Origin of the sequence: Gordonia sp. CNJ-863 (genome assembly GCF_001942325.1) — a bacterium.
GTDB lineage: Bacteria > Actinomycetota > Actinomycetes > Mycobacteriales > Mycobacteriaceae > Gordonia > Gordonia alkanivorans.
This window is the reverse complement of record NZ_MKKG01000055.1, coordinates 1-115,343: the sequence shown is the minus strand read 5'-3', so window position 1 is coordinate 115,343 and position 115,343 is coordinate 1. Positions and strand designations below refer to the sequence as shown.

The 115,343-nt window shown below is 68.4% G+C and carries 103 protein-coding genes, 2 tRNA genes and 5 pseudogenes; 75 read left to right on the top strand and 35 right to left on the bottom strand.

Annotation, left to right across the window (positions count from 1 at the left end):
* Positions 1-214: 214 nt before the first annotated feature.
* Complete coding sequence (locus BJF87_RS20785; RefSeq protein WP_006357462.1) at positions 215-1,048, bottom strand: hypothetical protein; 834 nt, start codon at positions 1,046-1,048, stop codon at positions 215-217.
* 326 nt (positions 1,049-1,374) lie between these two features.
* Here BJF87_RS20785 and BJF87_RS20780 point away from each other — a divergent pair, with 326 nt between their 5' ends.
* The 4 genes from BJF87_RS20780 to BJF87_RS20765 are packed head-to-tail and all read left to right on the top strand — an operon-like array spanning position 1,375 to position 6,097.
* A complete protein-coding gene (locus BJF87_RS20780) occupies positions 1,375-2,463 on the top strand; it encodes a thiamine ABC transporter substrate binding subunit (protein WP_085948628.1) in 1,089 nt (362 codons plus the stop codon).
* A gap of 7 nt (positions 2,464-2,470) precedes the next feature.
* Positions 2,471-4,132 carry an iron ABC transporter permease gene (locus BJF87_RS20775; protein WP_006357464.1) on the top strand — a complete coding sequence of 554 codons (1,662 nt, stop codon included), beginning with the start codon at positions 2,471-2,473 and terminating at the stop codon, positions 4,130-4,132.
* Positions 4,129-5,187 (top strand): ABC transporter ATP-binding protein, encoded by a 1,059-nt coding sequence (locus BJF87_RS20770; RefSeq protein WP_006357465.1) that lies wholly within the window; start codon positions 4,129-4,131, stop codon positions 5,185-5,187. Before BJF87_RS20775 ends, BJF87_RS20770 begins: the two co-directional genes overlap by 4 nt.
* 13 nt (positions 5,188-5,200) lie before the next feature.
* Positions 5,201-6,097, top strand: a complete 897-nt coding sequence (locus BJF87_RS20765) for a DMT family transporter (RefSeq protein WP_035751173.1) — start codon at positions 5,201-5,203, stop codon at positions 6,095-6,097.
* A 4-nt stretch (positions 6,098-6,101) separates the two neighbouring features.
* On the opposite strand, the gene BJF87_RS26325 is transcribed toward BJF87_RS20765, so the two are convergent.
* A complete protein-coding gene (locus BJF87_RS26325; protein ID WP_005198672.1) occupies positions 6,102-6,278 on the bottom strand; it encodes a hypothetical protein in 177 nt (58 codons plus the stop codon).
* A 185-nt stretch (positions 6,279-6,463) separates the two neighbouring features.
* Here BJF87_RS26325 and typA point away from each other — a divergent pair, with 185 nt between their 5' ends.
* The 7 genes from typA (at position 6,464) to cofG (ending at position 15,710) form a co-directional block, all read left to right on the top strand.
* Positions 6,464-8,374: a translational GTPase TypA gene (gene typA / locus BJF87_RS20760; protein WP_006359473.1), complete on the top strand. Its 1,911-nt coding sequence runs from the start codon at positions 6,464-6,466 to the stop codon at positions 8,372-8,374.
* Positions 8,375-8,440: 66 nt separating this feature from the next.
* Positions 8,441-10,375 (top strand): ABC transporter family substrate-binding protein, encoded by a 1,935-nt coding sequence (locus BJF87_RS20755; protein WP_006359472.1) that lies wholly within the window; start codon positions 8,441-8,443, stop codon positions 10,373-10,375.
* The gene (mshB, locus tag BJF87_RS20750; protein ID WP_006359471.1) at positions 10,372-11,262 is read left to right on the top strand and encodes an N-acetyl-1-D-myo-inositol-2-amino-2-deoxy-alpha-D-glucopyranoside deacetylase; all 891 of its coding nucleotides are present in this window, start codon (positions 10,372-10,374) and stop codon (positions 11,260-11,262) included. Before BJF87_RS20755 ends, mshB begins: the two co-directional genes overlap by 4 nt.
* A 5-nt stretch (positions 11,263-11,267) precedes the next feature.
* Positions 11,268-11,657: a hypothetical protein gene (locus BJF87_RS20745; protein ID WP_006359470.1), complete on the top strand. Its 390-nt coding sequence runs from the start codon at positions 11,268-11,270 to the stop codon at positions 11,655-11,657.
* Between the two features lie 62 nt (positions 11,658-11,719).
* Entirely contained in the window at positions 11,720-12,874 is a 1,155-nt protein-coding gene (locus BJF87_RS20740; protein WP_035751177.1) for an FO synthase, read from the top strand.
* Between the two features lie 41 nt (positions 12,875-12,915).
* Entirely contained in the window at positions 12,916-14,406 is a 1,491-nt protein-coding gene (locus tag BJF87_RS20735) for an NAD(P)/FAD-dependent oxidoreductase (RefSeq protein WP_050918725.1), read from the top strand.
* Positions 14,403-15,710 carry a 7,8-didemethyl-8-hydroxy-5-deazariboflavin synthase CofG gene (gene cofG / locus BJF87_RS20730; protein ID WP_006359467.1) on the top strand — a complete coding sequence of 436 codons (1,308 nt, stop codon included), beginning with the start codon at positions 14,403-14,405 and terminating at the stop codon, positions 15,708-15,710. The genes BJF87_RS20735 and cofG overlap by 4 nt, the downstream gene beginning before the upstream one ends.
* On the opposite strand, the gene BJF87_RS20725 is transcribed toward cofG, so the two are convergent.
* Positions 15,707-16,090 carry a rhodanese-like domain-containing protein gene (locus tag BJF87_RS20725; protein ID WP_006359466.1) on the bottom strand — a complete coding sequence of 128 codons (384 nt, stop codon included), beginning with the start codon at positions 16,088-16,090 and terminating at the stop codon, positions 15,707-15,709. The genes cofG and BJF87_RS20725 overlap by 4 nt on opposite strands.
* The gene (locus tag BJF87_RS20720) at positions 16,087-16,680 is read right to left on the bottom strand and encodes a cysteine dioxygenase family protein (protein ID WP_006359465.1); all 594 of its coding nucleotides are present in this window, start codon (positions 16,678-16,680) and stop codon (positions 16,087-16,089) included. Before BJF87_RS20720 ends, BJF87_RS20725 begins: the two co-directional genes overlap by 4 nt.
* A 491-nt stretch (positions 16,681-17,171) precedes the next feature.
* Between BJF87_RS20720 and fdxA the strand changes: the two genes are divergently transcribed.
* Positions 17,172-17,501 carry a ferredoxin gene (gene fdxA / locus BJF87_RS20715; protein WP_004019217.1) on the top strand — a complete coding sequence of 110 codons (330 nt, stop codon included), beginning with the start codon at positions 17,172-17,174 and terminating at the stop codon, positions 17,499-17,501.
* Between the two features lie 60 nt (positions 17,502-17,561).
* Positions 17,562-18,704, top strand: a complete 1,143-nt coding sequence (gene dapC / locus BJF87_RS20710; protein ID WP_006359463.1) for a succinyldiaminopimelate transaminase — start codon at positions 17,562-17,564, stop codon at positions 18,702-18,704.
* Between the two features lie 75 nt (positions 18,705-18,779).
* Here dapC and dapD read toward each other — a convergent pair whose 3' ends face one another.
* Positions 18,780-19,745 (bottom strand): 2,3,4,5-tetrahydropyridine-2,6-dicarboxylate N-succinyltransferase, encoded by a 966-nt coding sequence (gene dapD, locus BJF87_RS20705; RefSeq protein ID WP_075863833.1) that lies wholly within the window; start codon positions 19,743-19,745, stop codon positions 18,780-18,782.
* 214 nt (positions 19,746-19,959) lie between these two features.
* Between dapD and BJF87_RS20700 the strand changes: the two genes are divergently transcribed.
* The 10 genes and pseudogenes from BJF87_RS20700 to BJF87_RS20655 all read left to right on the top strand — a co-directional run bounded on the left by BJF87_RS20700 (position 19,960) and on the right by BJF87_RS20655 (position 28,670).
* Positions 19,960-20,481: a DM13 domain-containing protein gene (locus BJF87_RS20700; RefSeq protein ID WP_035751180.1), complete on the top strand. Its 522-nt coding sequence runs from the start codon at positions 19,960-19,962 to the stop codon at positions 20,479-20,481.
* Positions 20,482-20,563: 82 nt separating this feature from the next.
* Positions 20,564-21,660, top strand: a pseudogene (dapE, locus tag BJF87_RS20695) (succinyl-diaminopimelate desuccinylase).
* A gap of 52 nt (positions 21,661-21,712) precedes the next feature.
* Entirely contained in the window at positions 21,713-22,537 is an 825-nt protein-coding gene (locus BJF87_RS20690) for a TIGR00730 family Rossman fold protein (protein ID WP_006359459.1), read from the top strand.
* Positions 22,534-23,070 carry a TIGR00730 family Rossman fold protein gene (locus BJF87_RS20685; RefSeq protein ID WP_006359458.1) on the top strand — a complete coding sequence of 179 codons (537 nt, stop codon included), beginning with the start codon at positions 22,534-22,536 and terminating at the stop codon, positions 23,068-23,070. Before BJF87_RS20690 ends, BJF87_RS20685 begins: the two co-directional genes overlap by 4 nt.
* A gap of 77 nt (positions 23,071-23,147) precedes the next feature.
* A complete protein-coding gene (locus BJF87_RS20680; protein ID WP_035751183.1) occupies positions 23,148-24,974 on the top strand; it encodes a long-chain-acyl-CoA synthetase in 1,827 nt (608 codons plus the stop codon).
* Positions 24,971-25,852, top strand: coding sequence for a dihydropteroate synthase (gene folP / locus BJF87_RS20675; protein WP_006359456.1), 882 nt, complete (start codon positions 24,971-24,973; stop codon positions 25,850-25,852). The genes BJF87_RS20680 and folP overlap by 4 nt, the downstream gene beginning before the upstream one ends.
* Positions 25,849-26,862 carry a glucosyl-3-phosphoglycerate synthase gene (locus BJF87_RS20670; RefSeq protein WP_006359455.1) on the top strand — a complete coding sequence of 338 codons (1,014 nt, stop codon included), beginning with the start codon at positions 25,849-25,851 and terminating at the stop codon, positions 26,860-26,862. The genes folP and BJF87_RS20670 overlap by 4 nt, the downstream gene beginning before the upstream one ends.
* Before the next feature lie 147 nt (positions 26,863-27,009).
* Positions 27,010-27,456 (top strand): DivIVA domain-containing protein, encoded by a 447-nt coding sequence (locus BJF87_RS20665; protein WP_042375590.1) that lies wholly within the window; start codon positions 27,010-27,012, stop codon positions 27,454-27,456.
* Between the two features lie 102 nt (positions 27,457-27,558).
* On the top strand, positions 27,559-27,726 hold the full coding sequence (locus tag BJF87_RS20660; protein ID WP_004019232.1) for a DUF3117 domain-containing protein: 168 nt from the start codon (positions 27,559-27,561) through the stop codon (positions 27,724-27,726).
* A 41-nt stretch (positions 27,727-27,767) separates the two neighbouring features.
* Complete coding sequence (locus BJF87_RS20655; protein ID WP_230461816.1) at positions 27,768-28,670, top strand: putative RNA methyltransferase; 903 nt, start codon at positions 27,768-27,770, stop codon at positions 28,668-28,670.
* 20 nt (positions 28,671-28,690) lie between these two features.
* Here the strand turns inward: BJF87_RS20655 and glgA are convergent, their stop codons facing one another.
* The gene (glgA, locus tag BJF87_RS20650) at positions 28,691-29,857 is read right to left on the bottom strand and encodes a glycogen synthase (RefSeq protein ID WP_196222010.1); all 1,167 of its coding nucleotides are present in this window, start codon (positions 29,855-29,857) and stop codon (positions 28,691-28,693) included.
* A gap of 113 nt (positions 29,858-29,970) precedes the next feature.
* On the opposite strand from glgA, the gene glgC reads away from it, so the two are divergent.
* On the top strand, positions 29,971-31,185 hold the full coding sequence (gene glgC, locus BJF87_RS20645) for a glucose-1-phosphate adenylyltransferase (RefSeq protein ID WP_006359451.1): 1,215 nt from the start codon (positions 29,971-29,973) through the stop codon (positions 31,183-31,185).
* Between the two features lie 61 nt (positions 31,186-31,246).
* On the opposite strand, the gene BJF87_RS20640 is transcribed toward glgC, so the two are convergent.
* Genes BJF87_RS20640 through cofD form a run of 3 tightly spaced genes read right to left on the bottom strand, consistent with a single transcriptional unit; the run spans position 31,247 to position 34,199 of the window.
* Positions 31,247-31,822, bottom strand: a complete 576-nt coding sequence (locus tag BJF87_RS20640; RefSeq protein WP_006359450.1) for an NUDIX hydrolase — start codon at positions 31,820-31,822, stop codon at positions 31,247-31,249.
* Positions 31,819-33,168 carry a coenzyme F420-0:L-glutamate ligase gene (locus BJF87_RS20635; RefSeq protein WP_006359449.1) on the bottom strand — a complete coding sequence of 450 codons (1,350 nt, stop codon included), beginning with the start codon at positions 33,166-33,168 and terminating at the stop codon, positions 31,819-31,821. Before BJF87_RS20635 ends, BJF87_RS20640 begins: the two co-directional genes overlap by 4 nt.
* Entirely contained in the window at positions 33,165-34,199 is a 1,035-nt protein-coding gene (gene cofD, locus BJF87_RS20630; protein ID WP_006359448.1) for a 2-phospho-L-lactate transferase, read from the bottom strand. The genes BJF87_RS20635 and cofD overlap by 4 nt, the downstream gene beginning before the upstream one ends.
* A gap of 718 nt (positions 34,200-34,917) precedes the next feature.
* Here cofD and BJF87_RS26320 point away from each other — a divergent pair.
* Entirely contained in the window at positions 34,918-35,181 is a 264-nt protein-coding gene (locus tag BJF87_RS26320) for a WhiB family transcriptional regulator (protein ID WP_187346529.1), read from the top strand.
* Between the two features lie 96 nt (positions 35,182-35,277).
* Here the strand turns inward: BJF87_RS26320 and BJF87_RS20620 are convergent, their stop codons facing one another.
* The gene (locus BJF87_RS20620) at positions 35,278-35,799 is read right to left on the bottom strand and encodes a metallopeptidase family protein (RefSeq protein ID WP_006359446.1); all 522 of its coding nucleotides are present in this window, start codon (positions 35,797-35,799) and stop codon (positions 35,278-35,280) included.
* A gap of 103 nt (positions 35,800-35,902) precedes the next feature.
* Here BJF87_RS20620 and BJF87_RS20615 point away from each other — a divergent pair, with 103 nt between their 5' ends.
* From BJF87_RS20615 to manA, 3 genes are all read left to right on the top strand, one after another.
* The gene (locus tag BJF87_RS20615; RefSeq protein WP_187346527.1) at positions 35,903-36,463 is read left to right on the top strand and encodes a DUF3499 domain-containing protein; all 561 of its coding nucleotides are present in this window, start codon (positions 35,903-35,905) and stop codon (positions 36,461-36,463) included.
* A 164-nt stretch (positions 36,464-36,627) separates the two neighbouring features.
* A complete protein-coding gene (locus BJF87_RS20610; protein ID WP_006359444.1) occupies positions 36,628-37,776 on the top strand; it encodes a hypothetical protein in 1,149 nt (382 codons plus the stop codon).
* Complete coding sequence (manA, locus tag BJF87_RS20605) at positions 37,773-39,068, top strand: mannose-6-phosphate isomerase, class I (protein ID WP_040004218.1); 1,296 nt, start codon at positions 37,773-37,775, stop codon at positions 39,066-39,068. Before BJF87_RS20610 ends, manA begins: the two co-directional genes overlap by 4 nt.
* Before the next feature lie 115 nt (positions 39,069-39,183).
* Here manA and eccE read toward each other — a convergent pair.
* Positions 39,184-40,904: pseudogene (gene eccE / locus BJF87_RS20600) on the bottom strand (type VII secretion protein EccE).
* Between the two features lie 201 nt (positions 40,905-41,105).
* On the opposite strand from eccE, the gene eccB reads away from it, so the two are divergent.
* Positions 41,106-42,584, top strand: a complete 1,479-nt coding sequence (gene eccB / locus BJF87_RS20595; protein ID WP_075863832.1) for a type VII secretion protein EccB — start codon at positions 41,106-41,108, stop codon at positions 42,582-42,584.
* A gap of 17 nt (positions 42,585-42,601) precedes the next feature.
* On the opposite strand, the gene hpxO is transcribed toward eccB, so the two are convergent.
* Together hpxO and BJF87_RS20585 are read right to left on the bottom strand one after the other, a co-directional pair.
* On the bottom strand, positions 42,602-43,762 hold the full coding sequence (gene hpxO, locus BJF87_RS20590) for an FAD-dependent urate hydroxylase HpxO (protein WP_075863869.1): 1,161 nt from the start codon (positions 43,760-43,762) through the stop codon (positions 42,602-42,604).
* 130 nt (positions 43,763-43,892) lie between these two features.
* Complete coding sequence (locus tag BJF87_RS20585) at positions 43,893-44,519, bottom strand: TetR/AcrR family transcriptional regulator (protein ID WP_035751209.1); 627 nt, start codon at positions 44,517-44,519, stop codon at positions 43,893-43,895.
* Positions 44,520-44,630: 111 nt separating this feature from the next.
* Between BJF87_RS20585 and BJF87_RS20580 the strand changes: the two genes are divergently transcribed.
* The 5 genes from BJF87_RS20580 (at position 44,631) to nrdF (ending at position 49,898) form a co-directional block, all read left to right on the top strand.
* On the top strand, positions 44,631-45,188 hold the full coding sequence (locus BJF87_RS20580) for an NAD(P)H-dependent oxidoreductase (protein WP_006359438.1): 558 nt from the start codon (positions 44,631-44,633) through the stop codon (positions 45,186-45,188).
* Between the two features lie 414 nt (positions 45,189-45,602).
* Positions 45,603-45,839 (top strand): redoxin NrdH, encoded by a 237-nt coding sequence (locus tag BJF87_RS20575; RefSeq protein ID WP_005198719.1) that lies wholly within the window; start codon positions 45,603-45,605, stop codon positions 45,837-45,839.
* A 226-nt stretch (positions 45,840-46,065) separates the two neighbouring features.
* Positions 46,066-46,530 carry a class Ib ribonucleoside-diphosphate reductase assembly flavoprotein NrdI gene (nrdI, locus tag BJF87_RS20570; protein ID WP_006359437.1) on the top strand — a complete coding sequence of 155 codons (465 nt, stop codon included), beginning with the start codon at positions 46,066-46,068 and terminating at the stop codon, positions 46,528-46,530.
* 99 nt (positions 46,531-46,629) lie between these two features.
* Positions 46,630-48,825: a class 1b ribonucleoside-diphosphate reductase subunit alpha gene (gene nrdE, locus BJF87_RS20565; RefSeq protein WP_006359436.1), complete on the top strand. Its 2,196-nt coding sequence runs from the start codon at positions 46,630-46,632 to the stop codon at positions 48,823-48,825.
* Between the two features lie 68 nt (positions 48,826-48,893).
* Entirely contained in the window at positions 48,894-49,898 is a 1,005-nt protein-coding gene (gene nrdF, locus BJF87_RS20560; RefSeq protein WP_006359435.1) for a class 1b ribonucleoside-diphosphate reductase subunit beta, read from the top strand.
* Between the two features lie 47 nt (positions 49,899-49,945).
* On the opposite strand, the gene BJF87_RS20555 is transcribed toward nrdF, so the two are convergent.
* Positions 49,946-50,755, bottom strand: coding sequence for a hypothetical protein (locus BJF87_RS20555; RefSeq protein WP_006359434.1), 810 nt, complete (start codon positions 50,753-50,755; stop codon positions 49,946-49,948).
* Positions 50,752-53,646: a DEAD/DEAH box helicase gene (locus BJF87_RS20550; protein ID WP_006359433.1), complete on the bottom strand. Its 2,895-nt coding sequence runs from the start codon at positions 53,644-53,646 to the stop codon at positions 50,752-50,754. The genes BJF87_RS20555 and BJF87_RS20550 overlap by 4 nt, the downstream gene beginning before the upstream one ends.
* 241 nt (positions 53,647-53,887) lie before the next feature.
* Here BJF87_RS20550 and BJF87_RS26315 point away from each other — a divergent pair, with 241 nt between their 5' ends.
* Positions 53,888-54,046, top strand: a complete 159-nt coding sequence (locus tag BJF87_RS26315) for a hypothetical protein (protein WP_006359432.1) — start codon at positions 53,888-53,890, stop codon at positions 54,044-54,046.
* Positions 54,047-54,127: 81 nt separating this feature from the next.
* Here the strand turns inward: BJF87_RS26315 and BJF87_RS20545 are convergent, their stop codons facing one another.
* Together BJF87_RS20545 and BJF87_RS20540 are read right to left on the bottom strand one after the other, a co-directional pair.
* Positions 54,128-54,616 (bottom strand): carbonic anhydrase, encoded by a 489-nt coding sequence (locus BJF87_RS20545; RefSeq protein WP_006359431.1) that lies wholly within the window; start codon positions 54,614-54,616, stop codon positions 54,128-54,130.
* 78 nt (positions 54,617-54,694) lie between these two features.
* A complete protein-coding gene (locus tag BJF87_RS20540; RefSeq protein WP_006359430.1) occupies positions 54,695-55,672 on the bottom strand; it encodes an ABC transporter substrate-binding protein in 978 nt (325 codons plus the stop codon).
* A 338-nt stretch (positions 55,673-56,010) separates the two neighbouring features.
* Between BJF87_RS20540 and ctaD the strand changes: the two genes are divergently transcribed.
* From ctaD to BJF87_RS20520, 4 genes are read left to right on the top strand one after another with little or no spacing between them, the layout of a single operon-like run.
* A complete protein-coding gene (gene ctaD, locus BJF87_RS20535) occupies positions 56,011-57,795 on the top strand; it encodes a cytochrome c oxidase subunit I (RefSeq protein WP_006359429.1) in 1,785 nt (594 codons plus the stop codon).
* Positions 57,796-57,798: 3 nt separating this feature from the next.
* Entirely contained in the window at positions 57,799-59,040 is a 1,242-nt protein-coding gene (gene serB / locus BJF87_RS20530) for a phosphoserine phosphatase SerB (RefSeq protein WP_075863831.1), read from the top strand.
* Position 59,041: 1 nt separating this feature from the next.
* Positions 59,042-59,848 (top strand): aminoacyl-tRNA hydrolase, encoded by an 807-nt coding sequence (locus BJF87_RS20525; RefSeq protein ID WP_006359427.1) that lies wholly within the window; start codon positions 59,042-59,044, stop codon positions 59,846-59,848.
* 19 nt (positions 59,849-59,867) lie between these two features.
* A complete protein-coding gene (locus BJF87_RS20520; protein WP_006359426.1) occupies positions 59,868-60,320 on the top strand; it encodes a cupin domain-containing protein in 453 nt (150 codons plus the stop codon).
* A 15-nt stretch (positions 60,321-60,335) separates the two neighbouring features.
* Here BJF87_RS20520 and BJF87_RS20515 read toward each other — a convergent pair whose 3' ends face one another.
* On the bottom strand, positions 60,336-61,349 hold the full coding sequence (locus tag BJF87_RS20515) for an LLM class flavin-dependent oxidoreductase (protein WP_006359425.1): 1,014 nt from the start codon (positions 61,347-61,349) through the stop codon (positions 60,336-60,338).
* A gap of 96 nt (positions 61,350-61,445) precedes the next feature.
* On the opposite strand from BJF87_RS20515, the gene BJF87_RS20510 reads away from it, so the two are divergent.
* Together BJF87_RS20510 and BJF87_RS20505 are read left to right on the top strand one after the other, a co-directional pair.
* On the top strand, positions 61,446-62,279 hold the full coding sequence (locus tag BJF87_RS20510; protein WP_006359424.1) for an ABC transporter ATP-binding protein: 834 nt from the start codon (positions 61,446-61,448) through the stop codon (positions 62,277-62,279).
* Complete coding sequence (locus tag BJF87_RS20505) at positions 62,279-63,103, top strand: NUDIX domain-containing protein (protein WP_035751220.1); 825 nt, start codon at positions 62,279-62,281, stop codon at positions 63,101-63,103. Before BJF87_RS20510 ends, BJF87_RS20505 begins: the two co-directional genes overlap by 1 nt.
* Before the next feature lie 4 nt (positions 63,104-63,107).
* On the opposite strand, the gene ligD is transcribed toward BJF87_RS20505, so the two are convergent.
* On the bottom strand, positions 63,108-64,088 hold the full coding sequence (gene ligD, locus BJF87_RS20500) for a non-homologous end-joining DNA ligase (protein WP_075863830.1): 981 nt from the start codon (positions 64,086-64,088) through the stop codon (positions 63,108-63,110).
* Between the two features lie 102 nt (positions 64,089-64,190).
* On the opposite strand from ligD, the gene BJF87_RS20495 reads away from it, so the two are divergent.
* From BJF87_RS20495 to BJF87_RS20475, 5 genes are all read left to right on the top strand, one after another.
* Positions 64,191-64,979: an enoyl-CoA hydratase-related protein gene (locus tag BJF87_RS20495; protein ID WP_075863829.1), complete on the top strand. Its 789-nt coding sequence runs from the start codon at positions 64,191-64,193 to the stop codon at positions 64,977-64,979.
* Between the two features lie 55 nt (positions 64,980-65,034).
* Entirely contained in the window at positions 65,035-66,015 is a 981-nt protein-coding gene (locus BJF87_RS20490) for a class I SAM-dependent methyltransferase (RefSeq protein WP_035751226.1), read from the top strand.
* Positions 66,016-66,126: 111 nt separating this feature from the next.
* Positions 66,127-66,384 (top strand): hypothetical protein, encoded by a 258-nt coding sequence (locus tag BJF87_RS20485; RefSeq protein ID WP_006359419.1) that lies wholly within the window; start codon positions 66,127-66,129, stop codon positions 66,382-66,384.
* A gap of 61 nt (positions 66,385-66,445) precedes the next feature.
* Positions 66,446-67,645, top strand: coding sequence for a THUMP-like domain-containing protein (locus BJF87_RS20480; RefSeq protein ID WP_075863828.1), 1,200 nt, complete (start codon positions 66,446-66,448; stop codon positions 67,643-67,645).
* 59 nt (positions 67,646-67,704) lie between these two features.
* A complete protein-coding gene (locus tag BJF87_RS20475; RefSeq protein ID WP_075863827.1) occupies positions 67,705-68,337 on the top strand; it encodes a DUF3887 domain-containing protein in 633 nt (210 codons plus the stop codon).
* Positions 68,338-68,410: 73 nt separating this feature from the next.
* Here BJF87_RS20475 and BJF87_RS20470 read toward each other — a convergent pair whose 3' ends face one another.
* Positions 68,411-69,748, bottom strand: coding sequence for a PQQ-binding-like beta-propeller repeat protein (locus tag BJF87_RS20470; protein WP_006359416.1), 1,338 nt, complete (start codon positions 69,746-69,748; stop codon positions 68,411-68,413).
* A gap of 91 nt (positions 69,749-69,839) precedes the next feature.
* On the opposite strand from BJF87_RS20470, the gene BJF87_RS20465 reads away from it, so the two are divergent.
* A complete protein-coding gene (locus BJF87_RS20465) occupies positions 69,840-70,601 on the top strand; it encodes an acyltransferase (RefSeq protein ID WP_006359415.1) in 762 nt (253 codons plus the stop codon).
* A 4-nt stretch (positions 70,602-70,605) separates the two neighbouring features.
* On the opposite strand, the gene BJF87_RS20460 is transcribed toward BJF87_RS20465, so the two are convergent.
* The 3 genes from BJF87_RS20460 to BJF87_RS20450 are packed head-to-tail and all read right to left on the bottom strand — an operon-like array spanning position 70,606 to position 74,267.
* Complete coding sequence (locus BJF87_RS20460; RefSeq protein WP_075863826.1) at positions 70,606-71,895, bottom strand: glycosyltransferase family 4 protein; 1,290 nt, start codon at positions 71,893-71,895, stop codon at positions 70,606-70,608.
* The gene (locus BJF87_RS20455) at positions 71,892-73,445 is read right to left on the bottom strand and encodes a glycoside hydrolase family 57 protein (RefSeq protein WP_075863825.1); all 1,554 of its coding nucleotides are present in this window, start codon (positions 73,443-73,445) and stop codon (positions 71,892-71,894) included. Before BJF87_RS20455 ends, BJF87_RS20460 begins: the two co-directional genes overlap by 4 nt.
* 3 nt (positions 73,446-73,448) lie before the next feature.
* Positions 73,449-74,267 (bottom strand): class I SAM-dependent methyltransferase, encoded by an 819-nt coding sequence (locus tag BJF87_RS20450; protein ID WP_035751233.1) that lies wholly within the window; start codon positions 74,265-74,267, stop codon positions 73,449-73,451.
* Positions 74,268-74,498: 231 nt separating this feature from the next.
* Between BJF87_RS20450 and BJF87_RS20445 the strand changes: the two genes are divergently transcribed.
* The 11 genes and pseudogenes from BJF87_RS20445 (at position 74,499) to ligA (ending at position 85,354) form a co-directional block, all read left to right on the top strand.
* Positions 74,499-75,284, top strand: a complete 786-nt coding sequence (locus tag BJF87_RS20445; RefSeq protein WP_006359411.1) for an electron transfer flavoprotein subunit beta/FixA family protein — start codon at positions 74,499-74,501, stop codon at positions 75,282-75,284.
* A gap of 52 nt (positions 75,285-75,336) precedes the next feature.
* Positions 75,337-76,293: an electron transfer flavoprotein subunit alpha/FixB family protein gene (locus BJF87_RS20440; RefSeq protein WP_006359410.1), complete on the top strand. Its 957-nt coding sequence runs from the start codon at positions 75,337-75,339 to the stop codon at positions 76,291-76,293.
* 97 nt (positions 76,294-76,390) lie between these two features.
* Entirely contained in the window at positions 76,391-77,308 is a 918-nt protein-coding gene (locus BJF87_RS20435; protein WP_075863824.1) for a GNAT family N-acetyltransferase, read from the top strand.
* A 14-nt stretch (positions 77,309-77,322) separates the two neighbouring features.
* Complete coding sequence (locus tag BJF87_RS20430) at positions 77,323-78,042, top strand: 1-acyl-sn-glycerol-3-phosphate acyltransferase (protein ID WP_262339093.1); 720 nt, start codon at positions 77,323-77,325, stop codon at positions 78,040-78,042.
* Positions 78,043-78,224: 182 nt separating this feature from the next.
* A complete protein-coding gene (locus tag BJF87_RS20425) occupies positions 78,225-78,704 on the top strand; it encodes a DUF4334 domain-containing protein (RefSeq protein WP_006359407.1) in 480 nt (159 codons plus the stop codon).
* A gap of 125 nt (positions 78,705-78,829) precedes the next feature.
* Positions 78,830-80,050 (top strand): cysteine desulfurase family protein, encoded by a 1,221-nt coding sequence (locus BJF87_RS20420; RefSeq protein ID WP_075863823.1) that lies wholly within the window; start codon positions 78,830-78,832, stop codon positions 80,048-80,050.
* Positions 80,050-81,168: a tRNA 2-thiouridine(34) synthase MnmA gene (gene mnmA, locus BJF87_RS20415; protein ID WP_035751239.1), complete on the top strand. Its 1,119-nt coding sequence runs from the start codon at positions 80,050-80,052 to the stop codon at positions 81,166-81,168. The genes BJF87_RS20420 and mnmA overlap by 1 nt, the downstream gene beginning before the upstream one ends.
* Entirely contained in the window at positions 81,114-82,181 is a 1,068-nt protein-coding gene (locus BJF87_RS20410; RefSeq protein ID WP_075863822.1) for a vitamin-B12 independent methionine synthase, read from the top strand. The genes mnmA and BJF87_RS20410 overlap by 55 nt, the downstream gene beginning before the upstream one ends.
* Before the next feature lie 63 nt (positions 82,182-82,244).
* Complete coding sequence (locus BJF87_RS20405; RefSeq protein ID WP_006359403.1) at positions 82,245-82,628, top strand: MmcQ/YjbR family DNA-binding protein; 384 nt, start codon at positions 82,245-82,247, stop codon at positions 82,626-82,628.
* Between the two features lie 197 nt (positions 82,629-82,825).
* Positions 82,826-83,185, top strand: a pseudogene (locus BJF87_RS20400) (MmcQ/YjbR family DNA-binding protein).
* Positions 83,186-83,269: 84 nt separating this feature from the next.
* On the top strand, positions 83,270-85,354 hold the full coding sequence (gene ligA / locus BJF87_RS20395; protein WP_075863821.1) for an NAD-dependent DNA ligase LigA: 2,085 nt from the start codon (positions 83,270-83,272) through the stop codon (positions 85,352-85,354).
* A 77-nt stretch (positions 85,355-85,431) separates the two neighbouring features.
* Here ligA and BJF87_RS20390 read toward each other — a convergent pair whose 3' ends face one another.
* Both BJF87_RS20390 and BJF87_RS20385 read right to left on the bottom strand, forming a co-directional pair.
* The gene (locus tag BJF87_RS20390; protein ID WP_006359400.1) at positions 85,432-85,944 is read right to left on the bottom strand and encodes an O-acetyl-ADP-ribose deacetylase; all 513 of its coding nucleotides are present in this window, start codon (positions 85,942-85,944) and stop codon (positions 85,432-85,434) included.
* Between the two features lie 15 nt (positions 85,945-85,959).
* Positions 85,960-86,631, bottom strand: coding sequence for a hypothetical protein (locus BJF87_RS20385; RefSeq protein WP_006359399.1), 672 nt, complete (start codon positions 86,629-86,631; stop codon positions 85,960-85,962).
* Between the two features lie 186 nt (positions 86,632-86,817).
* Between BJF87_RS20385 and gatC the strand changes: the two genes are divergently transcribed.
* Together gatC and gatA are read left to right on the top strand one after the other, a co-directional pair.
* Positions 86,818-87,129 (top strand): Asp-tRNA(Asn)/Glu-tRNA(Gln) amidotransferase subunit GatC, encoded by a 312-nt coding sequence (gene gatC / locus BJF87_RS20380; RefSeq protein ID WP_006438859.1) that lies wholly within the window; start codon positions 86,818-86,820, stop codon positions 87,127-87,129.
* The gene (gatA, locus tag BJF87_RS20375; RefSeq protein ID WP_035751243.1) at positions 87,126-88,631 is read left to right on the top strand and encodes an Asp-tRNA(Asn)/Glu-tRNA(Gln) amidotransferase subunit GatA; all 1,506 of its coding nucleotides are present in this window, start codon (positions 87,126-87,128) and stop codon (positions 88,629-88,631) included. The genes gatC and gatA overlap by 4 nt, the downstream gene beginning before the upstream one ends.
* Here gatA and BJF87_RS20370 read toward each other — a convergent pair.
* Together BJF87_RS20370 and BJF87_RS20365 are read right to left on the bottom strand one after the other, a co-directional pair.
* Positions 88,624-89,811, bottom strand: coding sequence for an alpha/beta-hydrolase family protein (locus tag BJF87_RS20370; RefSeq protein ID WP_396246709.1), 1,188 nt, complete (start codon positions 89,809-89,811; stop codon positions 88,624-88,626). The genes gatA and BJF87_RS20370 overlap by 8 nt on opposite strands.
* 59 nt (positions 89,812-89,870) lie before the next feature.
* Positions 89,871-90,584 (bottom strand): hypothetical protein, encoded by a 714-nt coding sequence (locus tag BJF87_RS20365; protein WP_230461815.1) that lies wholly within the window; start codon positions 90,582-90,584, stop codon positions 89,871-89,873.
* A gap of 167 nt (positions 90,585-90,751) precedes the next feature.
* Between BJF87_RS20365 and BJF87_RS20360 the strand changes: the two genes are divergently transcribed.
* The 3 genes from BJF87_RS20360 (at position 90,752) to BJF87_RS20350 (ending at position 93,850) form a co-directional block, all read left to right on the top strand.
* Entirely contained in the window at positions 90,752-92,035 is a 1,284-nt protein-coding gene (locus BJF87_RS20360) for a sensor histidine kinase (protein WP_075863868.1), read from the top strand.
* 10 nt (positions 92,036-92,045) lie between these two features.
* The gene (locus tag BJF87_RS20355) at positions 92,046-92,738 is read left to right on the top strand and encodes a response regulator transcription factor (protein ID WP_075863867.1); all 693 of its coding nucleotides are present in this window, start codon (positions 92,046-92,048) and stop codon (positions 92,736-92,738) included.
* 77 nt (positions 92,739-92,815) lie between these two features.
* On the top strand, positions 92,816-93,850 hold the full coding sequence (locus BJF87_RS20350; RefSeq protein ID WP_075863819.1) for a 6-phosphofructokinase: 1,035 nt from the start codon (positions 92,816-92,818) through the stop codon (positions 93,848-93,850).
* Between the two features lie 13 nt (positions 93,851-93,863).
* Here BJF87_RS20350 and BJF87_RS20345 read toward each other — a convergent pair whose 3' ends face one another.
* Entirely contained in the window at positions 93,864-94,100 is a 237-nt protein-coding gene (locus BJF87_RS20345) for a PspC domain-containing protein (RefSeq protein WP_075863818.1), read from the bottom strand.
* Between the two features lie 134 nt (positions 94,101-94,234).
* On the opposite strand from BJF87_RS20345, the pseudogene gatB reads away from it, so the two are divergent.
* Positions 94,235-95,739 (top strand): annotated as a pseudogene (gene gatB / locus BJF87_RS20340) (Asp-tRNA(Asn)/Glu-tRNA(Gln) amidotransferase subunit GatB).
* Positions 95,740-95,877: 138 nt separating this feature from the next.
* Here the strand turns inward: gatB and BJF87_RS20335 are convergent.
* On the bottom strand, positions 95,878-96,981 hold the full coding sequence (locus BJF87_RS20335; RefSeq protein WP_006359389.1) for a PQQ-dependent sugar dehydrogenase: 1,104 nt from the start codon (positions 96,979-96,981) through the stop codon (positions 95,878-95,880).
* A gap of 106 nt (positions 96,982-97,087) precedes the next feature.
* Here BJF87_RS20335 and BJF87_RS20330 point away from each other — a divergent pair, with 106 nt between their 5' ends.
* Entirely contained in the window at positions 97,088-98,293 is a 1,206-nt protein-coding gene (locus BJF87_RS20330; RefSeq protein WP_075863817.1) for a DoxX family protein, read from the top strand.
* Positions 98,294-98,365: 72 nt separating this feature from the next.
* Here BJF87_RS20330 and ilvD read toward each other — a convergent pair whose 3' ends face one another.
* From ilvD to BJF87_RS20315, 3 genes are all read right to left on the bottom strand, one after another.
* Positions 98,366-100,210 carry a dihydroxy-acid dehydratase gene (gene ilvD / locus BJF87_RS20325; protein ID WP_006359387.1) on the bottom strand — a complete coding sequence of 615 codons (1,845 nt, stop codon included), beginning with the start codon at positions 100,208-100,210 and terminating at the stop codon, positions 98,366-98,368.
* A 277-nt stretch (positions 100,211-100,487) separates the two neighbouring features.
* Positions 100,488-101,831, bottom strand: a complete 1,344-nt coding sequence (gene mgtE / locus BJF87_RS20320; RefSeq protein WP_035751250.1) for a magnesium transporter — start codon at positions 101,829-101,831, stop codon at positions 100,488-100,490.
* Positions 101,832-101,910: 79 nt separating this feature from the next.
* A complete protein-coding gene (locus BJF87_RS20315) occupies positions 101,911-102,357 on the bottom strand; it encodes a PH domain-containing protein (protein ID WP_006359384.1) in 447 nt (148 codons plus the stop codon).
* Between the two features lie 334 nt (positions 102,358-102,691).
* On the opposite strand from BJF87_RS20315, the gene BJF87_RS20310 reads away from it, so the two are divergent.
* The 3 genes and pseudogenes from BJF87_RS20310 (at position 102,692) to ilvC (ending at position 106,261) form a co-directional block, all read left to right on the top strand.
* A complete protein-coding gene (locus tag BJF87_RS20310) occupies positions 102,692-104,653 on the top strand; it encodes an acetolactate synthase large subunit (RefSeq protein ID WP_006359383.1) in 1,962 nt (653 codons plus the stop codon).
* A complete protein-coding gene (gene ilvN / locus BJF87_RS20305) occupies positions 104,650-105,153 on the top strand; it encodes an acetolactate synthase small subunit (RefSeq protein ID WP_005199381.1) in 504 nt (167 codons plus the stop codon). The genes BJF87_RS20310 and ilvN overlap by 4 nt, the downstream gene beginning before the upstream one ends.
* A 95-nt stretch (positions 105,154-105,248) precedes the next feature.
* Positions 105,249-106,261: pseudogene (gene ilvC / locus BJF87_RS20300) on the top strand (ketol-acid reductoisomerase).
* A gap of 268 nt (positions 106,262-106,529) precedes the next feature.
* On the opposite strand, the gene BJF87_RS20295 reads toward ilvC, so the two are convergent.
* Positions 106,530-107,195 carry a S1 family peptidase gene (locus BJF87_RS20295; protein ID WP_075863816.1) on the bottom strand — a complete coding sequence of 222 codons (666 nt, stop codon included), beginning with the start codon at positions 107,193-107,195 and terminating at the stop codon, positions 106,530-106,532.
* Between the two features lie 331 nt (positions 107,196-107,526).
* Here BJF87_RS20295 and serA point away from each other — a divergent pair, with 331 nt between their 5' ends.
* A complete protein-coding gene (serA, locus tag BJF87_RS20290; protein ID WP_042376380.1) occupies positions 107,527-109,122 on the top strand; it encodes a phosphoglycerate dehydrogenase in 1,596 nt (531 codons plus the stop codon).
* Positions 109,119-110,129, top strand: coding sequence for a 3-isopropylmalate dehydrogenase (locus BJF87_RS20285; RefSeq protein WP_075863815.1), 1,011 nt, complete (start codon positions 109,119-109,121; stop codon positions 110,127-110,129). The genes serA and BJF87_RS20285 overlap by 4 nt, the downstream gene beginning before the upstream one ends.
* Positions 110,130-110,222: 93 nt before the next feature.
* Here the strand turns inward: BJF87_RS20285 and BJF87_RS20280 are convergent, their stop codons facing one another.
* Positions 110,223-111,452, bottom strand: coding sequence for an MFS transporter (locus BJF87_RS20280; protein WP_006359379.1), 1,230 nt, complete (start codon positions 111,450-111,452; stop codon positions 110,223-110,225).
* A 126-nt stretch (positions 111,453-111,578) separates the two neighbouring features.
* Here BJF87_RS20280 and BJF87_RS20275 point away from each other — a divergent pair, with 126 nt between their 5' ends.
* From BJF87_RS20275 to BJF87_RS20255, 5 genes are all read left to right on the top strand, one after another.
* The gene (locus tag BJF87_RS20275; RefSeq protein ID WP_006359378.1) at positions 111,579-112,352 is read left to right on the top strand and encodes a fumarylacetoacetate hydrolase family protein; all 774 of its coding nucleotides are present in this window, start codon (positions 111,579-111,581) and stop codon (positions 112,350-112,352) included.
* A complete protein-coding gene (locus BJF87_RS20270; protein ID WP_075863814.1) occupies positions 112,349-113,173 on the top strand; it encodes an alpha/beta fold hydrolase in 825 nt (274 codons plus the stop codon). Before BJF87_RS20275 ends, BJF87_RS20270 begins: the two co-directional genes overlap by 4 nt.
* A 44-nt stretch (positions 113,174-113,217) precedes the next feature.
* A complete protein-coding gene (gene gltX, locus BJF87_RS20265; RefSeq protein ID WP_075863813.1) occupies positions 113,218-114,696 on the top strand; it encodes a glutamate--tRNA ligase in 1,479 nt (492 codons plus the stop codon).
* Positions 114,697-114,782: 86 nt separating this feature from the next.
* Positions 114,783-114,854, top strand: a tRNA-Gln gene (locus tag BJF87_RS20260).
* Positions 114,855-114,903: 49 nt separating this feature from the next.
* Positions 114,904-114,976, top strand: a tRNA-Glu gene (locus BJF87_RS20255).
* A gap of 113 nt (positions 114,977-115,089) precedes the next feature.
* Here BJF87_RS20255 and BJF87_RS20250 read toward each other — a convergent pair.
* Positions 115,090-115,343 (bottom strand): integrase core domain-containing protein (locus BJF87_RS20250; protein ID WP_139319567.1); only part of this gene is annotated, 254 nt, incomplete at its 5' end.

The following is a 115,343-nucleotide window of genomic DNA, read 5'->3' as shown; positions in this document are numbered from 1 at the left end:
CAAGTCGCGAGTCCGAGCTGTGACATGCGCGCGATCGGTGAGATACCGACATTTCCGACGACCTGGGGTTTTGTCCTCGTAGCGAGTGAGACCGCCGCCACAGTCGGTTCGCGACACGTGGCGCGCGGGACGTCGCCGAGCGGATAACGGTCACAGAGACAACGACACCCCGGCGAAGTGCCGGGGTGTCGGTGAAGGAGAAGTCGACCGGAGGTCAGATGACGGCGAGGCCGATCACCGGCACGATCGTGCAGGACACGACCTGCTCCTTGGTCTTGGTGGTCACGTTTCCGTGGATCGCGGAGATGACGCGGCCCTTGCCGGTCCGGGCAATGCCGGTGAAGGTGCCGGGGCCGTCCTTGACGTTGATCTTCGGGTTCCGCTTCAGCGTGGTGGTACCGGTGCGGCCGGTGTCGACGTTGAGCCAGCTCACGATCAGCGGCTTCGCCTTGTTGTCGATGGCGGGGCCGGTGCCGAGTGCGGTGTAGACGTAGCCGCCCTCGCCGCGCTTCGGGCCGGGTGCCGGTGCTTCCTGGGGGCCTGCGGTGACCAGGGCGCGGCCCAGCGAGCCGCCGCCGGGGATGCAGCCGAGACCGAAGGTCGGGTACAGGAATTCCTGGATCTTCGGAGCGTTGGGGCCCTTCGGGATCTCCGGATCGCCGGGCTTGGGCTCGGCGGCCAGCTGGCGTGCCGCGGCCTTGCGTCCGGGCTCACCGAGGAAGTCGGCGACCGAACGCCAGACCTTGGAGACCTCGGCGGGCATTCCCGGCGTGTTGGCGAAGGCTTCGGCCTGCTGGAGGAGCTGGGCGTTGACCTTGCCGTCGGGGCCGGGGGTGGCCACCGAGCCGATGATCGCCGGGGCGAACGCACCGAGCGAGTCCAGCACGCGCTGGTCGACCTTGGGAGCGGGCGCGGCGCCGGCGACCGCCGGGAGTGCGAGGCCGGCCACGGCAACGAGGGCCGAGGCGCTGAGGAACAGGCGGTTGCGCCGGGTCCGGTGCGGGCGAGAGGTGGTCGAACGCAACCTCGACGGCCGTGTGAAACGCACTGGTGGTGTCCTATCGGTCGTGGCGCTGCGTCGGCTGGGAGAACAAGCTTCGTGCGCCTCGTGGTCGTGTGGATCCTGGTCGTGGAAATTGCCCGGGGATTGACGGGTGTTCATCGATCTTCCCACCCCGGACGTCGCGGGTCATTCTAAGCCCCTCGATGTCTTCTGTGTCCAGGTAGTCCGGCGGGTTGCGACTGTGACGTATGTGGTTATTGATGCAATTGTTACAGAAGTGATCTTTCGGGCGGCAAATCGTGCGTCGCGACGCCACCTGGTTGGATATGGGGGTGGATGGGACAGGGACAGCGAGTCGCAAGGAGTCGGATGTGACCCAACTGCCGGGCGTGAACGAGCTGCAGGCCGAGAGTGGCGGCCGTCGGCGTGGGTGGTCGGGGATCGCCTCCCGGGCCGTCGCACTCACCGTCGGAGTGGGACTGGTCTTCACGACGGCGGTTGCCTGCGCCGACGAGTCGACGACAGGCGGACAGGTCACCCTGCTGACTCACGAGTCCTTCGAACTGCCCGAATCGGTCATCGACGGGTTCCGCCGGCAGACCGGGCTCACCCTCGAGATCGTGCGCTCGGGCGACGCCGGACAGCTGGCGTCGACCGTGTCGTTGACCCCCGGCGCACCCAAGGGTGATGCGGTCTACGGCATCGACAACACCTTCGCGTCCCGGCCGATCGAAGCGGGAGCCCTGGAGTCCTACGAGTCGCCGCTCGCCGTCGACGGGGCCGACGAGTACGCGGTGCCCGGTGCGGCCGACAAGCTGACCGCCGTCGACCGCGGCGACGTCTGCCTCAACATCGACGACGCCTGGTACGAATCACGATCGCTGACTCCACCGGCGAGCTTCCGCGACCTGGTCAAGCCGGAGTACGCGTCGCAAACGGTGCTGACCGATCCCGCGACCTCCTCACCCGGCACGGCCTTTCTGCTGACGACGGTCGGTGCCCTCGGCGACGGCTGGCAGGACTACTGGAAGCGGGTCGTCGGCGGTGGCGCGACCATCGTCTCCGGCTGGGAGGTCGCCTACAACCAGATGTTCAGCGCGGGGGAAGGGAAGGGTGACAAGCCGATCGTGCTGTCGTACGCGTCCTCGCCCGCCGCGACCCCCGACACCAGCGCCCTTCTCGACAGTTGCTTCCCGCAGGTCGAGTACATCGGCATCCTCAAGGGCACCCGCAACTCCACCGGTGCGCGCAAGCTCGTCGACTACATGCTGAGCCCGGAGGTGCAGTCCGCGCTGCCGGAGTCGATGTACGTGTACCCGGTGCAGCGCGACGTCGAACTGCCCGAGGGCTGGCCGGCCCGCGCGGCCGTGCCGGAGTGGATGTCCTCGCTGCCGCCCGCCACGATCGCGGAGAACCGCGAGAGCTGGCTCGATCAGTGGCGTGACGCTGTCGGCAGGTGACAACCCGGTGAGCCGGGCAGGGGCGCGGCCCGCGGGCCGGACGGCGACGGTCGCCGGCCGGGTGGCACTACGTCTGATCCCGGCTCTGTTCATCGCAGTCCTCTTCGCCTGGCCGGTGCTCGCTCTCGTCCGCCGCGCGGTGAACCTGGCCGCGGCGTCGGGGGAGCGACTCGGTGAACTCCTCACCCGCACAGACGCACTCGCGCTCCTGGGGGTGACCCTCGGGCAGGCGGCGGCCTCGACCGTGCTGGCGCTCGTCGCGGCCGCACCGATCGCGTGGCTGTACGCCCATGTCGGCGGGCGGGCCTCGGTCCTCCTCGCCGTCGTGGTGACGGTGCCGTTCGTGTTGCCGACGGTGGTCGTCGGCGTCGCCTTCCGGTCGCTGCTGACCGGCCCACTGTCCTTCCTGCACATCCAATCCGGTCTCGGTGCGGTGCTGGCCGCGCACGTGTTCATCAACGTCGCCGTCGTCGTCCGCGTGGTCGGCGCGGCATGGCGGAACCTCGACCCCCGGTTGCTCGAGGCGGCGCGCACCCTGGGCGCCGGGCGGCTGCGTGCGACGCTGACGGTGGTGATCCCTCGACTGCTGCCCGCCATCGCCGGTGCCGCCGCACTGATCTTCTTGTTCTGTTCCACCAGCTTCGGCGTCGTGATCATCCTCGGTGCGGGGGAGTTGCGCACCCTCGAGACCGAGATATACACCCAGGCAATCGGCTACTTCCGTATCCCCGAGGCGGTGGTGCTGTCGATGGTGCAGATCGTCGTCGTGTTCGCGGCGCTGATGCTCACCCGCGTGTTCGCCGACCCCGCCGGGACGGGTTCGGCCCGTGGCGGTGTCGAACGGCGTCGGCGTGATGCGGCATTCGTGCACGGGCGGTTCGTGCGCCCGGCGATGTGGCTGGTGAGCGTGTGGACGGTGGTGCTGCTCGTCGGGCCGGTCGTTGTTCTGATCGCGCGGTCGGTGCGGCCGACGGTCGGCGGGGAATGGACGCTCGCCGGGTATCGCGCCCTCGCCGAACCGGTCAACGGGGTCACGCCGCTGGAGAGTCTCGAGTACTCGCTGGTGTCGGCGGCGTTCGCGACCGTCATCGCGCTGGTGGTGGGCGTGCTCGCCGCCGTCGCGCTCCATCGCTCCCGCGGGGTGGTCGGCGCGATCGCCTCGGCCATCTCCCTGGTTCCGCTCGGGATCAGTGCTGTCACATTGGGATTCGGATACCTGATCGTGCTGGCGTCGATGCCCTATGCCATCGCGGCGTCGCCGGCGATCATCCCGTGCGTGCAGGCGCTGATCGCCATCCCGATGGTCATCCGCATCATGCTCCCCGCGCTGGAATCGGTACCGGTCCGGCTGCGGCAGGCCGCCGCGACGCTGGGCGCCCGGCCCGCCCGCGTGTTCGCGACCGTCGACCTGCCGATCGTCGGCCGTTCGATGGGTGCGGCCGCCGGTTTCGCCTTCGTGATGGCGCTCGGCGAGTTCGGGGCCAGCAGCTTCCTGGCCCGTGCCGACACGACGACCCTGCCGGTGCTGATCGGCTCTGCGCTCAACCGGCCGGGCGCCGCCAACCTCGCGACCGCGATGGCCGCGTCCGTGGTGCTGGTCGCCGCGACGACCCTCGCCATGCTGGTGGTCGAGGCGTTCCGTCCCCGATCGGAGGTGCCGCTGCTGTGAACGGAGAAGGCCCCGCGACGAGGTCCCATGCCCTCCTCGAGATCTCCGACCTCGCCGTCGCCTACGGCGGGCACACCGTGATCGACGGATTGTCCTGGCAGGTCGGGGGATCGGGGTCGCTGGTGACTGCCGTCCTCGGGCCGTCAGGGTGCGGAAAGTCGACGCTGCTCCGCGCCGTCGCCGGGCTGGAGCAGCCGACCCGCGGGGTCGTGCGCTTCGACGGTCAGGACCTCGCCGGGGTGGAGGTACACCGACGCGACTTCGGGGTGGTCTTCCAGGACGGACAGCTCTTCGGCGGACGCAGCGTGGCGTCGAACATCGGCTACGGACTGCGGATGCGGCGCTGGTCGCGTCGCCGGATTGCCGATCGCGTGACCGAGCTGCTCGACGTCGTCGGTCTCCCCGGCTTCGAGAAGCGTTCCGTCGACACCCTTTCCGGAGGGCAGGCGCAACGAGTCGCACTGGCGCGTGCGCTCGCTCCGCATCCGCGGCTACTCCTGCTCGACGAACCCCTGGCCGCACTCGACCGACGCCTGAGAGATGAGCTGGCGGTGGAGATCTCGGAGGTCGTGCGCGCGGCCGGCGTACCGACCGTCGTCGTCACCCACGATCACGCCGAGGCCGCGACCATGGCCGACGAGATCGCGGTCATGCGCGACGGCGCGATGGTGCAGGTCGCCACGCCCTCACAGCTGTGGCGACGTCCGCTGGACGAGTGGACGGCACAGTTCCTCGGCGTCACCACCGTCGTCGACGCGCAGGTGCGCGCCGGAATCGCCGACACCGTGCTCGGCGAGATCGCCCTCGACCTGCCCGACGGTTCGCGCCGGCTCGGACTCCGCCCGGAGTCGGTCGAGGTCGTGGGTCCGGCAGGCACGGACGATCCGGGCGGGAGCCTCGCGACGGTCGTGCTCGTCGCCGAACTTCCGGCCGGTCCACGCGTGCGCATCGAGACGGCGGTCGGCGAGATCGACGCCGTGGCAGACGAATCCGTTGCCATCGGCGACCGGGTGCGGATCCGCCTGGTACCCGAGCGGGTCGCGGTCATCGGGTGACGACGGCCGCCTGATGACGGATACCGCGCGACGCGACCTCCTGCTCCCACCTGGATTGATGGTGCTCGGCGCGACGTCGATGTATCTCGGTGCGGCGGTCGCCGTCGGCCTCTTCGACGACGTCGCTCCATCGGCGGTGGCGTGGCTGCGCATCGCCGGCGCCGCACTGGTGCTGCTGATCTGGGTCCGGCCGCCGCGGCAGGCGTGGCAGTGGTCCCGCCTGCGGCTTGCCGGGTGCTTCGGCCTGATCACCGCGGGAATGAACATCACCTTCTACGAGGCGCTGGCACACCTGCCGATGGGTACGACCGTCGCGCTGGAGTTCCTCGGCCCGATCACGGTGGCGGCCTTGGGTTCCCGCACCCGACGCGACATCGCGGCACTCGTGCTCGCGGGCCTCGGCGTCGTCCTCATCGCCGACGTCCGATGGTCGGGGACCGGCGTGGGAGTGCTGCTCGCGCTGGCCGCCGCTGCGTGCTGGGCCGGTTACATCGTGCTGGGGAAGCGGGTCGCGGCGCGCGGGGCGGGCGTCGAGGACCTCGCCACGGGCTTCGTGATCGCCGCACTCGTGACCTCGCCGCTGGCGTGGTGGGTGCTGGAGGCGGTAGACGGTCGGGGTTCTTCCGAGGCGGTGGGCGATGGGGTCTCTCCGGTCGCGCTGATCGGCCAGGGCCTGGTCCTGGGCGTGGCGTCGACCGCGATCCCGTACGCCCTCGACCAGGTCGTGCTGCGTCGCGTCGGGCGAGCGCGGTTCGCGATCCTGCTCGCGCTGCTCCCGGTGACGGCCGCGGTGATCGGCCTGATCGTCCTCGGTCAGGTTCCGCGGCCGCTGGAGGCCGTCGGGATCGCGGCAGTCGCGCTGGCGGTGGCGGTCCGATCGGTCGATGAGGACGAGATCCCGCCGAGCTGAGTGCTCAGGCGGCGCGTGCCTTCTTCAGCGCCTTGCTGAGTTCCTTCTTGCTCATGTCCGAGGTGTCGAGCTTGCGCATCCGGTGGATCACCACGGGACACCGCACGCACCGCGTGGTGCTCTTGCAGCATTTCTTCTTGGGCTTCAGAGAGCCCACCTTGGCCGCGTCGACCTTACCCATGCGGCGAGGTTAGCAGACCCTAATAACGGGTGCTCGGAAGCCTGTGATCGCGGTCTCACCACATAAACCGATACTCTGTAGCGTTGAATCCCTAGGTGATCTGCACTTGTCGCCGGTCAGAGCTGTTCGGCCGCGAGCTGAATGCCTGCCGCCGAGGCGGTCCCCATCAACACGAAAGAGAGCCTGTGAGCGCTGCCCCCACCTTCCGGAACGTCGCCATCGTCGCGCACGTCGACCACGGAAAGACCACCCTCGTCGACGCCATGTTGCGCCAGTCCGGCGTCTTCGGAGAGCGCGCCGAGGTCGTCGACCGGGTGATGGACTCCGGCGACCTCGAACGTGAGAAGGGCATCACCATTCTCGCCAAGAACACCTCGGTTCACCGGCGCCAGCCGGATGGCACCGAGGTGGTCATCAACGTCATCGACACCCCCGGCCACGCCGACTTCGGCGGTGAGGTCGAGCGCGGCCTGTCGATGGTCGACGGGGTCGTGCTGTTGGTCGACTCGTCCGAGGGGCCGCTCCCGCAGACGCGCTTCGTCCTCCGCAAGGCCCTCGCCGCCGAGCTTCCGGTGATCGTGGTCGTCAACAAGACCGACCGCCCCGACGCGCGCATCCAGGAAGTCGTCGACGAGACGCAGGACCTGCTCCTCGACCTCGCCTCCGATCTCGACGAGGAAGCCGCGAAGGCCGCCGAGCTCGTGCTCGAACTCCCGGTGCTCTACGCCTCCGGCCGCGCCGGCGTGTGTTCCATCGAGCAGCCCGCCAACGGCGAGATCCCGGACGCCGAGAACCTCGACGCATTCTTCGACGTCCTGCTCGAGCACGTCCCGGCGCCCAAGGGCGATCCGGAGGCCCCGCTGCAGGCCCACGTCACCAACCTCGACGCGTCGGCCTTCCTCGGCCGTCTCGCGCTCGTCCGCATCCACAACGGCACCCTGCGCAAGGGTCAGCAGGTGTCCTGGTGCCGCGAGGTCGACGGTGAGCCCGTCGTCGAGCGCGCCAAGATCACCGAACTCCTCGCCACCGTCGGCGTCGAACGCGCACCGGCGGAGTCGGCGGTCGCCGGCGACATCGTGGCCGTCGCGGGTATGCCGGAGATCATGATCGGCGACACCCTCGCCGACCTCGAGAACCCGAAGCCGCTGCCGCGCATCACCGTCGACGAGCCGGCCATCTCGGTCACCATCGGCACCAACTCCTCGCCACTGGCGGGTCGCGTGTCCGGTCACAAGCTGACCGCCCGCATGGTGAAGCAGCGCCTCGACTCCGAGCTCATCGGCAATGTGTCGCTGCGCGTGCTCGACATCGGCCGTCCGGACGCCTGGGAGGTACAGGGTCGAGGTGAGCTCGCGCTCGCGATCCTCGTCGAGCAGATGCGTCGCGAGGGCTTCGAGCTGACCGTCGGCAAGCCGCAGGTGGTCACCCGCAAGGTCGACGGCAAGGTCCAGGAGCCGTTCGAGCACCTGACGGTCGATGTGCCCGAGGAGTACCTCGGTGCGGTCACCCAGCTGCTGGCCGCCCGCAAGGGCCGCATGGAGCAGATGAACAACCACGGCACCGGCTGGGTCCGCATGGAGTTCATCGTCCCGTCGCGCGGTCTGATCGGCTTCCGCACCGACTTCCTCACCGAGACCCGCGGTACCGGTATCGCCAACGCCGTCTTCGACGGTTACGACGCCTGGGCCGGCGAGATCCGCGCCCGCCACACCGGCTCGCTCGTGAGCGACCGCTCCGGCACGGTGACCCCGTTCGCGATGATCCAGCTCGCCGACCGCGGCACGTTCTTCGTCAACCCGGGCGACGACAGCTACGAAGGTCACGTCGTGGGTATCAACCCGCGTCACGAGGACCTCGACATCAACGTCACCCGCGAGAAGAAGCTGACCAACATGCGTCAGTCCTCCGCCGACGTGATGGAGACGCTGGCCAAGCCCATGCAGCTCGATCTCGAGGCCGCCATGGAATTCTGTGCCGCCGACGAGTGTGTCGAGGTCACCCCTGAGGTCGTACGGGTGCGTAAGGTGCACCTGGACTCGAACACCCGCGCCCGTGAGCGTTCGCGGGCCAAGTCCCGGGACGCCGCGGTCAGCTGACCGCCGAGCCGGTCTCTCGCGCAAGCGGGAGACCGGCACTCGTCCGATCGACCGAGAAGCATCTTCATGGGGGTATCCGAGGTGAAACGCGCGAGGCCACAGGGTCGCGACGCCACGAACCGGACCCGGGGCCGTGTGCTCGGGTTGCTCTCGTGCGGCGCCGCTCTGCTCATCGCCCTGACGGCGTGCACGGCGGATCCGCCGCCGCCCGTCCGCGACACCGGTCCGCCGCCGACGCCGACCGAGTACCCGGTCGCGAAGACGGTCTTCATCGCCACCGACTCGGTCGGCAACGGGTTCAACCCGCACATCGCGGCCGACCAGAATCCGGTGACCACCGCGGTCGCCGCGATGACACTGCCGAGCGCCTTCTCGCCCGTGCAGACACCTGCCGGACCTGTCTGGGAACTCCAGCGCCACTTCGTCACCACCGCGGAGGTGACGTCGCGGCAGCCGTTCACGGTGACCTACCGGATCCACACCGACGCCCAGTGGTCCGACGGCCTGCCGGTCACCGGCGACGACTTCAGCTACCTGTGGCAGCAGATGTCGCGTCAGCCCAACGTGGTGGCCCCGGCCGGCTACCGCCTCATCGACTCCGTGCAGTCCCGCGAGGGCGGCAAGCTCGTCGAGGTGCGCTTCGAGCGGCCGTACCCGGCCTGGCGCGAGCTGTTCACCGGCCTGCTGCCCAGTCACGTCCTCAAGGGCGCCCCCGCCGGCTTCCAGACCGGCATGGACACCGGCAAGCCGGTGTCGGCCGGCCCGTACGCGATCGTCGGGATCGACAAGACCCGCGACGAGGTGCGGCTGGCCCGCAACGACCGCTACTGGGTGACACCGCCCCGACTCGACCAGGTCGTGCTCCGCCGCGCGGGCAACAACGCCCAGATGCTCGACTCCGTCCGTTCCGGCGACTCCGAGATCGTCGCGCTCGGGGCCTCGCCGGCGACCGCCGCCGAACTCTCGGCACTACCCGGCCTGGAGACCGAACGCAGCCTCACCTCGAGGTCACTGGGGATCAGCGTCAACGCCCGCACCGACGCGATGAGCTCGGTCGAGCTGCGGCGCGCGATCCTCGGCCTCGTCGACGCGCGGCTGACCACTTTCGCCGGTGCGGGGGACTGGATCGTGGAGCCGTACGCGAACACCGTCTTCGCGCCGTCCGACCCCGGGTACACGCCCGTCTCGCGGGCGCGACCCGATCGTGCCGCGGTCGACGCGCTCCTCGCCGACGCCGGATACCGCCGGGCGGACCCGGAGACGGCTGGAGAGGCCTCGCCCGTCCCCGAGCCATCCACCGGTGCGCCTGCGTCGGAATCGCCTTCTGCGTCGGGCTCGTCCACGCCGTCGACCCCGGCGGCGACGCCGACCCCCGGTGCGGTCGAGGTCGCCAAGCTGCCCGAGGGCGTCCTGCCGTTCCAGAAGGAGGGCCAGGACCTCCTCGTGCGTGTCGGCGCCGTCGCCGGTGACCCCCGCGCCACGTCGGCCGCGGCGAGCGTCGTCGACCAGCTCCGCAGCGCCGGAATCCGTGCCCAGGTGGTGACGATGCCGAACAGCGAGCTGTACGGCTCGGCGCTGACCCAGAAGCGCGTCGACCTCGTCGTCGGCTGGACCGGACTCGGTGTGCCGCCCGCGGCGTCACTGGCATCGCAGGTCGACTGCAACCAACCCAAACCGAGCACGGAGCCGTCGCCCGCCACACCGCCGACCCCGACCAGCATCGCGCCGAGCGGTGGGGACGTCGGCGACAGCTACGCCAGCAACATCTCCGGTCTCTGCGATCCCACGCTGATCGAACTCGCACGCAACGCGATGTCCGAGGACGACCCGATCTCGACGCTGGAGCAGGCGGAGCCGCTGCTGGCCGCGCAGGCCATCTACCTGCCGCTGTACCAGGATTCGATGATCGTCGGCGTCACGCCCGAGGTGCGCGATGTGCCGCTCACCGGCCCGATCCAGGAGTCGATCTTCGGGACCGCGGTCAACTGGGAACTCTCGTGACCGACGCTTCTCCCACCGCCGACCGGCGGCTGCTGCTCGTCCACGCCCACCCCGACGACGAGACGATCATGACCGGCGGGACCATCGCCCGCTACCTCGCCGAAGGCGTCGACGTTCGCGTCCTGACCTTCACCCTCGGCGAAGAGGGCGAGGTCATCGGAGACGAGTTCGCACAGCTCGTCTCCGACGGCGGCGCCGACCAGCTCGGCGGGTACCGCATCGCCGAACTGACCCGTGCCCTCGCCGCACTCAGCCCGGCCGACGGGCCGGCCCTGACGCCCCGCTTCCTCGGCGGGGCCGGCCGCTGGCGTGACTCCGGCATGGCCGGGGCGCCGTCGGCGGACCACCCGCGCGCGCTCGTCCGGGCGCCGTTCGACGAGCCGGTCGGCGTGCTGTTCGACCTGCTCCTCGGCTTCGCCCCGCAGGTCGTCGTCAGCTACGACGCGTCGGGCACCTACGGCCATCCCGACCACAAACTCGTCCACGAGGTCACCGCGGCCGCGGTCGCGCGTGCCCGGGAGGCCGGTGCGGGCCCGGCGAAGCTGTACGAGTCGGTCACCGAGCGCAGCGCCCTGGAGAACGGTCTCGCGGCGGCTCGCGCCGTGCCGGACGGTTGGCGGATGCCGCGGCCCGGCGAACTGCCGAGCTACCCCGACGACCGGATCACCACCGAGGTCGACGTGCGGGCGTACTACTCGCACAAGGTCGCCGGACTCGCCGCGCACGCCACGCAGGTGACCGTCGCGCCGTCGGGGACCGAGTACGCGCTGTCGAACAACATCCTGCAGCCGATCCACGACCACGAGCACTTCATCCTCACCGACCACGATCCGCGTGAGGCCCCCGGCAGCGACCGGGAGACGGACCTCTTCGCCGGGATCGGATAGCGAAGATGCCAGCGCTCGATCCGCATGTCCGCGACCGGCTCCTGCTGGCGCTGCTGACCCTCGACGGCTTCGTGGTGGGCCTGCTCAGCGTTGCCTTCGCGTACCTGCGGTTCGGCGGGGTCGCGTTGCCTGTCGCGGCTCTGATCGGCGGACTTCTCAACGCCGTGCTGCTGTGGCTGGCGGCCGGATACACCTCGTCACCGCTGCGCTATGCACCGCTTGCCGCATGGGGGCTCGTCGTCGTCATCGCCGGCGGGATCCCGGGGCCGGGTGGCGACGTCATCCTGAGCACGTCGGGAAACTACCTGGTGCAGACCCTTTTTCTGCTGGTGCTGGGTGTCGGCCCGGCGGCGTTTCTCGGCTGGACCCATCGGCTTCCCGAAGCCGACGACTGACTTTCCCCGCCGCCGTTCCCTCGGGGCGAAGGGTGTAACCGAACGAGCGTTAGAGTGTGGTCATGGTTCTGCGCGCGTGGGCCGAAGACATCACGGCCCCGATCGAGCGCGTCACGGCGGCCCTGAGTCGTCTCCGTGACGACCCGACAGCCCTCGGCCCCGATGCCCTCGACGACGAGGGCTGGGTCGCGCTGCTGGGCGCCTCCGGCACCCGGCTGGAAGAACTGTGCGAACTCGCCGACACCGTCCGGGCGAGGGTCACCGATCCCGACGCCGTGACCTTCGTCGTGAACCGCAATCTGGACACCGGGGTCGCCGCCCGACTCATCTCGGATGAACGCCGCCCCGGCGAGCCCGCGCTCGCCGAGCTGGTCGGGGAGGCCGTGGAACTCGGAGCCACCGAGATCTGCATGCAGGGCCCGTTGCCCGCCGACCGGCCGGCCACCGACTACGTCCGCCTCGTCGCGGAGATCACCGATGCGGCAGCCGGTCTGCACCTGCACGCGTACCGCGCTGCGGAGATCGCCGACGGTGCGGTCCGGACCGGGGTGCCGATCGTCGAACACCTCCGCCGCCTCCGCGCCGCCGGGCTCGGGTCGATCCCCGGGACCGCCGCCCAGATCCTCGACGACTCCGTCCGCGGGTTCCTGTCACCCACCGGCTCCGCACCCGCCCGCGAGTGGATCGAGGTCATCGAGGCCGCGCACGGCGTCGGACTCTTCTCGACGGCCACCATCGTCTACGGGCACGTCGAGACCCCGGAGCATCAGGTCGCGCACCTGCGGACACTGCTCGGGATCCAGCGCCGCACGGGTGGATTCAGCGAGCTGATCCTGATGCCGATGGTCGCCTCCAACACGCCGCCGCATCTGACCGCCGCCGCGACGTCGACCGCCTCGCAGCGGGAGACCCGCGCACTGCACGCGGTCGCCCGGCTGATGTCCGTCGGTCTCATCGACCACGTGCAGGTCGCCTGGACGAAGCTCGACCCCGACACCGTGGACCTGCTGTTGCGCGGCGGCGCCGACGACATCGGCGGCCTGCTGCTCGACGGTCGGCTCATGCCGGATGCCGGTCCGGAGGTGGGCCGGGTCCTCGACGCCGACACCCTCGTCGCCATCGCCGAACGCGCCGGTCGTACACCGCGTCAGCGCACCACGCGTTATGCCGAGCCGGAAGCCCATCGGTTGCTCCCGATCCCGCAGGTACGTTCGTGACGGTGACGACGACGCAGGGGGGTGAGCGGGTGGACATCGACATGTCGCAGGAGATCGATGTCGCCATCATCGGTGCCGGCTTCGCCGGTCTCGGGATGGCCACGCAACTCGCCCGTCGCGGCCGCGAATCCTTCGTCGTCCTCGAACGTGCCGACGCGGTGGGCGGCACCTGGCGCGACAATGTCTACCCCGGCATCGCCTGTGACATCCCCGCACACCTGTACTCGTTCTCGTTCCGTCCGCCGGCCGACTGGGCCTCGCGGTATCCGAGTGGGCACGAGATCCGCGACTACCTCGAGCTGACCGTCGCCGAAGAGGGCCTGGCCGAGCACATCCTGCTGAACTGCGAACTGCGGCAGGCGGCCTGGGACGAGGCCGCGGCCCGCTGGATGATCACCGCAGGCAACGGTGACGGACCGGGCCGGGCGTTCCGCGCGCGTAGTCTCGTCCTCGCCGTCGGCCGGTTGTCGGAGGCGAAGATCCCCGACATCGAGGGTCTCGGCCAATTTCCCGGTCAGGTCGTCCACACGGCGGCCTGGCACGACGACGTCGCCGTCGACGGTGCCCGGGTCGGTGTCGTGGGAACCGGTGCGTCGGCGGTGCAGCTCATCCCGCACCTGGCCGACGCCGCCGAGGAACTCGTCGTGTTCTGCCGGACCGCTCCCTACGTGGTGCCGCGCGAAGACCGCCGGTACTCGGCCGACGAACGCGCCGCCCTACTCGATCCCGAGGTCGCCGGCGAGGTCCGCCACCGGCTCCTCACCGAGGCCGACGGGGCGTTCCGGCAGCGACTCGGCCTCCACCCCGAAATCGACGAGATCCGGGCCCGCGCCCGCAACCATCTCCACGAGCAGGTCGACGATCCGGAGCTGCGTGACCACCTGACACCGGGTTACGAGATCGGTTGCAAGAGAATCCTTCTCAGCGACGACTTCTATCCTGCGTTGCAGCGGCCGAACGTGGTGTTCGAGCCGAGTGCGCTGGAGTCCATCACCGAGTCCAAGGCCACCGCGCGCAGCGGACGCACCTTCGACCTCGACCTCCTCGTCATGGCAACGGGTTTCGAGTCCGCGCGTCCGCCGGCCGCGAGCCGGGTCGTCGGCCGCGCGGGACTTCACCTCGCCGAGCACTGGTCATCGGGCATGACCTCGTATGCCTCGACCGTCGTCAGCGGATTCCCGAACATGTTCGTGCTCGACGGGCCGAACGCGGCGCTGGGCCACAACTCGGCGATCTACATGATCGAGACGCAGCTCGACTACGTGCTCGGTGCGCTGGAGTTCATGGGCGGCACCGACGTCCGGGCACTCGAGGTCTCGGCCGAGGCCGAGGCCGCCTACACCCGCGAGATCGACGAGCGCAGCGCGTCGACCGTGTGGCTGACCGGTTGCGACAGTTGGTATGTCGACCCGGAGAGCGGCCGCCTGACGCTGCTGTGGCCGGGGACCGCGGCGTCGTTCCGAGAACGCAACGGCACGTTCGATCCCGCGCCCTATCTGACCATCCTCGATTCATCGGAGGGGGAACGATGACCGACCTCGGCATCCCCGTGGTGCGGACCGAACCGGTGGAAAGTGTTGCCGGGGAACGTCCTTCACGTGAGGCGATCGATGCCGCCCTTGCCGCCGCCGAGGCCCGGGAGTCGATCGACATCGACCGGGCCGTCACGCTGCTGTCCTGTGCCGGAGAGGATCTCGTGCGCCTGCAGTCGCTCGCCGGCGCGATCCGCGACGAGGGGCTCGCCGCGGTCGGCCGGCCGCGGCAGGTCACCTACTCGCGCAAGGTGTTCATCCCGCTGACCCGTCTGTGCCGGGACCGGTGTCACTACTGCACCTTCGTGACCGTGCCCGGCAAACTCGCCCGCGCCGGCGAGGGGTTGTACCTCGAACTCGACGAGGTCGTCGACCTCGCCCGCCGCGGAGCCGACCTCGGTTGCAAGGAAGCCCTGTTCACGCTCGGTGACCGTCCCGAGGATCGGTGGCCGGAGGCCCGCGAATGGCTGGCCGAGCGCGGATACTCGTCGACCCTCGACTACGTCCGTGCGGCCGCGGTGGCCGTGCTGACCGGGACCGGCCTGCTGCCGCATCTGAACCCCGGGGTGATGAGCCTCGAGGAGCTCCTGCACCTGCGGCCGGTGGCCCCGTCGATGGGCATGATGCTCGAGACCACGTCGCGTCGTCTTTTCACCGAAAAGGGGCAACCACACTACGGCAGCCCGGACAAGGACCCGCTGGTCCGCATGCAGGTGCTCCGCGACGCCGGTGCCGCGCGAGTCCCGTTCACGACCGGCATCCTCGTCGGGATCGGCGAATCACTCCACGAGCGAGCCGAATCCCTGCTCGCGATCGCGGAGGTGCAGGCCGCGGGCGGCCACATCCAGGAAGTGATCGTGCAGAACTTCCGGGCCAAGCCCGACACCGCGATGCGATCCAACCCCGATGCGGAGATGAGTGAGTTCCTGGCGGCGGTGGCCGTCGCACGTATAGTGCTCGGGCCGCACATGCGGGTGCAGGCACCGCCGAACCTGGTGTCGCCGGCCGAATGCGCCGCGCTCATCGCCTCCGGAATCGACGACTGGGGCGGGGTGTCGCCGCTGACTCCCGACCACGTGAACCCCGAACGTCCCTGGCCCAACCTGGATGCGCTCGCTGCGCGGACCGCGGAGTCGGATTTCGTTCTCACCGAACGCATCACCGCGCAACCGACGTATGTGCTCGACGCCGCGGACTGGATCGACCCGGCCCTCACGCGGCATGTCGCCGCGTTGGCAGACCCGGCGACGGGCCTCGCCGTGGACACGCGGCCGGTGCCGCGGCCCTGGCCGGCCGTCGCCTAGCGGAGCACCGGCGCGAGCGCCTCGTACCCGCCGATCACGTCGGTTGCGCGATGCAGCCCGAGGTCCTGCAAGGCGGCTGCGGCGAGGCTCGACGTATAACCCTGCTGGCACAGGATGATCCACCGCACGTCGTGGTCGACGGCCTCGGGGATTCGGGCATCGCTGGCGGGATCGCACCGCCATTCGAGGACGTTCCGCTCGATGACGAGCGCCAGATCCGTCTCGCCCTCCTGGGCTCGCTGGGCGGCCGGCCGGATGTCGACGAGGACCGCTCCGTCCTCGAGTTCGGCGGGGACCGATGCGGCGTCGATGCGCTGCAGTCGTGAGCGTGCCTCGGCGAGGACGTCGTCGATGGTGCGTGGAGTCGGCTTGCCGCTCATTCGGGTTCGTCGGTCAGGATCGTGCGGGTACGACGCAGATGGCCGGCGTCGGCCACCTCGTAGTAGGACATCGCGGTGAGCGGCGGGGAGTAGGCGTGGACGCTGAGCGTCGGCCCGGCGACCTGGGTCGTCGGGTTCTTCACGACGTCGTGGACCCACCCGAGAGGGAAGGCCGCCTGGTCGCCGGCGTCAAGGACGCGCACAGCCAGATCGTCCCCCGTCCAGTGGTACTCCCGCAAGGACCCCGAGAGGACGGTCAGTGCGCCGAGCGAACCGGCGTGGTCGTGGAGTTCGGTGGCTTCGCCGGGCGTCCAGCTGATGAGCCAGACGTCGAGATCGTCGTCGGCGTAGAGGCGCGTCGACCAGCGGTGCGTGGTGTCCCATTCGGTGGGGAGCAGGGCGTCGTGCCGGCCGTCGAGGACATCGGCGACACCCTGGTCGGTGATGCGCAGCAGGTCGGCGGGACGCAGATGCGTCGGCAGGTGGGTCCGCGGGCGCGGTGCGTCGGCCGCCACCCGAGTCCGGGCGAGGGGAGGGACGTTCGGCGAGCGAAGAGAGGCAGACGTGGTGCGGGCAAGGGTCGAGGTCATGAAGAGATCCTTGAGGGAAATGGATGTGTGGGTCGGGAGCCGAGGATCAGCGACAGCGCATACACATGTCCCGCGACGCCGGCTCGAGCCCCGACACAGCGCAGAGGCTGGTGCGAGGGCGGCCCACAGCGACCGGATTCACGACGAACATGCCGCCGAGGATGCCCGACGGATCGGCGCTCGTCGAGAGTTGTCGGCACACTGAGCGAAAGTCCGAGTGTCGACGCGAAACGGGGGCGGGCAGCCTGCGACGTCGACTCGGGTTCGATGTGACCGTTCGACCCGTCCGTGATGTGATTCTCGTTACAGCAGGGCCTTATGTGCGCCCTGGAGCCGGGGGTGATTTCGTCGTGGGCACCGCCGGGGCGGATACTCTGGGTTGCGGTTCGACCAGCCCTCGGACCGCAACCGGCGCCGACGCCGGAGAGTCGTTCGACGCCGAACTGATCCTCCGCCTCGCGCCGACAACGATCTTCCTAGCGAAGGAGTGAGTGGTGACCTACATCATCGCGGAGCCTTGCGTCGATGTCCTGGACAAGGCTTGCGTGGAGGAATGCCCCGTCGACTGCATCTACGAGGGTGGACGCATGCTCTACATCCAGCCGGATGAGTGCGTCGACTGCGGTGCGTGCGAGCCGGTGTGCCCGGTCGAGGCGATCTTCTACGAGGACGATGTCCCGGATGAGTGGGAACCCTACGTCAGCGCCAACGCCGACTTCTTCGACGACCTCGGCTCGCCCGGTGGCGCGAGCAAGGTCGGCAAGACCGACGCCGACCCGGCGTTCATCAAGGGCCTGCCGCCCATGAACGAAGAAGACTGACAGCCCGACGACTCACCGTCTTCGAAGTAGACCGCCCGGACGGATAGGACTGACCTCGCAGTGAGCACTCCCACCTCTCGCGCAGCAGCGCCGCTGCGTGTGTCGGCGACGCGCGTGAGCGGTCGGCTGCCCGATTTCCCGTGGGACACCCTCGCGGGTGCCAAGGCCACGGCGCAGTCCCATCCCGACGGCATCGTCGACTTGTCGGTCGGCACGCCGGTGGATCCGGTGCCGGAGCTGATCCGAAACGCCCTCGCCGACGCCTCCGGGTTCCCGGGGTATCCGACGACCATCGGCACCACCGAGCTGCGCGAGGCCGCTGCCGAGTCGCTTGTCCGCCGCCACGGCGTCACCAACCTCGACCAGTCGGGCATCCTCCCGGTCATCGGCACCAAGGAGGCGATCGCCGGCCTGGCGTCGACCTTCGGTCTCGGCCCGGGCGACGACGTGGTGATCCCGGAGGTCGCCTACCCGACCTACGAGGTCAGTGCGTTGCTGGCCGGTGCCCGCGCCATCCGGGCCGACTCGACCGTCGCCCTCGGCCCGATGAACCCGGCGCTGATGTTCATCAACTCGCCGTCGAACCCGACCGGCAAGATCCTCGGCGTCGACCACCTGCGCAAGGTCGTCGGCTGGGCGCGCGAACGCGGCACCGTCGTGGTGTCCGACGAGTGCTACCTGGGGCTGAGCTGGGAGGGTGAGTCGCTCTCGATCCTCGACCCGCGGGTCTGTGACGGCGACCACACCGGTCTGCTCGCGGTGCACTCGCTGTCGAAGATCTCCAACCTCGCGTCCTACCGGGCAGGTTTCTTCGCGGGCGACACCGAGCTCATCGCCGAACTGCTCGCGGTTCGCAAGCACGCCGGCTTCATGCTGCCCTTCCCGATTCAGGGTGCGATGACCGCAGCACTCCGCGACGACACGCACGTCTACGAACAGCGTGAGCGCTACGCGGCTCGGCGTCGTACTCTGCTCGCCGCAGTGCAGTCGGCCGGTTTCCGCGTCGACCACTCCGAGGCCGGCCTGTACCTCTGGGCCACCCGCGACGAGCCGTGCCGCGATACCGTGGCCTGGCTCGCCGACCGCGGAATCCTCTGCGCCCCCGGCGATTTCTACGGACCGGCAGGGGAGAAGCACGTCCGCATGGCAATCACCGCCACGGACGAGCGCATCGCGGCCGCGGCCGCGCGACTCACCGCATGAACCCATCCCTTTCACGTGGAAACGCCACCCCGCGGGGTGGCGTTTCCAGGTAAAGAAGGCGGGTTTGCGGGGGCGTCAGTTGTGCTTGTGCAACGCCTCGTTGAGCGCGATGCCGTCGCCCTTCCACGGCACGACCTCGACCGCGCCGGTCAGGCTGTTCCGACGGAACAGCAGGTTCGACTGGCCCGCCAGGTCGCGCGCCTTGATCTGCGTGCCGTCCGGGCCGGTCACCTTGGTGCCGGCGGTGACGTAGAGACCGGCCTCGATGACGCAGTCGTCGCCGAGCGGGATGCCGCAGCCGGCGTTCGCGCCGAGCAGGCAGCGCTTGCCCAGCGAGATGATCTCCTTGCCGCCGCCGGAGAGCGTGCCCATCGTCGACGCGCCGCCGCCGATGTCGGAGCCGTCGCCCACGACGACACCCGCCGAGATGCGACCCTCGACCATCGACGACCCGAGAGTGCCTGCGTTGAAGTTCACGAAGCCCTCGTGCATCACCGTGGTGCCGGCGGCCAGGTGGGCGCCGAGACGGATGCGGTCGGCGTCACCGATGCGGACGCCGCCGGGGACGACGTAGTCGACCATGCGCGGGAACTTGTCGATCGAGTACACGGTGACCGGACCGCGGGCGCGCAGCTTGGCGCGCACCGACTCGAAGTTCTCGATCGCGCACGGACCGTGATTGGTCCAGACGACGTTGGTGAGCATCCCGAAGATGCCCTCGAGGTTCGCGCCGTGCGGCTCGATGAGCCGGTGGGAGAGCAGGTGGAGTCGGAGGTAGACGTCGTAGGCGTCGACCGGGGCGACCGACAGGTCGGCGATCCCGGTGCGGACCGCGACGGTCTTGACGCCGCGGGCCTCGTCGACACCGACCAGTTCGCGCAGTTCCGCCGGTGTCGACTCCTCGTCGAGGACGACGGTCTCGGCGGTCTCGACGCCGTCGAGTTCGGGTGCGGGGAACCAGACGTCGAGCACGACTCCCGGAGTCGACCCCCCGTCGATCACCGTTGCGATGCCAGTTGCGTGTGCGCCAGTAGTTGTCACGGCACCCGAGTCTAGGCGATCGGCCCGGGTGAACGACGCCGCGCCTCCCGCCGCCCGCCGCCGTCGGCGCATCGGGGCCGACGGGTGCCCGCCCGTCATCCGAATGGCTCAAAGTCCTGGTGGGGGCAGGTTCGGGGCTCGTATCGTCGCTGCCATGACCGGCCACGACCGACCTTCCCCACCCGCCCCGCGGCGCAGGCGTCGCTGGCCCTGGGTGCTCGGCGGCGTGGGCGTGCTGATCGTCGTCGCTGTCGCGGTCGCCGCGGTGATCTTCCAGCCGTGGCTGATCTTCGTCGACACCGAGGTCGACGACGAGATCCCGGTCGCCGTGACGCCGTCGACCTCGCAGGTCGGTCAACCGCCGCCCGCCGCGCCCGTCGTGCTGTCCGAAGGCCGGCTGATCAGCCACGAGCATTCGACCTCGGGAACCGTCACGATCATCGAGAAGCCGGACGGTACACGGGTTCTCGCCATCGAGGACCTCGACACCACCACCGGACCCGACGTCCACGTCTGGTTGTCGCAGGCCGAGGTCGTCGAAGGCTTCAGCGGTTGGCGGACCGCCGCCGATCCGCCCCACGTCGACCTCGGGACGATCAAAGGCAACAAGGGCAACCAGGTCTACGAGATCCCTGCCGACGTCGACCTCGACGCCTATCCCGCGGTGTTCCTGTGGTGTGTGAAGTTCAGCGTCTCCTTCGGCGCCGCCGAGCTGGCCGCACCGAACGCCGGCTGATCCATGTCGGTGGAGCCGAACCTTGCCGGTGGAGCCGAACCTTGCCGGTTGAGCTTGTCGAAACCCCAGATACGGTAGGCGCGTGAGCACCGCACTCGACCTCGCCGCCGATCCCGTCGAACTGACCGCCGCCCTCGTCGACATCGAGAGCGAGTCGCGCAACGAGTCGGCCATCGCCGACGCGGTGGAAGCGGCACTGCGGGAACAGACGACGGGCTTCGAGGTCCTCCGGCACGGCAACCGGGTACTCGCCCGCACCAACCGGGGGAAGGCGCAGCGCGTCATCCTCGCCGGGCACCTCGACACCGTGCCCGTCGCCGGCAATCTGCCGTCGCGACGCGAGAGGCATCCCGAGGAGGGCGACGTGCTGCACGGCTGCGGCACCGTCGACATGAAGTCGGGCGACGCCGTATTCCTGCACCTCGCCGCGACGCTCGAGGATCCCGCCCACGACCTGACGCTGATCTTCTACGACTGCGAGGAGATCGCCGCCGAGTTCAACGGCCTCAACGACATCGAGCGGGAACTGCCGGAGTGGCTCGCCGGTGACGTCGCCATCCTCGGCGAACCCACCGCCGGTCTCATCGAGGCGGGTTGTCAAGGGACGCTGCGCGTTCGGCTCTCGACGTCGGGAACGCGATCGCACTCGGCCCGCTCGTGGATGGGGGACAACGCGATCCACAAGCTCGGGGGAGTGCTGACCACGCTGGCCGCCTACGAGCCGCGCCGCGTCGACATCGACGGCTGCGAGTACCGCGAGGGACTCTCGGCGGTCGGGCTCGGCGGCGGCGTCGCAGGCAACGTCATCCCCGACGCCGCGCACGTCGACGTGAACTTCCGCTTCGCCCCGGACCGTTCCGTCGAGCAGGCCCTCGACCACGTCGCGAGGTCTTCGCCGCCGACCTCGCCGACGGCACGGTCACCCTCGAGGTCACCGACGCCGCGGCCGGTGCGCTCCCCGGCCTGGCCCACCCGGCGGCCGCCGCGCTCGTCGAGGCCGCGCAGGGACGCTTCCGCGCCAAGTACGGCTGGACCGACGTCTCACGGTTCTCCGCCCTCGGCATCCCCGCGGTGAACCTCGGGCCCGGCGACCCGAACCTCGCGCATCGTCGGGACGAGCGCGTCCCGGTCGAGCAGATCCGCACGGTCACCGAGCTGCTGCGCGCGTACCTGTCCTGAGCCCGGCCGACGCCGGCCGGGAGCCGCATCGCACGCTGCTAGCGTGAGCCGCATGTCGACCGATCCGGAACCTCTCGCCACCGACTCCGCCGCTGACGACGTCTGCTACGTCGGCCCCATCCGCATGCGGCCGGAGCAGCGCGGCAAGACCACGGACCGGCGGCTTCTCGAATGGGTCGACCCGCGCGATGCGGATCGTCGCGCCGAACGCACGATGCGCGACTCGTGGCGGGTCCTGCGCATCCAGTCGGAGTTCGTCGCGGGCTTCGACGCGATGAGCGAGGTCGCCGAGGCGGTGACCGTGTTCGGCTCGGCCCGGCTGAAGCCGGATTCGCCGGAGTACGCACTCGGCGTGCGCGTGGGTCGTGCGCTCGGCGAGGCCGGCTACGCGGTGATCACCGGCGGCGGGCCCGGCGCGATGCAGGCGGCCAACCAGGGTGCGCACGAGGCGGGTGCCCAGTCGATCGGGCTGAACATCGAGCTGCCCTTCGAACAGGGCCTCAACCCCTGGGTCGACCTCGGCATGAACTTCCGCTACTTCTTCGTCCGCAAGACGATGTTCGTGAAGTACGCGCAGGCCTTCGTCTGCCTGCCGGGCGGCATGGGCACGCTCGACGAGCTGTTCGAGGCGCTCACCCTGGTACAGACCAAGAAGGTGGTGCGATTCCCGATCGTGTTGGTGGGCAGCGACTTCTGGGGCGGCCTGCTCGACTGGATGCGCGACGTGCTGGCCGCGCGCGGGATGATCTCGCCCGAGGACCTCGACCTGCTGACCGTCGTCGACGACCCGGACGACGTCGTCGCGACGATCGAGGCCGCCGCCCCGACGCAACCCGGCGTGAACCAGTCGGGAGTCGATGGCACGATTGCCCGGTGAGTGCCGTCTGTGTCTACTGTGCGTCCGGTCCCGTCGAGCAACGCTTCCTCGATCTCGCCTCCGAGGTGGGGGCGGCGCTCGCGCGTGCCGGTCACGTCGTCGTCTCCGGCGGCGGCAACGTCTCGATGATGGGTGCGCTGGTCACGTCGGCGCGCGCGGCGGGCGGCAACACCATCGGCATCATCCCGAAGGCGCTGATCGAGCGCGAGGTGGCAGACCTCGGGTCCGACGAACTCGTCATCACCGAGACCATGCGTGAGCGCAAACGCATCATGGACGAGCGTGCCGACGGTTTCATCACGCTCCCCGGGGGTATCGGAACTCTCGAGGAGCTGTTCGAGACCTGGACGGGTGGGTACCTGGGCATGCACGAGAAGCCGGTGGTCCTGCTCGATCCTTTCGATTTCTACGCGCCGCTCCTCGGCTGGCTGCGAGAGTTGTCGACAACCGGTTTCGTCTCCCAGCGGTCGTTGGATCGACTGCTGGTCACGGCCTCTGTCGACGAGGCGATCGAGTTGGCGACACAGCGGTAGAAACTTCCTACCGGCCGGTAAGGTGGCGCGGTGAGTGCGCGGGGCACTCACGACGCCCAGCGGAGAGCGGAGGCCACATGCCAGAGACCCAGCCCAAGGACGTCCAGACGGACTCGACGACAGACGGTTCGAATCAGGACACGGTGAAGACGGTCGGGGTGGGGGATCTCCTGCGCGGCGTGGCCAGGATGGCGCCACACGCGACCGGGATGATCAAGCACGCGCCGGGCCTGATCCGGCGGCCGCCGGAAGCGAAGAAGACGATCGGCTCGGTCTTCCAGAAGCATGCGAGTGCCCATCCGGACCGCCCGTTCGTCCGGTTCGAGGGCCGCACGACCACCTACGGCGAGGCCAATCGCCGGGTGAACCGTTACGCCGCAGTTCTTTCCGAGGCCGGTGTGGGCAAGGGTGACGTGGTCGCCCTGCTCTCCAAGAACAACACCACCGATCTGCTGCTGATGCTCGCGACGGTGAAGCTCGGCGCGATCGCCGGAATGCTGAACTACAACCAGCGCGGCGAGGTCCTCGAGCATTCGGTCAAGCTGCTCGGGGCCAAGGTCCTCGTCCACGACCCGGACTGTGCCGAGGCCTTCGAGTCGATCCCGGAGTCGGCGCTGCCCGACCATGTCTTCGACTTCGCCGAGTTCGACGCGGTCGCCGAGGGCAAGGCGGACACCGACCCGGAGGTCACCGCACAGCTGCCGGCCTCGACCAAGGCCTTCTACATCTTCACCTCGGGCACGACCGGGATGCCCAAGGCCAGCGTGATGAGCCACAACCGATGGCTGGCCAGCTTCTCCGGTATCGGCGGTCTCGCGGTCCGCCTGCGCCACAGCGACACCATGTACGTGCCGCTGCCGCTCTACCACAACAACGCACTGTCGGTGTCCCTGTCGTCGGTGCTCGCGTCGGGGGCATGCTTCGCGATCGGCAAGTCGTTCTCGGCGTCGAAGTTCTGGGACGACGTGATCCTCAACCGCGCCACCGCCTTCTGCTACATCGGTGAGTTGTGCCGCTACCTGCTGGCGCAGCCGGAGAAGCCCACCGATCTGCAGCACTCGGTGCACACCGTGGTCGGAAACGGGATGCGCCCCGACATCTGGGACGAATTCCGTGAGCGGTTCGGCGTGGACCGCGTTGTCGAGTTCTACGGCGCCAGCGAGCTCAACCTCGCCTTCGTCAACGCCTTCACCGTCGACAAGACGGCCGGGTTCTGCCCTCTGCCGTACAAGATCGTGGAGTACGACGAGGAGGGCAATCCCAAGCGCAACTCCGAGGGCCGGCTGACCGAGGTCGGCAAGGGCGGTACGGGCCTGCTGCTCGCGCAGATCTCCAACCGGGTGCCGGTCGACGGCTACACCGACGAGGAGGAGACCGAGAAGAAGATCGTGCGCGACGCCTTCAAGGAGGGGGACTCGTACTTCAACTCGGGCGACCTCGTCCGCGATCAGGGCTTCGCGCACATCGCCTTCGTCGACCGCCTCGGCGACACCTTCCGGTGGAAGGGTGAGAACGTGGCCACCACCGAGGTGGAGGGTGCCGTCGACTCATACGACGCGGTGGCCCAGTCGGTGGTCTACGGCGTCGAGGTACCCGGCACCGATGGCCGCGCCGGGATGGTGGCGATCAAGCTGCGCGACGGTGCCGACCTCGACCCGAAGCGGCTCGCCGAACACCTCTACAAGGCGCTGCCGTCCTATGCGGTGCCGCTGTTCGTGCGGATCGTCGACGACTTCGAGCAGACTTCGACGTTCAAGAACCGTAAAGTCGAACTCCGTAAGGAAGGTTATGCCGACGCCGAGGCCGATCAGGTCTACGTGCTGGTCGGCAAGGAGAAGGGCTACGTGGAGTACTACGAGGATTACCCCGACGACGTGGCAGCCGCCAAGGTCCCCAAGGGATGACCGTTTCGCCGACCCTGTGCGGTCGTCCGGTGGCCGTCGACCGTGCGCTGGTCATGGCGATCGTCAACCGCACCCCTGACTCCTTCTACGACCGTGGCGCCAGCTTCGACGACACCGCTGCACAGCGGCGCGTCGACCAGGTGGTCGCCGAAGGTGCCGACATCATCGATGTCGGCGGGGTGAAGGCAGGGCCCGGCGAAGAGGTCGACGCGATGACCGAGGCGGCTCGCGTGGTGCCGATGATCTCGTGGATCCGGGAGCGCCACCCGGATGTGCTGATCAGCGTCGACACCTGGCGCAGCGAGGTCGCCGACCAGGCGTGCGCGGCGGGGGCCGACCTCATCAACGACACGTGGGCCGGAGTCGACCCCGAGGTCGTCGCGGTCGCGGCCGAACGGGGTGCGGGGATCGTGTGTTCGCACACCGGCGGTGCCGTCGTCCGGACCCGTCCGCACCGCGTCTCCTACGGCGATTCCGTCGACGCGGTGGTGGCCGACGTGCTCGACGAGGTGACCGGGGCGGCGGAGCGGGCCCTGGCAGCGGGCGTACATCGAGACGCGATCGTTATCGACCCGACGCATGATTTTGGCAAGAACACTCACCACGGGCTCGCACTGTTACGCCGTGTAAAAGATCTTGTTAATACGGGTTGGCCAGTCCTGATGGCGCTGAGCAACAAGGACTTTGTGGGGGAGACTCTGGGTACAGACCTGGAGCAACGGTTGGAGGGAACCCTCGCCGCGACCGCTCTGGCCGCCGCCGAAGGCGCCCGGATCTTTCGCGTACACGAGGTCGCCGCCACCCGTCGTGTGGTCGACATGGTCGCTGCCATCGCGGGAACGAGACCGCCCGCCCGAACAGTCAGGGGACTTGCATGACCAAGCAGAAGCGACGTAACCCCATCGGTCGCGATAAGGCCGCCGTCTGGCCGACGCCGGCCGAGGAGCTCGGTACCAAGCGGCAGTGGTCGGCGACCCACACCTGGGAGCAGCCGGACTGGACCATCGACGAACTCGTCGCCGCCAAGGACGGACGCACCGTATCGGTGGTGCTGCCCGCCCTGAACGAGGAGGAGACCGTCGCCGACGTGATCGCCTCGATCATGCCGCTGTACGGCACGCTCGTCGACGAACTGATCGTCCTGGACTCGGGCTCCACCGATGCCACCGCCGAGCGTGCGCTCGCGGCCGGTGCGCAGGTCATCAGCCGTGAGGAGGCGGTGCCCGAGCTCGAACCCGTCAAGGGCAAGGGTGAGGTGCTGTGGCGTTCGATCGCCGCGACCACCGGCGACATCATCGCCTTCGTCGACTCCGACCTCATCGACCCGGACCCCATGTTCGTGCCGAAGATGCTCGGCCCGCTCCTGGTGAATCCGGAGATCCACTTGGTGAAGGGCTACTACCGCCGTCCGCTGCGTACCGGCGGCACCCAGGACGCCAACGGCGGCGGCCGCGTCACCGAACTCGTCGCCCGCCCACTGCTGGCCTCCCAGAAGCCCGACCTCACCGCGGTCCTGCAGCCGCTCGGCGGTGAATACGCCGGCACCCGCGAGATGCTGTCGTCGGTGCCGTTCGCGCCCGGCTACGGCGTGGAGATCGGTCTCCTCATCGACACCTACGATCGGTACGGCCTCGGCGGCATCGGACAGGTCAACCTCGGCGTCCGCACCCACCGCAACCGTCCACTCATCGAGCTCGGCGTCATGAGCCGGCAGATCGTCGGCACGCTGATGCGCCGATGCGGCATCGAGGACTCCGGCGTCGGACTCACCCAGTTCACCGCCGAGCCCGACGGCTCGTTCACGCCGCACACCACCGAGGTCTACCTCGAGGACCGTCCGCCGATGAACACCCTCCGCTCGATCGACTCCAAGGTGATGGCCTCCTAGCCATCCGGCCACACCCCGACTCCGGCGACACCCTGACACGCCTACGGCGTGCCGCAGTGTCGCCGGATTCGTGTGCGGAGGCGATCGCCGGCCCGGCCGCCAGGTGCCGCCGGGGCCGCGCGCCGGCGGTCTGTCAGGATGGAATGCATGCAGACCCTGCTGCTGTACCTGCTGATCATGGCGCTCGTCGCCGGGGCAGTGTTCGCCGTCGTGTGGTTCGTCTTCGGGCGCGGGGAGGAACTGCCCCCGGTCGAACCCGACACCACACTGACCCGCCTGCCGAGGGTCGGGATCGGCGGCGACGACGTTCGCGCGTTGCGTTTCGCGCAGACGTTCCGGGGTTACAAGCAATCCGAGGTCGATTGGGCGCTGGCGCGTCTCGCACGCGAGGTCGACGACCTCCGCGCGGTCATCGCACGGCTCCGGGAGCGCGAGTCTGGGTCAGGTCCGCTCCCCGGCGCCACGGGCGTCCCCGAGGCTGCCGAAGACGATGCCGCCGCCCCCGAGAATGGCCGGGATCAGGCGGCTTACGACGACCCGACCCCCAATCCCGCCTCCCGCGAAGCAGGTCCGTCGATACGCTCGGAGAGGTGAGCAGAGCACACCGGAACAACGCTTGTGTCGCGCACTCGCATTCGATTGAGACGACGACACGTATCATGTTCGAAGCAGGGACACTGTGAAGGGAGCTTGAGAATGGCGGCAATGAAGCCACGTACTGGGGACGGCCCCCTCGAAGCGGCCAAAGAAGGGCGTGGAATCGTTGTCCGGATTCCGATCGAGGGCGGAGGTCGCCTCGTCGTCGAGCTGACCGCCGACGAAGCCGCCGCACTGGGTGAGGAACTCCGCGGGGTCACCGGCTGAACGGAGATCTCGCCGACGTCGTCGAGCTGCTTCGATGCCCGGTGTGTGCCGGGTCATTCGAGACCGGACCTCTCGGGACCGGGCACGACGAAACTTCCCCGGCCGCAGCCGGGTCTGGACCGTCACCGCGTGGAGTCGCACTCCGCTGCGGTGACGGTCACTCCTTCGACATCGCCAAACAGGGTTACGTCTCGCTCCTCGACGGACGTTCGGGATCGCTGCGTGCCGACACCGCGGCAATGGTCGCGGCCCGTGCGCGTGTCCACGACGCCGGATTCTTCACCCCGGTCCTCGCCGCGGTCGCGGACCGGACACGCGAATTAGGTGCCGGTGTCGACAAACCCGTCGTACTCGACGCCGGAGCCGGTGGCGGTCACTACCTTCGCGCCGCGGTCTCCGCGCTCGCCGACTCGTCGCCGTCCGTCCGGGCACGGGGACTCGGCATCGATCTCTCCAAATTCTGTGCGCGGGCGATCTCCCGCGGCACCCCACGACACGCCGCAATCGTCGCCGACATCTGGCGTGGCCTACCGATCGCCGATGACGCTGCCACTGTTGTGCTCTCGGTGTTCGCCCCGCGCAACGCCGCCGAGTTCGCACGGGTACTCCAACCCCACGGTGGGCTCGTCGTGGTCAGCCCGGCTGCCGACCACCTCGCCGAGATCATCGAACCGATGCAGATGCTGCGGGTCGACTCCGGCAAGTACGAACGCCTCCAGGCCACCTTCGCCGACGGTTTCGAGGTCGTCGACTCGTCGACGATCCGGCACGTCATCGAACTCGACGCGCAGACCGTGGGCGACCTGGTGGCGATGGGGCCGTCGGCCTTTCATGCCGACGACGCCGACATCCGCTCGCGTGCAGACGCATTCGTGGGAGGTGGCACCGTGGGCGTGACACTGTCGGTGGTCGTGACGACCTGCCGCCCGATCGCGCAGGGCTGACCTGCCGCAACGGCGCGCTGTCAGCGGAGTACGGACCGGTACACCCCTAGGGTCTGTTCGGCGATCGTCGACCAGGAGAACTCGGCTTCGGCACGCTCGCGGCCGGCCGCACCCATCGCCGTGGCCGCGACGGGATCTCCGACGACGGCGTTGACCGTCTGGGCGAGATCGTGTTCGAAGGTCTGCGGATCGACGGGGTCGTAGGGCACCAACCGGCCGGTGACGTGATCGCGCACCACCTCCGGGATACCGCCGACTTCCGACGCCACGACGGCGGTCCCGCAGGCCATGGCCTCCAGGTTCACGATGCCGAGCGGTTCGTACACCGACGGGCACACGAAGACCGATGCTGCAGTGAGGATCTCGCGGATGCGGGGGAGCGGCAGCATCTCCCGTATCCAGTGCACGCCGGGTCGTGACGCGGACAGCTCGCCGACCGCCGACTCGATCTCGGCGCCGATCTCCGGGGTGTCGGGGGCGCCGGCGCAGAGCACGAGCTGGATGTCCGGATCGAACCGGTGGGCGGCAGCGACGAGATGGGCGACGCCCTTCTGCCTGGTGATACGGCCGACGAAGGCGACGATCGGACGCTCCGGATCGACGCCGAGCGCAGTCAGCGTCGATTCGGGGCCGAACGGGTCGTCGACGGGATACCACTGGTCGGTGTCGATGCCGTTGCGCACCACGTGGACACGTTCGGGATCGAGATGCGGATAGGTGGTGCAGATCTCGCTGCGCATCCCCGAGCTCACGGCGATCACCGCGTCGGCGTACTCGACCGCGTTGCGCTCGACCCAGCTCGACACCCGATAACCACCGCCGAGCTGTTCGGCCTTCCACGGGCGTGACGGTTCGAGCGAATGCGCGGTGAGGATGTGAGGGACGCCGTACAGCTGCGCGGCGACGTGCCCGGCGAGGCCGGTGTACCAGGTGTGGGAGTGCACGACGTCGGCGCCTTCGGCACCGACGGCCATCCGCAGGTCGGCGGACAGCGTCGTGATCGCCGCATTCGCGCCGGCCAGGCCCGGGTCCGGCGAATAGACCGCCGCGGTCTCCCGCTCGGCACCCATGCAGTGCACATCTACGGTGGCGAGATCGCGTAGGTGGCGGACCAATTCGGTGACGTGTACACCGGCGCCGCCGTACACCTCGGGTGGATACTCCCGTGTCATCATCGCCACCCTCATATCGACGACGCTAGTGGCATCCGCAGCAGTTCGCCATCGCAGAGTGAACACAACCGCGAATCCGATGGTGCGGTCATCTGGCCGAGGCTCCCGATCGCGGTTAAGTTGGGGGAGTGAGATCACAGCCGCACGTCCTCGGCATCGTCCTCGCGGGCGGCGAAGGTAAACGCCTTTACCCGCTGACGATGGATCGGGCAAAGCCTGCGGTGCCCTTCGGCGGTGCCTACCGGCTGATCGACTTCGTGCTGTCGAACCTGGTCAATGCCGGATACGAGCGCATATGCGTGCTGACACAATACAAATCGCATTCGCTGGACCGGCACATCTCGCAAACCTGGTGGACATCGGGATTTCATGGCGAATACATCACCCCGGTGCCCGCGCAGCAGCGCCTCGGTCCGCGCTGGTACACGGGTAGCGCAGATGCAATCTTCCAGTCCATGAACTTGATCAGCGATGAACAGCCGGAATACATCGTGGTGTTCGGTGCCGATCACGTGTATCGCATGGACCCGTCGCAGATGGTCGAGGCGCACATCGCATCGGGAGCCGACGTCACCGTCGCCGGCATCCGCGTACCGCGTGCGGAGGCCGTGGCCTTCGGGTGCATCGACTCCGACGCGTCCGGCAAGATCACGCGCTTCCTCGAGAAGCCCGCGGACCCGCCCGGGACCCCCGACGATCCGGACTCGACCTTCGCCTCCATGGGCAACTACGTGTTCACCACCGAGGCTCTCGTCGACGCCCTGCGCGCCGACGCCGCCGACTCAGACTCCGACCACGACATGGGCGGCGACATCATCCCCGCGTTCGTCGCGCGCGACACCGCCTACGTCTACGACTTCAAGGACAACGAGGTGCCCGGGGCCACCGAGCGCGACAAGGGCTACTGGCGTGACGTCGGAACCCTCGACGCGTTCTACGAGGCGCACATGGACCTCGTGTCCGTGCACCCGATCTTCAACCTGTACAACGGCCGCTGGCCGATCCGCGGCGAGACACACAACCTGCCGCCGGCCAAGTTCGTCCAGAGTGGCGTCGCCGAGGACTCGGTGGTCGGTTCGGGCTGCATCATCTCGGGTGGGACGGTACGCAATTCGGTGCTGTCGTCCAACGTCATCGTCGAGGACGGCGCGATCATCGAGGGCAGCGTCCTCATGCCGGGCGTACGGGTCGGCAAGGGTGCGGTCGTGCGCAGGGCCATCCTCGACAAGAACGTCGTCGTCGGCGACGGTGAGCAGCTCGGCGTCGACCCCGACGCCGATCGCGAACGCTTTTCCGTCAGCGCCGGAGGTGTGGTGACGGTCGGCAAGGGGATTCGGGTCTAGCGTCCGACCCTGCCAACCGAGTAGCGGCGCCCGAGCGGAGCGGAGACGCCGCGTGTCGAGGTCAGCTCGCCAAGGCCGCGCGGATCAGTTCCGGGATGTCGGCGTCGGCATCCGGGGGCAGGTCATCGATGGGCCACCACTGCAGGTCCACGGACTCCTCGCTGCGTGCGAACTGCGGCAGGCCACCGTCGGCGGTCGGGCCGGCGACCACCCGGTAGCGCACGTCGAGATGCCGGGTCGGCACGCCGAGCGAGCAGGTGATCGGGTGGGTGTGCAGGTGGACGATGCCACCGCCGGCGCCGATCTGGTCGAGATCGAGCCCGGGGATGCCGGATTCCTCGCGGGCCTCTCGCAAGGCGGCGTCGGCCAGGGTCTCGTCGGACGGTTCGCAGTGTCCGCCGAGCTGAATCCACTTGCCGACGCGCGGATGCAGGGTCAGCAGGACATGGCTGCGATCGGCGTCGAAGACGATGGCCGACCCGGTGACATGTCCTGCCGCACAGGCCCGCAGGCACGCGTCCGGGGCAGCGGCCAGGAACGCGAGGTAGGCATGCCGGAGGCTGTCCTGTCCCGAGTCGGGCGCCTGCCAGGCGGTCAATGCCTCGGCAGCAGAGGCGTGCAGGGATTCCGCGCTCACAGTTCGATCACCCACTCGTCGGTCGGCGCCGCGTCGCGCAGCGGGGCAGCTTCGAGCGGGTGTCCGATGGCGACCGCGCCCAACGGCTCCCACGACGCGTCCACTTCGAGGACACGACGTACCGTAGGTGCGGCGAAGATCGTCGAGCCGACCCAGCAGCTGCCGATCTCGCGGACCGACAGCGCGATCAGCAGGCTCGCCACGGCACCGCCGGCGGCCACCGTGAACATGGTGTGCTCGGCCGCGTTCCGACGCTCGTCGGGGTACTCGTGCACGCCGTCTGGTACCAGGAACGGGATCACCAGTTCCGGTGCGTCATAGAGGATCTGGCCGCGGCGGAGTCGCTTCTCGATCGATTCGGGTGTCTTGGAATCGGATTCGAGGTCGGCGCGCCATTCGGCGGTCATCGCGTCGAGCAGCGCACGACGCCGCTGCTCCGAGCGGACCCACACGAACCGCACCGGATGGGTGTGGTGCGGCGCGGGCGCGGTGAGGGCCTCACCCAGGGCGGTGCGGATCAGTTCCGGGTCGACCGGCCGGGTATCGAAGGCGCGTACGGACCGTCGGGTGCGGATCGCCTCCCGACGACCCAGGGCGATGGCCTCCTCGGTGCCGAGCCGGAACAGGTCCTCGTCGGCGGGCCGGATCAGATCGGCGGCGGTCGAACCGTCGTCGACGGGCGCGAACCCACGCACGACGGCCACCGGCACGGCGGCGAGCTTGCCCTTGACCAGATCTGCGGCCGCGGACAGTTCGTCGGCGACCGCGATGTCGGTCACCACCAACGGGTTCCCGTAGTCGTCGGTGCCACCGTCGTAGGGGTGGGTGACGGCGATGCCCGCCGACCCGATCGCGACATCGGTCTGTCCGGTGCGCCAGGCGCGGCCCATCGTGTCGGTGATGATCACCGCGACCTCGAGTCCGGCACGCTCGGCGATGGCGGCCCGCAGTCGTCTCGCGCTGCCGTCGGGATCCTCGGGGAGCAGGGCCAACTGGTCGGAGCGCACATTGGAACCGTCGATCCCGGCCGCGGCCTGGACCAGACCCAGACGGTTCTCGGTGATCAGCGTGCGGTTCTTGCGGGCGAGCACCCGCACCGACTCGGCCTCGACGAGCCTGCGTCGCAGCGCATCACGTTCGTCGGGATCGGCCGGTGCATCCACCATACGGCCCTCGGCCTTGGAGATGATCTTGCTGGTCACGACCAGTACATCACCGGATTCCAACCACGGTGCGGCGGCGAGGATCTCGGCGGCGACGTCGGATTCGGCGGTGAACTCGGGGAGCCCGGTGACGGGTCGGATCTCCAGGCCGTCCGGGGCGCGGTGATCGGCGAGGTCGCTCACTCGGTGCCCACGTTCTGTTCCGGCATGGCCACGTCGACGAGTGCGCAGGCAGCTCGGATCATCTGTGCGGTCGCCTGCGGGTCGGTCATCAGCAGCGGTGCGGAGCCGATGGCGATGCCGTCGACCTGTGCCCGGTCGCCCTCGGCGATCAGCCAGCCGTCGAGGATGCCGTTGCCGCTGCGGGCGCCGTAGTGGGCGGCGACCGCCTCGGCCGACGACTCGACACCGATCACCGACAGGCATTCGTCGGCCATGCCGCGCAGCGGCCGGTTGTCGATGATCGGCGAGACACCGACCACCGGGGCCTTGGTGGTGCGCAACGCGCTGCGCATCCCGGGAACGCTCACGATCGCACCGATGCTCACCACCGGATTCGACGGTGCGAGCAGGATGACGTCGGCGTCGGCGATCGCGTCGAGGACCCCGGGTGCCGGGGTGGTGTCGTCCGAACCGACCTGCGCGAAGCCGAAGGTCGGGATCCGGGCGCGGTGGCGCACCCACCATTCCTGGAAGTGGATCGCGACGCGCTCGCCCTCGTCGCCGTCCGGCTTGGCGATCACCACATGCGTCTCGTGCCGGTCGTCGGTCACCGGCAGCAGGCGCACGCCCGGATTCCATCGGCGGGACAGTGCAGCGGTCACATCGGACAACCTGTACCCGGCGTCGAGCATCTGCGTACGGATCAGATGGGTGGCGAGATCGCGGTCGCCGAGGCCGAACCAGTCCGGGTCGGCGCCGTAGGCGGCGAGTTCCTCTTTCGCGTGCCAGGTTTCACCGCGCCGGCCCCAGCCGCGTTCCGGGTCGATGCCGCCGCCGAGGGTGTACATGCACGTGTCGAGGTCGGGGCAGATGCGCACTCCATGCATCCACGCGTCGTCGCCGACGTTCACGATCGCGGTGAGCTGATGTTCGCCGAGACCGAGCGTGGGGTCGTCGGGATGCGGCGGGAACGGGGTGGCACCGAGCAGTTCGCGCAGTCCGAGGAGGAAACGCGCGCCCCCCACGCCGCCGACGAGTACGGTCACCTTCACAGCAGGTACTCCTTCACACCGCCACTCTAGTGGTCGGCCGTGAGGCCCCGTACGCCGCTGTCGCACCCGTCCTGCGGGTGGGGAGGAGGGCTCGCCGAGTGTGATCTTCACTTCGCCTTCGAGCCGTCGTCGTGTCGAGTCACAGATTTGACGGCAGGCGATGGTAAAGGGAATTCTTCGATTCAACTTGACCGGGACCGCCCTCGGCGTGTCTAATCACATCAGTGTCATTCCGAGTTTGAGATCGAGAACATTCGAGGTCGAGAACCACTGGCCTCCAAGGGATTCGATCATATGTTCGAACGCGGACAGAGGGTCGGTGCCGGCAGAGAAGGGCCGTCGCTCGGGCGCTGTGTACAACGGATGTAGAGAGTCACTGCACCCCGAGTACAAGTGGTGTGGCAGCAGTGGTGGGTACGGCAGCACGTCGTGTTCGCAAAGGACAGTCAACGACCAACATCCCGAGCTAGGAGCGCCGACGATGGCTTTTGACAATCCGATCGGCAATCCGCTTGAACCGCATATTCGCCCGCAATTCATCGCAGAGTCGCACGTGATGACATCCACCCCGGACATCGGCGCCACAGAGTTTCGCACCCTTGGGCCCGTTGACGATTCGATGATCGGTGGCACCGCGCGTGCGGCCGCAATCGAATCCGTCGCCGACGCAACCGTTCTCGTCGAATCCGACGCAGACGATGCCGCCGGCCGTCGTCATCTGGCCTTGGTGCCCAACGACTTCGACGACCTGTTCGATTCCGTCGAAGAGCAGTGGCAGGACCGCGCATTGTGTGCGCAGACCGACCCGGAGGCGTTCTTCCCCGAAAAGGGTGGATCGACACGTGAGGCCAAGCGCATCTGCCAGGGCTGCGAAGTCAAGGCGGAGTGCCTGGAGTACGCGCTGCACAACGACGAACGCTTCGGGATCTGGGGCGGGCTGTCGGAACGTGAGCGCCGTCGTCTCAAGCGCGGCATCATCTGAGGAGGTCGCCGGAACGGCGACGTCCGAACAATCGAATTCCCCAGCGAGAGCTGGACGCTCGACGCTGCGTCGTCGGACGCGATCATCGACCGCGGATCACTCAGGTCCGCGGTCGATCGTGTCTTCGTCGACGCCCAGGTGAGTGGCGACCTGCTGGACGAGGACCTCGTGCACGAGCTCGAGCAGGTCCGTGCCCTTCTTGGCCCGCGACTCCAGCGGCCGGCGGAACAGGATGATCTGCGCCCGTGTCGGCACCCCGTGGACGTCCATGCCCGCGGGGATCAATCGTGCGAGCGGCACCGCGCCGTCGGCGGTCACCTCGTCTGGCCACTCGACGGTCTCGGGATCGCGGGGAAGCAGTCGCGGGATCTCGTCGACGGCGATGTCGAGTCCGGCCAACTGATCGTGCCACTGCGCGTCGATCTCGGCGAAGGCCTCGAGCGCGACGGCGTCGAACTCGTCGGAGCGGGTGTTGTAGGCGGGGACGTTCTGCGGCAGCAGCGGGGAGCGCAGGCCGCGTCCTCGCCGATCTCGGTACCGTCCGACCCGGCGTCGGCCACGACGGATTCCCGGCTGGCCGAATGAGCCGCGCGGCGTCGGCTTCGGGTGGATGCGCATGGCGCGAGTCTATGAGGTCGCGGTGGCCGATGTCGCCCCCGCCCGCCCCCGTTCTGAGCGTGTCGAGTCTGTGGTTGCGGACAGTGCGGGCTAATCTCGTCACGTGAAGCTTCCCCGTCTGTGCTGCCGACCCGGCTGCGCCCGATCCGCGGTGGCTACCCTGACCTTCGTCTACGCCGAATCGACCGCGGTGATCGGTCCGTTGGCGACCTCGGAGGAGCCGCATTCCTGGGATCTGTGCGATGACCACGCTCGCCGGATCACCGTGCCGCGGGGATGGGAGATGCTGCGCAGTGAGCGGGGATTCTCGGTACCGGCCGAGGACCATGAGCTGACCGCCCTCGCCGAGGCCGTTCGCGAGGCCGGCGCCGTCGCCGGTGGAGGACGCCCGGGCTTCGTCGATCGCGGGTCCCTCGGCCGTGGCTCGGACCGGACGCCGGCCGATTCCCTCGATGCGTTCGACTCACGGTCGCTGGACGAGGCGCGCGCGGCCGATGCCGCGTACGAGGCCGCACTCGCCGACCGTCGCAGCGGTCGCCATCGCGCCGGACCCGTCGATTCGCCGTCTCAGCCGTCGGCCACCCCGGGTGTGCCCCGCCACCAGACGCGGCCCCGGCCGGGTCGCCGCGGTCATCTGCGGGTTCTCCCGGACCCGGTCGACTGACCGGAGACCACCACGCGGGGGGCGTGGAACCCGTTGTCGTCGTCGGGGGCCGCGAATCGTCGGAGTTCGGGGCCGGCCTCCCTTCCCACCTCGCTGCGGGTACCGAACGAGTGACTGTGTCGCGTACCCGGGCGTGTGTCCGCGCGGCTGGCTACGCTGGTCCCATGCGCACCGGTACACCCGACCTCGATGATGCCGAGGAGTTGTTCTCCGCGGACGTCGACGGACTGTTGCGGGCCGTCGCGCTCGCCGGGGCGCAGGTTCGGGCAACTGCCGAGGCCGTCCGCGAGGGCGTGCTGGCGCCGCTCGCGGATCTACGGCCACGCAGCGTCGTGATCGTCCACGGTTCCAGCGAGGTCTCGCACCGTGCGGCCGAGCTGGGGGTCGCCACCCTCGCGGCACGCGTCGACGTCCCGGTCGTGACGGGCCCCGTCCTGCCGGGCTGGGTCGGTCCGCTGGACGTGGTGATCGTGGCCGGTGAGGACGCGGGCGACATGGCACTGGCCGATGCCGCCGCGCGTGCGCTGCGTCGTCGGGCCGAGGTGGTCGTAGCCGCACCCATCGCCGGGCCCCTTCAGGATGCGCTGGGCGGCAACGGGATCGATCTCTCCCCGCGGTTCGACGTCGAGCCGCGCTTCCGGTTCGTCGGATTCGTCGCCGCGCTGCTCGCGGTATTCGGTGGTCTCACCCAGGTCCGTGTGACCGGCCCGGTGCCCGCACTCGACGACCTGGCCGACGCGCTCGACGCCGAGGCCTCGGGCTCGCATCCCTCGCGGGAGACCTTCCACAACCGGGCCAAGTCACTGGCCGTGCGCGTGCAGGGGCGTCCTTCCGTCTGGACATCGGATTCACCGGCGGGTTCGGTGCTGGCCGTGCATGCCGTGTCGAGCATTCTCGCCTTCGCCGGGATCGTCGGCGCCGTCGCCGAACTCGGGGACGTGGCGCGGATGTCCCGGCTCCGGGAATCGCGACCGGGCGCTGCTCCGGCCGCCGACTCGATCTTCTACGACCCGGAGTTCGACGGTCCGGCGCAGGAGCCCGCTCCGCGCATCATGATCATGTCGACCGCCCGGCGTGAGTGGTACACCCGGCAGCGGGTGATGGGACTCGGCGACGTCGACCTGGTGGTCGGTGCCGACGAGGCAGAGGCGGTGCCGCAGACCGGCGGGCAACCGTCGGACGGCCGGCGGCCGGTGCCGGGCGAGGACCCGGTGGCCGACGGCCCGGGCGACCTCCTCGATTTCCTGGTCGTCGCCTTGCGGGTCGAGATGTCGGCGGTGTATCTCCGCCTGATTGGGAACACGGTGCAATGAGGATTCTCGACGGAGTGGTGCGCCCCTACGCATGGGGCTCACGAACAGCCATCGCGTCGATTCAGGGGAGGCCTGTCCCGTCGGCGCATCCGGAAGCCGAGTTGTGGTTCGGCTCGCATCCGGCGGGCTCGGCGCGGTGCGTCGACCCCTCCGGCCCGGAGCAGCACCTCGTCGAGGTGATCGACGCCGATCCGGTGGCGACGCTCGGTGCGGCGAGCGCGGCCGAGTTCGGGAACCGACTGCCGTTCCTGCTCAAGATCCTCGCCGCCGAGGAAGCGCTGTCGCTGCAGGCGCATCCGTCCGCGGACCAGGCGCGCGAGGGTTTCGAGCGGGAGAACGCCCGCGGCCTCGCCCTCGACGCCCGTGACCGCAACTATCGCGACCCGTGGCACAAGCCGGAGCTGATCGTCGCCACCACGCCCTTCGACGCGCTGGCCGGCTTCCGCGATCCACACAAGACCGTCGCCCTGCTACGCGAACTGCAGGTCAGCGAACTCGACCACTACCTGGGAATGCTTGCCGGACAACCCGATTCCGAGGGTCTGCGGGCGGTGTTCACCACCTGGCTGACGCTGCCGGAGTCGTCGATCCGGCAGCTCGTGCCCGCGGTCCTGCACGGCGCGATCGAGGTGCTGAGCGCGGGACGCACGGAGTTCTCCGCCGAACTGCGCACGGTGTGCGAGCTCGGCGAGGACTACCCGAACGATCCCGGTGTGCTCGCCTCGCTGCTGCTCAACCACGTGCATCTCGAGCCGGGGCAGGGTCTGTATCTGCCCGCGGGCAACCTGCACGCCTACCTGCGTGGCACCGGGGTGGAGATCATGGCCAACTCCGACAACGTGTTGCGCGGCGGCCTCACACCCAAGCACATCGACGTGCCGGAGTTGTTGCGCGTCCTCGACTTCACACCGGTCGACGCCGCCCAGATGGCGCCGCCGGTGCGCATGATCGGCGCCGAACGCGTCTACCTCACGCCGGCGCCGGAGTTCCGGCTGTCGCGGATCGAGTTGGACGGCACCGGGTTGCATCACTCGTCGTCGATCTGTTTCGACATGCCCGGACCGCAGATCCTCGCCGTGCTCAGCGGCGCGGTCGAGGTGCGTCCCGGGGACGGCGCACCGCTGACCGTGAAATCAGGCCACGCCCTGTGGATCACCGACGACGACCCGGACGTGATCGTGCGGGCGGCCTCGGCGCGGGCGGTCTTCTACCGTGCGCTCGTGCCGGTTGCGGTGTCGGCAACCGAAGGTGTGTCGGCGTCTGCGACGGCCGCGGCGACCGCCACCGAGTGACAACCGCGGCGATACCTGCCCGAGCCGCTCACGAGATCCGTTCGCGCTCACCGTCAACGGGTGAGCGGCGACCGACAAAGTGAGCAAAATTGCGACGCCGCGGAGTGAGGTCCCGCTATCGCCGGACCGGCACGGCGGGTTCGGGATAGCCGCCGATCAATTTCCATTCGTCCGGCGTCGCGACCATCGTCACGAGCATCGGCTGCCCGCCGGTGTCGAGTGAGAGGTCCTGTGGCGCACGCGGATTCTGGGTCAGGGCAACAGTGTGGCCGCCGGTCGGGTCGTCGACGCCGGGAGCGGACACGATCATCCGCGTCGTATCCGGTTGCGGCGACGGGGGAGTGACGCCGTCGACGATGACGAGCGCGGGCCCCGGACGGGCCGGTGTGCGGTCGCCGGCCAGTGACAGGGCACTCGGGTCGGCGACGGCGGTGACCAGGGGGGCCCATCGGTGCGGGCGGTCGGTGTGGACGCGAACCGAGGCACCGACCGCCACGGCGCGCAGCGCGATCTGTGCGACGACGTGGATACCGGCGGCGACCGACACGGTGGCGATGCCGGGACCGACCAGTCGGGTGGCGACGGCGCGGCCCGTGTGGTCGGCACCGATGAGCTGACCGCATCCACCGGCCGGGAGGCGAACCGAGCCGATCAAGGCCTGGGCGCCTCGCCGGTGAGCGTCGGCAGGTTCCGTTCGAGACGGGTGGGCGTCGCGATGGGGAGGCTGACGGCGAGGGCCTCGAACTGGCGCCCGTCGAGCGGCTGCAGACCAGCCGGCCACGACGGCACCGACCGTCGCGCATCGGGGAACTCGTTGAACCGCACGAACGCGGAGACCTCGACCCCGGGCCGTCCGTTGCGGTGGCGGCGGTCGGCGGCGACATGCCGGAGCCGGACGGTGAGGGTGGTGGAGACGGCCGGGTTGACCCAGACGTCGCGGACCACGGCGGGCAGTGCTTCCGGTTCCACTGCGGCGCTGCGGATGCGGAGCCCGGAGACCTCGACCGATTCCCACTCCTCGGCCAGCGAGTCGATGCCGGCGCCCTCGGTCAGTTGGGTCGTGACCGACGTGATCTGCCCGGCGGACAGGATGGTGGTGGTCAGTCCGTGTTCGGCGAGGCGTTTGGCCACACGGCGGGTGGTGACCGTCGCGGTGCGCAGGGCTCCGGTCGCGCCGCCGCCGCGTCGTGCCACGGCGTCGGGACACTCGAGTGGATCGAGTCGCAGCACGACGAACACCGAACGCTGAGCGGTCGCCGAAAGGGGTCCGAGGGTGCGGTCGTAGGTGGCCGGTGCAACACCCGAACCCCACACGCGCACACCGTGACTGATGACCTCGATCGAGCTGAGTGCGATGTCGTACCGGTCGATGCACTCAGCGAGGACGTCGAGCGGAACCAGTTGCCCGTTCTGGTCGCCGAGGGTGCTGTTGCCCGGTGTCAGGTAGGTGACCGCGGGGCCGCCCGGGTACACCCGAACCACGGTGACCAGGGTGTCGCCGACCCAGCGGGCGCCGATGGTCGTGGGTGACGACGACCGGCGGGCCGACGGACGGGTGGAGGGGCCGGCCAGCGGGACGTCGAACGGGGCCGGGTCGAGGTCGGCGTCGCTCCGGCGCATCCGCGACCAGGAGAACGACATCCGCACGGCGAGCCGGCCGAACAGTGACTGCCGACCGCCGACGCTCACCAGCCCGGACGCGATCACCATCGCCACGATCAGGGCCGACAGCCCCCACACGCTGCCGGACAACGCCCATACGACGAGACCGAGGGCCAGGATCACCTCGATCACCACGAGTGTGCGCAGCCCCGTCGCACGCGTGTTCCGATCCACGATCCCCCCTCGATCCCGGTGCCGCGCCCGATGCGGCATCGCCCGTCGGTGTCTCCACAGGCGGCGAAGCCCCACACGTGAGGGGCGCATGTGTCGGTTAGGCTACTACCGCGCGGCAGGGGGTACGCCGCAGGAGATCACAACCGATCCACACCGAAGCCCGTTCGCGGGCGCGTGAGATCGGCGCGGACAGGGGGAGTCGTGGCACGTCAGCTGACGACCAAGGCTCAGGTCAACGGCTACCGTTTCCTGATCAAGCGGCTCGAGCACGCGCTCGTGCGCCGCGACGTGCGGATGCTGCACGACCCGATGCGGTCTCAGCTGCAGGCACTGGTGGTCGGAACCGTCCTCGGCCTGCTCGTCCTCGGTGGCTGCGGTGTGTACGGCCTCGTCCGGCCGCAGGGGTCGGTCGGGGACGCCACCATCATCGTCAGCAAGAACAGCGGCAGCACCTACGTTCTCGTCGAGGACACCCTGCACCCGGTGCTCAATCTCGCCTCGGCCCGACTGATCACCGGGAGTTCCGAGGAGCCGACCTCGGTGGCCGACACCAAACTCGAGCCCTACGCGCGCGGCCCGCTGCTGGGTATCCCGGGCGCGCCTGCGTCCCTGCCGGGTTCGGCGCACAAGAGCACCTCGATGTGGACGGTGTGCGATTCGTCGACGGTCTCGTCGGACCCGGCGAGCGAGTCGATCCGACAGACGGTCATCGCCGACACGCCCGTGCTGGGGTCGTCGACCGTCGAGACCGCCCGTCCGGAAGACGCGTTGCTGGTCCGTACCGGCGACAAGACCTTCCTGATATATCAGCTGTTCCGCGAGGGGAGGTGGAGCCCGGTCCGGGCGGAGGTCGACACCGACAGTGCGCCGGTCATGCGTGCCCTCGGCCTCGACGACGTCACACCGCGCGGGATGACCCCCGGACTCCTCAACAGCTTCCCGCTCGTCGAACCGCTGGAGGTGCCCACCGTCCCCGGTGCGGGGCAGCCGGGCGCAGTCGGCTCGACGACCGTGGGTTCGGTCGTGAAGTCGGTCGACGTCGACGACGACACCACCTATCACGTCGTGCTCCGTGACGGTGTCCAGGAGATAAGTGCCCCGGCCGCGGAGATCCTGCGTCTTGCCGACCGCGACGGCGCCGCACCCGTCAGGACGGTGGCGCCCGGCGAGCTCGCCACCCTGAAGGTGGTGGAGGAGTTGCCGATCGGCGACTTCCCACAGGTCAACCCGACGATACTCGGCCTCGCCACCGATCCGACCCTGTGCCGCAGCTGGTCCCGCGGCACCGACGAACCGCGGGCCGAGACCGCCCTGCTGGCCGGTCGCGCGCTTCCGCTGGAATCCGGTGCCCGGCCGGTACGTCTGACATCGGCCGACGGTGCCGGGCCCGGTCTCGACGAGGTCTATCTGCCGCCGGGGTCGGGGGAGTACTTACAGGTGACCGGCAACGAGGCCGACAGCGCCCGCACCGAATCGCTGTTCTACGTAAACGATTCGGGTGTGCGCTTCGGCATCCCGGACCTCGAGACGGGCGGCACCCTCGGGCTCGGCGACTCGCCTTCGCGTGCACCGTGGTCGGTGGTGTCCCTGCTCGCACCTGGTCCGACGCTTTCCGCCGAGGCCGCGCTGGTCGCGCACGACGGACTCAGAACTGCCGGGATCGACCGGGACGGTGAGTAATCCGGGTCGGCCCCGTCTCAGGACGTGAGCGGGCCGCCGACGATGTTGCCGACGATCCCGCGGATGATGTTGGTGCCGTCCTCGCCGCGCAGTTCGTCGTACCAGGCGGCCGTCTTCTCCGGGTCCTTGCCGTGGGTCACGTCGCAGCGCTTGCGGGCGCGCAGCACGAGGTCGCCGGCACGCTCGGTGCGCGCGGACTGATAGGCGGCCAACGCGGCGAGCGGGTCGTCGGGATGATCGCGGAACGCGAACTGCAGGGCGACCGCGTCTTCCATCGCCAAACAGCCGCCCTGCCCGATGTCGGGGGTGGTGTTGTGCGCGGCATCGCCGAGCACGGCGACGCGTCCCTTGACCCAGGTGTCGAACGGGTCGAGGTCCAGGATCTCGACCCGATTGGTCGTCGTGGGATCGAGCTTGCCGATGAGGGTCTGGACTCCGGGTGCCCAGTCGGCGAACTCCTCGGCCAGCACCTCGCGTGCAGTGCCACGTTCGAACGGGACGCCCGCGGGCATGGGGACGTCGAAGAAGAAGTAGAAACGGTTGCCCGCCACCGGCATCACCGACACACGACGCGAATCACCCACGTAGGTGGTCCATTCGGTGGCCGGACCGATGTTCTCGTCGACCTCGACGAGTCCGTTGAAGTTCACGTATCCGGCGTAGCGGCGCTGGACCGGGCCGCCGAGCACGTACTCGCGGGTCAGTGACTTCGACCCGTCGGCACCGATCACGATGTCGGCGGAATCGGTGGTGCCGTCGGCGAATTCGACGGTCGCACGTTCCGCGCCGTCGTGTACGGCCACCATCTTCTTGCCGAAGTGGATGTCGTCGTACCCGTAGGCGTTCATCAGCATCAGCTGAAGCTCGGCCCGGGCCATCGGGTAGGGGCGCTGGCCCACCTCGTCGATGAGCGGCTGCATGCTGAAGCGGCACATGGCGTCACCGGTGAAACCGTCGACATAACTCATCGAGTCGAGTATGCCGCCGAGTTCGGCGGCCTCTTTCTCCAGACCGAGGTGGTTGAGGCATTTGACGCCGTTGGACCACACCGAGATCGCCGCACCCACCGGCTTGTTCTCGGTGACCTGCTCGTAGACCTCGACGTCGACACCGAGTTGCCTGAGGGCGATGGCCGCCGACATGCCGCCCATACCCGCGCCGACGATCACTGCCTTCACACTCACCACCGCTCTCTCGAGATCACCTGCCGGCGACTGGTGCTGCCGGCCCGACACCAGGCTAGGACGCGACCGACGGCGGCGCGCCCCGAAGGCACGGTCGTGACGATGCTGCGCGACCGGGCGGGAGTCAGCGTGAACCGCGGGAGGTCGCGAGCACGGTGACCATGTCCTGCCACTGCGTGGTGATGGTCTCGAGATCGAGGCCGACCTCGACCATCAGGTACCGGACCGATCCGGCGGCCAGCGGAGCCTGCACGGCCAGCGACATGAAGTCGAGATCGTCGGCGAATCCCAACTGCCGCAGCAGGATCTGAACGTGCTGAGTCGACGCGCGGCCCACCGGGTGGGTCATGAAGTCGTCGGTGGCCGCTCCCGCCTCGAGCAGGATGTCGAGGTGGTCGCAGGTCAGTTTGAGCCGGGCGCGGCCGTAGGCCAGCAGCCGGTCGAGCGGCGGCGCACCAGGGCCCAGCGGCTCGGGTCCGGAGAGGTAGGCCTGCTGCATCTCCGATTCGGAGTGGTCGAGGAGTGCGAGCATCAGCCCGGTGCGGTTGCCGAAGCGCCGGAACACCGTGCCCTTGCCCACGCCGGCCTCACGAGCGACCGCCTCCATGGTCACCGCGGCGGCACCGTGGTGATCGATGAGGTTCTTGGCGGCAGCCAGCAACAGACGCCGGTTGCGTGCGGCGTCGGCACGTTCGGTCCCCGAGGTGTTGAAGGAAATCTGGAGCGGGGAGTGGTCTGGCCCGTTCGGCACGTGATGAGGGTAACTCTTCACCCCGATCGGGAATCAATCGGACCCGGGTCCGGTTGCTGGCTTCGTATCCACCGCCCTCAGCGGGCCGGTGCCCTCGTCGAAAGGAATGACATGTCGGATCGAGTCGTCGAACTGGTAGCGCTCGTCGGAAGCCTTCGTGCTGCATCCATCAACCGGCAGCTGGCCCAGGTCGCTGCCGACAACGCTCCCGCCGGAGTTCACATCACCGTCGTCGACCATCTCGGTTCGCTGCCGTTCTACAGCGAAGACGTCGATGTCGAGGGCGCCCTCGACGCCGGTGTGATCGCCCTGCGTGAGGCCGTCGCCAAGGCGGACGGCGTGCTCATCGCCACCCCCGAGTACAACGGCACCATCCCCGCCGCGTTGAAGAACGCCATCGACTGGCTCTCGCGCCCGTACGGCAACGGGGCCCTCAACGGCAAGCCCGTCGCCGTCCTGTCCGCCGCGCTCGGCCAGTACGGCGGCCAGTGGACCCGCGAGGACACCCGTAAGTCGGTCGGCATCGCCGGCGGCCGCGCGATCGAGGACGCCGACCTCGGTCTGCAGATCCCCGCGCTCCCCGAGGGCGGCCTGACCGATCCCGCGATCGTGGAGAAGGTCGTCGCCTCGGTCGCCCGCATCGTCGACGAGGTCGCCGTCAGCGCCTGATCTGTCTTCCGTTTTCCTCGACGCCGCGCCGGGTACATGCCCGGCGCGGCGTCGTCTGTCCGGGTGCACAGGAAGAGGGGTGGCGACCCGGGCCTTGTGGACTGGCGGTGCACATGTTGTGGAGGACCGTTGGACAACCTGTGAGCGACACGCCGGACGCGACCGTGACACGCCGGAATTTATGATCCTGCACCCGTCCGACCTGCATGTCTTCCACCAATGTTATTCACAACCCCTTGTGGTGACCAGAAATGTCAGCCACTAGGTGTAGTGTTTGCCCTACCAGTCAGGCGGACAAGAGGAAGCGGATGTACTCCTCCGGAAACGCCAGGAAGCCGGTGACCCAGATCACCATCTTCACACTGGGAAACTGCACGTCACTGGCGATTCCAACGACCCGAGGAGAACCACTCGATGTCTTCCATCACCGTCTACACGAAGCCGGCATGTGTCCAGTGCAACGCCACCTACAAGGCCCTGGACAAGCAGGGTCTGTCCTACGAGATCGTCGACATCAGCCAGGACCCGGAAGCCCGCGACTACGTGATGGCGCTGGGTTACCTGCAGGCCCCGGTCGTCGTCGCCGGCGACGAGCACTGGTCGGGCTTCCGCCCCGACCGCATCAAGGCGCTCGCCACCGCTGCTGCCTGATCTCCCGCCGTCTGCCGTCACCATCGACCCCGCCGCGGGTGTGATCCGAAGGGGAAGCCGGATCCGCCGCGTCGGGATGTGACAGCAGAGATGAGTGTGGCCATCGGCCCGGATGCGGGAAATGGTCACGACGGTTCCGGCGTTGGAACCAGCAGGCGTCCCGACATCGGGCGCAACGAACAAACGCCATCACAATCGGTCACCGTCACCAGGGTTGGAGGGAGACATGTCGGCCACCTCGCCGTTGATCGTCTACTTCTCCTCGGTCTCCGAGAACACCCACCGGTTCGTCGAGAAGCTGGACATGCGTTCCGTGCGCATCCCGCTGACCGGCGCAGCCGGTGAATTCGGTGTCGACGAGCCCTACGTGCTGATCTGCCCGACCTACGGGGGAGGCAAGGCGACGGGTCAACCCGGCGGCTTCGTCCCCAAGCAGGTCATCCGCTTTCTCAACGACGAACACAACCGATCCCTGATCAGGGGGGTGATCGCGGCGGGAAACACGAACTTCGGTGAGGAGTTCTGCTACGCCGGCGACATCATCTCGCGTAAATGTCGCGTGCCCTACCTGTACCGATTCGAACTGATGGGCACCACCGACGACGTCGACCGCGTCCGCGCGGGACTGGCCGACTTCGCCCAGAGCCCGGCGTTCGCAACCGGTGTGTCGCTGCACGCCACACCAGCCTGACGCCCCGCCGAGCGCGTCACCACCGGACTGTCACACCCCGCCCATACGCTGCCCATGAGGCACTTGGTAAGCCCCCACTATCCGCAGGAGTCATCTGTCGTGTCGCCCACCGCCGCCGCCGTCTCGGACACCTCTTCAGCAAGCAAGTCGGGCGTGCATGCCGGCCCGTCGGGTCATGAACCCGGCGAGCTCGACTTCCATGCGCTCAACGCGATGCTCAACCTGTACGACGCCGACGGCAAGATCCAGTTCGACAAGGATCGCGAGGCCGCGCGCCAGTACTTCCTGCAGCACGTCAACCAGAACACCGTGTTCTTCCACGACCTCGACGAAAAGCTCGACTACCTCGTCGAGGAGAACTACTACGAGCCCGAGGTCCTCGACAAGTACGACCGCGAATTCGTGAAGGGCCTGTTCAAGCACGCCTACGACAAGAAGTTCCGCTTCCCGACGTTCCTCGGCGCGTTCAAGTACTACACGAGCTACACGCTCAAGACCTTCGACGGCAAGCGCTACCTCGAGCGCTTCGAGGACCGCGTCTGCATGGTGGCGTTGACGCTGGCCGACGGCGACACCGCCCTGGCCCGCAACCTGGTCGACGAGATCATCTCCGGCCGCTTCCAGCCCGCAACCCCGACCTTCCTCAACTCGGGCAAGAAGCAGCGCGGCGAGCCCGTCTCGTGCTTCCTGCTCCGCATCGAGGACAACATGGAGTCGATCGGCCGCTCGATCAACTCGGCGCTGCAGCTGTCGAAGCGCGGCGGCGGAGTTGCGTTGCTGCTCTCCAACATTCGCGAGCACGGCGCGCCGATCAAGAAGATCGAGAACCAGAGCTCGGGCGTCATCCCGATCATGAAGCTGCTCGAGGACTCCTTCTCGTACGCCAACCAGCTCGGTGCGCGTCAGGGCGCGGGCGCGGTGTACCTGCACGCCCACCACCCCGACATCTACCGCTTCCTCGACACCAAGCGCGAGAACGCGGACGAGAAGATCCGCATCAAGACGCTGTCGCTCGGCGTGGTCATCCCGGACATCACGTTCCAGCTGGCCAAGAACAACGACGACATGTACCTGTTCAGCCCGTACGACGTCGAACGCGTCTACGGCGTGCCGTTCGCCGACATCAACGTCACCGACCGCTACCACGAGATGGTCGAGGATCGTCGTATCCGCAAGACCAAGATCAAGGCGCGCGAGTTCTTCCAGACCCTCGCCGAGCTGCAGTTCGAGTCGGGCTACCCGTACATCATGTTCGAGGACACGGTGAACCGGTCGAACCCGATCGACGGCAAGATCACCCACTCCAACCTGTGCTCGGAGATCCTGCAGGTCTCGACGGCGTCGACCTTCAACGACGACTTGTCCTACTCCCAGGTGGGCAAGGACATCTCGTGCAACCTCGGGTCGTTGAACATCGCCAAGACGATGGACTCACCCGACATCGGCCAGACCATCGAGACCGCCATCCGCGGACTCACCGCGGTGAGCGACCAGACCTCGATCACCTCGGTGCCGTCGATCGAGCACGGCAACAACAACTCTCACGCCATCGGCCTCGGCCAGATGAACCTCCACGGCTACCTGGCCCGCGAGCGGATCTTCTACGGCAGCGACGAGGGCATCGACTTCACGAACATCTACTTCTACACGGTGCTCTTCCACGCACTCCGCGCGTCGAACCGCATCGCCCGCGAGCGCGGTCGGGCGTTCACCGGTTTCGAGAAGTCGAAATACGCGTCGGGTGAATTCTTCGACAAGTACACCGCCAAGGTGTGGGAGCCGGAGACCCAGAAGGTCCGGGACATCTTCGGGCAGGCCGGGATTCACATCCCGACCCAGGACGACTGGCGTGAGCTGAAGGAAGCCGTGCAGCGCGACGGCATCTACAACCAGAACCTGCAGGCCGTCCCGCCGACCGGTTCGATCAGCTACATCAACCACTCGACCAGCTCGATCCACCCGGTCGCGGCGAAGATCGAGATCCGCAAGGAAGGCAAGATCGGTCGCGTCTACTACCCGGCGCCGTACATGACGAACGACAACCTGGAGTACTACCAGGATGCGTACGAGATCGGGTACGAGAAGATCATCGACACCTACGCCGCGGCGACCCAGCACGTCGACCAGGGCCTGAGCCTGACGCTGTTCTTCAAGGACACCGCCACCACGCGCGACGTCAACAAGGCGCAGATCTACGCATGGCGCAAGGGCATCAAGACGCTGTACTACATCCGTCTGCGCCAGATCGCGCTCGAGGGGACCGAGGTGGAGGGTTGCGTTTCGTGCATGTTGTGATCCTTTGCCACACAATGCCTTTCAGTAGCTTTGGCCCCCACTCGACCAGTTAGACGAGGAACCGTCACATGACCTCCACCGAAAGCCACAGCCCCGCCGACGGCGCACCCATCAAGCTGGTCAGCCGGGTCTCGGCGATCAACTGGAACCGCGTCCCCGACGAGAAGGACGCCGAGGTGTGGGATCGCCTCACCGGCAACTTCTGGCTGCCGGAGAAGGTGCCGGTGTCCAACGACATCCCGTCGTGGGGCACGCTGACCGAATACGAGAAGCAGCTCACCATGCGGGTCTTCACCGGCCTGACGCTCCTCGACACCATTCAGGGCACCGTCGGCGCGGTGTCGCTGATCCCGGATGCCACCACTCCGCACGAGGAGGCGGTGCTCACCAACATCGCGTTCATGGAGTCAGTGCACGCCAAGTCCTACAGCTCGATCTTCTCGACCCTGTGCTCCACCAAGGAGATCGACGAGGCCTTCCGCTGGTCGGAGGAGAACGAGCAGCTGCAACGCAAGGCCCGCATCGTCATGGACTACTACCGTGGCGAGGATCCGCTCAAGCGCAAGGTCGCCTCGACGCTGCTCGAGTCGTTCCTGTTCTACTCGGGCTTCTACCTGCCGATGTACTGGTCGAGCCGCGCCAAGCTCACCAACACCGCCGACCTGATCCGCCTCATCATCCGCGACGAGGCCGTCCACGGTTACTACATCGGCTACAAGTACCAGCGCGGCCTCGAGACGCAGACGCCGGAGCGTCGCCAGGAACTCAAGGACTACACCTTCGAGTTGCTGTTCGAGCTGTACGACAACGAGAGCGACTACACCGAGACGCTCTACGACGAGGTCGGGCTCACCGAGGACGTCAAGAAGTTCCTGCGGTACAACGCCAACAAGGCGCTGATGAACCTCGGCTACGAGGCGATGTTCCCGAAGGACGAGACCGACGTGAACCCGGCGATCCTGTCGGCACTGTCGCCCAACGCCGACGAGAACCACGACTTCTTCTCGGGGTCGGGCAGCTCGTACGTCATCGGCAAGGCCGTCAACACCGAAGACGAGGACTGGGACTTCTAGTCCCGCACCGTTTTATAGCCCGAAGCCGCGCCCAGCGCGGGTTCGGGCTATAAGTCTGTGGCGGTCAGGCGGTCGTAGAGATCGCCGAGTTCGTCGATGGTCTCGGCGATGTCGGCCGGCGCCACACCTGTCGCCCGCAGCGCGGCGCGGAGATCCGAACCGTCGAGCGCGGTGAGCGGGTTCATCCGTGGGACCGACGGGAGCGGCGGCAACGGCGACGAGGTGCCGTAGAAGTCGTCGGGCCGCAGCGAGCCCGACGACGAGTCGTCGTCGGCGGCGGGGGATTGTGCGGGCCGCGAGTCGATTTCGGCGAGCAGGTCACGGAGATCGGTACCCATCACCGTCAGCAGTGTCAGCGGAGACCGGTCGATCTCGGCGGCGATCTCATAGCTCGTCACCAGCGCGTGGACGCACCGCGGAGCCTCGTCGGGGCAGGTGCAGTCGGTGGCGATGTCCGCCGATTCGGTGGGCACCAGGAGTTCGCCGAGGATAGGTGGCTGCTCGCCGCGCGTGAGTCGCATCAGTTCCTCGACGCCGCCTCGGTCGCGGAGTAGCCCGGCCAGCGTCGGTGTGTCGACCGTGCGGGTGGTGATGATGACGTCGAACGGTTCCAGTTGCGTGCCCTCCACCGACGCCGTCACCTGGCCCGCACCGATCCGCAGACCGCGCACATGCCGGTCACGGAAGTACCTGCGTGCCTTGGTGATGTGTCGGCTGTCGGCGGCCGCCTCACCGTCGGCGCCGCGGCCCTCGACCACGTCGACGAACGCCCGCGACCACGGCGTGAGACCGTATCCGCGGACGGCGATGGTGCCCCGTTCGCCTTTGCGTTGGGTGCCCTTCTTGCGCACGGTCATTCGCTCACCGCCTCGTCGCGGAGCCGGAAGAGTTCGAAGAGTTCGTCGTCGGCGAGGTCGGACACCCAGTTCTCGCCGGCGGCGACGGTGAGCCGGGACAGTTCGCGCTTCTTGGCGATCATGTCGTCGATCCGTTCCTCGATGGTGCCCACGCAGACGAACCGGTGCACCGACACCTTCTGGTTCTGGCCGATGCGGTACGCGCGGTCGGTGGCCTGATCCTCGACGGCGGGGTTCCACCACCGGTCGACGTGGATGACGTGGTTGGCCGCGGTCAGGTTGAGGCCGGTGCCGCCGGCCTTGAGGGTTGCCAGCATGACCGGGGGACCGTCGTCGGATTGGAAGCCGGCGACCATGCGGTCGCGTTCCGTGCGGCCGAGTCCGCCGTGCAGCAGCGGGATCGCGGTGCCGAACTGTTCGGCGAGCCATCCCGACAGCATCTCGCCGAACGTCGCGAACTGGGTGAAGACGAGTGCGCGGTCGCCCTCGTCGGCGACGGTGGAGACGATGTCGGCGAGCAATTCGACCTTGCCGGAACGATGTTCGCCGTCGCGGATGAGGTCGGTGCCGTCGGCGAGGTAGTGCGCCGGGTGGTTGCACACCTGCTTGAGCCGCGTGAGTGCGGCCAGCACGTTGCGACGACGCAGGGTGCGCTGCTGTTTGTCGCGCAGCGCTGCCATGAGTTCGTCGATGACCGCGCGGTAGAGCGCGGCCTGTTCGACGGTGAGGTTGGCGCGCACCGCGAAGTCCGCCTTCTCCGGCAGATCGGCGGCGATGGCCGGGTCGGTCTTCTCGCGGCGCAGGATGAACGGCCGTGTGATCGCGGACAGTCGCCTTAGGGCTCCGGGATCGCGGTCGCGTTCGATGGGTTCGGCATAGCGCGCGCGGAACACCGACGCCGACCCCAACAGTCCGGGGTTCACCAGGTCGATCACCGCGCGCAGGTCCTCGAGGCGATTCTCCACCGGGGTGCCGGTCAGCGCGAGACGGCGATCGGCGGGAATGTTCCGGATCGCCTTGGAGGCAATGGTGTTGACGTTCTTGAGGTGCTGGGCCTCGTCGACGACGACGCGGTGCCAGGGATGTCGGGAGAGCAGTTCGAGGTCGCGGCCGGCGATCGCGAAGGTTGTGACGACGATGTCGACGGAATCGCGGATCGTGGTGAAGACCGCGCCGGCGGCTCGCGACGGGCCGTGATGGATGGCCACACGCAGTCCGGGTGCGAACCGCGCTATCTCGCGAGACCAGTTGCCGACCAGCGACATCGGGCAGACGACGAGCGTCGGTCCGGGCCGGTCGGCGTCGTCGGCGATGACGCTGCGCTCGTGGCACTCGAGTGCGATCACCTGGAGGGTCTTGCCCAAGCCCATGTCGTCGGCGAGTACGCCTCCGACGCCGAGGTTCGACAGGTGTGCCAGCCAGTCCAGCCCTCGTTGTTGGTACGGCCGCAGCACGGCTTCCAGATCGGTTGGGGGTGTGACCGGTTCGGGTCGGATGGCGCCGCCTTCGGCGACGTCGTCGAGCCACGAGAGTCCTTCGACCCGGGCGACGGGGACCGGGAGCTTGTCCGACTCGCCGGTCACGAGACCGAACAGTTCGCCGAAGTCCGCGGGCGGCTGGGTTGCGGCGAGAGCACGTTGCGTCGCTACGAAGGCGGCGGCGCGCGTCAGTGCCGAACCCTCGGCGCGGACCCACACGCCACGCACCCGGACCAGATCGCCCTTCTGGCCGGACAATTCGTCGAGATCGGCGTCGGTGAGGGTGATGGCGTCGGATGAATCACCCAGTGCCAGTCTCCATTCGAACTCACGGATCTCGCGGAGACCGACCATGGCTGCGGGCGCCCCGCCGCCGGGTGGTGGCAGGGCACGCAGCGTGAGACTCGGCCGGACCTCGGCGATGGTGCGGGGGAGCAGCACCGGAATCCCGGCCGCGCCCAGTGCCGCGGCGCCGGTAGCGAACAGTTCGGCGGCGACGTCGGTGGGGAGCAGGAAGTCGAGGGAGCCGCGGTCCGGGTCGGCCCGGTCGAGTTCGGGGAACTCGCGTACCGCGGTGGCCAGCGCTGTGGTCAGCTCGTCGAGTTCATGAGCGTCGAGGCGGTGGGGTGCCACCGGCTCGATCTGACCGTCGATGCTGCGCCGGCAGACCTCGAGTCGCCAGCGCGAGGCGTCGGCGACCTCGTCGCGCGTGGGCAGGTCGAAGGTGTCGTCGTCCCACGCGTCGTCCCAATGGCTCTCGGTCAGGTCGTCGTACTCGGGTTCGTGGAGACGGAAGATCAGTGACTGGTCGTCTCGTGGCACGCCGGCATTCCACCGGGACCAGCTCCCCACAGCGGCCGCCAGACGCTCGGGGGAGCAGGGCGGGCCGACGTCGGTGCCGGGCAGCAGCGCGCGGACGACGGGCGACGCCGGACGCGGTTCGCCGAGCCGGGGGATCGAACGAGCGATCGTCGTGCGGCATTCGTAATCGACGAGCTCGGCGAGAAAGTCGTCGAGCGAGGCGTGGGAGCCGTTGTGCAGCAACGCATCCGGCGCACTGCCGAGGCCGACGGCATGCCAGCTGCGCCACGTCGGCGTCGGAATGACGACCCAGCGGAGCAGCCATTCGCCCGCGACCTGCTCGGCCGACGGCGCCACCGAGCCGGCGGCGACGAATGAACGTACGCCGTCGAGCAGGTAGCGATACCACCGGACATCGCCGGTGACCGTCGCCGACCGAGACGCGTCGAGCAGGGACACCGCCGACGTCAGGCCGAGCGTCGCCGCCCGGACGAACCGTCGGCGATTGCCCTCGCCGACGATCGGGATCTCGCTGCGGAACCGGCGGCCCGACAGGGCGTCGCGCAGCGGCTCGGGCAGGTCTGCCGGTTCGCCGTCGATCCACACGGCCATCCCCACACCGGGCCGCCACAGGACGTGGAGCGGCGCGACGGAACGGGGCCGGTGGGTTGAGGGCGAGGGGGCGGAGTCCGGCGGAGTCGGCCCACTGAGCTGCGGTTCTGATGGCATCGAGGATCGCCCGCCAGTCTAACGACGGCCCCCGACACTGCCGGTTTCCACATCGTCCGACGAGGGTAAGGGAGAAGATCGATTCCGCAGGCTCAACGCGGCACGAGAGTGCGAGGAGGCACCGATGGGACAGTCGAAGGACCAGCAGGCCGAACACGACGAGGGCACTGCCGAGGTTCGCAAGGACCCGCCCGGCCCCAAGGACCACGGACGTGAGGGCGGCATGGCGACCCGGGAGAACGCTCCCGACGCGGTGAAGCGCTCGGACCACACCGCGGACTGACGAGAAGCGACCGACGAGACGAAACCGACCGGGTACGCCGCACCGCGCGTACCCGGTCGGTTCTGTCTGGAGTCAGATGAGTCAGGAGACCTCGCGGAGGAGGCCGGTCGCGACGTCGAACACGAACCCGCGCAGCGAGCTGGTCTTGGTGATGAACGGACTGTTCTTGATGCGGTTGAGCGACTGCCGCACGTCGTCGTCGACGTCGCTGAACGCCTCGGCGGCCCACTCCGGCTTCTGCCCGATCTCGGTCTGGATGTCGCGCTTGAAATCGTCGTCGGTGAAGGTGAGCATGCCGCAGTCGGTGTGGTGGATCAGGACGATCTCGGTGGTGCCGAGCAGCCGCTGGCTGATGGCGAGGGAGCGGATCTCGTCGGCGGTGACGACGCCGCCGGCGTTGCGGATCACGTGGGCCTCGCCCTCGTTGATGCCGAGGACGCGGTAGACGTCGAGGCGGGCGTCCATGCACGCGACGATGGCGATGTGCTTGCTCGGCGGCAGCGGCAGGGGACCGTTGAAGGTCTTGGCGTACTCCGCGTTGTTGGCCAGGTACTGATCGGTGACAGTCATGCGCAAACAGTGATGCGTCAGAGAGTCCAGGGCGAGGGTTTGACCTGGCCTGATCCAAACGGTGGACGCGGGGGCCGCTCAGGAGTTGCCGTCGAGCGAACCCTTGACGTCGTTGAGGACCAGCCAGGCGGCAGCGAGGCCGGAGGAGTCGTACCAGACGGCGTCGTCGACGGCGAGCACGCGCTTCCACATCGAGGCACCCAGACCCAGCCACTCGTCGCTGAGCAGGACCTCTTCGCCGTGCTCCTGGCCCTTCTCACCTTCAAAGCTCACATAGATGAGGTCGCCTTCGGCCTCACGGAAGTTCTCGGAGGTGACGGGGAAGGAATCGGGGACCCGTTGCGGACCGGGCCGCTGGACGCCGATCTCACCGAGGACCTGGCCGGCGAAGGTGTCCATGCCGGCGATGGTCTCCGAGTCCTCGCCGAACCGGACCAGCGACACCTGCGTATGTGAGGCGTCCATGCGCCTGCCGGTCTTGGCGGCTTCGGTCGTGAACTCGGCCAGACGCTGCCGCCCGGCTTCGCTGCGGCCGACGGCGTCGGCGACGGCCTGGAACTGCTCCTGCCAGTCGCCGGCGGGGATCGTGGCCGAACGCACCGAGCCGAAGGGCTTCGACGACGCGGCGGTCTCGGGAGTGAGGAGGACGAGGTCGGCGTCGGCCTGCGACACAGCTGCGGCGTCGGGCGCGGTCCCGATCGCCGGCACCGACGACAGTCGGGGTCCGAGATAGGCGGGCACCGAACCAGGGGCAGCGGTCACGGCCGTCACCTTGTCGCCGATGCCGAGTGCACACAGGGCGTCCAGGAGCGCCGGATCGGTCACGACGATGCGGGTGGGATCGGTGGCGGCGTCGTCGGCCGGGGTGGGCGCGAGGCAGGTCTTCGAGAAGTCACGGTCGGCGGAGACGATGTTGACCTCCGCGACGCGGGTGACAGTGGTCGAGATGGTGGAGCCGTCGGGAGTGGTCAGCGGCTCGTCGCCGGAACACGCTGCCGACGCCGCGACGACGACCACGCCGAGGACCGCTGCCCAGACCGGCCGGCGTCCCCGCATACGACGAACACGTACATCCGTGACCCCGTTACCCCTGCTCTGCACCCGCCCAACCTAGCACCGGCGCCGGGGCGTCGAGCGTAGGCTTCCACGGGGCCGCCAGACCGTCGGCCGCAGACACCGAGCGGGGTCGCCAGACCACCCGGCGCGTCGAAGGAGGAAAGGGGTTTGAGCACGGCCGATGTGGTGCGTCGGGCGTCGAATACGACAGATCGTAGGACCCGTTCGGCCCGGGCGTCGGGAAGGGTTTAGGATCAGTACTCAGCGCTCGGTTTGTGTTCATGTGCCGACCGACGTTCGAAGGGGTTCGACGTCGAGCTCGCGCAAGAGGAGGATCTGTGACCGCGGTAGACCAACCCACCACGCAAGTGGCTCCAGTGCGACCATTCCCGGAGCGCTATCAGCCCAAGGGTTCGTTCATCTACAAGCTGTTGACGACGACCGATCACAAGCTGATCGGCATGATGTACATCACTGCATGTTTCGCGTTCTTCCTCATCGGCGGCCTGATGGCCCTGCTGATGCGTGGTGAGCTCGCGGCTCCGGGCATGCAGTTCCTGTCGACAGAGCAGTTCAACCAGCTCTTCACGATGCACGGCACCGTGATGCTGCTGATGTACGCGACCCCGATCGTCATCGGCTTCGCCAACTTCGTGTTGCCGCTGCAGATCGGTTCGCCCGACGTCGCCTTCCCGCGACTGAACGCACTCGGCTTCTGGCTGTTCGTCTTCGGTTCGACCATCGCCATCGCCGGCTTCATCACCCCGGGCGGTGCCGCCGACTTCGGTTGGACGGCGTACACGCCGCTGACCGACGCCGTACACAGCCCCGGCCTCGGTGCCGACCTGTGGATCATGGGTCTGGGTGTGTCCGGTCTGGGCACCATCCTCGGCGCGGTCAACATGGTCACCACCGTGGTCTGCCTCCGTGCACCCGGTATGACGATGTTCCGCATGCCGATCTTCACCTGGAACATCCTGGTGACCAGCGTGCTCATCCTGCTGATCTTCCCGCTGCTGACCGCTGCCCTGATGGGCCTCGAGGTCGACCGCCAGTTCGGCGCCCACATCTACGACCCGGCCAACGGCGGTGTCATCCTGTGGCAGCACCTGTTCTGGTTCTTCGGACACCCCGAGGTGTACGTCATCGCGCTGCCGTTCTTCGGCATCGTCTCGGAGGTCTTCCCGGTCTTCTCGCGTAAGCCGATCTTCGGATACTCGGGCCTGATCTACGCGACCCTGGCCATCGCCGCCCTGTCGGCCGCGGTGTGGGCGCACCACATGTACGTCACCGGCGCCGTGCTGCTGCCGTTCTTCTCCTTCATGACGTTCCTGATCGCGGTTCCGACCGGCGTGAAGTTCTTCAACTGGATCGGAACGATGTGGCGAGGTCACATCACGTTCGAGACGCCGATGCTGTTCTCCGTCGGCTTCATCGTGACCTTCCTCTTCGGTGGTCTGACCGGCGTCCTGCTCGCGAGCCCGCCGCTGGACTTCCACCTGTCCGACAGCTACTTCGTGGTCGCGCACTTCCACTACGTGCTCTTCGGCACCATCGTGTTCGCCACCTACGCCGGCATCTACTTCTGGTTCCCGAAGATGACCGGACGCATGCTCGACGAGCGCCTCGGCAAGATCCACTTCTGGCTGACGTTCATCGGCTTCCACATGACGTTCCTGGTGCAGCACTGGCTGGGCAACGAGGGCATGCCGCGTCGCTACGCCGACTACCTGCCGTCGGACGGCTTCACCACGCTGAACACCATCTCGACCATTGGTGCGTTCATCCTCGGCCTGTCGACCCTGCCGTTCTTGTGGAACGTCTTCCGCAGCTACCGCTACGGCGAGGTCGTGACCGTCGACGATCCGTGGGGCTTCGGCAACTCCCTGGAGTGGGCGACCTCGTCGCCGCCGCCGCGCCACAACTTCACCGAGCTGCCCCGCATCCGTTCGGAGCGTCCGGCCTTCGAGCTGCACTACCCGCACATGATCGAGCGGATGCGTGCCGAGGCTCATGTCGGCCCGGGTCACGACGCGGGCAAGGATCGCCAGATGGAAGAGGCTCGTCGCGAGCCGTTCACCGTGGGATCGCACGAGGGATCGCCTGATCCCGATCCGCGCTGACCGGTGGGCAACGACTCAACAGGCACTACCGGTACGACCGTTCTCTTCACTGTCACCGGTCCCGACCGGCCAGGTGTCACCTCTGTTCTCATGGGTGCCCTGGCCGGTCAGGCCGTTGCACTGCTCGACGTCGAGCAGGTGGTCATCCGCGGTCAGCTGACGCTCGGCGTGCTCGTCTCCGCGAACGGAGATCCCGAGACGCTGCAGGAGATCGTCGAGCAGGCGATGGCCTCCATCGGCTTCGACGTGCGGGTGGAGATCGGTGTCGATTCGGGTAGCCGTTCGACCTCGTCTCATGCCGTCGTGATCCTGGGCAGTCCGGTCACGGCCACCGCCTTCAGCGCGGTCGCCGCGAAACTCGCCGGTCAAGGCGGAAACATCGACTCGATCCGCGGTATCGCCGACTATCCGCTCACCGGCCTCGAACTGATGGTCAGCGTGGCCGGCCGCGGCGGGGTCGCCGCCGACGCCGCCCTGCGGAAGGGGCTCGCCGAAGTCGCCGCCAAGCATTCGGTCGACATCGCAGTCGAACGCGGTGGTCTGGCCCGGCGCGCCAAGCGCCTCATCGTCTTCGACGTCGACTCCACCCTGATCCAGGGTGAGGTCATCGAGATGCTCGCCGCGAAAGCCGGCCGTGAAGCCGAGGTCGCGGCGGTCACCGAAGCCGCCATGCGCGGTGAGCTCGACTTCGAACAGTCACTGCACCAGCGCGTGGCGGCCCTCGCCGGGCTCGACGCCGGGGTCATCGACGACGTCGCGAAGTCGCTGCAGCTCACGCCGGGCGCCCGCACCACGATCCGCACGCTGCATCGGCTCGGGTTCCACTGCGGCCTGGTGTCGGGTGGTTTCCGTCAGGTCATCGACGGTCTGGCCCACGAACTCGAACTCGACTTCGTGCGCGCCAACACTCTCGAGATCGTCGACGGCAAACTGACCGGACGCGTGATCGGCGAGGTCGTCGACCGGACCGGCAAGGCCCGTGCGCTGCGTTCCTTCGCCGACCAGGTCGGGGTGCCGATGGAGCAGACGATCGCCGTCGGCGACGGTGCCAACGACATCGACATGCTCAGCGTCGCCGGACTCGGCATCGCGTTCAATGCGAAGCCCGCGTTGCGGGAGGTCGCCGACGCCACGCTCAACCACCCGTTCCTCGACGCCGTGCTGTTCATCCTCGGGGTGTCGCGCGACGAGATCGAGGCCGCGGACGCCGCCGACGGCGTGTACCGGCGGGTTCCGCTCGGCTGACGTGTCGGACACGACAGACAACGCCGACGTGACGGGCTTGCCCGTCACCCGTGACGCCGTGACGCGGCCGCCGGTCACCCCCGATGCGGTCGTGGCGAACCATCGACGCCTCGTCGGATACGTCGGGGGCGGTGAGGATCCTGAGGATCCGGCCGACGTCCTGGCGATGGCGATGGTGCTGCGCGTCGAGAAGTCCGATCCGCCGGATCGCACCGACCTGTTGACCGCGGCGGCACGGGCCGTCGCGCTGCTGTGTCTCGACGACCGCGCAGCCGGTGACGGTCCGTGGGCGGCGGCGATGGACGACTGGTGCCAGGCCCGCATTCGTAAGATCGCTCGTCGAGCCCGTGGCGCGCAATGGGCTGCGGCGCAAGAGGTGTGGGGCGTGACCGCGACCGAGGGTGGCGCCGAGGCGCGCGCGTTCGTGCCCGGCCGCGTCGGCGATCTCGACCGGCGGGTCAAGAAGCTGCAGATCGGCGGCACCGAGGTCGACGGCGAACTCCCCACCGAGAGGCCGGATCACGGCGTGGTGCTGTGGACGAATCCCGGGCTCGACATGACCGTCGGCAAGCTCGCCGCGCAGGTCGGTCACGCATCGATGCTCGCCGCCAAACTTCTCGACGCCGACGAGGCGATCCGGTGGCGGCTCGACGACTGTCCGCTGGCGGTGCGTGAGGCCACGCCCGAACGATGGCGTGACCTGCTCGAGGCCGATGCGTCCGGCACCGCGGTCGCGGTCCGTGATGCCGGGTTCACCGAGATCGCGCCCGGTTCGGTCACCGTCATCGCCGAAGTCGTCGGGAACTGATCACGAGACAGGGGAGCAGATGAGCGCCACCGAACTACCGGACTGGGCGAAAAGCCTTGACCTGCAACCGCACCCGGAGGGTGGCTGGTTTCGCGAGACCTGGCGCAGCGGGATCGGGCTGCCGAACGCGGTGCTCCCGGCCGGCTACACCGGTGACCGGGCCGCCGGCACCGCGATCTACTTCGTCCTGACGCCCGGCCAACAGTCCGCGTGGCACACCGTGCGCGGCTCAGAGCTCTGGCTGCACCATCGCGGGGCGCCGGTGCAGCTCGATCTGGGCGGCGACGGCGATGCCCCCGGCGATCCGACCCCGATCATCGTCGGGCCCGACATCGAGGCCGGGAATCAGCCGCAGGCGCTGGTGCCGCCCGGCATGTGGCAGCGTGCGCGCCCCGTCGGCGACGAGGCGGCACTGGTCAGCTGTGTCGTCGTGCCCGGCTTCGACTTCGCGGACTTCCGGCTCGAGGACTGAGACTCGGCTCCGGGATCAACCGCCTACGGCCACCGGCGAATTCGCCGGGGCGAGATGCCCGAGAGTGCTCATCCAGACGTCGCGACTCGGTGCCAGCGACGCAACGATCAGCTCGTCGGCATCGGCATGTCCGGCGAACCAGCTCAGGTACTGTCGCACCTCATCGGGCGTCCCGATACCGGCGTAGGTGAGCATCTCGTCGATCTGGCGGCCTTGGGGCATCGACAGCACCGCGTCGGCTTCTTCGTCGGTGAATGTGCGGCCGCGTCCGTAGAGCAGGGAGACGCGCTGACGGCGGGCGATCTGCAACTGCTGCTGTGCGACGTCGGGATCGTCGTCGGCGATCACGCCGACACCGGCGATCACGTACGGCTCGGCGAGCACCTCCGACGGCCGGAACTCGCGGCGGTACAACTCGACTGCCTGCGTCAGGGCCTGCGGTGCGAAGTGCGACGCGAAGGCGTAGGGGAGTCCGAGGGCGGCGGCGAGCTGCGCGCCGAAGAGCGACGAACCCAGGATGTAGAGCGGTATGTGGGTCCCGGCGCCCGGCGTGGCGCGGACGCCTTCGATGCGGGACTCGTCGCCGAGGAACGCCTGCAGTTCGAGAACGTCGTGCGGGAACCGTTCGGCTGACGCGTGGGTGCGACGCAGGGCCTGGAAGGTCTGCTGGTCGCTGCCCGGGGCGCGGCCGAGTCCGAGGTCGATGCGGCCGGGATGGAGTTCGGCGAGGGTGCCGAACTGCTCGGCGATGGTGAGCGGGGCGTGGTTGGGCAGCATGACGCCGCCGGCACCGAGGCGGATGGTCGAGGTGTGGGCGGCGATGTGCGCGATGAGCACAGCAGGCGCCGACGACGCGATCGCCGACATGTTGTGGTGTTCGGCGTACCAGATCCGCTTGTATCCCCACTTCTCCGCGTTCTGCGCGAGATCGACACTGGCGGCGAGACTTTCCGCGACGGTCTCGTCGCGGCCGACGGTGGCGAGATCCAGGATGGACAGAGGAAGGTGTTGAGCGGTCACGTAGTCCATCAACCCGGCGAACCGGTCGGTGTATTCCCGTGACGTGTATCGGACACGGCTGAGCCGAACCGGTCGAACGGACGGGCGTGAGGCAGGATAGGGGTCGTGACCGAATCCGATCCCGACCTCTTGATCGACTTCCGCGACGTCGCGATCGTCCGTGGCGGCAAAACGCTTGTCGGCCCGCTGTCCTGGCAGGTCGAACTGGACGAACGCTGGGTCATCATCGGGCCCAACGGTGCCGGTAAGACGACACTTCTGCGACTGGCGGGTGCCGAACTGCACCCGACGTCGGGCACCGCATTCGTGCTGAACGAGAAGCTCGGCCGGATCGAGATCCGCGAACTCGCGACGCGGATCGGCGTCGCCAGTCCCGCCCTCGTCGACCGCGTGCCCGACCACGAGGTCGTCAGCGACGTCGTCATCTCCGCCGGCTACGCCGTCCTGGGGCGCTGGCGCGAGGCCTACGACGACATGGACCGCGACCAGGCCGTCGAATCGCTGGAGTCGATGGGCGCGGAGCATCTCGCCGACCGCACCTTCGGCACCCTGTCGGAGGGGGAGCGCAAGCGCGTGATCATCTCCCGCGCCCTCATGACCGACCCCGAACTCCTGCTGCTCGACGAGCCGGCCGCCGGTCTCGACCTCGGCGGCCGCGAAGAACTCGTCGACCGCCTCGCGACCCTCGCCGCCGACCCCGACGCTCCCGCCATCGTGCTGATCACCCATCATGTGGAGGAGATCCCGGAGGGGTTCACGCACGCGCTGATCCTGTCCGAGGGTGGCGTCGTGGCGCAGGGCCTCCTCGAGGAGGTGCTGACCAGTGAGAACCTGACGGCCGCCTTCCGGCAGCAGATCATCCTCGACAAGGTCGACGGCCGGTACTTCGCTCGACGCCGTCGCCGCGCGGGCGGTCACCGTCGAGCAGGAGGCAACTGATGACATCCACCGATCACGGACCCGAGGTCGTGTCCGCACCGATCCGCGACGCCGCGACGGTCGTCCTGGTCCGTGACTCCGCCGACGGCATCGAGGTGTTCCTGCAGCGTCGGGTGAAGCAGATGGCTTTCGCCGGCGGCATGACCGTATTCCCGGGTGGCGGCGTCGACAAGCGCGACGCCGGCGCCCACGTGGCCTGGACCGGGCCGCAAGCGGCGTGGTGGGCCGAGCAGTTCAACACCGATGACGAGCTCGCCCAGGCGCTCGTGTGCGCGGCCGTCCGCGAGACCTTCGAGGAATGCGGCGTTCTGCTCGCGACCACCGCCGACGGTTCTTTCGCCGACCCGGGCGCCCTCGCCGACGACCGGCAACAGCTCGTCGAGAAGTCTCTGTCCTTCGCCGAGTTCCTCACCGCGCGCGGCCTCACCCTGCGTGCCGATCTGCTGAGTCCGCTCGCGCACTGGATCACCCCGGTCAACGAGAAGCGTCGCTACGACACCCGGTTCTTCCTCGCTGCCATGCCCGAGGGCCAGCAGGCCGACGCCGAGACCACCGAGGCCGAGGTGGCGCGCTGGGTCAACGCCCGCGTCGCGATCGACGCCTGGGCCGACGGCAAGCACTTCCTGATGCCGCCGACCTGGGCGCAGCTGCACTACGTCAGCGGCTTCCCGAGTGTCGATGAGCTGCTGGCCGCCGAGCGGTCCGTCGAGTGCATCCTGCCGAACACCACCCCGGGCGCCGGGCTCGCCGGACTCGGGTTCCCCGGCTCCGACGAGTACTTCCGCACGCTCGGCGATCAGACGCCGCCGGAGATCACGCTGTAGATCCTCACGGCTCGTCGAGATCGACGGCGTCGTCCTCGTCCTCGGCGATGTCCTCGCGATCGGCCCAGTCGAGCAGCGTGTCGAGCCGGTGGGCGACGTCGTCGATCTCGGCGTGCAGGTCGCCGAGTTCGGCGAATCGCGCGGGCACGGTGGCGATGGTGAAGTCGTCGGGTTCGATGTCGTCGATCTCGTTCCAGCGGATCGGCGTGGACACCGTCGCGCGTTGGTTGCCGCGCACCGAGTAGGCCGACGCCATGGTGTGGTCGCGGGTGTTCTGGTTGTAGTCGACGAACACGGCTGCCGGGTCGCGATCCTTGCGCCACCACGTTGTCGTGACGTCTTTGGGTGCCCGGCGCTCGACCTCGCGGGCGAACGCGAGCGCGGCGCGCCGGACCTGAGGGAACCCCCACTCGGGGGCGATGCGCACGTAGATGTGCAGACCGCGACCACCCGAGGTCTTCGGGAAGCCGCGCATGCCCAGCTCGTCGAGAACCTCCTCGACGACGTGGGCCACCCGCTGGATGCGTGAGAAGGTGCAGTCCGGCATGGGGTCGAGGTCGATGCGCCACTCGTCGGGGGATTCGGGGTCGGCGCGGCGTGAGTTCCAGGGGTGGAACTCGACCGTCGACATCTGTACCGCCCAGATCACCGATGCCAGCTCGGTCACGCACAGCTCGTCGGCGGTGCGTCCGTAGCGGGGGAAGTAGATCTCGGTGGTCTCGAGCCAGTCCGGTGCGCCCGCCGGGACCCGCTTCTGGTGCACCTTGTTGCCGCTGACGCCCTTGGGGAAACGGTGCAGCATGCAGGGACGTTCGCGCAGGGCCCGCACGATGCCGTCACCCACCGACAGGTAGTACTCGGCGAGGTCGCGCTTGGTCTCGCCGCGTTCGGTGAAGTACACGCGATCAGGGCTGGACAGGCGGACGGTGCGGTAACCCACCGTCAGCTCGATCGGCTCACCTGCGGAACCCGCGCCTTTGGCCATGTCGCCAACTGTAGGGCGCGCGGATGTGACGCGTGGGTTGTCGCAGGCTGATGACACCGGGCTGCGACACCGCGCCGACTTACCAGACGGTAGCCTTCGAGGATGCCTGAGTTCGTGACCCTCGAAACGTCCGACGACCATCCCGGCGTGGGCACCATCCTGCTGGCCCGCCCGCCGATGAACGCGTTGAGCCGCCAGGTGCAGGCCGAACTGGCCGCGGCCGCCGAGGAGGCGACCCTCCGCGACGACATCAAGGCCGTCGTCGTCTACGGCGGACCCAAGGTCCTCGCCGCCGGCGCCGACATCAAGGAGATGAACGACCTCAGCTACGCCGAGATGAGCAAGGTCGCCGGTCGTCTGCAGCGCGACCTCGGCGCCATCTCCGAGATCCCGAAGCCCACCGTCGCGGCCATCACCGGCTACGCGCTGGGCGGCGGCCTCGAAGTCGCGCTGGGAGCCGACCGCCGGATCGCCGGTGACAACGCGAAACTCGGCGTGCCCGAGGTTCTCCTCGGACTCATCCCCGGTGGTGGCGGTACGCAGCGTCTGGCGCGGCTCATCGGACCGGCCAAGGCCAAGGACCTCATCTTCACCGGCCGGTTCGTCGGCGCCGAGGAGGCACTCGCGATCGGACTGGTCGACGAGGTCGTCGCCCCCGACGAGGTCTACAACGCCGCACTGGCCTGGGCGGGTCAGTTCACCAATGCCGCGTCAGTGGCGATCGCCGCCGCCAAGAAGGCCGTCGACCAGGGGCTCGGCGTCGACCTCCACACCGGACTCAAGATCGAGGAGCAGCTCTTCGCGGCGCTGTTCGCCACCGAGGACCGTGCCATCGGTATGAAGTCGTTCGTGGAGAACGGTCCCGGCAAGGCGGAGTTCACCGGTCGCTGACGGCGCGGCCCCACCAACATCACGACTGACCGACCCACGCGACAAGGAAGCGATCATGACCACCGACGCCACTCCGGGTATCGATCCGGCGCCGAATCCGCATGCCACCGAGGAGCAGGTGCAGGCCGCTCTGAAGGACACCAAGCTCGCCCAGGTGCTCTACCACGACTGGGAGGCCGAGACCTACGACGAGAAGTGGTCGATCAGCTTCGACGAACGCTGCATCGATTACGCGCGTGGACGTTTCGACGCCATCGAGATCGACGAGCCGCTGCCGTACGGGCGCGCGATGGAACTCGGTTGTGGCACTGGCTTCTTCCTGCTGAACCTCATGCAGTCGGGTGTCGCCGAGAAGGGTTCGGTCACCGACCTGTCGCCGGGCATGGTGAAGGTCGCACTGCGCAACGCCGAGAACCTGGGACTCGACGTCGACGGCCGGGTTGCCGACGCGGAGAAGATCCCGTACGACGACAACACCTTCGACCTCGTCGTCGGACACGCTGTGCTGCACCACATCCCCGACGTCGAGCAGGCGCTGCGCGAGGTGCTGCGCGTGCTCAAGCCTGGCGGTCGTTTCATCTTCGCCGGCGAGCCGTCGACCATCGGCGACTTCTACGCGCGCTGGATGAGCCGCGCGACGTGGGCCGTCACCACCAACGTGACCAAGTTCGGGCCGCTGCAGAGCTGGCGGCGTCCGCAGGAGGAGCTCGACGAGTCCTCGCGTGCCGCCGCTCTCGAGGCCGTCGTCGACATCCACACCTTCGATCCCGACGAGCTGGCCGGCATCGCCCGTTCCGCCGGAGCCGCCAAGGTCGCCACCGCCACCGAGGAACTGGCCGCCGCCATGCTCGGCTGGCCGGTCCGCACCTTCGAGGCCGCGGTGCCGCCGGAGAAGCTCGGCTGGGGCTGGGCGCGGTTCGCGTTCGGCGGCTGGAAGCGCCTGACCTGGCTCGACGAGAACGTCTTGCGCAAGGTCGTGCCGCAGAAGTTCTTCTACAACGTGGTGGTCACCGGCACCAAGCCCGGCGATTCGTAGAAAGCGCAGGGTTATAGCGCGCATTCTCTCTACCGATCGGGTCGTCGCCTCTGCGGCGGCCCGATCGTCGTTTTCGGGACCGGGGCCGCTTCCTGCGTGCAACCATGGGCTATGGCCACCCTGCTGACGTCCGATGAGTTCGAGATCCGTCTGCTCTTCAGTGATCCGGTACCGGAGGTGAGGCAGTTCCTCCACGAGGTCATCGCGAAGCGTGAACCGATCGCTCTCGACGTCGAGGGCACGGTGCATCTGCTGAACGTCGCCAACGCCAGACACGTGGTGCTGGCCGATCAGGACCCGGACGACGAGTCGCTGGCGACCGGCGATCGGACCACGATCGTCACATCCCTCGTGGAGCTGCGTCAGTAGGCTCTGCGACGCGGCGGGCGGCCCGGGGAGACGCGGGCCACGACGGTAGCCTGCAAGGATCATGAGCTACTCCTTCAGTCTCGACGACGTCGCCTTCCTGCGGTCGCGGCATGGTGAGAAGGCCCTGGAGACGGTGTCGGCTCTGGCCCTCACCCCGGCGTCGATGCTGTCCGACATCACCGAGGTCCGCAGCCGGTATGCACCGCATGATGCCGCGCTGATCGAGACCGTCCGGAACCGTCGACGAGCCGCGTCGAAACTGCGGGACCCGGCCGAGTTGTTGCTCACCGACGACGGCGTGCAGCAGGCGACCGCCTCGGTCGTCGCCGCGCACCGCGCCGCTGAGATCGCCGCCCGGTTTCCGGCGTCGGTGGTCCACGACATGACCTGCTCGATCGGTGCGGAGCTACGAGAACTGGTGCGCGTCAACGGGATCACCGGAGTGATCGGCAGCGACCTCGACCGCGTCCGGCTCGCGATGGCGCGCCACAACGTACCCGACGCGACGCTCCTCGTCGCCGACGCGCTCACCCCGACCTCGACTGCGGACGTACTCCTCGCCGACCCCGCGCGACGGTCCGACGCCGGCCGGATCTTCCGCCTCGACCAACTGACCCCACCGCTGCTGGAACTGCTCGCCACCTATGCGGGCCGCGTACTGATCGTGAAATGTGCTCCCGGACTGGATCATCAGTTGCTGCGCAATCGGTTCGGATTCGACGGCGAGGTCCAGGTGACCTCGCTCGACGGCGGTGTCCGGGAAGCGTGCCTGTGGTCGGGGCCGGGGATCGAGACCCGGCGCCGGGCAACGGTTCTGCGTACGCGGCCCGACGGGACGGTGTCGCAGTTCGAGATCACCGATCACGAGGACGACGACGTGCCGACAGGCGAGGCGGGGGAGTGGATCGTCGACCCGGATGGTGCCGTCGTGCGTGCCGGTCTCGTCAAGCACTACGCCCACCGTTTCGGCCTGTGGCAGCTCGATCCCCAGATCGCCTACCTGACCGGCGATTCGGTGCCTGCGGGGGCACGTGGGTTCCGCGTGATCGAGCAGGCGGGGGTGACGGAGAAGGTTCTCCGCAAGGCCCTGGCCGCGCACGGTTGCGGGCCGCTCGAGATCCTCGTCCGCGGCCTCGACGTCGATCCCGATCAGCTCCGCAAGAAGCTCAAACCCAAGGGCGCCCGGCCACTGTCGGTGGTGCTCACCCGGATTGGACGCAAGGGAACCGCCTTCATCTGCGAGCCGGGAATCAGGTTCTGACCCGATCGCTTGTAAACCGGAGCTTGACACCCGGGTGCTTGTAAACCTATCCTTTACAAGTGTCCGAGGTGGAAGAAACAGCACGGGAGATCGAGCGATACGCGCGCAGCGTGGCGACCGGACCCGGTTCCGAACCGGGTGACCCGGGTGCCCGCGAAGCGGCTCTGACCAGAGTCCATGACGCACTCCAATTGGGCCGTCGCGCAGAGGAATTGCTCAGTGCCACGGCTCGTTCGGCGCGCGAGTTCGGGTGTACCTGGCAGGAGATCGGCGACGTCGTCGGCGTCACCCGTCAGGCGGCGTTCCAACGCTTCGGCAAACCCATCGATCCCAGAACAGGAGCACCCATGCAGAAAGTCACGATTGCCCACGCCGACGCCATGGCCCTTGACGTCATCGAGAAGATCACCGAGGCCGAGTGGGCGACCGTCACAGCACGTTTCGACGAGACCATGACGGCTGCCCTGTCCGACGCCGCACTGGCCGACGCTTGGGCGTCGGTGGTGGCACTCCACGGTGAACTCGAGAGGACCGGAACGCCTTTCGTGCGCGGTCACGGCCTCCACACGGTGGTAGACGTGCCGCTCGAGCAGGAGGCCGGGGAGATGGTTTTCCGCGTGGCGTTCGACGCCGACGGCCGGATCGCGGGATTGTTCTTCCTCAATCCCGACGCAGCGAGCCAGGAGCTCTGAGCGACCACGCACAAACACGATGCGGGCTGAGTGCCGGTTTCCGGCACTCAGCCCGCATTCTGGTTCCGGCGCTTTATCCCAGGTTGGCCTTGCTGTCGAAGAAGTACACCTCGCCGAGGTTGGTCGCGGTCGCGATCTGGCCCCAGTAGGAGACCGAGACGCCGGTCGCGAAACCCGACGAATTCGGCAGTGGCAGGGTGCGTTTCGTCGCCCCGTCGTCGGTGGAGACCTCCACCAGCGACAGCGTGTCCTTGCCGGCGTCGCGGACGACCGTCCAGGCGGTCTTCTGCTGGGTCAACGCAGACAGGCTCACCGTGGCGAGATCGGTGCGCTGCCACACCTTTTCGGCGCGGTCACCCGCGTCTCGGTACAGCGTGAGCGGGGCACCGAGCGAACCGGTGGGGATGATCAGGCCGTCGGGCGACACGGTCATCGTCGCGAAGCCGTGGCCGCCGATGTCCTGGGTCCACTTGGTCGACCCGTTCTCGGTGTTCAGGGCGACGATCTTGCCGTCGCGCGAGAAGGCGTAGAGCGTCGCACCGTCGGCGGACAGGGTCGGCGTACCGATGACGCCGCTCGGGACGTCGGTCTGCCACGCGGTTCGCACCTCGCGCTTGCCGGCGACCTTGTTGTACTTCATCGCCCGGATCTGCGACGACGCCGCGCCCTGCGGGAAGAAGTTGAGGTAGAAGCGTTCCCGGTCGGTGTCGACCGCTGCGGGTGCCGGGATCGCGCACTGCGGTCCGTTGCGCACACAGTCGCCGAAGCCGAGGAGCGGCTCCTCCGGATCGGCGTCGTCGCGCAGCTTCACCTCGGGGGCGACGAGCTCGTTGCGCTGGGTGTCGATCAAGAGGATCTGGCCCTGCGTCGTCGTCACCAGCACCTCGTTCGGCGCAGCGAACTTCGCCGACAGCGGGACACCGATCACGCCGGCGCGCCAGCGGATCGCACCACCGGCGTTGAACGCGAGGAAGGTGGCCTCCTCGCCGAGGTACGGCTGGTCGTACTGGTCGACGAGCATCGCGTTGACCTCGACCCCGGCACGCATGTCCTTGCAGAAGTTCTTGCGTCCCGACCGGCCGTCGAGCACCAGGACGTTGCAACCCTGGGTGGCATTCGACGTGACCCCCACATTGCCCTTGCCGGAGATCGTGACCGGCGCCGTGACCGGACCGCCGGTGGGTCGGGTCCAGCTGAGGGTCAGATCATCGGGGACGTCGGCGTAGGCGAAGTTCGCGTTGCCGGGCACGCCGCCGTAGCTGGGCCAGCCGACGCTCGGGATCGAGCGTACGTCGATGTGACCGTCGGAGCAGCCGGCGAGCACCAGCGAGCTCACGGCCGTGACGGCGACGAACAGGCGGGTCAGCGCAGATCGGCGGTGTCGGGACACCTGCGGTCGTGCCAAGGCCATCGGCGCTCCTCATCGTCGGTCCTCACCGGCACGCGTCGTGCCAGCAGTGAGCCTATCGTGCGCGATTTTCGGGTCGTTTAGGGTTTGTCCCATGACCACCATGTGGAACGCCTCCTACCGGTCCCGACGCCGCGCCGGCCGTCGCCGCGACCCCGAGCAGGCGCGATTCCTCACTCTCGATTCGCTGCGCTGGGTGAAACGCAACCGCGCGTACACCCCGTGGTACCTGGTCCGTTACTACCGTCTCGCGAAGTTCCGTCTGGCCAACCCGCACGTTGTGCTGCGCGGCATGGTGTTCCTCGGCCGCAACGTGGAGATCCACTGCACCCCGGAGCTCGCCCGGATGGAGATCGGCCGCTGGGTCCACATCGGCGACGGCAACTCGATCCGCTGCCACGAGGGCAGCCTGAAGATCGGCGACAAGACCGTCTTCGGCTGCAACAACGTGGTGAACGCCTACCTCGACCTCGAGATCGGTGGATCCACCCTCGTCGCCGATTGGTGCTATATCTGCGACTTCGACCACAAGATGGACGACATCACGCTGCCCATCAAGGATCAGGGCATCGTGAAGGGCCCGGTCCGCATCGGCCCGGACACGTGGGTCGCGGCCAAGGTGTCGGTGCTGCGCAACACCATCGTCGGCCGAGGCTGTGTCCTCGGCTCGCACGCGGTGGTCAAGGGGATGATCCCGGACTACTCGGTCGCGGTCGGGGCGCCGGCTCGCGTGGTCAAGAACCGCATGGACGACTGGGCCGAGAACGCCGAGCAGCGCGCCGAACTCGAACGCGCCCTCGCCGACATCGAACGCAAGAAAGCGGCGGCGGAAAAGGCCGCGGCGGAAGGGCGGTAGGCGCTCAGGGAACGGGGTGGTCGGGCTTCGCCGGGTCGCGTTCGGGCAACGGACGCATCGGAATGTCCGGTCGTCCGACCGGATGGCGCACCCGGCGCTTGGCGGCCAGGTGCACCGACGCGGTGCGTTCGGCAACCTCGGCCCAGGAGAACTCGGCGGTCAGTCGGGCCCGTGCGCGGACAGCCCGTTGCGCTGCGGCGCCGGGGTCCGAGAGCGTCGCCCGTACCGCAGCGGCGAGCCCGGCGACGTCGGCCGGTTCGAAGGTGAGGCCGGTGTCGGGTTCCTGCACGGCCTCGCCCAGGCCGCCGGCGGTCGAGACGATCAGCGGGATGCCGGTGGCCGCCGTCTCGAGGGCGACGATGCCGAACGGCTCGTAGCGGCTCGGCAAGACGATCGCGTCGCAGCGGTGCATGAGGGTCACCAGCTGGTCGTGGTCGACGGCGCCGATGAACCGCACCGCCTTGCTCACACGATGCTTGCGGGCCTGCTCCATCAGCCACTCCCGCTGGGTGCCGTCACCGGCGATGGTGAGAGTGGTACCCGGGTGGCTCCGACGGATACGGGGGAGTGCGGCCAGCAGGTCCTGCACACCCTTCTCGTACTCGAGGCGACCGGCGAACAACAGTTCCGCCGGGCCGACGGTCCGCGTGCGGGCCGCGAACGGCCATGTGCGGATGTCGATTCCGTTGTGGATCACCGCGATGTCGGCGGCGTCGTAACCGAAGAGCCGGTTCACCTCGTCGCGCATGGATGCCGAACAGGTGATGAGAGCGTCGGATTCGGCGACGAGCCACCATTCGACCGAGTGCACCTGCCGATTGGTGCGGCCGCTGACCCAGCCGCTGTGCCGACCGGCTTCGGTGGCGTGGATGGTGGAAACCAGTGGCACGTCGAAGAATTCGGCCAGCGCGATCGCCGGGTGGGCGACCAGCCAGTCATGCGCGTGCACGACCTCGGGGATCCATCGTGCGGTGGAATCGGCGAAAGCCCGTTCGCCGGCCAGGATCCTGAGCCCGGCACGGATGAACGAGTGTCCCATGGCGAGAGTCCAGGCCATCATGTCCTGACCGAACTCGAACTCCGGCGGGTCCTCGGCGACCGCGATCACGCGCACGCCGTCGACGACTGTGTCGGTCGTCGGATGCGTGAGTGCGTCGGTGCCGGACGGGCGTCGGGTCAGGACCGCCACATCGTTTCCGGCGGCGGCCATCTCCGTGGCGAGGTGATGCACATGCCGACCCAGTCCGCCGACGACGACGGGTGGGTACTCCCACGACACGAACAACACTTTCATCCGATGCTCCCCTCGGCATCCGCGGTCAGGATCGCGTGCAGACGGCGCGCGTCGAGTGCGGGGAAGAGATTGTCGGCCCGCGCCCAGTTCTGCGCGAGCGTCGCCGCCGCGTCGTCGCGACCACGGAGCGCGGCGTCGCTGATCTCCCGCGTGGCGTGCGCGTGCGTGTGCGCACGGGAGACAGCGTACTGCGCGGCAGTGTCCTTCGACACCATGAAAGGCCAGTCGGAGGACACCGTGAGCAGCGTCTCTCGGATGATCTGATCGGCGACACGGCTGCGCTCTCCGCCACCGGCGAGGAGTTTGGCCACGGCGTCGAGGGCGGTCTCGGTCACCTCCTCGTTGAGGGTGACGAGATGCTGCACCTGTGGACCGTTCCACACGCGCCAGTCCTTACCCGACCCCCACGACGACGCGGGGAGATCGACCGGCTCGCCGACGAGTCCGGATCGCGTTGCGCCGGCGAGGGTTCCGACCTTCACCCCGACCTCGGGCAGGCGACGAAGGACGCGTTCGAGCCAGATCGGACCCTCATGCCACCAATGCCCGAAGAGCTCGGTGTCGAAGGCCGCGACCACCAGGGCGTCGCGGCCGATGCGCGTCGACTCCTCGATGAGGCGCTCGCGGACATGCCCGACGAAATCCTCGACGTGTCGGTCGATCACTGCGTCGACGTGTGCCGGGTCGTAGGGCTTCTTCTCGTCGCCCGGCACCGAGCGACCCGTGACGCGGAACCGCTTGAGTCCCGATTCGTGGTCGTAGGTGTGGAAGTCGCGGTAGGCGGCGTGGCCGGGATAGCCCGACTTCGGCGACCACACGCGGTAACTCACCGTGAGGTCGCGTCCATAGGCGATGACACCGCTGTCGCCGACCGGGCGGCCGAGTGCGGTGTCGCCGTGGAGGGTCGGGCCGTCGACCATGAAGTGCCCGACGCCGGCGCGGGCGTACTCGGCCTCCATGCCCGGCGCGAAGGCGCATTCGGGCGCCCAGATGCCTGCGGGGTCGAAACCCCAGCGCGCGTGCGCGTCGTGGAGACCCTCACGGAGGAAGAACGTCCGCAGGCGTGGATCGAGCAGCGGAGCGAACGGATGCGCGAGCGGTCCGCCGAGGATCTCGGCGACCCCGCTCGAGGCGACGCGACGAATCAGCGGCGAGGCGCCGTGTCGCCACTTCGTCTCGAAGGTCTCCAGCGCTCGCTGGGCTTCGAGGTACTCACGGCGACCGGCGTCGGCGCGGTCGGCATCGTTCGACGTCGCGGCCTCGGTCGCCCGCAGCTGCCAGTCGGCCAGCCATTCGTACATCGACGACGCACAGTGAGGGTCGTCGAGCTGCGCGGCCAGGACCGGGGTGATCCCGAGGGTCAACTGGTCGGTGAGACCGTCGTCGGCGAGGCGCTCGAGGACGTCGAGCAGTGGGATGTACGACGACGCCCACGACTGGTAGAGCCATTCCTCACCGACCGGCCAGCGACCGTGATTTGCCAGCCAGGGCAGGTGGGAGTGCAGGACGAAGGTGAACTGTCCCGGAACCTCGGGGGTGCTGATGGTCATTGCTCAGGCCCGGGTCGCCACCGCGAACAGGTCGAGCGAGGCATCGATGTCGGAGTCGCGCGCGTCGAGCACGGCGAAGTCCTCGGCGGCCACCCCGGCGACGTCGTCGACCAGGTCGGCCGGCCACGGTTCGCCGGCGAGGGCACGCTCGATCTGGGCGTCGATCAGCGATCCGCCCCACTTCTCGTCGAGCGCGGTCAGCCGCGGTCCGTGGTGCACGCCGAGCATCGCGTCGAGGGCGAACCCGCCCTCGACGATCAGTGCGGTGAGTTCGGCGGCGTTCAGCTCACGGGTGTGGAACGGGTTGAGAGGGGTGTCGCGTCCGGGGGAGAAGGTGATCCGGTTGGGCGTCGAGATCAGCAGCTCGCCGCCCGGACGCAGCACGCGTCGGCATTCGGCGATGAATGCGGCCTGGTCCCAGAGGTGTTCGATCACCTGGAAGTTCACCACGAGATCCACCGAGGCGTCGGCCAGCGGAAGATCGATCAGATTGCCCTGGTGCACGACGAGCCCGGGGTAGCGGCGACGGGTGTGTTCGACCGCCGAGGTGTCGTAATCGACGCAGACCACCGACGACGCCCCGGCGTCGGCGATCATCGCGGCCCCGTAGCCCTCGCCGGATCCGGCTTCCAGGATCTCGCGTCCCCGGCAGCGGTCGAGGATATGGCGGTAGGCGATCTCGTGGCGGCGGAACCAGTAGTTCTCCGCGGGGATACCCGGAACCGTCCGTTCACCGGTCAGCGCCAGCTGTTGGTCGGCGTCGAGGGACTCCAGACCGGTCATCCCGGCCGTCGGCGGAGAACCGAGGTCTGCGTCAGTCATCTGCAAGAGCGTAGGGCATGGGGTCGCGGCCTCCCGGTTCGTCCCGGCGCCGCGACCGACCGAGCGATCGTGCGTGATCGCTGCAGGGTTCCCTGTCCAGGTCCGACGCCGGTCCAAAGTGTGAGGTAGTCAATGTTTAGTGAGAACATAGGAGACGCTAAAGTGGTGGAGACCCATGGCCTTACCCGCCGGTAAGTTGCCGAACCCGACGCAGGAGGTCGACGTAGACCAATGACAAACATTGTCGTACTGATCAAGCAGGTTCCCGACACGTGGTCCGAGCGCAAGTTGTCCGACGACGACTACACCTTGGACCGCGAGGCAGCTGACGCGGTTCTGGACGAGATCAACGAGCGCGCCGTCGAGGAAGCGCTGAAGATCAAGGAAGCCGACGGCGGTGAGGTCACCATCCTGACTGCGGGTCCCGACCGCGCCACCGACGCCATCCGCAAGGCTCTGTCGATGGGCGCCGACAAGGCGATCCACATCAAGGACGACCAGCTCCACGGCTCGGACGCGGTCCAGACCGCCTACGTCCTGGCCCGCGCACTGGGCACCGTCGAGGGCGTCGAACTCGTCATCGCCGGCAACGAGGCCACCGACGGCCGCGTCGGCGCGATCCCGGCCATGATCGCCGAGTACCTCGAGCTCCCGCACCTGACCCACCTGCGCAAGCTGACCCTCGAGGGCGAGACCCTCAAGGGCGAGCGCGAGACCGACGAGGGCATCTTCCACGTCGAGGCACAGCTCCCGGCGATCGTCTCGGTCAACGAGAAGATCAACGAGCCCCGCTTCCCGTCCTTCAAGGGCATCATGGCCGCGAAGAAGAAGGAAGTCACCGCCGTCTCGCTGGCCGAGATCGACGTCGAGCCGACCGACGTGGGCCTGGAGAACGCCGGCAGCGTCGTGAACTCCTCCACCCCGAAGCCGCCGAAGACCGCGGGCGAGCGCGTCACCGACGAAGGCGACGGCGGCACGAAGGTCGCCGAGTACCTGGTCGGCCAGAAGATCATCTGATCTTCCCCACCAGTCCATCCGGCGAACCCCAGACATTCAGGAGAAAACCAACATGGCAGAAGTACTCGTGCTCGTGGAGCAGGACGCCGAAGGCGCCCTGAAGAAGGTCACCAGCGAGCTCATCACCGCCGCCCGCGCTCTCGGTACCCCGTCGGCTGTCGTCGTCGGCAAGCCCGGCACCGCCGACGCGATCATCGACGGCCTCAAGGAAGCCGGCGCCGAGAAGGTCTACGTCGCCGAGTCCGACGACGCGGCCGGCTACCTGATCAACCCGCAGGTCGATGTGCTGTCCTCGATCGCCGAGAGCGCCGCTCCGGCAGCGGTCCTGGTCGCGGCCACCGCCGACGGCAAGGAGATCGCCGGTCGTCTCGCCGTGCGTCTCGGCTCGGGTGTGCTCGCCGACGTCGTCGACGTCAAGGAAGGCGGCGTGGGCATCCACTCGATCTTCGGTGGCGCGTTCACCGTCGAGGCGCAGGCCAAGGGCGACACCCCGGTGATCTCGATCCGCCCCGGTGGCGTCGAGGCCGCTCCGCAGGCCGGTGCCGGCGAGCGTGTCGACGTCGAGGTCCCGGCAGCTGCCGAGAACGCCGTCAAGATCACCAAGGTCGAGCCGAACATCGGTGGCGACCGTCCCGAGCTCACCGAGGCGTCGATCGTCGTCTCCGGTGGTCGCGGTGTCGGTAGCGCCGAGAAGTTCTCGGTCGTCGAGGAGCTCGCCGACGCGCTCGGTGCCGCCGTCGGCGCCTCGCGCGCCGCCGTCGACTCCGGCTACTACCCGGGTCAGTTCCAGGTCGGTCAGACCGGTAAGACCGTGTCGCCGCAGCTCTATGTCGCCCTGGGCATCTCGGGCGCCATCCAGCACCGCGCCGGCATGCAGACCTCGAAGACCATCGTCGCCGTCAACAAGGACGAAGAGGCGCCGATCTTCGAGATCGCCGACTACGGCATCGTGGGCGACCTGTTCAACGTCGCCCCGCAGCTGACCGAAGAGGTCAAGAAGCGCAAGTGATCCGGTAGATCACGCAGTACCCCGGTGGCCCCCGACGTTCGCGTCGGGGGCCACCGTGTGTTCGCGGCCCGTTCACCCGAGGTCGCCGGAGCGGCACGTGTTCATCCGGATCGCCCCGACACGTCATGCGGCCGTGGTCGTGGCGACGCCGGCGGTGGCTTTCATACGGGGCATGAACGCTCTACAGTCCATCGCCACCACCGCGGCAACCGATTCCGCCGTCTCGGCCACCCTGCTGACCGCCGGACCCGTGCGGGTGCTGGTGTCCGACGACGCGGCCGACATCCTTGCCGCCCAACGACTTCGCTACCGGGTCTTCGCCGATGAGCCCGGCTTCTCCGACCGTATCGGCGACGCGACCACCGGCTGCGACGCCGACCGGTTCGACGAATTCTGTGAGCACCTCGTCGTGCGGCACGACGACCACGGCGTCATCGGGTGCGCACGGCTGCTGGCACCTCCGCGTGCGATCGCCGCCGGCGGCTGGTACTCATCCACCGAGTTCGACCTGAGTCGATTGGCCGACATCTTCTCCGAGACAGTCGAACTGGGGCGCGCCTGCGTGGACGGCAGGCATCGTGACGGATCGGTCACCGCCCTCATGTGGGCGGCCCTGCTGCAATACATGGATCTCGCGGGCTACCGGTACCTGATGGGTTGCGTGTCGGTGCCGCTGCACAGCCCGGGGGAGTGGATGCCCGGGTCCGTGCTGCGCGCCGTCCGCGACCGCCTGCGCGAGGAATATGCCGACGCCGATCGACGAGTCACCCCGCTGACGCCAGCACGCATCGGTGGGCGGCTCCTCGACGACATCACGCCGTCGGACACCATCGGGATGCCGCCCCTGATGCGCGGATACCTGCGGATGGGCGCCCGTACCTGTGGTGAGCCCGCCGTCGACGACGTCTTCGATGTCGCGGACTTCCTCACCCTCATCGACCGGGAGGGCGCCAACCGGCGCTATCTCGACCGCCTGCGATCGAGTGCCCAGCGTCTCGGCTCGGCAGGGGCCTGACCGCGGTGACCATCATGCCGGTGGAGCGTCACCCGTGGTTCCCGGTGAGCACCTGCGGGCATGCCTGCCTCGGTCCGCGGGCCGAGAGGCGGGCAGCCGACGCCGTGGTCACCGGTGGGCGGTTGTGTCGTCTGGCCGCGATCGCCGGCTGGATCGTCGCGACACCCATTGCCGACGGGACGATGGCGCGGCTCCGGAGGCGGCCCCGACGAGCCCTGCGTGCGCGGGCCGCGGGTCCGCTGCTCGCCGCGCTCGGCATCAGGGTCGTCGTCGACGACCGGCGGAGGGATCCGCGCGCAACCGGACTCATCGTCGCCAACCACATCTCCTTTCTCGACGTCCTCGCGCTGGCTCTCGTCAGCCCGGCACCGGTGGTGGCGAAGTCCGACGTCGTCGACATGCCGGTGGTGGCCGGGCTCGCGCGCCGGTTCGGGGTGATCGCGGTGGACCGTGGGACGCTGCGCGGACTCCCGGCGGCAGTGGGTGAGGTCTCCGCGCGCCTGGCAACCGGATCGTCGGTGATCGTGTTCCCGGAGGGACAACCTTCTGCGGCCGGACCGGCGGTGCGTTCCGGCCCGCGTTCTTCCAGGCGGCGGTCGACGCCGGGGTGCCGGTGTTCCCGGTTCGCCTACGGTTCCTCGGGCCCGACGGGCGTGCCGCGACGGCCCCGAGCTTCATCGGCGACGACTCACCGCTCGACACCTTGCGCCGGGTGCTGCGGGCCCGCGGACTGACGGTGGTCGTCCGCCTCGAACACGCCGAGGTGCCGGGCGCCGACCGTCGCGAACTGGCCCGGCGTTGCGAGCGTGTGTTGAGCGCCGCGGAAAGTGACATCGAACGTTCTCTGATATAGGTTCCTTCGCAAGCGGCCGCGCACGCGGCCGAGGAGATCGCCGTATGTCGAAGGAGTCCGACGATGACGTCCACCCTGACCCGAGAAGCGGCCCGCGCCAAGTTCTTCGAACTGCGGGAAGCGGAAGGGCTCGTCGACGACGCGGTCCTCGACACCGTGTGGGCAGGACTGGCGACGCTGCGTCCCGAGGAGATGCTCGGCGCCTGGAAGGGCGGTGAGTTCACCACCGGCCACGCCATCAACGGGATGCTGGCGAAGGCCAACTGGTTCGGCAAGACCTTCACCTCGCGCAGCGATGTGCAGCCGCTGGTCTGCCGTGACGAGAACGGCAAGCTGTTCTCCAACGTCAAGCTCGGCAAGGGTGAGGCGAGCCTGTGGGCGGTCGAGTTCCGCGGGGAGATCACCGCGTCGATGGTCTACGACGGCCAGCCGGTCATCGATCACTTCAAGCGCGTCGACGACACCACCGTCATGGGCATCATGAACGGCAAGGGCGGCGTCATCGACGGACGGCACCTGTACTTCTACCTCGAACGCGTCTGAGACGTCCGAGAAGGCGGCCGCGGGGTCTGGTCGGGTGGTCGGGCGCCCGATGACCAGCGCGTGCACACAGCGCTCACAAGTCGCGGAATTTGTCGACGTCCGCCGCGCGTTTATCCTTGCTAGCGATGCCCCTGCCAACCCGAGTGCCGCCGCGCACGTCCGTCTACCTCGACCACGCCGCTTCGACGCAGATGCTGCCCGAAGCCGTCGAGGCGATGACCGCTGCCTTCGGTGCCCCGGGCAACGCCTCGTCACTGCACGGTTCCGGCCGAACCGCCCGACGCCGCCTCGAGGAGGCGCGCGAGGCGATCGCCGCGGCCGTCGGTGCACGTCCGTCGGAGGTCATCTTCACGGGCGGCGGCACCGAGTCGGACAACCTCGCGATCAAGGGCATCTACTGGGCCCGTCGCCGCGCCGATGAGCAGCGTCGCCGCATCATCGTGTCGGCGGTGGAGCACCACGCGGTCCTCGACCCTGCCCAGTGGCTCGCGGCCGACGCCGGCGCAGAACTCGTGGTGCTGCCGGTCGACGCCGACGGCGTGGTCTCACCCGCCGAGCTCCGGGCCGAACTCGAGGCACACGCCGACCAGACGGCCCTCATCTCGGTCATGTGGGCCAACAACGAGGTGGGTTCCATCCAGCCCATCGCCGAGATCGCCGCGCTCGGAGCCGAGTTCGGCGTACCGGTGCACTCCGATGCCATCCAGGCCGTCGGCCACCTGCCGGTCGACTTCGCCGCCAGCGGACTGTCCGCGCTGAGCCTCGCCGCCCACAAGTTCGGCGGTCCGCAGGGCGTCGGCGCGCTGCTGCTCGGCCGCGAGGTCGCCTGCGTCCCGCTGCAGCACGGCGGCGGCCACGAACGGGACGTGCGGTCGGGAACCCAGGATGTCGCCGGCGCCGCCGGCATGGCCGCCGCGCTGACCTGGTGCGTCGAACACCTGGAGGAGAACACCGCCCGCGTGCGCGCCCTGGCGTCGCGGCTCTCCGAGACCCTGCTCGGTGTCGAAGGGGCGGTACGCAACGGCGCCGCACCAGATGCACGGCTTCCGGGAAACGTCCACGTCTCCTTCATCGGCTGCGAGGGCGACTCTCTGCTCATGCTGCTCGACGCCAAGGGCATCGAATGCTCCACCGGTTCCGCCTGCACGGCGGGTGTCGCGCAGGCCAGCCATGTGCTGCTCGCGATGGGGCTCGACATGGCCGACGCCCGGTCGTCGCTGCGGTTCTCGCTCTCCCACACGACCACCGACGCCGACATCGACGCGGTGGCGCAGGTCATCGACGAGGTCGTGGATCGAGCTCGCGCCGCCGGCCTCGTCTCCGCACCCGGCGGAAAGGTCTCGTGATGCGCGTACTCGCAGCAATGAGCGGCGGCGTCGACTCGGCGGTCGCGGCGGCACGTGCCGTCGACGCCGGGCACGAGGTCGTCGGCGTCCACCTCGCTCTCTCCACCGCGCCCGGAGCCCTGCGCACCGGATCGCGCGGCTGTTGCTCGCGGGAGGACGCCTCGGACGCCCGCCGCGCCGCGGACGTGCTCGGAATCCCTTTCTACGTCTGGGATTTCGCCGACCGGTTCAAGGACGACGTCATCGACGAATTCGTCGAGGCCTACGCCGCCGGACGCACCCCCAACCCCTGCCTGACGTGCAACGAGAAGATCAAGTTCGCCGCGCTCGCCGACAAGGCGATCGCCCTCGGCTTCGACGCCCTCGCCACCGGTCACTATGCGCAGCTCGTCGACGGCGAGCTGCGTCGCGCCGTCGACCACGACAAGGACCAGTCCTACGTGCTGGCCGTCCTGACGCGCGAGCAGCTGTCCCGCGCGCTGTTCCCGATCGGTGACACCCCGAAGGCCGAGATCCGGGCGGAGGCGGCACGCCGCGGTCTCGCGGTGGCCGACAAGCCCGACTCGCACGACATCTGCTTCATCCCCAGCGGCGACACCCGCGCCTTCCTCGGTGCCAAGATCGGCATCCGTCCGGGCGCGGTCGTCGACGCCTCCTCCGGCGAGCGCCTCGCCGACCACGAAGGAGTCCACGGCTTCACCATCGGACAGCGCAAGGGCCTCGGCATCGATGCGCCCGCAGCCGACGGCAAGCCGCGCTACGTCACCGAGATCGACCCGGCGTCGGGCACCGTCACGGTCGGCACCGCTGAGGACCTGCAGGTCTGGGGCATCACCGCGACCCGTGCGGTGTGGACGTCGGGCATCACCCCCGACGAGCCGTTCGAGGCCGTGGTCCAGGTGCGTGCACACGGCGGGCTCGCACCCGTCACCGCGACCCCGACCATCGTCGCCGGCGAACCCGCGATCGACATCGCCCTGCACGAACCGCTGACCGGCGTCGCACGCGGTCAGGCCGCCGTGCTGTACCTGCCGGACGCGGAGCACGGCGACCAGGTCGTGGGATGCGGGCGGATCGCGTCCACCTCGTCGCAGCCGACCGCCGTCGCGACTCGGTGACCACACCAGGCCTGCCCACCGGCGTCGGAACCGGCGTGGGCTCGATGCCCGGCACCGATCCGCGCGCGGCGGCCGCCGTGGTCAATGGTGAGCTCGACCTCGCACACCTCGTCGAACTCCCCGGTCGCGGGGCGGGTTCGGATCTGATCGGCCGAATGGCCGCGATCCTCGTCGACCTCCCGATGGACACCGCGACCTGGGGATACCTTCTGGCGCAACGGGAATCGCAACTGACCCGCCGCGCCCGCGACTTCCTCAAGGAGGATCTCGACGTCGTCGAGGAGCTATGGGAGACAGCGGGATTCGTCGGTACCGGGCGTCCGTTCAAGGTCCAGGTCGCCGGTCCGTTCACCACCTCGGCTTCTGTGGAACTGCCGAACGGCCATCGCGTGCTGAAGGATCCGGGAGCGGTCCGCGACATCGTCGCGTCGACTGCCGAAGGGCTCCGTGAACACGTCGGCGAGATCAAGCGCCGCCTCGGCGCACAGGTCGTCGTCCAGATCGACGAGCCGATGATCGGTCGAGTCATCGACGGAACCGTCAAGCCCCTCACCCGGTTCGACCCGATCCGGGCGGTCCCCGCCGTCGAGGCGGCGCGGGCCCTCACCGAACTCATCGAACACGTCGACGCGCCGGTGGTGCTCCACGACTGCAACCGGCCCCGCTGGGACCTCCTCGAACACCTTCGGGGCGTGGCGTACTCGATCGACGTCACCGCACCCACCGACGCCGACCTCGACGGCATCGGGATGCTCATCGACCGCGGGGACATCCTCGTGGCCGGCCGAATCCCGTCCACCGCGCCGAAGCGACCGGTGAACGCCGACACCGTCGCGACCGACCTCGCCGCCATCACCGATCGCATCGGCCTCAGCCGAAAAGTGTTGTCCGAGAACGTTATCGTCACACCGACCTGCGGTCTCGCCGGGGCGTCGGAGAGCTGGGCGAAAAAGGCTCTCGCGGTGACCGCCGAAGCGGGTCAGCTGCTCGGCACCGACCCGACCGCGCTCTGACCTCCTGGAGCCGGTGCCCTGGAAGCTCTGCGGAACGCCGCCTGCCGGAACTATCCTGCGAGGGTGCCGCATCCGATCATGTTCGACGACGCGGACCCGATCCTGGGTCGCGTCCGCGAGATCGCGCTCGCGCTGCCCGACGCCACCGAGGTCGTCGCGCACGGTCGCCCGACGTTCCGGTGCGGCAAGATGTTCGCCAACTACGGCGGCGGCCTCAAGGGTGGCAAGGTCCGCTATGACCAGTCGATCCTGTTCATCCCCGACGAGTCGGAGAAACCGGCCCTTGAGGAGGACCCGCGGTTCTTCGTGCCCGCCTACTACGGCCCCTACGGCTGGCTGGGCCTGATCCTCGAGGACACCACCGACTGGGACGAGGTCGCCGAACTCCTCGACGCGAGCTACCGGCAGGTCGCGCCGAAGCGGTCCCTGGCCAAGCTCGACGGCTGAGGTTCTGTGGATTTGAGGGCATGCCCCGAGACTCTCCCGTGACCGGCGGCGAGGTGCTCGGAAGACTCAGACCCACACATACCCCCGGATTCTCGTCCCCGTGACAGGCACCCGAGGGCAAGTTGCCCTCGACAGTCACTGAGGGGGACGAGATTTCGCGTCCGGCGGAACTATCCTGCGAGGGGCCGCATCCGATCATGTTCGACGACGCCGACCCGATCCTGGGTCGCGTCCGCGAGATCGCCCTCGCGCTTCTCGACGCCACCGAGGTCGTCGCGCACGGCCGCCCGACGTTCCGGTGCGGCTAGATGTTCGCCAACTACGGCGGCGGTCTCAAGGGTGGCAAGGTCCGTCACGACCAGTCGATCCTGTTCATTCCCGACGAGGCGGAGAAACCCGCGCTCGAAGAGGACCCGCGGTTCTACGTACCCGCCTACTACGGGTGGCTCGGACTGATCCTCGAGGACACCACCGACTGGGACGAGGTCGCCGAACTCCTCGATGCCAGCTACCGGCACGTCGCGCCGAAACGGTCCCTGGCCAAGCTCGACGGCTGACCCTTCGAGACGCCCTCCGCAGGCTCCGGGCTCCTCAGGGAGCAGAGAGGCGAGCCTGTCCGAGCACTCCGATACCCTCGGGACGTGGCAGAAACAACGGAGTCGGGGGCCATCGAGCAGTCGGGACCCGAGGCAGACCTGCGCGAGGAGTGGGCGGCTCTCGCCGAGGAGATCCGCGACCATCAGTTCCGTTACTACGTGAAGGATGCGCCGGTCATCACCGACGGCGAGTTCGACGAGCTGCTGCGCCGCCTGCAGGATCTCGAGGAGCGCCATCCCGAGCTCGCCACCCCCGATTCGCCGACCAAGCTCGTCGGCGGTGGTTTCTCGACCGCATTCTCCCCGGTCGACCATCTCGAGCGGATGATGTCGCTGGACAACGTCTTCGACTACGAGGAGATGACCTCCTGGGTCGAGCGGGTCAACTCCGACGCCGGCGTCGAGGCCGAGTTCCTCTGCGAACTCAAGATCGACGGGGTCGCGTTGGCGCTGGTGTATCGCAACGGTGTCTTGGAACGCGGCGTCACCCGCGGCGACGGGCGCACCGGCGAGGACGTCTCCCTCAACGCCCGCACCATCGAGGACATCCCGCAGCGCCTCACGGCCTCCGACGAGTACCCGATCCCGGACGTCCTCGAGGTGCGCGGCGAGGTCTTCTTCCGGGGGGAGGATTTCGAGGCGCTCAACGCGTCCCTGGTGGCCGACGGCAAGCCGCCGTTCGCCAATCCTCGCAATTCGGCGGCCGGTTCGCTGCGTCAGAAGAACCCGCAGGTCACGGCTCGTCGCAAACTGCGGATGATCTGTCACGGTATCGGTCACACCGAGGGCTGGCGGCCGGAGTCGCTGCATGATGCGTATCTCGCGCTCGGTGCATGGGGACTGCCGGTGTCGACGCACACCACCAAGGCTTCGGGCGCTGCCGAGATCCTCGAGAAGATCTCCTACTGGGGCGAGCACCGTCACGACGTCGAGCACGAGATCGACGGCATCGTGGTCAAGGTCGACGACTTCACCCTGCAGCGCCGCCTCGGTTCCACCTCGCGTGCACCGCGATGGGCGATCGCCTACAAGTACCCGCCGGAGGAGGCCACCACCAAGCTGCGCGACATCCAGGTCGGCGTCGGACGCACCGGTCGCGTCACACCGTTCGCGGTGCTCGAACCGGTCCTCGTCGCCGGCTCGACCGTCTCCCGGGCCACCCTGCACAACGGCTCGGAGGTCAAGCGCAAGGGCGTCCTCATCGGCGACACCGTGACCATTCGCAAGGCCGGCGACGTGATCCCCGAGGTCCTCGGACCGGTCGTCGACCTGCGCGACGGCTCCGAGGTCGAGTTCGAGATGCCCGAGCGCTGCCCGGAATGCGGTACGCCGCTACGTCCGGAGAAGGAATCCGACGTCGACGTCCGGTGCCCGAATCAGGAGAGTTGCCCGGCACAGTTGCGGGAGCGGCTCTTTCACCTCGCCGGGCGCGGCTCCTTCGACATCGAGGCGCTCGGCTACGAGGCGGCGACCGCGCTGCTGTCGGCCAAGGTGATCCGCAACGAAGGAGACCTGTTCTCCATCACCGCCGACGATCTCGCCCGCACCGATCTGTTCACGACGAAGGCCGGCGCGCTGTCGGCGAACGGAAAACGTTTGCTGGCCAACCTCGACAAGGCCAAGGACGTCGCGCTGTGGCGGGTGCTGGTGGGTCTGTCGATCCGCCATGTCGGTCCCACTGCCGCGCGCGCGCTGGCCACCGAGTTCGGCTCGCTGGAGGCCATCGAATCCGCCGACGTCGAACAACTGGCCGACGTCGAGGGCCTCGGCATGACCCTCGCACAATCGATCCACGACTGGTTCACCGTCGACTGGCATCGCGAGATCGTCGAGAAGTGGCGTGCGGCAGGCGTTTCCATGGAGGACGAGCGTGACGAGTCGATCGCGCGAACGCTCGAGGGCAAGACCATCGTCGTGACCGGATCGCTGGTGGACTTCTCCCGTGACGGCGCCAAAGAGGCGATCCTGCAGCGCGGGGGCAAGGCGTCGGGTTCGGTGTCGAAGAAGACCGACTACGTGGTCGTCGGCGATTCGCCGGGAAGCAAGGCCGACAAGGCCGAACAGCTCGGCGTCCCGGTACTCGACGAGGACGCGTTCAAGCGACTGCTGGAGACCGGCAGTCCTGAGTAGACGGGGTCACCGCCAGACGCGGCCGGCAGATCGGTGATGCGTTCGCCTGGTAGCACTGCCACGAAGAACAGGCAGCGTCAACCGTTCAGCGCCTTGTCGAAGGCGCGATATGCCCGCGGGTCGAACAACACGAACCGGATCTCCGTCATCATGGTGTCGGCGGACCGGACCGTGCCGACGGCCCGGCGTGCGCCGTCGTCCATCGGCCAGCCGTAGACGCCGGTCGAGATGGCCGGGAAGGCGATCGTCGATGCACCCAATTCGTCTGCGACACGCAGAGATTCACGATAGCAGGAGATCAGGAACTCGGAACGGTCCTCGTCGTATGAGTGCACCGGCCCGACGGTGTGGATGACCCAGCGTGCGTCCAGATCGCCCGCAGTGGTGGCGACCGCCTCACCGACCGGGAGACCGCGCTTGTAGCGACCGGCCCGGAGGTCCTTGCACTCGGCGAGAATCGCGGGACCCCCGCGACGGTGGATGGCCCCGTCGACCCCGCCGCCGCCGAGCAGCGTCGAGTTGGCGGCGTTGACGATCGCGTCGACCGACTGAAGGGTGATGTCTCCCTGCACGAGCGTGATGGAGGTCATGGCTCCATCATCGCGCTATCCGTCGGCGCGCAACACCGTACTGACGATGCCTGCCAGGTAGCCGAGCCGGGCGACCTCGGATGGCCGGAAATCGGGTCCGCCGATGCGGCCGAGCAGGACCGCCTTGTCGTTGGAGCCGATGGGCGCCGCGGCGAGTCGGGTGTCCATGTCCTGCCAGGCATCCGGTACCCAGTCGCCCTCCGCGTCGAGCTGTGCCGCATGCTCCAGCGGCAGCCAGTCGGCCCGGGTGAGCGGGGTTTCCGGCGCCCCGGAGGAACCGAACAGCTGCAGTACGCCGCCGCTGGCCTTGGTGATGACCATCGCCCAGGACACCCGCAGTACGCGCGGGGCGTTGTCGACGAGGACCTGGAGGCGGTCGTTGCGCTTGGCGGTGGCGACCTGGTCGACGAGTTCGAGTTCACGATGGGTGTCGAGCACACCGGAGTACGGGCGGATGGAATCCACCCGGACGCCGTTGACCTTCTCGGCGGCCGTGATCAGGCTGTCGGGCAGTGAGCCCGGCGGGACCTCGACGACGAGGTCGTCGACTGCGTAACCGTTGCCGCGTTCGACCACCTCGAGAGACAGGATGTCTGCACCGACCGAACCGAGTTGCACGGCGAGCACGCCGAGACTGCCGGGACGGTCCTCGAGGTAGACGCGCAACAGGTAAGACACGTGGGCCATTCTCGCACTCGTGAGGGTCGGGCGCGCACCGCCGGGGAGGGGCGGACCGAGCCCGGGCGTGCAAACGGTGGCTGAAGTGAGTCGGATCGGCGCGTTCCCATAGGCTGGAGAGGCACATCTGCGTCGCGAAGGCGCCGCGGTGGGCATTCATTCCCGAGCAAGTGATGGTGAGAAAGGGCGATGACGGTGGCTGGCGAACCGAAGTCCATATCGCGAGAAGAGGTCGCGCACCTGGCGCGATTGTCGCGACTGGCGCTGAGCGAGGACGAACTCGATGTCTACGCCAAGCAGCTGGACTCCATCCTGACCCACGTCGCATCGGTGTCCGAGGTGGCTGCCGACGACGTACCCGGCACCGCACATCCGGCCGAGCTCGCCAACGTGCTGCGCCCCGACGTCGTCGTGCCCGGTCTGAGCACCGACGCCGCGCTGTCCGGTGCGCCGGCCGTCGAGCAGGACCGTTTCGCCGTTCCGCAGATCCTGGGAGAAGAGCAGTGAGCCCCGCGTCGCACGCCGCAGCGCCTCGTCCCGCCGGTGACCTGACCGGTCTGTCCGCCGCCGAACTCGCCACCAAGATCGCGACCCGCGAGGTCAGTTCGGTGGAGGTCACGCAGGCACACCTCGATCGCATCGCCGAGGTCGACGGTGAGCTCGGTGCCTTCCTGCATGTCAGCGGCGCCGAGGCGCTCGTCGCCGCCAAGGCTGCCGACGATGCGATCGCCTCGGGCGACGCGGTGTCGTCGCTCGCCGGTGTGCCCATCGCGCTCAAGGACGTCTTCACCACCACCGACGCCCCCACCACGTGCGGTTCCAAGATCCTCGAGGGATGGGTGCCGCCCTACGACGCCGCGGTCACCGAACGTCTCCGCGCCGCGGGCATCCCGATCCTGGGCAAGACCAACATGGACGAGTTCGCCATGGGCAGCTCGACCGAGAACTCCGCCTACCAGCTGACCCGAAACCCGTGGGACCCCACCAAGATCCCGGGTGGCTCGGGTGGTGGCAGCGCCGCGGCACTGGCCGCGTACGAGGCGCCGCTGGCGATCGGCACCGACACCGGTGGCTCCATCCGTCAGCCGGCCGCGGTCACCGCGACCGTCGGCGTCAAACCCACCTACGGAACCGTCTCGCGCTACGGGCTCGTCGCCTGTGCGTCGTCGCTGGACCAGGGTGGCCCGTGTGGTCGTACGGTTCTCGACACCGCGATGCTGCACGAGGTCATCGCCGGGCACGACCCGCGCGACTCGACGTCGATCAACGTCCCGGTGCCCGACGTGGTCGCCGCCGCCCGCGAAGGTGCCGAGCAGGACCTCAAGGGTGTCAAGATCGGCGTCGTCACCGAACTGCAGGGCGAGGGCTACCAGTCGGGCGTGCTCGACTCGTTCCACCAGGCCGTCAAGCTCCTCACCGAGCGCGGCGCCGAGGTCGTCGAGGTCAGCTGCCCGCACTTCACCTACGCGCTCGGCGCCTACTACCTGATCCTCCCCTCGGAGGTGTCGTCGAACCTCGCACGCTTCGACGCCATGCGATACGGCCTGCGTGTCGGCGACGACGGGTCGCATTCGGCCGACGAGGTGATGGCACTGTCCCGCGAGGCCGGGTTCGGACCAGAGGTCAAGCGCCGCATCATGATCGGCACCTATGCGCTGTCGTCGGGTTACTACGACGCCTACTACGGTCAGGCACAGAAGGTCCGCACCCTGATCTCGCGCGACTTCACCAACGCCTTCGAGAAGGTCGACGTGCTGATCTCGCCGACCACGCCGACCACCGCCTTCCCGATCGGGGAGAAGGTCGACGACCCGCTGGCGATGTACCTGTTCGACCTCTGCACACTGCCGGTGAACCTGGCCGGGATCGGCTCGATGTCGGTGCCGTCGGGTCTGTCCGAGGACGACGGCATGCCCGTCGGCCTGCAGATCATGGCGCCCGCCCTCGCCGACGATCGGCTCTACCGCGTCGGCGCGTCGTATGAGGCGGCTCGCGGCGCGATCATCTGAGGTCATCGCGGCAGGCCGGTAACCCACGTGCCTGCTCCGCCCCGTAGCGGTGTCCGACGCCGGTGGGCCCGTCGAGTGCGGCCAGCAGGTCGACGCTGGTCTGCAGGAAGCTGATCACCGGCAGCCAGGGGACCTGGGGTACCCGGGGTCCGCCGAGTACGGTCCCGTCCGGCGTCGTCGCGGGACGCCACAGCGAGCTGAGCGACCACCGGATCACCGGATCGGTGCGATTGGCCACGACGACCCGCGGTGAGTCCGACTCCGCGGCCACCGTCTCGGCGGGCGGTGCGGTCAGCACGGTCTCGGCGAGCAGTCCCGGGTGGCGGTCCTCGAGCCAGGTGCGGGCGGCGTCGGCTCCGACCGCGCCCAGGCTCTGGCCGTAGAGCACCAGCAGGGGCCGGTCACCTGCGGGTCGGCCCTGCAACACCTCCGCGACCTCGCGAACCAGCGCGATCGACGACTCCGTCGCCGCGGCGTCGTCGGAGATGAACGCCTGCCACGACGGGACATCGGCGTAGGGGAGCACCAGGATTCGGACGTCGGCGCCGAAGCGGTCGACGAAGCCGGTGACCGCGGCCGGGTCGACCCAGCCCGATCCGGTGGGGACGGCCACGATCACCGCCCGCGCCGACAGTCCGTCGGCGCCCCGCCACGTCTTCACCAATCGTGTTGCCGGACGCTCGAATTCCGGTGCCGAGAGCTCCCCGCGCAGCAGTGTCCCGGATTCGGAGACGGTACGCGGCAGCGGTTGTCCTTCGTCGGCACCCGCAGAGGCTGGGGTGAGGAGGCCCGCGGTGAGCGCGACCGCCGCCGCCGCGATGACCGCGGTGACACGAGGGACGACCACGGTTGCGGCAACGACCGCGACGGGTGCGAGCGTGGCGCCCGCCCACCAGTCGGGGCCGACCGGCACTGCACCGACGGCAGCACGGATCAGGTTCTGCCACCACACTGCCAGTCCCGCACCGCCGGCCGCGACCAGCACGCCGATACCGAGGACGACGCGTCGTGTCTGCCCATCCGGTTGCCCGTGGCGTCGGGATACCCATCGCGCCAACAGCATTCCGATGACCGCGCCCAGTGCCGTGACGCCGGTCGTCACGACCGTGGTCGTCATCGCATCGCGCGGAAGTGTGCCAGGGTGGAGGGCGACGAGATATGCGACGACGACGTTGATCACGAGGACAGGGTGAGGCAGGTGTCGCCCGGTGTGCGCCGACGTTGGTGCGGGCGAGGCCATCACGAGAGCTCCTCGGTGGTGGTCCCGGTGCGGGGGTGCCGGTCGACGAGTGCGCGTTCGACCGTGGTGGACACCAGTTGCGGGATCGATTCGTGCCGGGTCGGCGGTCCGCCGAACTGACGCCAGGTGTTCCAGGACAAGCCGATCCGGGCGACGCGTGCCGCGGCGTCGCACGCCGGGTTGCTGCACGAGCGCTGCATCGCGTCGATCAGCATGCGGTCCAGGGCGAACCGCGCCCACGAGCCCAGTGGACGACCGTCGGTGGCCGCCGCGCGCAGCAGGTCGTAACCGAGATCATGTGTGCGGCAGAGCGGTGTGAACCGGTCGGGGAGCGGTACCGGGGAGGAGCAGTCGCCGTTCGGGTCGCTGGGCACACCCGCCACGACGGCCGGCGTGTAACCCATGTGCACGTCGAAGGTCGCGGGCAGGACGCCCATCGTCGTGGCCGGGGCAGGCCCCGTCAGCGCCACGACGGCGGCGGCGTACGGGTTGTCGGCGTCCTCCGGGTCGGGGACGACCACACCCATGGTCGAAATGACGTCACCGGCGACCGCGTGCGCCGTCGACATCCACTGTCCGGCAAGGAGAAAGGTCAGTGTCAGTGCGGCGACCAGCCAGCGGTGCGGACGTCGTGGGCGTGTGCGACCGGCATGATCGGTGAGTTGAGAAGTGTTGGCCGAAGGACATTTCCGCAGTGGACCTGGAGGGTTCATGGGCATTGACGCTAGGGAGCGCAACCGCCTGGCCACATCGCTCCGACGGGCGGTTCCCGCTCACCGGTCGGGGCGGGGATCCGGAGTGCGGACACTACTCGGGAACGAGTGCATCTCCCCCGAAAGTATGAGGACTGCCGGTCCTCACCGGGCCTAGGGTGAACCTCATGTTCGGTTTACGCAAGCATCTGCGCGCGGCCGGCGGCGACTTCGTTGACTGGGCGTCCACCGCGCCCGTCGCCCAGGACCCCGCGGTGCGTGCCTACTTCTCCAAACGGGTCAACTGGTTCTTCTTCGTCGTCGCCTTGATCATGTACTCGATCGCCTGGCCGACGCTGCCCGTCACGCATGCCGTGCCGGTCTTCCTACTGCCTCTTGTCGCGGCGTTCGCGGCACTGCCGATCGCGCTCGCCTGGTCGGCGCCACTGGTCGGCTGGGCGATCTCGGTGGTCTCGGCTCAGGTCATCGGCTTGATCGTGCCGACGCACAGCGGGTGGGAGCTGACCATCCAGGTCACTCACTTCATCGAGTTGCTCGTGCTGACCTTCATGGTCATGCTCCGCTGCCAGTTGCGGTGGATACCGGTGGTGTGGCTGACGACCTCCCTCGTCGTCGCCTATGCGGTTCACCCGGCGTGGATCGTCGGGATCTCGGTGCTCGCGGTGGTCGTGACACTGCTCCGCGGACTGATGGCGTCACGACGGCAACTCGCCGTGCGCACGAAACAGACCGAGGAGGCGGAGGCGGAATCCGCAGTGTTGCAGGAGCGTGCACGCATCGCCCGCGACCTGCACGACGTGGTGGCTCACCGGATGTCGATGGTCGTCGTCATGTCGCAGACCGCGCGGTACCGGATCGACGACGTCTCACCCGCTGCGGCAGCCGAATTCGACGCCATCGCCGACGCCGCCCGGACCTCGCTCGACGAGGTGCGGCAGCTGCTCGGGGTGTTGCGGATCGAGGGTGCCGAGACCGTCGCGGCCCCCAATCCGGGACTGGCGCAGGTCGAATCGCTCGTCGCCGAGACCCGTCGGGCCGGCTCCGAGGTCACCGTGAACCGGGAGGTCGACGATGAGATGGTCGGTGAGTCGGCAGCACTCGTCATCTACCGGATCGTCCAGGAGTCGCTCGCCAACGCCACCCGGCACGCGCCGGGCAGCCGCACCCTGGTGAGCGTCACCCCGGGGGAACGCGGCACGGTCGAGGTGGCCGTGGTCAACTCGGCTCCGACGGCGGCGCCCCTCGGGATCGGCGGTAACGGCGTCGGCATCCCCGGAATGCTCGAACGTGCTCAGGCAGTGGGCGGTTCGCTCCTCGCGGCACCGACGGTCGAGGGCGGGTTCGCGGTGCGCGCGCGTATCCCGGCGACACCGCCACGGGACGGCATCCTGCCCGACGCGGCCCGGTCCGTAACGACGCCGAAGGTCCCCTCACCGGCCTCCGACCAGTAGCGTGTCAGGCGTGCCGATCAACGCGGAACCGCTACAAGCACAGGGCAGCTCCCGCCCGATCACCGTCGTCATCGCCGACGACCAGGCGATGGTCCGACAAGGCTTCTCGGCCCTCCTCGCCGCTCAGTCCGACCTGTCCGTGCTCGGCGACGCCGCCGACGGCGTGGAGGCGGTCGAGGTGTGCAAGCGGGTGCGGCCCGACGTCGTCCTGATGGATGTGCGGATGCCGCGCAAGGACGGACTGTGGGCCGCCGAGCAGATCCTGTTGGCCGGGCTGGAGCCGCCGACCCGCGTGCTGATGCTCACCACCTTCGACATCGACGACTACGTCTACGAGGCGTTGCGGATCGGCGCGTCGGGGTTCCTGCTCAAGGATGCCCCGGCCGACGAGCTCGTGCGCGCGGTGCGGGTGGTCGCCGCCGGTGAGGCCCTGCTCGCGCAGTCGATCACCAAGCGGCTCATCACCGAGGTGACCGCCCGACGTCGACGCCCCGCCCGGAACCCGGCGCTGGAACATCTCACGCCGCGGGAGCGGGAGGTTCTCGACCTGGTGGCCGACGGCAAGTCGAACGCCGAGATCGGCGCCGACCTCTTCGTCACCGAGCAAACCGTCAAGACCCACGTGAGTAGTCTGCTGGGCAAGCTCCGGCTGCGGGACCGCGCTCAGGCGGTCGTCTTCGCCTACGAGAACGGCATCAAGTGAATTCGTGCTCAGCGGGGAGGACACCCGCGCACTAGATTGGGTGTGTTCGTCGCGTTCGAGAGGGAGGGTCTCACCACATGGCCAAGAGATTCGGCATTCTCACCTCCGGTGGTGACTGCCCCGGTCTGAACGCCGTCATCCGCGGTGCGGTGCTCAAGGGTGAAACCGTCTACGGTCACGAGTTCGTCGGCTTCAAGGACGGCTGGGCCGGTCTCGTCTACGGCGACATCATGGAGCTGAACCGCTCCACGGTCCGCGGCCTGTCGCACGAGGGCGGCACGATTCTCGGCACGAGCCGCTTCGGGCCCTACACCGAACCCGACGGTGGGCCCGACACCATCAAGAAGGTGCTCAAGAACCTCGGTATCGACGGGGTCATCGCGATCGGCGGCGACGGCACGGCCGCGGCGTCGAAGCGTCTGTTCGACGACGGCATCAACATCGTCGGCGTGCCCAAGACCATCGACAACGACATCGACGCCACCGACTACACGTTCGGGTTCAACACCGCCGTCGAGATCGCGACCGAGGCCATCGACCGCCTGCGCACCACCGGCAACTCGCACAAGCGATGCATGGTGCTCGAGGTCATGGGCCGCCACGCCGGCTGGATCGCGCTGCACTCGGGTATCGCCGGCGGTGCGCACGTGATCCTCATCCCGGAGAACCCCGAAAGTCTCGACCAGATCTGCGCGTGGGTGACCAGCGTCAAGGCCCGCGGCCGTTCGCCGATGGTCGTCGTCGCCGAGGGGTTCAAACTCCCCGAGATGACGGAGGCGTACTCCACCAAGGGCCTCGACGGCTTCAACCGTCCGCGGCTCGGCGGCGTCGGCGAGGTGCTGGCCCCGCTCATCGAGGAGCGCACCGGCATCGAGACGCGGGCCACCGTGCTCGGCCACATCCAGCGCGGCGGCGTGCCGTCGGCCTACGACCGCGTCCTCGCCACCCGCATGGGTATGGCGACCGCCGACCTGGTCGCCGAGAAGGGCTGGGGTCAGATGGTCGCCCTGCACGGCACCCGGATCGACCGGATCACCTTCGACGAGGCGCTCGGCGAGCTGAAGACCGTCCCGCAGGATCAGTACCAGGAGATCCGGGTCATCTTCGGCTAGACCGGCACGACTGCTAGACCGATGCGACTGCCGTCGCGGGGACCGGCTCGCGCGGAATGACGATCCACAGTGCCAGGTAGATCAGGACCTGCGGGCCGGGGAGCAGCATCGACAGCACGAACAGGACGCGGACCAGGGTCGGGTCCCAGCCCCAGCGTTCGGCGATGCCGCCGCAGACGCCACCCAGCCAGGCGTTCGAACGGGAGCGCGTCAGTCGCGGGGCGGACGAAGCGGGCTGTGCGGTGGTCATCGGGGTCTCCCTGCTGATCGAGGTGATGTGGGTCGGTGAACTGATGTCTACGACGGTAGGTCCGCCGACCCGTTCCCGGCATCGGTGATCACCCTGAACGTTCCCCTGGGATATCGCCGCATAAACTGGCAGCCATGACTTCCGCCGCCGTCGAACTGTTGGAGTACGACGAGGTCATCGCCGCTTTCGATCCGGTGATGGGCCTCGAGGTGCACGTCGAGCTGGGTACCGCGACCAAGATGTTCTGCGGATGCCCGACCGACTTCGGCGCCGAGCCCAATACCCAGGTGTGCCCGGTGTGCATCGGCCTGCCCGGTTCGCTGCCGGTCGCCAACGCCAAGGCCGTCGAGTCCGCGATCCGCATCGGCCTGGCACTGAACTGCTCGATCCGGCCGTCGAGCAAGTTCGCGCGGAAGAACTACTTCTACCCGGACCAGCCGAAGAACTACCAGATCTCGCAGTACGACGAGCCCACCTCATACGACGGCTACCTCGATGTCCTGCTCGCCGACGGCACCACGTGGCGCGTCGAGATCGAGCGCGCACACATGGAGGAGGACACCGGCAAGTCGCTGCACATCGGCGGCGCCACCGGTCGTATCCACGGTGCGAGCCACTCGCTGCTCGACTACAACCGCGCAGGCGTCCCGCTCGTCGAGATCGTCACCCGACCCATCGTCGGTGCGGGGGACCGTGCTCCCGAGGTCGCACGCGCGTACGTGACCGCGCTGCGCGACCTGCTCAAGTCCCTCGACGTGTCGGACGTGCGAATGGACCAGGGCTCGATGCGCTGCGACGTGAACCTGTCCCTGATGGCCAAGGGCGCGAGCGAGTTCGGGACCCGTACCGAGACCAAGAACGTCAACTCGCTCAAGAGCGTCGAGATCGCCGTCCGCTACGAGATGCGCCGTCAGGCAGCGATCCTGCAGGCCGGTGGCGAGATCGTGCAGGAGACCCGCCACTTCCACGAGACCGACGGCACCACGTCGGCCGGTCGTCGCAAGGAGACCGCCGAGGACTACCGCTACTTCCCGGAGCCCGATCTGCCTCCGGTGCAGCCGGATGCGGCGTGGATCGAAGAGCTGCGCGCCACCCTGCCCGAGCTGCCGTGGCTGCGCCGTGCCCGCATCCAGGAGGAGTGGGGTGTCTCCGACGAGGTCATGCGCGACCTGGTCAACGTCGGCGCCGTCGACCTCATCATCGCGACCGTCGACGCCGGTGCCTCACCCGAGGCGCCCGCGGCTGGTGGGTGTCGTTCCTTGCGCAGCAGGCCAATTCGCGGGGCGTCGAACTCGACGGTCTCGCCATCACGCCGGCGCAGGTCGCCGAGATCATCGGACTCGTCGACGAGGGCAAGCTGACCACCAAGCTCGCCCAGCAGGTCGCCACCGCGGTGCTCGACGGTGAGGGCGAGCCGAAGCAGATCGTCGCCGACCGCGGCCTCGAGGTCGTCCGCGACGACTCCGCACTGCAGAAGGCCGTCGACGACGCACTCGCCGCCAACCCCGACATCGCCGAGAAGATCCGCGGCGGCAAGGTCCAGGCCGCAGGCAAGATCGTCGGCGACGTCATGAAGGCCACCCGCGGACAGGCCGACCCGGCGCGCGTCAAGGAACTCGTCCTCGCCGCCTGCTCGTAGACGCCACCTCCGCTGCGAGGCGTGAGGAGCGACAGCGACGACCGGCAGACGTCAGCTCCACCGGCAGACTTCGATCGAAGTCTGCGAGTCGAGATGAGGTTCGCCGGTCATCAGCGCTCAGGGAGCGGTGGCGCCCGGTCAGGTCCGGTCGTTGCCGCCGCCCTGCGGGAGGAAGCGGAACACGCGGTCGTCGGTCGGCTTCGGATTGCCGGCCTGCTTGTTGACCGTGGCCACCTGCAGGAGTCCGTTGGGCAGGGCCGCCATTCGGCCGAGCGCGCCGTAGCGCTTCTCGAGCGCGACGACCGGCGGCGTGATCGTCGGGTCCTCGAGGGTGGGTTCGCGGATGCCCTCGATGCGCTGGGTGCGGGTCGTCGAGACGAAGATGCTGCCGCCCGCGACACCGCATCCGGCGATCTGCGGCTTGTCGGGCCACGTCCACAGGACCTTGGGGCCGCCCTCTTCGATGACCTGCACACGGTCCTCGGTCGCCGTCTGGTCGGCGACATAGATGGTGCCGGAGGACTCGTTGGGGCACAGTGCGACCGATGATCCGAAGCCGGAGGCCAGGATTCGCGGGCGCGGACTGACACCCGAGGTGAACGAGGTCACCAGCAACAGCTTTCCGGCCAGCGACGACGGGTCGTCGGCGGCCGCGGGGTTCCCGGCGTCGCCCGTGGCCACCACGAGTTCGGTGGGCGTGCGGAAATACATCGAGCCCATGTTCCCGGTGGCGCCCTTGGGGATTCCGGTCAGGATCGGCTTCGGCACATCGTCGGGGGCCAGCCGCACGATCCGGTTGTCCGACGGCGTCGTGATCAGTGCGTATATCAGACGGTCCTGGGAGTAGGTGGGGGAGAAGGCGAAATCGATGAGTCCGCCGTCGCCCGAGGCGTCGACGGGTGCCTGACCGAGGACCCGTTCGGGGCCATAACGCTTGGTGGTGATGATCTTTCCGGTGGTGCGTTCGGCGACCACCGTGACCTCACCCTGCTCGTCACCGGGCATCACCCCGCCCGTCGACGCGAGGCAGGTCGCGATCACCGCGGGGTCGGGGTCGACGCACGGACCGGTGGGCGGTGGCTGGGTGTCCCGCGGCGTCTCCGGCGGCGGCGTCGGCTCGGCCTGACCGCTCGGACGGTTGTTGGGACTGAACGCGCCGGCCTCCCGCTGACGGTCCTGTTCGGTGAAGTTCGCGCAGCCGCCCACGGTGAGCGCGATCACCGCCAGAACGGCCACCAGCATTCGGCCTGTCGGCCGCCCCTTCCACATGGCGTCCACAGTAATGGTGTGCCGACTCACCCCGCCGGGGTGCGGGGACCGCACCCCGCGAGCCTCTAGAGTCGGGCTTGTGAGCGAACGCGACACGCCGAGCGCCGGGGAGCCCGATACGTCGAGCCCGCCCGCGATGAGCCCCTACGACGAGCCGACCGGCCAGATCCCGGTCCAGGATCATCCGCCGACCCCCGCACCGCGGCCCGAGGTCGATCGCGATGACTTCTACAACCGGCACGCGCGGCGGCCGGCACCGTATGCGCGGGTCGACGACCTGGACGACATCGACCCCGGCGACGTGGAGACCCGACAGACCAAGGGGAGTGCGGACAAGCCGCCGGCCACACCCGTCCCCGTACCCCCGCGCGTCCCGGAATCCTCGAAGGCCCCGGAACCTCCCCGCACGCCGGAAGCCCCGCACGCGTCGGAGCCCGATGTCGAACCGACCGTCGCATTCGAGCGTCGCGCGGCAGCCGGTTCCGACGCCGGCGACATCCCCGCCGACGACACCGCGACCCGGCCCGAACCCGCGTTGCCGCCGGTCGGCGCCGCTCGCTACGACTTCCTCGACGAAGACGACACCGCCGGCCGCTACAGCGCGAACCCGGCCGATTCGAGCGCCGCGGACACCGCCCTGCTCGACGACGAGCCGGAGCGCAGGAGCCTGTTCGGTCGTCGCCGGAACCGGACTCCCGAGGACGAGTACGAAACCAAATCGGTCGCCGACGACGACCTCGAAGACGCGCTCGCGAAGTCCCGACGCGGCACCCTCGACCTCGGCCTGTTGCTGCTGCGCATCGCGCTCGGCGGTTTCGTCGGCGCGCACGGACTGCAGAAGCTGTTCGGACTGTGGAACGGGCCGCGTCTCAGCGGTTTCGAGCAGATGCTCGTCGACGGCGGATTCAACGCCGACTATGCGCAGATCCTCGCCATCGTCGGCGCACTCGCGGAGACGGTCGGCGGCCTCATGGTCATCCTCGGCCTCCTCACCCCGATCGGCGCCTCGGCCATCCTGGGCACGATGCTCGTCGCCGCGGCGTACCGGGTGTCCGCGGCCGGCGGCTTCGAGTTCTTCGCCGCCGCACAGGGAGCGGAGTACGAGCTGTTCCTCGCGGCCACCGCGGCCGCGGTCATCCTCACCGGGCCGGGCCTGTACTCACTGGACTACCCGCGCGGCTGGGCACGCCGACCCTTCGTCGGGTCGTTCGTGTGGCTGATCGTCGGCATCGGTGCAGCCGTCGCCGTGTGGATCCTGGCGAACGGGACCAATCCGCTGAACTGAGCTCCGCGCACAGACAACAGTGCGGGGTGCGTACCGACATCCGGTACGCACCCCGCACTCGTTGTTCAGTGGTCAGTCGACCTGACGGACCGCGCCCTTGTCGGCCGAGGTCGCGAGCTTCGCGTAGGCGCGCAGCGCGGTGGTGACGGTGCGCTCGCGGTCCTTCGGCTGCCACGGACGCTCGGAGGCCTCCATCTTCGCGCGGCGCTCGGCGAGCACCTCGTCGTCGACGAGCACCTCGAGGCGACGGGTCTTGACGTCGATGAGGATCTGATCGCCGTCCTCGACGAGTCCGATCGCACCACCCGACGCCGCCTCCGGCGACATGTGGCCGACCGACAGACCCGACGATCCGCCGGAGAACCGGCCGTCGGTGATGAGGGCGCACTTCTTGCCCATGCCGGTGCCCTTCATGAAGGCGGTCGGGTGCAACATCTCCTGCATGCCCGGCCCGCCCGCGGGGCCCTCGTAGCGGACGACGAGCACCTCGCCGGCCTGGATGGTCTTCGACAGGATGACCTGAACGGCCTCTTCCTGGCTCTCGACCACGCGGGCCGGACCCTCGAAGTGCCACAGGTCCTCGTCGATGCCCGCGGTCTTGAGCACGGCGCCGTCGGGAGCGAGGTTGCCGCGCAGGACGCACAGCCCACCTTCGACGGTGTACGCGTGCTCGAGGTCGCGGATACAGCCGCCGGCGGCGTCGGTGTCGAGCGAACTCCAGCGGTTGGCCGTGGAGAACGGGGTCGTGGTGCGCACGCCACCCGGCGCGGCGTGGAACAGTTCGACGGCCTCGTCGGTCGCCTTGCCGCCGCGGATGTCCCAGTCGTCGAGGGCCTGGGCCAGGGTCGGGCTGTACACGGTCGAGGTGGTGTCGTCGAGCAGTCCGGCACGGCGGAGCTCCCCGAGGATCGCGGGGATTCCGCCGGCCCGGTGGACATCCTCCATGTGGTAGTCGGAGTTGGGGGAGACCTTCGACAGGCAGGGAACGTTGCGGCTGATCTCGTCGATGGTCGACAGATCGAAGTCGGCGACCTCGCCCTCCTGCGCCGCGGCGAGGATGTGCAGCACGGTGTTGGTCGAGCCGCCCATCGCGACGTCGAGCGCCATCGCGTTCCGGAAGGCGGTCGGGGTCGCGATGCTGCGCGGCAGCACCGATGCGTCGTCCTCGCGGTACCAGCGGTTCGCGGCGTCGATGACGACCTTGCCGGCGCGCTCGAACAGCGCACGACGCGCCTCGTGGGTGGCCAGCGTGGACCCGTTGCCCGGCAGGGCGAGTCCGAGGGCCTCGGTGAGGCAGTTCATCGAGTTGGCGGTGAACATGCCCGAGCACGAGCCACAGGTCGGGCAGGCGGACCGCTCGACCTCGCTCAGCCCGTCCTCGTCCACGTCGCTGTTCGCGGAGGCGGAGATCGCGGTGATCAGGTCGGTGGGGGCCTGGGCGACGCCGTCGACGACGACTGCCTTGCCGGCCTCCATCGGACCGCCGGACACGAAGACGGTCGGGATGTTCAGGCGCATCGCGGCATTGAGCATGCCGGGGGTGATCTTGTCGCAGTTGGAGATGCACACCAGCGCGTCGGCGGTGTGGGCGTTGACCATGTATTCGACGGAGTCGGCGATGATCTCGCGGGACGGCAGCGAGTAGAGCATGCCGCCGTGACCCATCGCGATGCCGTCGTCGACGGCGATGGTGTGGAACTCACGCGGGACGCCGCCCGCGGCCCGCACTGCGTCGGCGACGATGTCGCCGACATCCTTGAGGTGCACATGGCCCGGCACGAACTGCGTGTACGAGTTGGCGATCGCCACGATGGGCTTGCCGAAATCGTCGTCGGTCATACCGGTGGCGCGCCACAGGGAGCGTGCTCCGGCGGCTTCGCGGCCGACGGTGGTGGTGCGTGACCTCAAGGCTGGCATGGGTTCCTCAATATCGATCGTCGGGTCGGGCAGAGTCGGCGTCGTCGAACGGCTTCGGGCGCTGCTGGGCCGAAGTCGTTCTCCGCGTCGGACTCTTGGCGTCAACACCGCGATCCCGGGGGTTTGTCTCACTCGGGCTGTGTGGTCCCGGGACCTGGGTTGAACGGCGTCGCACGCTGAGGGTGGGCGTCGCGAGTCGCCGAGAGACCAGGCTACTCCGCTGTGACATGCGGAAACAAAACGATTCGGACGTGCCCCCGGTGCTCCGGTGGTGACCTCAGATTCCCAGAACCGCCTTGGCGATGGAGAAGTAGACGATCAGGCCGGTCGCGTCGCAGAACGTCGAGATGAACGGGGTGGAGAAGACGGCGGGGTCCACCCGGATGGATTTCGCGACGAGCGGCATCACGCCGCCGACGGTCGCCGCCATCGTGCAGATCGACACGATCGTCAGCCCGATCACCCCACCGATGTCGACGCCGTAGACCAGTGCGGCGACGGCGAACCCGACGACGCCGAGCAGCGATCCCATGGTCAGCCCGACCCGGACCTCCTTGGCGGCGACCCGGACGACGTCGCGAGTGGTGACGTCGTCGGTCGCAAGGGCACGAGTCACGGTCGTCGCGGCCTGCGATCCGGTGTTGCCGCCGATGCCGGTCAGCAGTGGGATGAACAGCGCGAGGGCGACCTTCTGCTCGAGGGTGCCCTCGAAGATCTCCAGGACGTTGACGGTGAGGATCGCCGACACCGCGAGGACGAACAGCCACACGATGCGGGCGCGGGTGATCGACAGGATCGATGCATGGAGGTACGGCTCGCGGAGCGGCTCGCGGGCGCCGGCACGGGCCTCGTCGGTGTCGCGGGCCTGTTCGACGACCTCGACCGCGTCGTCGATGGTGAGGACGCCGACCAGCCGGTTGTCGCGATCGACGACCGGCATCGCGAGAATGCCGCGGTCGACGCATCGTTGGGCGGTGGCCTCGGCGTCGTCGTCGGCGTGCGCGAACATCGGCCTGCTCATCAGGTCGGCGATGGGTTCGTCGGGTTCCGCGAGGAGAAGGTCGCGGAGGCTGACGACGCCGCACAGGGACCGCGCGACGTCGAGGACCGGCACGGTGTAGATCGTCTCGGCGGCGTGGCCGCGGTCCTTGACCCGGGTGAGTGCGGCACCCGCGGTCTCGTCGCGTCGGGCGTGGACGAACTCGGGACTCATCCGACGCCCGACCGAACCGCGCGGGTAGCCGAGCACGACGGCGGTGACGTCGCGTTCGGCGGGGGTGAGTTGCTGGATGAGTGCGCGGGCGACGCCGGCGGGCAGTTCGTCGAGGAGTTCTGCACGGTCGTCGGGGTCGAGGTGGTCGAACGCCGCCACCACCTCGGCCGTCCCGAGATCGTCGATGAGCCGACGCTGGGAGCCCGCGGAGAGATCGTCGAAGACCTCGACGGCGAGATCCTTCGGGAGGAGACGGAAGGCCACGCCCCGCGCCTGGTGGGACAGACGGTCGAGGAGCGCGGCGATGTCACCGGCGGGCAGTGCGGACAGCGCGGTCGCGGCCGCTCCGAGTTGACCGTCGGAGATCAGGTCGTCGAGTTGGTTCGCGTCGAGCATCGCGTACGTCACCCGACGAGCCTATCGGCTGGTGTCGGTGTCAAAGCCGTTCGCGCAGCGACGATTCTGTGCCGCCGGGGACGGGTCGGGCCTACTTGTCGCGGTTTGCGGCGGCCTCGAACGGATCCGGGATGCGGCCCTTGCTGACCACGTTCAGCACCGGGAGATCGCGAAAACCGATGGCGGGCAACTTGACCCGCTCACCGTCGGGGCGGACCGCACGCACCGAGCTCCACTTGGGGAACTGCAGGCCGGCGATCTCGGACCAGGGGAGTTCGGTCGTGGACAGGGCGCCGACCGCGCGCACTCCGTCCTCGGTGACGACCGTGCGGAGGCGGTGGATCCACATGTACAGAGCCACCGGGGCGACGAAGAGGAAGGCGAACCAGTACGACGCGCCGAGCAGCAGGACCACCACGAGCGCGACCATCGGCACCGTGAAGTAGGCGACACGGTTGATGCGGAAGACCACGGGATAGGGGATCTCCGCCGAGTCGTCGGGTGTCGAGGCGGCGGGGTCGCTGGAATCAGTCGGCACACATCCATTGTGCCAACACGGCCACGGTGAACGCGGCGTCGGGTCTACCGGGCAGTAGTCGGTGAGACGTCCGTCACCACCTGTGCGTTCCCATGATGTGGGACGGCGTGGTCCGGAGTTTGACTCAGAACGACGCACGGTCCTACCGTGATCTACGTGATGACGAACGGGATCCTCGTAGTAATCGGCTGGCGCGTCGCCTGACCGGTCACCTCGCAGACCCCTACCGGCATCGACGCGCCACCCTCGAACAGCGGAAGCTGTCGGGGGTTTTTTCATGTCAGGTAGTCACATCACCCCACCACCGAAATACAGACAAGATGAGGATCGTGCAGTGAGCGCACCAACAGCACGCACCGACGCCGGCCGGAATGAGCCGACGCGCAACGCCGGACTGCGTCAGCAGTCTCCCGCGGCGGGCAACCTCCGTGCGGTAGGTCAGCACACCGTCGCGCCGGAGCGCGTCAGCGGTGCGCAGTCTGTGGTCCGATCGCTCGAGGAGCTCGGGGTCGAGGTCGTCTTCGGCATCCCCGGCGGCGCGGTCCTGCCGGTCTACGACCCGCTGCTGGACTCCACCAAGGTTCGCCACGTCCTCGTGCGCCACGAGCAGGGTGCCGGTCACGCCGCCACCGGCTACGCACAGGTCGCCGGTCGTGCCGGCGTCATGATGGCGACCTCGGGCCCCGGTGCCACCAACCTGGTGACCCCGCTGGCCGACGCGCAGATGGACTCCGTCCCGGTCGTGGCGATCACCGGCCAGGTCGGCCGCTCGCTGATCGGCACCGACGCCTTCCAGGAAGCCGACATCTCCGGCATCACCATGCCGATCACGAAGCACAACTTCCTGGTCAGCCGCGCCATCGACATCCCGAAGACCATCGCCGAGGCCTTCCACATCGCCGAGAGCGGCCGTCCCGGTGCGGTTCTCGTCGACATCCCGAAGGACATCCTGCAGAGCCAGACCACGTTCTCGTGGCCGCCGCAGATCGACCTGCCCGGCTACCGTCCGGTCACCAAGCCGCACGGCAAGCAGGTCCGCGAGGCGGCTCGCCTGATCAACGCCGCCAAGGCGCCGGTCCTCTACGTCGGGGGCGGCGTCATCAAGGCCAACGCCTCCGAGGAGCTGCTCGAGCTCGCCGAACTGACCGGCATCCCGGTCGTCACGACCCTGATGGCGCGTGGCGCGTTCCCCGACAGCCACGACCAGCACCTGGGCATGCCGGGTATGCACGGCACCGTGGCAGCCGTCGGCGCCCTGCAGCGCAGTGATCTGCTGATCACCCTCGGCGCCCGGTTCGACGACCGCGTGACCGGACAGCTCGATTCCTTCGCGCCCGACGCCAAGGTCATCCACGCCGACATCGACCCGGCCGAGATCGGCAAGAACCGTCCGGTCGACGTCCCGATCGTCGGTGACTGCAAGGCGGTCATCGCCGAGCTGACCGAGACGCTGCGCGACGAGCGGGCGACCACCGGCACCACACCGGACCTGTCCGAGTGGTGGACCTACCTCGACGGCATCCGGAAGACGTACCCGCTGAGCTACGACCGTCAGACCGACGGTTCGATGTCGCCGGAGTTCGTCATCCAGGCGCTGGGCAAGGCCGCCGGACCCGACGCGGTCTACTGCGCCGGCGTCGGCCAGCACCAGATGTGGGCCGCACAGTTCATCTCCTACGAGAAGCCGCGCACCTGGCTCAACTCCGGTGGTCTGGGCACGATGGGCTACGCGGTGCCCGCCGCCATGGGCGCCAAGGCCGCCGCACCCGACACCGAGGTGTGGGCCATCGACGGCGACGGCTGCTTCCAGATGACAAACCAGGAACTGGCCACCTGCGCGATCGAGGGCATCCCGATCAAGGTCGCGCTGATCAACAACGGCAACCTGGGCATGGTCCGGCAGTGGCAGACCCTCTTCTACGAGGAGCGGTACTCCAACACCGACCTGGCGACACATTCGCGGATGATCCCGGACTTCGTGAAGCTGTCGGAAGCGTTGGGCTGCGTCGCTTTCCGCGTCGAGCGTGAGGAGGACGTCGACGACGTCATCGCGCAGGCACGGGCGATCAACGACCGCCCGGTCGTCATCGACTTCATCGTCGGCAAGGACGCCCAGGTGTGGCCGATGGTCGCCGCGGGCACCGGCAACGACGAGATCATGGCGGCCCGCAACATCCGGCCGCTGTTCGACGACGACGAGGCGGCTTCCGACCCGGTCGACATCCACGAGACCATGACCAAGCCCGATGCAGCGGCCCCGGCCGACGCGCCGGCAGCGAAGAAGGACCAGAAGTGAGCACCACCCACACCCTCAGCGTCCTGGTGGAGGACCGGCCGGGCGTCCTGGCCCGCGTCTCCGGACTGTTCTCGCGTCGCGGGTTCAACATCGAGTCGCTGGCCGTCGGACCGACCGAGCTCAAAGGGATCTCGCGGATGACCATCATGGTCTCCGTCGAGGACTTCCCACTCGAGCAGGTCACCAAGCAGCTGAACAAGCTGGTGAACGTGATCAAGATCGTCGAGCAGGACCCGGCCAACTCCGTGTCCCGCGAATTGATGATGGTCAAGGTCCGTTCGGACTCGACCGTGCGCACCGAGGTCATCGAAGTGGTGAACCTGTTCCGCGCCAAGGTCATCGACGTGTCGCCGGAGTCGCTCACCATCGAGGCCACCGGTACGTCGGAGAAGCTCGAGGCTTTGCTGCGGATGCTCGATCCTTACGGCATCCGTGAGATCGCCCAGTCCGGCGCCGTTGCGCTCGGACGCGGACCGAAGAGCATGTCGGCCAACCGCTGACCTATACACTCCGCTGGAAACAGCGGCGAGAAATTTAAAAGTCCCTCGGCGAGAGAGAAAATCGCGAGGGGCGCCACATATCGAAGGGAAACAAAGTGGCCATCGAACTGTTCTACGACGACGACGCGGATCTGTCGATCATCCAGGGTCGCAAGGTCGCGGTGATCGGCTACGGCAGCCAGGGCCATGCGCATTCGCTGTCGCTGCGTGACTCGGGCGTCGACGTCGTCATCGGCCTGCGTGAGGGTTCCAAGTCCAAGGCCAAGGCGGAGGAGCAGGGCCTCAAGGTTCTGACCGCTTCCGAGGCTGCTGCCTGGGCCGACGTCATCATGGTCCTCGCACCCGACACCTCGCAGGCACAGATCTTCACCGAGGACATCGAGCCGAACCTCTCCGACGGCGACGCGCTGTTCTTCGGTCACGGCCTGAACATCCACTTCGGTCTGATCAAGCTCCGGAGAACGTCACCGTCGCCATGGTCGCCCCGAAGGGCCCCGGCCACCTCGTTCGTCGTCAGTTCGTCGACGGCAAGGGTGTGCCCGCGCTCATCGCGGTCGCCCAGGACCCGAAGGGTGAGGGCCAGGCTCTCGCTCTCAGCTACGCCAGCGCCATCGGCGGTGGGCGCGCCGGAATCATCAAGACCACGTTCAAGGAAGAGACCGAGACCGACCTCTTCGGTGAGCAGGCCGTGCTCTGCGGTGGCACCGAGGAACTGGTCAAGGCCGGCTTCGAGGTCATGGTCGAGGCCGGTTACGCACCGGAGATGGCCTACTTCGAGGTGCTGCACGAGCTCAAGCTCATCGTCGACCTCATGTACGAGGGTGGCATCGCCCGCATGAACTACTCGGTCTCCGACACCGCCGAGTTCGGTGGCTACATCTCGGGCCCGCGTGTCATCGACGCCGACACCAAGGAGCGCATGCGCGCCATCCTGAAGGACATCCAGGACGGCACCTTCGTCAAGCGCCTCGTCGCCAACGTCGAGGGCGGCAACAAGGAGCTCGAGGGCCTGCGCAAGCAGAACGCCGAGCATCCGATCGAGGTCACCGGCAAGAAGCTGCGCGACCTGATGAGCTGGGTTGATCGTCCGATCACCGAGACCGCCTGAGTCTCACCCTCTCTGCACCGACAGCGGGCCCGCACCTGGAAAGGTGCGGGCCCGCCGTCGTATCCCACCTCTGAGAAGCGCCCCTGGAAAGCACCCCTGAGATAGGCCCCCCACAGGGGGACCGTCGACACTACGTCGTCGGGTCTCTCCTGGAGGGTCGATCTCGGGGGCGGTTTCCAGCAACCAACGCCGTGCGCCGACGAGTGGCCCAGAAATGCGCAACGCCCCGGGTGAACCCGGGGCGTCGCGAGGGAAGTTCGATCAATCGTCAGGCGATCTTGAATCCCTTGTACTCGGGGACCGAGGCCACCCGGTTGAGGATCGGCTTGATGTTGGTGCCGGTCTCCGGGCCGAAGCAGCCGAGGAAGTAGTAGGCGTTCACCATGCCGACGAGGCGGTCGCCGACGACGACGGGACTGCCGGAGTCGCCTTCGATCACGCACAGCTGGCTCAGGTGGACGTCACCCTCGGAGAACCAGGCGATGCCACAGGTGTTGCCGGTGGTGCGGCCTTCCTTGCACGCGATGGTGGGGAAGCCGATCGGCCGGGGATCGACCGATCGGATCGTCACGCCGCGGACGGTGCGCAGCGGAACCACACGCGAGGCGTCCATCTCGATGATCGCCATGTCGAGGTCGGAGAACGAGTGGGTGATGGTGCCGGCCTGGCCGCGGTCCTGGAAGGTCTCCGAATAGACCTTCTGACCTGGGTTACCGCAGTGTCCCGCGGTGATGCCGATGAGCTTGCCGGTCTTGGAGCGGCCGATCGTGGTCAGGGTGCAGGCTGCAGCGGAGTTTCCACCTTTGAGGACAAGAATTCCCGAGCCGCCCCCGAGGAAGATCTTCGCCGGGGCCGCGACCGCGACGCCCGCTCCCCAGCCGGCGAGCACCGTCGCAGCCAAAACCGCCAACAGTGCCGTCAGCTTCTTCGTCATCCGCTCTCCACTTCTGATTCGCAATGCGCCGAAACGCCTGCCGGAACTGGTCGCGGCAGGCGGTCAAAACACACCGTACCGGGACTCTCCGGCTTCGCTCCTGCGTGGGATCGACCCGCGGTCGGTTTGCAACCCTTCCGTGATGCTTGCCGCAGCGCGTCGTAACCCCCGTCACACTCTACCCAGCCGCACGTACACGGCTCCTCTTTTGGGGTAGACCGCCTGTTCGGGGCCACCTACCAGACCTTTAAGGTGTGATACGGAGAGTCCACGACGCTCCGTCCTGCCGAAGGTGAGAAATCGCACCTGCCCCGAACCTGGAGAAAAGACTGTGAGCTCTGCTGGCCGCCCGGTCGTACTCATCGCCGACAAGCTGGCGCCGTCCACCGTGGAAGCACTCGGTGACGGCGTCGAGGTGCGATGGGTCGACGGCCCGGACCGTCCCAAGCTGCTCGAGGCCGTCGTCGACGCCGACGCCATCCTCGTGCGTTCCGCGACGACTGTCGACGCCGAGGTCCTCGACGCCGGCAAGAAGCTGAAGATCATCGCGCGCGCCGGCGTCGGTCTCGACAACGTCGACGTCCCCGCCGCCACCGCTCGTGGAGTCATGGTCGTCAACGCGCCGACCTCCAACATCCACACCGCCGCCGAGCACGCCATCGCGCTGCTGATGTCGGCGTCGCGCCAGATCCCGGCCGCCGATGCCACCCTGCGTGAGAAGACCTGGAAGCGTTCGGCTTTCAACGGTGTCGAGATCTTCGACAAGACCGTCGGCGTCGTCGGTCTCGGCCGCATCGGTCAGCTGGTCGCCGCACGTCTGGCCGCATTCGAGACGCACATCATCGCGTACGACCCCTACGTCTCGCCGGCCCGCGCCGCCCAGCTCGGCATCGAGTTGGTCACCCTCGACGAGCTCCTCGAGCGCGCCGACTTCATCACCGTGCACCTGCCCAAGACGCCCGAGACCCTCGGCCTCATCGGCGCCGAACAGCTGGCCCGCACCAAGAAGGGCGTCGTCATCGTCAACGCCGCGCGCGGTGGTCTGATCGACGAGCAGGCACTGGCCGACGCCATCAACTCCGGCCAGGTCCGCGCCGCCGGCCTCGACGTCTTCGCGACCGAGCCCTGCACCGACTCGCCGCTGTTCGACCTCCCGCAGGTCGTCGTGACCCCGCACCTCGGCGCCTCCACCAGCGAGGCCCAGGACCGTGCCGGTACCGACGTCGCCAAGAGCGTGCGTCTCGCCCTGGCCGGTCACTTCGTGCCCGATGCCGTCAACATCACCGGCGGAGCGGTCGACGAAGAGGTCGCCCCGTGGCTCGAGGTCGCCCGCAAGGCCGGTGTCCTCGTCGGCGCCATCAGCAAGGAGCCGCCGACCTCGCTGGTCGTCGACGTCCGCGGTGAGCTGGCCGCCAAGAGCGTCGACGTCCTCGGACTCTCCGCGCTGCGCGGTCTGTTCTCGGCCGTCCTCGACGAGCCGGTCACCTTCGTCAACGCTCCGGCCGTCGCCGAGAGTCGCGGCGTCACCTGCGAGGTGACCACCGCTCCGGAGAGCCCCAACCACCGCAGCGTCGTCGACGTGAAGGCCGTCTTCGCCGATGGTTCGGTTCACAACGTCTCCGGCGCGCTCACCGAGCCGCGTCTGGTCGAGAAGATCGTCAACATCAACGGTCGCAACTTCGACCTCCGCGCCGAGGGCCACAACCTGGTCGTCAGCTACGCGGATCGTCCGGGCTCGCTCGGCAAGATCGGCACCCTGCTCGGCGATGCCGGGGTCGACATCCTCGCCGCTGGTCTGTCCCAGGACGCCGAGGGCGGCGGCGCGACCATGATGCTGCGCATCAGCAGCGTGCTCGCCGACGACGTCGTCGAGGCGATCGGCTCGGCCGTGGGCGCCACTCTGATCGAGCAGGTGGACCTCTCGTGAAACTCGCAATCATCGCCGGCGACGGCATCGGTCCCGAGGTCATCGGGGAGGCACTCGGCGTCCTCGAGACCGTCGTTCCGTCGGTGAGCACCACCGAGTTCGATCTCGGTGCTCGCCGCTACCACCGCAACGGCGAACTCCTCACCGAGGGCGACCTCGAGTCGCTGCGCAGCCACGACGCAATCCTGTTGGGCGCCATCGGCGATCCGTCGGTGCCGCCGGGCATCCTCGAGCGCGGTTTGCTGCTCACCATGCGTTTCGCCCTCGATCACCACGTGAACCTGCGTCCGTCGCGCCGGTACCCGGGTGTCACCTCGCCGCTGGCGGGCGACCCCGAGATCGATTTCGTCGTCGTCCGCGAGGGCACCGAGGGTCCGTACACCGGCAACGGCGGTGCGATCCGCGTCGGCACCCCCCACGAGGTCGCGACCGAGGTCAGCGTCAACACCCGCTTCGGCGTGGAACGCGTGGTGCGCAACGCCTTCGGGCGGGCGCAGCAGCGTCGTAAGAAGCTGACGCTGGTCCACAAGACCAACGTGCTCGGCTTCGCCGGATCGTTGTGGAGCCGCGCGGTCGAGGAAATCGGTGCCGAGTTCCCCGACGTCACCACTGACTACTGCCACGTGGACGCGGCGACCATCTACATGGTCACCGATCCGGGCCGCTTCGACGTGATCGTCACCGACAACCTGTTCGGCGACATCATCACCGACATCGCGGCTGCCGTCAGTGGCGGCATCGGACTCGCGGCGTCGGGCAACATCGATGCCACCGGCGCGAATCCGTCGATGTTCGAGCCGGTTCACGGTTCGGCACCGGACATCGCCGGCCAGGGCAAGGCCGATCCGACCGCTGCCATCCTGTCGACGGCACTGCTGCTCCAGCACCTCGGCGAGAACGACGCCGCGGCCCGGATCGAGAAGGCTGTCGCCGACGACCTCGCCGAGCGCAGCGGACCGGTTGTCACCAGCGAGGTCGGCAAGCGCATCCGCGAACGCCTCTCCTGAGGTTCCGCGAACCAGCACCAACGCATCAACCCACCACCCGGCGATCGGTGGTGGGTTGATCCGTATGTGCTGAGGTCTGAGGTCGCGGTCAGGTCAAACTCTCACGGGCTCCTCGACGAGGCGCTGTGCGTCGCGCGGGACCAGGGGAGTGGCGACCAGCGGTGCGAGCGCGGTGACCGCGAACGCCGCCGGGAAACCGACCGCTGCGATCAGTGCGCCCAGCACGGGCGTCGTCGCGGCGGTGACCAGGTACTGGCCCGTGTTCTGCACCGCGAGTCCGCGTCCGCTCCAGTCGGGCCCGGCGAACTCGGCGATGGCGGTGAACGCCAAGCCGTTGTCTGCCACCGAGATCACGCTCGCCACGGCCATCAGTGCGGGGGCCACGGGGCTGTCGAACCAATCCGCCACTGCGAGAGCGCACATCGATGCGATGCCGGCGACCGCGATGATCCGGATCGGGCGCATCCGGGAGAGCCAGGCGTCCGACCATCGACCCGCGGCGATCCGGCCGAGCGCGCCGACCACCTGTGTCACGGTGATCAGGATGCCGGCGCCGGCCGGCGACCAGTCGTGCGCCACGATCAGCCACGTGGGTACGAAGGTCCACATCATCGACTGCGGTACGACGAGCAGCATGCTGACGGTGTGAACCCGGGCGAGGAACGAATTGCCCCGGTAGGGGTTTCGAGTGATCGCCGGAGCATCGTCGTGGCCGCTGGGTGTCGCCCGGCGCGACGGGTCGCTGATGCCGATCAGCACCGCCAGCAATCCGACGGCGGTGATCACGGCCGGGATGGCCAGTGCCGCAGCGGGTCCGTGGGTGGCGGCGACAACCGGCATGGTCAACGCGCACACCCCGATACCCAGAGGTTGCGCCATCTGCCGAATCCCCATCGCGGTGCCACGCTGATGGGCGGGGAACCAGCCCACCACGATTCGGCCGCTGGCGCCGTTGGCGGCGCCGGAACCGATGCCGCCCACCAGGAGAGCGGCTCCCACAAGGGCATACGACGCATCCGTGGCCGCAGCAACGGCCGCGCCGGTGGCGCCGACCAGCGAGATCGACAGGGAGATCAGCAGAATCCGGCGTTCGCCGTAACGGTCCAGCAGAATTCCCCACAGGAATGTGGCCATCGTGAGGCCGATGGTGGGGACGGCGGCGAGCGTCGACGCCGCGGTGAGGGTCAGCTCCGCATCGGTGTGCAGCGCGGGTATCAGATACGCGACGCCGCTCACGACGCAGGTGGTCGTCAGCGCGGCGAGCAGTGAGCATCCGAGGATGACCCATCTCCTGGTGTTGGAAATGATGCCGATGTCATCCATCCGAACTCACCCCGCTCTCTACTATCTCATACTATGGGACTTGAGGTTCACATTGTAAGAACGGTGAGGTGGTTCGCCAACTCGGCTCTCAACCGATGGGATCAGTCGGTGCGATAGGGTCTGGACATGCGCTTAGGTCGAATTGCGAGTCCCGACGGAGTGGCCTTCGTGTCCGTCGAAGGGGAGGGCGACGACGCTGTCGCCAAGGAGATCGCCGAGCATCCGTTCGGCACCCCGACGTTCACCGGTCGTTCCTGGAAACTGGCCGACGTCCGTGTGCTGGCTCCGATCCTGGCCAGCAAGGTGATCTGCATTGGCAAGAACTACGCCGCACATGCGGCCGAGATGGGTGGTGAGGCACCGGCCGACCCGGTGATCTTCATCAAGCCGAACACCTCGATCATCGGTCCCGAGGTCCCGATCGTGCGCCCGCCGTCGTCGGAACGTGTGGACTACGAAGGTGAACTCGCCGTCGTCATCGGACGTCCCTGCAAGGACGTCAAGGCCGGCCAGGCCAAGGACGTCATCCTGGGTTACACGATCGCCAACGACGTGACCGCCCGCGATCAGCAGAAGGCCGACGGTCAGTGGACGCGGGGCAAGAGCTACGACACCTTCTGCCCGCTCGGTCCCTGGATCGAGACGTCCTTCGATCCGTCCGACGTCGAACTCGTCACCGAGCTCGACGGCGAGGTCAAGCAGCGCACACGGACGTCGTTGATGCTGCACGACATCGGTGAGATCGTCGAGTGGATCACGCGGATCATGACCCTGCTCCCCGGTGACGTGATCCTCACGGGCACGCCCGAAGGAGTGGGACCCATGGTCGCCGGACAGCGGGTCTCGGTGACCGTCAACGGAATCGGCACGCTCTCCAATCCGGTGGTGGACAAGGCATGACAGCTCCCAGCACGGCACGCGTCAACGGCATCGACATCTCCTACAGCGTGGCCGGGAGCGGCCCGCTCGTCGTGATGGTGATGGGGACCGGAAGTCCCGGTCGCGTGTGGAAGGCCAATCAGGAACCGGCGCTGGTGAAGGCGGGCTACACCGTCGTCACCTTCGACAACCGCGGCATCGCCCCGTCGTCGGAGTGTGCGGAGGGTTTCAGCCTCGACGACATGGTCGCCGACACGGCCGCGCTCATCGAGTATCTGGACCGCGGTCCGGCCATCGTCGTGGGAACGTCGCTGGGCGCCCGGATCACCCAGGAACTCGCACTGGCCCGGTCCGACGTCGTCAAGGCCGCTGTCCTCATCGCCACCTACGGTCGCAACACCCCGCTGCAGGAAGCGATCTCGGCCGGCGAGCGCGCGCTCTACGACAACAAGATCAAGCTGCCGCCGGAGTACGAGGCCGCCATCACGGCTCACCTCAACCTGTCTCCGCACACCCTCGACGACGACCGCTCGGCCCGGGACTGGCTCGACATCATCGGGTTCTCGCCGCAGACGATCACCCCGGGAGTGCGTGCGCAGCTCGAACTCCACCACAAGGAGTCCGACCGGCTCTCGGCGTACCGCAACATCACCCGCCCGACGCTCGTCGTCGGTTTCGCCGACGACCGCACATTGCCGCCGAAGCTGGCTCGCGAGGTGGCCGAGGCGATTCCGGGCGCGGAGTACGTGCAGATCGAACGTGCCGGGCATTTCGGCTATCTCGAACAACCGGCCGAGGTGAACCGCGTGCTCGTCGACTTCTGCGGGCGGTTCCGGGACTGAACGCGCCGGTCAGCGCCTGAGGCGGTTTCGATACCCTGAGGGTCATGACCAGTAGTGAAGCCGTACGAGTCCGATTCTGTCCGTCCCCGACCGGTACACCCCATGTGGGACTCGTGCGGACCGCGCTGTTCAACTTCGCCCAGGCGCGTCACGACGGCGGAACCTTCGTGTTCCGCATCGAGGACACCGACGCCTCGCGCGACAGCGAGGAGTCGTACCAGGCGATCCTCGACGCGCTGCGCTGGCTCGGGATGGACTGGGACGAGGGGCCCGAGGTCGGTGGCCCCTACGGTCCCTACCGTCAGTCGGAGCGTCGTGACATCCATGCCGACGTCGTCGCGCGCCTGCTCGAGGCGGGGGAGGCCTACGAGGCCTTCTCCACCCCCGAGGAGGTCGAGGCGCGGCACAAGGCGGCCGGACGCGACCCCAAGCTCGGCTACGACAACTTCGACCGCGACCTCACCGACGAGCAGCGGGAGGCCTACCGCGCCGAGGGTCGCAAACCGGTTGTGCGCCTGCGTATGCCGGACATCGACCTCTCCTGGGACGACCTGGTCCGCGGTACGACGACGATCAAGGCCGGCACCGTTCCGGACTTCGCGCTGACCCGCGCATCGGGGGACCCGCTGTACACGTTGGTCAACCCGGTCGACGACGCCATGATGAAGATCACCCACGTTCTGCGCGGTGAGGATCTTCTCTCCTCGACGCCGCGTCAGCTCGCGCTGTACGAGGCGCTCATCCGTATCGGTGTCGCCGACTTCGTGCCGAAGTTCGCCCATCTCCCGTTCGTGATGGGCGAGGGCAACAAGAAGCTGTCCAAGCGCGACCCCCAGTCGAACCTCTTCCATCACCGCGACCGCGGATTCATCCCCGAGGGGCTGCTCAACTACCTGGCCTTGCTCGGGTGGGGTTTCTCCAGCGACAACGACGTCTTCTCGCTTGACGAGATGATCGCGGCTTTCGATGTGCGACAGGTCAATTCGAATCCGGCGCGCTTCGACCAGAAGAAGGCCGACGCGATCAACGCCGAACACATCCGCCGGCTCGAACTCGGTGACTTCACCGCGCGCCTCAAGGAGTTCCTGGTCGGTCACGGCCACCTGTCGGAGCCGGTCGACGATGTGAGTTTCGCCGCACTCGCCGAACTCGTCCAGACGCGCATCCAGGTCCTCGGCGACGCCTGGGACCTCATCAAGTTCGTCTACGTCTCCGACGACGACTTCACCATCGACGAGAAGGCCGCGAGCAAGAATCTGGGCGCCGATGCGGTGGCCGTTCTCGACGCCACGATCGCCGCTGTCGAGCCGCTGGCGTCCTGGACCACCCCGGAGCTGCAGGACGCGCTCAACGCGGCTCTGGTGGACGGTATGGAGCTCAAACCGCGCAAGGCGTTCGGTCCGGTGCGTGTCGCCGTCACCGGCTCGCAGGTGAGTCCGCCGCTCTTCGAGTCGATGGAGATCCTGGGTCGCGACAAGACCCTCGCGCGTCTCGCCGCAGCCCGGGAGATCGCCGGGAAATAGCCCTCTGAACTGCGCGTTTGTGGACTTCCGGTAACCCTTTGCTATTGTGTTCCTCGGCACTTTTCCTCAGGGAAAAGGGAAGTCCATGGGGTATGGTGTAATTGGCAACACAGCTGATTCTGGTTCAGCCATTCTAGGTTCGAGTCCTGGTACCCCAGCGAACTGAAGAAGATCGAGACCGCGAGGTCCGATCGCTGGAAGTTCCTTGGCCCCGTCGTCTAGCGGCCTAGGACGCCGCCCTCTCAAGGCGGTAGCGCGGGTTCGAATCCCGTCGGGGCTACAGAAGCTCCCTCTTCCTGCTCAGGCAGGAGGGGGGAGTTTTTCACTGCAAGGTGAGTGCGGCCGGACCCGTGCTAGGGTCTGGTTCGCCGGAAAGTTCCAGGGCCCCGTCGTCTAGCTGTACTGCCCAGGGACGTTGGTCAAGCGGCTGAAGGGAACGTTCCGGCCGATGGCGGAGTGTTGCCGGTGGTGATTGTAGGTGTGCAACCATCCTGGCAACGCTGCGCGTCGGGCTTGTTCGGACCGGTAGTGCCGGGCGAAAGCCCATTCGGCGGCCATGGTCCGGTGGAACCGTTCGATCTTGCCGTTGGTTTGCGGCCGGTAGGGGCGTGTGTACTTCGCCGTGACTCCGAGCTCGGTGCAGGTGC

Bases quoted from the DNA above. Each gene is read 5' to 3' on its own strand.
- BJF87_RS20490 (WP_035751226.1), top strand. From the start codon at position 65,035: ATGACCACCGACGCCACTCCGGGTATCGATCCGGCGCCGAATCCGCAT.
- manA (WP_040004218.1), top strand. From the start codon at position 37,773: ATGAGGATTCTCGACGGAGTGGTGCGCCCCTACGCATGGGGCTCACGA.
- BJF87_RS26315 (WP_006359432.1), top strand. From the start codon at position 53,888: ATGGGACAGTCGAAGGACCAGCAGGCCGAACACGACGAGGGCACTGCC.
- BJF87_RS20575 (WP_005198719.1), top strand. From the start codon at position 45,603: ATGTCTTCCATCACCGTCTACACGAAGCCGGCATGTGTCCAGTGCAAC.
- BJF87_RS20755 (WP_006359472.1), top strand. From the start codon at position 8,441: ATGGGGGTATCCGAGGTGAAACGCGCGAGGCCACAGGGTCGCGACGCC.
- BJF87_RS20680 (WP_035751183.1), top strand. From the start codon at position 23,148: ATGCCAGAGACCCAGCCCAAGGACGTCCAGACGGACTCGACGACAGAC.
- BJF87_RS20505 (WP_035751220.1), top strand. From the start codon at position 62,279: ATGACATCCACCGATCACGGACCCGAGGTCGTGTCCGCACCGATCCGC.
- BJF87_RS20270 (WP_075863814.1), top strand. From the start codon at position 112,349: ATGACAGCTCCCAGCACGGCACGCGTCAACGGCATCGACATCTCCTAC.
- BJF87_RS20385 (WP_006359399.1), bottom strand. From the start codon at position 86,631: ATGGCCCACGTGTCTTACCTGTTGCGCGTCTACCTCGAGGACCGTCCC.
- BJF87_RS20515 (WP_006359425.1), bottom strand. From the start codon at position 61,349: ATGGACTACGTGACCGCTCAACACCTTCCTCTGTCCATCCTGGATCTC.
- BJF87_RS20580 (WP_006359438.1), top strand. From the start codon at position 44,631: ATGTCGGATCGAGTCGTCGAACTGGTAGCGCTCGTCGGAAGCCTTCGT.
- BJF87_RS20360 (WP_075863868.1), top strand. From the start codon at position 90,752: ATGTTCGGTTTACGCAAGCATCTGCGCGCGGCCGGCGGCGACTTCGTT.
- BJF87_RS20335 (WP_006359389.1), bottom strand. From the start codon at position 96,981: ATGCTGGTGGCCGTTCTGGCGGTGATCGCGCTCACCGTGGGCGGCTGC.
- ligD (WP_075863830.1), bottom strand. From the start codon at position 64,088: ATGGCCAAAGGCGCGGGTTCCGCAGGTGAGCCGATCGAGCTGACGGTG.
- BJF87_RS20555 (WP_006359434.1), bottom strand. From the start codon at position 50,755: ATGACCGTGCGCAAGAAGGGCACCCAACGCAAAGGCGAACGGGGCACC.
- glgA (WP_196222010.1), bottom strand. From the start codon at position 29,857: ATGAGGGTGGCGATGATGACACGGGAGTATCCACCCGAGGTGTACGGC.
- BJF87_RS20295 (WP_075863816.1), bottom strand. From the start codon at position 107,195: ATGACGAAGAAGCTGACGGCACTGTTGGCGGTTTTGGCTGCGACGGTG.
- BJF87_RS20485 (WP_006359419.1), top strand. From the start codon at position 66,127: ATGGCCACCCTGCTGACGTCCGATGAGTTCGAGATCCGTCTGCTCTTC.
- BJF87_RS20740 (WP_035751177.1), top strand. From the start codon at position 11,720: ATGGTTCTGCGCGCGTGGGCCGAAGACATCACGGCCCCGATCGAGCGC.
- nrdI (WP_006359437.1), top strand. From the start codon at position 46,066: ATGTCGGCCACCTCGCCGTTGATCGTCTACTTCTCCTCGGTCTCCGAG.
- BJF87_RS20480 (WP_075863828.1), top strand. From the start codon at position 66,446: ATGAGCTACTCCTTCAGTCTCGACGACGTCGCCTTCCTGCGGTCGCGG.
- BJF87_RS20620 (WP_006359446.1), bottom strand. From the start codon at position 35,799: ATGCGCATCCACCCGAAGCCGACGCCGCGCGGCTCATTCGGCCAGCCG.
- ilvD (WP_006359387.1), bottom strand. From the start codon at position 100,210: ATGCCAGCCTTGAGGTCACGCACCACCACCGTCGGCCGCGAAGCCGCC.
- BJF87_RS20460 (WP_075863826.1), bottom strand. From the start codon at position 71,895: ATGAAAGTGTTGTTCGTGTCGTGGGAGTACCCACCCGTCGTCGTCGGC.
- gltX (WP_075863813.1), top strand. From the start codon at position 113,218: ATGACCAGTAGTGAAGCCGTACGAGTCCGATTCTGTCCGTCCCCGACC.
- BJF87_RS20425 (WP_006359407.1), top strand. From the start codon at position 78,225: ATGACGTCCACCCTGACCCGAGAAGCGGCCCGCGCCAAGTTCTTCGAA.
- BJF87_RS20745 (WP_006359470.1), top strand. From the start codon at position 11,268: ATGCCAGCGCTCGATCCGCATGTCCGCGACCGGCTCCTGCTGGCGCTG.
- BJF87_RS20410 (WP_075863822.1), top strand. From the start codon at position 81,114: ATGCGGGCGGATCGCGTCCACCTCGTCGCAGCCGACCGCCGTCGCGAC.
- BJF87_RS20720 (WP_006359465.1), bottom strand. From the start codon at position 16,680: ATGACCTCGACCCTTGCCCGCACCACGTCTGCCTCTCTTCGCTCGCCG.
- BJF87_RS20450 (WP_035751233.1), bottom strand. From the start codon at position 74,267: ATGACTGACGCAGACCTCGGTTCTCCGCCGACGGCCGGGATGACCGGT.
- BJF87_RS20420 (WP_075863823.1), top strand. From the start codon at position 78,830: ATGCCCCTGCCAACCCGAGTGCCGCCGCGCACGTCCGTCTACCTCGAC.
- nrdF (WP_006359435.1), top strand. From the start codon at position 48,894: ATGACCTCCACCGAAAGCCACAGCCCCGCCGACGGCGCACCCATCAAG.
- BJF87_RS20465 (WP_006359415.1), top strand. From the start codon at position 69,840: ATGACCACCATGTGGAACGCCTCCTACCGGTCCCGACGCCGCGCCGGC.
- BJF87_RS20280 (WP_006359379.1), bottom strand. From the start codon at position 111,452: ATGGATGACATCGGCATCATTTCCAACACCAGGAGATGGGTCATCCTC.
- BJF87_RS20545 (WP_006359431.1), bottom strand. From the start codon at position 54,616: ATGACTGTCACCGATCAGTACCTGGCCAACAACGCGGAGTACGCCAAG.
- BJF87_RS20440 (WP_006359410.1), top strand. From the start codon at position 75,337: ATGGCAGAAGTACTCGTGCTCGTGGAGCAGGACGCCGAAGGCGCCCTG.
- cofG (WP_006359467.1), top strand. From the start codon at position 14,403: ATGACCGACCTCGGCATCCCCGTGGTGCGGACCGAACCGGTGGAAAGT.
- BJF87_RS20430 (WP_262339093.1), top strand. From the start codon at position 77,323: ATGCCGGTGGAGCGTCACCCGTGGTTCCCGGTGAGCACCTGCGGGCAT.
- BJF87_RS20540 (WP_006359430.1), bottom strand. From the start codon at position 55,672: ATGCGGGGACGCCGGCCGGTCTGGGCAGCGGTCCTCGGCGTGGTCGTC.
- BJF87_RS20690 (WP_006359459.1), top strand. From the start codon at position 21,713: ATGTCGACCGATCCGGAACCTCTCGCCACCGACTCCGCCGCTGACGAC.
- BJF87_RS20660 (WP_004019232.1), top strand. From the start codon at position 27,559: ATGGCGGCAATGAAGCCACGTACTGGGGACGGCCCCCTCGAAGCGGCC.
- mnmA (WP_035751239.1), top strand. From the start codon at position 80,050: ATGCGCGTACTCGCAGCAATGAGCGGCGGCGTCGACTCGGCGGTCGCG.
- BJF87_RS20765 (WP_035751173.1), top strand. From the start codon at position 5,201: ATGACGGATACCGCGCGACGCGACCTCCTGCTCCCACCTGGATTGATG.
- BJF87_RS26325 (WP_005198672.1), bottom strand. From the start codon at position 6,278: ATGGGTAAGGTCGACGCGGCCAAGGTGGGCTCTCTGAAGCCCAAGAAG.
- BJF87_RS20670 (WP_006359455.1), top strand. From the start codon at position 25,849: ATGACCAAGCAGAAGCGACGTAACCCCATCGGTCGCGATAAGGCCGCC.
- BJF87_RS20520 (WP_006359426.1), top strand. From the start codon at position 59,868: ATGAGCGCCACCGAACTACCGGACTGGGCGAAAAGCCTTGACCTGCAA.
- BJF87_RS20550 (WP_006359433.1), bottom strand. From the start codon at position 53,646: ATGGCCGTGTGGATCGACGGCGAACCGGCAGACCTGCCCGAGCCGCTG.
- BJF87_RS20610 (WP_006359444.1), top strand. From the start codon at position 36,628: ATGCGCACCGGTACACCCGACCTCGATGATGCCGAGGAGTTGTTCTCC.
- folP (WP_006359456.1), top strand. From the start codon at position 24,971: ATGACCGTTTCGCCGACCCTGTGCGGTCGTCCGGTGGCCGTCGACCGT.
- BJF87_RS20345 (WP_075863818.1), bottom strand. From the start codon at position 94,100: ATGACCACCGCACAGCCCGCTTCGTCCGCCCCGCGACTGACGCGCTCC.
- BJF87_RS20665 (WP_042375590.1), top strand. From the start codon at position 27,010: ATGCAGACCCTGCTGCTGTACCTGCTGATCATGGCGCTCGTCGCCGGG.
- BJF87_RS20495 (WP_075863829.1), top strand. From the start codon at position 64,191: ATGCCTGAGTTCGTGACCCTCGAAACGTCCGACGACCATCCCGGCGTG.
- BJF87_RS20470 (WP_006359416.1), bottom strand. From the start codon at position 69,748: ATGGCCTTGGCACGACCGCAGGTGTCCCGACACCGCCGATCTGCGCTG.
- BJF87_RS20455 (WP_075863825.1), bottom strand. From the start codon at position 73,445: ATGACCATCAGCACCCCCGAGGTTCCGGGACAGTTCACCTTCGTCCTG.
- BJF87_RS20275 (WP_006359378.1), top strand. From the start codon at position 111,579: ATGCGCTTAGGTCGAATTGCGAGTCCCGACGGAGTGGCCTTCGTGTCC.
- BJF87_RS20735 (WP_050918725.1), top strand. From the start codon at position 12,916: ATGTCGCAGGAGATCGATGTCGCCATCATCGGTGCCGGCTTCGCCGGT.
- BJF87_RS20365 (WP_230461815.1), bottom strand. From the start codon at position 90,584: ATGAACCCTCCAGGTCCACTGCGGAAATGTCCTTCGGCCAACACTTCT.
- BJF87_RS20350 (WP_075863819.1), top strand. From the start codon at position 92,816: ATGGCCAAGAGATTCGGCATTCTCACCTCCGGTGGTGACTGCCCCGGT.
- BJF87_RS20445 (WP_006359411.1), top strand. From the start codon at position 74,499: ATGACAAACATTGTCGTACTGATCAAGCAGGTTCCCGACACGTGGTCC.
- BJF87_RS20390 (WP_006359400.1), bottom strand. From the start codon at position 85,944: ATGACCTCCATCACGCTCGTGCAGGGAGACATCACCCTTCAGTCGGTC.
- BJF87_RS20725 (WP_006359466.1), bottom strand. From the start codon at position 16,090: ATGAGCGGCAAGCCGACTCCACGCACCATCGACGACGTCCTCGCCGAG.